Source organism: Pseudomonas sp. NPDC077186, from assembly GCF_044543505.1.
GTDB lineage: Bacteria > Pseudomonadota > Gammaproteobacteria > Pseudomonadales > Pseudomonadaceae > Aquipseudomonas.
Map to the genome: position 1 here is coordinate 1 of NZ_JBITWE010000008.1, position 111,770 is coordinate 111,770.

Genomic DNA, 111,770 nt, shown 5'->3' on the forward strand with positions numbered 1-111,770 from the left:
CGTGGAGGGCTTGGCTCCGAGGACGATAGGGATGGTGTCGAGATGAGCGGGGCATCCACCACCGTGTTGGCGGTGGCTGTTCGCACGGGGATGCGTGGCGAACGGGGCGGGTCAGCGCGGCAATGCAGCGCCGTAGCCTTGCAGACCCAGGCTACCGACTTGCCGCGTCAGTCGAACGCAGCGCGGCGTGGTGCACGACAAGGAATCAGCATTCGGCGTGTCCGCTTTGCTCTGGGCATCGCTAAAGGCGATCGGCATCAGAGGCGCCGCCGGCCAAGGTAGGAGTATGCAGACGAGCTGCTGAGTCGTAGCGTCGTTTGCGAAAAGAGCGTTTGGAGTGCAAAATAAGTGCGTAAATTCTGCGCCAGGTGATACGCCATGAATACCGCCCTGCAAGAACCTTTCGTTGAACGGTTCCGTGAACCCAATACCCCGTATCTGTCACCGTCCAAGGTTGGTGACTTCTTCGGCTTTCGGGTGCAGGAACTGGCCGAGCGCGCGCACGTGCATCGCAATACCCCGACCGCCCGGCCCCAGGCCCCGCAGTTGCAGAAGTACCTGCAAGACATGGTGAAGGTGCTGGCCGTGGCCACCGAGATGACCGGAGATCTTGAGCGCGCGGCCTTCCTGGTGCGCAATGAGCCGCTGCGGGCCTTTGGCTACAAGACCGCCGATGACCTGATTCAGGAAGGACGGGCCGATGCGGTGATTGCCTATCTGGAATCCCTCGCCGGTGGTGCAGCCGGATGATTTTGAGAACCCTCGGCGAGGGCGGGGACGCGGCCTTGTATCGGGTCATCGTGCCGGCCTACGCCAGCTCGCCACTGTCCGGGATGGGCGCGGCGCGCCAAGGTGGTCGGTTCAACCGCCCCGAGCAGGAGGCGCTGTACCTGTCGCTGGATGAGTCGACGGCACTGGCGGAGTACAAGCAGGACAACCCGTAGTTGCGCCCGGGTACGATCTGCACCTTCTTCGTCAACGGGCTGCGCGTGGCCGACCTGAGCGCAGGCTTCGATCCCGAGCAATGGTCATCGCTGTGGGCCGATTTCGCGGTTGACTGGCGTGCGGAATGGTTCGGCAAATCCATCGAACCACCGACCTGGTACATGGCCGACGACGTGGTAGCGGCCGGACTGGACGGGATCCTCTTTCCCTCCCAGGCACGCCCAGGCGGAACCAACCTGGTGATCTACCGCAGCTCGGCCAGATCACCGACGCAGTTGCGCGTCTATGATCCGGACGGGGCGTTGCAGAAGCTCGCACTACGCTGAGTGTTTCAACTCAGATGATTGTGGATGAGCTGGTGTTGCGCTGTGGGTAGCGCGGGCATCGAGCAGGCCATAAGCACCTGGCAGTCACCGTTGGGCCACACCAGCTGCGCGCGTATGCCGTCGAGCTGCAACTGCGCCTCCCGGAAATGGCGCACCTGCGGCGTATCCCCCGCCGTATTCCGGGCACGCAGGCTGGTGACGGAGCGATCCGTGACCCATAGCCATTCCCGCGCGGCGGGTGCCGAAGCGGCCTGGCCGGCCAGGTGTTGGATCTCGACGAGGTAGCCCTGCGGCGAGGTGAACAGACGCAGGATGTCGTAGGGCAGCGGCATATCGAGGGGGCGGGTTCCGGACAAGTGGCCGATTCTGCCAGAGATGGGGTGTTTGTTCATGCTGTGGGTTCCTCCATGGGGCTACCGTGGACGGCTCCAGTCCAGTGGCAGTGAGGTGATGCCACGCGCCTGGTCGATGTGCTCGGCGATCTTGAGTGCGGCGTCGAGTTCGCTGATGCCGTGCTGCTGCATAAGCTGGTAACGCTCGGCTTTTTCTTCCGGTTCGGTTTGCGCGAGAGCGAGGTAGAGGCTGGGCGGCACGGCGCGAAACAGCAGCTCCATGCTGCGCGACAAAATCACCCCCTCCGAGAACTTGCCGGCCTCCTTGCGGGCCGAGAGCATCAGGGCCTTCTGCGCCGGGGTGAGTTCGCGGAACCTGGCGATCTTCTCCACCTCGTCCGGCGGCATGCCCAAACACAACCACCACTCCATCATGTTCAGCATCGGCTCGGCGGCCTTGGGCAGGTCGTCCAGGTTCTGCGTCGCCAGCCAGAACCAGGCACCCAGCTTGCGCCACATCTTGGTGATCTTGACGATGTAGGGCGCGAGCAGCGGGTTCTTGGTGATGATGTGCCCCTCGTCGGTGACGTTGATGATGGGCCGGCCGAGAAACTGGTCGCGCTCGGCGAGGTTGTTGACCGTGTTGATCAGCGAGATGTAGGCGATGGAGAGCTGCGCGTTGTAGCCCTCGCGGGCATAGGTTGCGAGGTCGACGATGGTGATGTCGGCCTCCGGCCAGGGCGTGCCGGGGCGGTCGAACATCTCGCCGTCGCTGCCCTGGGTGAACATGTCCATCGCATCGGCCATCTCCAGCAGCCGGGCCCGGCGCAGCTCGGGCAGGCCGGTGTCGCGGCTGCGTTCGCGCAGCGCATCGCGCACGTCGCGGGTGAGCACCGTGCGCTGCGCCTCCACGCACAGCCGCGCGGCGTCGAGGATGCACTGGCGGATCAGGCTGCGATCCGCGCGGGTCATGCGCGCCTCTTCCTTGTCCTCGCCACCGGTGATCATCAACCGCGCGGTGATCTCCAGCTCGCCGAGCACGTCGCGTTGTTCGTCACCTTCGGCCGCCGCGTGCTCGTCGTCCAGGGCATCGGCATCGAGCGTCTGTACCTGGCTGGGCGTTTCCACCAGGCGCTGGGCGTCGGCGAAGGGTGCCAGGCTGACCCCGGCCCCGGGCGCGAGCTTGACCCGATGTACGCGCAGGCCCAGGCGCGCGGCGAAATCGCCGTACAGGCCGAAGGAGTTACCCGCCTCGACGATAAACAGCCGCGGCCGGTAGATGGCCGTGATCTGGTTGAGCAGGTTATTCAGCGTGGCCGACTTACCCGAGCCGGTCGGGCCGGCGAGGAACAGGTGGGCGTTCATCTGTCGGTCGAGGCGATTGAGCGGATCGAAGGTGATCGGCCCGCCGCCGCGGTTGAACAGGGTGATGCCAGGGTGGCCGGTGCCCTGGCTACGCCCCCACAGCGGCGCCAGGTTCGCCACATGCTGGGCGAACATAAGCTGGGTGTACCACTGCTGGCGGTCTTTTGCCGGGTCGTAGACGCAGGGCAATCCGCGCAGGTAGGTGTTGAGCGGGGCCACCTCGTCTTCTTCGCGCACCGGCTGCAGGCCGGCGCCGAGCAGCACGTTGCCCAGTTGCAGGCCACGGGCGTCCAGCTCCGCCTGGTCGCGGCCACGCAGACAGAAGATCAGGGCGCCGCGGTACAGCTTGTGGGCGCTGCCGATCAGGCTGCGGGCCTGCTGCACATCGGCGCGAGCCTGCTCCGAGGCGAGGGTATCGCCCACGGCCTTGCGGCCCAGGTGGTTGAGGTGTGCTTCGAGCACATCCTGCGGGGTGATGACCAGCGTCAGGCACTGAATGGTGTCTTCCGGCAGTTGGTCGAACAGTGCGTTGATCGCCTCGCCCTTGCGCGTTTCGCCGGTGACATGGCCGGTGCTGGGCGGGCTGCGCAGGCGGTCGACGGCGATGGCGCGGTGCGGCATCCCGTCGAAATACCACAGGCCTGGCTCGACCGCCGAGCGCGGCTGGCTGAAGAACAGGCGCTGGCTGAAATCCGTGCCGCTGGCCAACTCGACCTCACCGGGCTCTTGTTCGTCCGGATAGCGGGTCAGGGCATAGAAGCGTTCGCGGTCTGCGGCAGTGTCGCCGAGCTGGGTCGGATGGGGGTTGAACCAGCGCAACAGCCAGGCATGAATGTCCTCTGCGCCCAGCCGGCGGGCACGTACGCCGGCGTTTGCCAGGCCGCCGATGAGGCGCTCGCAGACCCGGTTCAGTGCCTGCTCGGGCGATTGTCCGCGGCGCTGCGGTGCCGGGCCGACCCGGCGGTAGACGACCAGCCGCGTGCGCCGAGTCTGCCCGCGCCAGGGCAGGCGGGTGACGGTGTGATCCTCGAACAGTCCACCCGGCTTGGCGATGGCCTGCAGGTGATGGCCGAAGAAGCGCAGGTAGAACGCGGTGAAGGCGCTGCCCTGGGCGCGCGGATGGATATAGGCGCTTAGCGCGTCGAGGTAGCTGTCCCAACTGGGGTCGTCCTGGGTGTAGAACTGCACGACCCAGGGGTTGTCCTCCAGTTCGTCGAAGGCATCCTGCAGTACGTTCTCCAGGGTGTCGCGCACCTGCAGCAGCCAGGCCGGTTCGCGCCCCTCGGTGCCGACCGGCAGCAGTTCGTAGAAGGCGGCGACCGAGGTGCCGTCATCCAGCAGCATGCACTGCGACTCGGGTAGGTACTCGGCCCACGGCAGCCGATCGGCGAAGGAGGGCGCCACGTTATAGAGCGCCTGTTCATCGGCCTGGGTAGCCGGACGCCGGGTGCTCTGTGCAGTACCGGGCTCGGCGAGGCCGTGGGCGTGCAACTCGGCGACGTGGCGCGCCCAGGCGTCTGTAGGGGGCGTGGCTTCCTCGGACGGCGGCCGACGCATGAACCACGGCCAGGCCATCAGTAGTCCTCCAGCCGTTCGCCGGGCAGGGCGTACTGCACCCGCTGGTACAGCGGAAACAGCGTGGTGTAGCCGGGCACCGGCACCGGGTCGCTGCCGGCCAGGTGGGGGAACACGTACATCAGCAGATCAGGGTTTGGCAGACGATGGAACTGCCGGTAGATCTCGTTGGCCGCCGTGCGCGTGTAGCGGGCCTGCACAGCCGGCGCGGCCTGGACATCGGCCGCGCTCAGCGGCCGGCGCAGGGCCTGGCGCGCATCGAGCAGCTGCCGGGCGCTGCCGCCGCCGGTCTCCATATTCCAGATATCGAGCATCGTGGTGTCGTCGTGCGGCAGCAGTGCTTCCTTGCTGGTGGCGCAGCCACCGAGAAGCAGCGCCATGGCCAGCAGGGCCAGGCTTTCAGTCCAGGTCTTGTGCATGGGGCAGCCCTCCAAGGCGGTGATCGACGCGGCGACCGGCGGGGTCATAGTCGACGGTCAGGGGTTGTTCGAGGTGCACGGCCACCTGGGCGCCGGGCTTGACGTAGACCGCCGCGAACGCCTGGCCGTAGAGCTTGTTGACCCAGGCGGACATGTCCTGAACGCCCCCAGCGAGGATGCGGCCCATGGCCTCGTTGGCGCCGATGCCCACGGTGCCGACCGAGCCGTCGCTACTCATGTAGGAGACCTGGCCGCTGCCTTCGTCGATCAGCGAGGCGACGCCGGCACCGGCTGCGGTGATCAGGGCCTGCGAGCCCAGGTATTGTTGGGCGTTGCTGCGCCGCTCGCCGGAGACGCAGGGGATGCCATGCGGGTCGCTGATCCAGCCCAGGCCGTCTTGGGTGTCAGTGTCGTTGTTGGTCTGGCGGTTGCCGCCGCGCGCGTCGTCGTCGTTGGGCAGAGTACGGATGGTGCCGTCCTCGAAGACGAAGGTGACCGAGCGGATCTGCCCGCGCACGCAGGACAGCGTCCAATCTCCTGAGGCCGTGCCGCTGACCACGGCACCGGCCACATCCGGAATGTCGATACCGTTGGCGGTGAGGTTGTCCCGCCCGATCAGAACTTTGAAGGGGTAGGGGTCGTTAACGGTGCCATCGATGGGCACGCGGCCGACCAGCGCCGTCATGGCGATCGAACCCATCAGCGTCGAGTTGATCGGCACGGTGTACACCGCAGTGGTCTCCGGCGCCCCCGCGGCGCGGCGGCCGGCGTCGACGGCGGCGCTGGCGGTGCTTTCCAGCGTCTTCTGCGCCGGCCCGAAGCTTGTCGGAAAACTGAAACTACCGGCCGTGCCGCTGCTGCGCGACTGACCATCGTCACGGCGATCCTCCGGCTCGATCCAGCGCAGGGTGTCGCCGGGCAGGCCGTCGCTCGGCTCGAGCCCCAGGCCGACCGGCAGCTCGGCTTGCTCCTCCATGCCGATGGCATCGAGCCGCTGTTGCAGTTGCTGCAGCAGGCCCTGGGCTTGCTGGCGTTCGTGGCTGAGCTGCTGGCGGTCCTGGTGCAGTTGGTTGCGTTCACTGTCGAGCGCGCTCTGGATGCGCTGGTCGATGGCCCCTTCGCGTTGGCGCAGGCGCTGGTTCTCGTCGCGCTGGACCTTGTTGTCGCTCAGTGCGGTCTGCAACTCGCTGCGCAGTTGGCGAACCTGGGCGACCAGCGTCGCTACGGTGTCGCGCGGGGTGTCGCCCTCGATGCCGAGCGCCTTGGCTTCATCGGGCGTCAGGCGGCTGGCCTCGTCTGCGGCACCGGGCGCGTCGCTACCAGTGGAGAACAGCTTGACGGCGCCGAACACCAGCAACAGCAGCAGGGGAATCATCAACCACTTGAGCAGGCCATTACTGTGCATCGTGGCCTCCTGTGGGTGCGGGCAGGTTGAGCGCCGCGTCGATAGGTGCAATGGCCGGCAACAGGGCTTGCGCCAGGCCGTGTCCACGGGTGACGAGGTAGACCACAGTGGTGTCCTCCGGCGTGCCGCGCGGGCCCAGCGTCGGGTGCTGAAAGGTCGCGGCGAGGAAATGCCCCTGCAGCGCGCGCGGGTCCAGGTCGAGCCCGTGCGCGCTGTGGTTGCGCAGGCGCACGGCGCTGACCCACAGGTTGTCCAGGCGCCAGGCCGCCAGCGCGTGTGCCTGTACCGGCAGGGTGGGCAGCAAGGAGTCGAACGGCAGATCGCGGCGCAGGGTGACGCGCACAACGCCCGGCACCGGTTCGACGGTGCGTAGCGGGGCGTAGAGGTTCTGCGCGGCGTAGCGGGTCAGGATCACCGGCTGCGGTGTGGCCCGCACGGGAGCCGAGGCGGCACTATCGTCATCGGCCGCGGAGGCAGCCGCGGTTGATGTAGCCTCAATGATGCGCACCGGCTCCAGGGGCGGCTGACCGTCCTGGGCCGGCTCGGCGGCGATGTCGAGCAGCATCACCGTGCCGGTGTCGGCGTCCTGCAGTTGCAGCCGGGTTGGTTCGATCGGCTCGCTGGCCAGCAGGTAGATCGCACCGGCGGCGCTCTGTACGCGCAGGCGATTGCCAAGCGAGGCCGGCACGCCGACGCGAACATTGCGTTCGACGAAGACGACGCGTTCTTGATCGACCACCAGCGGCAGGGCCAAGGGCAAGCGTTCCCAGCGCAGAATCTCGGTGGCCTGGGGGGCGCTGAACGGAGCCAGCGCGAACGCCGCGAGGGCCAGGGGCAATAAACGGTTCATGGCGTGTTTTCCAGGGCAGGGACGGGCGTGGCCGCCGGATCGACAGGGCTGACAATGCGCTGCGGCGCGCCTTCGTAGCAGTCGATGACCAGCCCGAACGGGTTGCGCTGCGGGTCGACGTCGCTGCGCAGGACCTTGAGCGGGTAGCGCACCAGGGCGCGTTTGACCTGCTCCGAGGCGTAGTACTCGTCGGCCGTAACATCCAGATTCACCACCCATTCGCGGGTGGAGACGGTGCGCACGCGCAGTGTGGGGTTGTCACCGTAACCGCGGCCGGGAATCTCGTAGATGCCGCGTACGCGCCGGCGCAGCTCACCGCTGTTGCGGCGGTACTCGTAGTCCTGCTGCAGGAACGCCTGGCAGGCGGGCGTGAGGTAGGGCGACAGCACATGCAGGTTGCGCGGGTAGTCGTCGTCGCCATTGGTCGGCCAGCGCTGCAGCTGCTGCCAGACATAGAAGGTGAAGGCGTATACGCTCTCGGGCGGTACGTCCCACCAGGGGCGCGTGCTGCCCGAGCGCAGGTCGGGCGGTACATGGATGGTCAGATCGCGTGGTGCGTTCCACCAGCCGATGCCCATGACCAGGGCCAAGATCACCAGCAGACTGGCGCCGATGCGCAGGGTCTTGATGTGGGCGTCGAGCCGCAGCACTTCGTTCTTGAACCGGCTCACGGTGCCGTGCTCCTGCGTGTGCTCCAGTAACCGGAGCGGGTCACCAGCCGCTGGCCGTCGGTGAGGGTGGCGAGCGCCGGTAGACGCAGCGCGATCCACCACTGCAACCGCCGGTACAGCCAGGTCTCGGGGCGGCCGCGCTTGAGTCGGCGCAGTGCACCGCCGCCGATGAAGATGCCTGCGCTGACTGCCAGCAGGATGGCCGTGGGGACGATGGCGATCGTCACCAGCATGATGGCCAGCGCTATGCCGCTCGCCAGGCCAAGCAGACCCGACAGGCCGGCACAGACCCACAGCTCATTCGCCGTCAGCCCGCGCACCACCACCGGGTGACGGTTGAGGCGGTGCGGCAGAAACAGCACTGTCCCGTCCGTGCGGATGTCTTCGGTCATCTCGGCAGGCCTCGCTTTAGAGCACGCCGATGGCTTCGGTTAGCAGCCAGATGCCCACTACCAGCAAAATCGCACCGACCGCCACGGTCAGGCCGAACTGGCCCCAGGTCGAGCGGCCAATGTGGATCTCCGCGTAGCGGGTGTAGGCGTGGTAGCAGACGCCGACGAACATCGAGGCGACCACCAGCAGGGCGATCAGCATCACGATGTCGTAACCGTAGTTCTGCAGCGTTTGCAGGATGCCCGTGCCGACCCCGCGCGACGGGTTTTCCAGGGTGGGCAAAGCGGCCTGGGCACAGGGCGACAGCACGCCGAACAGCGGCAGCGCCGCCAGGCCAGCGAATGGACGGGGGAGAAGGGAGCGGGCGAGCGGCTTCATCAGGACGACCTCTTACGAGAGCAGGAAAAAGGTCAGCACCAGGTAGAGCACGGCGAAGCGCACCACGACAACCAGGAACTGACGATGGGAAAGCTGTTCTTCGGCCCAGCCCACGTAGGCGCTGCGTATCGCCCAGACGCCCCACAGGAGCAGCACGGCGAACACCGCACCGAGCAGCACGGTTGCCATCTCGGTCGGGGTGAAGCCGCTGTTGGTCTGGAATGCGGTGATCTGGGCGGCGTTCATGGCGCCTCCTGCGCGTCGAGCGCGGCGGCAGGCTGGCGATATCCGCCGAGCAGCTCGGCGGGGTCGCGCGGCTGGGCACGCGAGGGCGTCAGGTAATCGCGAATACCGCCGCGCACGCGCTCCAGGTCGGCGGCGAGACGGCTGTAGTCGAAGTGGTAGCGGGCACGTGCATCTGGCGGCTGCGCGGCCTGTTGCGCAACGAGGCGCTCGATGCTGTCGAGTTGGCGCAGCGCGGCGGCGAGGCGGGCATGCTCTGGTGTGGCGTCGTCGGCGCTGGCGTTACCGGAAAGATAGAGACCGAGCAGCAGTGCCAGGGTCAGACCGGCGGGTTGATGCCTGTTGGCTGGAGAGAGCAGTCGCTTCGACATTGGCCAATCCACGATGTGCGAGGAATGGCGAAATGCTCTCGGTATGCCTGGGGCGCTGCCTTAAACAATGGGAACCTGGGTGTCCCCCTATTGCTCCGACTATCGGAGCGGCTCAGCAGCCGCTACGGCTGTAGCTGGGGGCCGGAACTAAAGGTACTTCTTAAAGCTTGCTGCGGTGATGTTCACCGCCAGGCCGAGCAGCGCCGCGCTCGGCAATAGCACCAGCAGCGGATGCACGCTGACGGGCAGGGTGAGGTAGAGGATCCACGGCAGGACGGCCAGCGGCATCAGGCTGGCTTTGGCGCGGTGGTAGATGAAGCCTGACTCGCGGCCGGCACCGAACTTGCGAATATCGCGGCGAACCAGACCGTCGACCAGGCCGACGAAGGCGGCCAGCAGAAACAGTGGCAGCGTCAGCACCAGGACCAGCAGCCGCACCATGAAGGTCAGTGTCGTGAACGCGGCCGCAATCAGGTAACGCTCGCTCCAGACGTAGACCTGGCTGATGTAGTAGCGGGCGTCGCGAACATCGCCATGGCTGGGGGCGCGGGCACGCGACGATGCCTGACTCATCCAGTCGAGCAGGCCGCTCTTCACGAAGAGCCATTGGTAGGCACCCTCGACCAACTGGTGTGCGGTGCGGCCCGGCTCCTGCACCACCGCGCTGCGGGTGAAGTGGGTGGAGAGGTGGTTCAGTTCGTAGGCGAGCATGCCCTGGGCGTGACGCCAGCCCTGCTCGGGCCAGAACAGGTGCATGCCGGCGCACTCGATGAGGATCGACAGCAGCAGAGAGCCGAGCAGTACCCCGAGCAGGCGCAGCGGCAAGGTGACGAGGCTGGCGAACACGCCTTGCTGGCGGGCCTGTTCGCGCTGGGTGGTGGCGGCCGGATCCTTCATGGCCGTGCATCGGTATCTTCGGACGCGTCCGGATCGGCCTGGTGGCGGAAGCCGTCGAGCAGGTCACCGGGCAGCGGCTGATCCTGCAGGCCTGGCAGGCCCTGGTTCTCCCACCAGTCGCCAGCCTCGGCATAGTGTTGGCGCATGTAGCCAGCGAGCTGCTGGAGATCATCGGGCAGCGCTTCGTCGGGGTCGGGGGCCGGCAGCGGCATGCGGACCTTCCACAGCTGGCCGCCTTGCAGCAGGGCAAAGGCCTGGCCTTTGGGCAGGCCGACCACGTGGGCGGGCTCGATCATCGGCACGCTGGCAGTGCTGATGCGGTCCTGGGCGTTGGAGGTGAAGTCGGTCGGCCCGTGCACATCCGAGCTGTCGGTGGCTCCGCTAACCAGCGTCGTGGTGTAGACGTCCACTTTGGGCAGCTGGCGGGTGAGCAGCTCGGCGGTCGCGGTCTCGCGCACCCTCAGCATGAACAGGTTGTTGAAGTTGCCGATGACCTGGCCTGCTTTCGCCCGGTTGCCGACCCGCGCCTCGATGTCGCTGAGCGTCTGGGTATAGGCGGTGACCTGCAGCCCAGCCCCGCCGCCTTTGTTGACCAGCGGCACGAACTCATCGCCCATCAGCTCGTTGAACTCGTCCGCATGCACGTTGATCGGCACCCGCGCACCCGCCAGGGCCTCAGGCAGCCCATCATCGATGCCGAACTTGTAGATATGCCCGGCGACCGACACCAGATCGGCAAACATCGAGTTGCCAACGGCGGCGGCGACCTCGGCATCCGACAGGGCATCGAGGCCGACATAGACCACCGCGCGTTTGCGCACGATCTGCATCCAGTCGAAGATCGGCCGCGGATCGGCCAGGTCCGCATAACTCGGCGCGAGCAGTTGCGCGGTCTTGCCGGTGGTGAGCTTTTCCAGCAGCGGCAACAGGCTGGCGACGATCTTGTCGAAATAGGTCCGGTCGTAACGCACGGCACTGCGCAGGCCGTCGAGCACTGGGTCGTAGACGCGGACTTGCGACAGGTACTGCTCCAGCGCGACCACGCGCTTTTCCCGGCCGATCATGTTGCGCGGGATGTTTTTGTCGTTCAGCCGTCCTTCGAGCTGCACGATGATGTCCCAGGCCTTCGGTTCGTGCCGGGCGAAGTAATGCTGCGCGTACTCGATGAACAGCGCGTCGATATTGACCACGTGGCGCTGGATCAGCAGGTAGTCCGGGCGCTGGCCCAGCTCGACCAGGGCGCGGGCGATGATGTTGACGAAGCGCCAGGCGAACTCTCGAAACGCTGCGCTATTGCCCTCACCGGAGAGTTGCCCGGCGATGCGCGTGGCCACCTCCGAGATTCTTCCGAAGCGACCCACTGCGTTGTAACGCGCGCTGAAATCCGGCCAGCCCAGGTGGAAGACATAGAACTCGCGTTCGCGCCCGGTGCGCTTGGCCTCCACGTACATGCGCTTGAGCAGGTCGGCATCGCCTTTGGGGTCGAACACGATCACCACCTCGTGCTCGCCGGTCGCATTTCGCCGCCGAATGTCCTGGGTCACGAACAGTTCGGCCAAGCGGGTCTTGCCGACCCGGGTGGCGCCCAGCACCAGCGAGTGCCCGACCCGTTCGCCGAGCGGAAGGCTGACATCGACTTCGTTCGGCTCGATGCCATGCAGCCGCGGCAGGCCGCCGACTGGTGGCAACGGGCGCAGCGGGTTGAGTGCAATGTCCCAGGCGGTGAGCTTGGCCAACTTCGACAGCGGAAACGGCGCGAACTCCAGCCGCTCTTCCAGGCGGCGCGCCAACTGGTAGGCGGGCGTGGGCTCGACGTAGCGGCGAAACTCGGGCCTGAACGTCTGCGTCAGGCGATGCGTATGGCGTTGTTCCCAGCGAAATCCGCGGCCGATGAACAGCCGCTGCTGGCTGACCGGCACATCGCGACTGGTCATCACGTAGCGCGGCAGGCGGCGGATATTGCGCCGGTAGCGCAGGATCACCAGCGCATCGCGCAGGCGAATCGCGCCGAAGGCGAGGAAGGCCAGCGCGCTGCCCAGGCCAATCGTTGGGCTCAGCGCCAGCGACCAGGGTGCCACCAGGGACAGCAGCGCGGCGGCGGCGCAGACTGCCACGGTGTACAGCTCCACCGCTGGCCGCAGCAGCACCTCGATCGCGTGGGACTGGGCCATGGCCGGCGCTTCACTGTTCGAGGCCGGTGGCCGTGATCAGCACCGGATAGTGATGCAAGCCGAGACGCTCGGCGAGGTCGTCGCCGGCCACCGGTGACAGCGGCAGCCCTGGCACCAGCGCACGCAGCGTGGCCAGGGACTCGGCCGAGCTGACGTTGACGATCAGGCCCACGGCGCCGAGTTCGCGCAGGCGCGGCGCCCGCTGCTGCAGCCAGGCGCGTGAGTGTTGGTCGTCGCCGACGAGAAAAAACGGCGGCAGCCCGGGTGCTTTGATCGTGCGGCGCGCCACAACGCCAGGCGACAGTCGCAAGGAATGCACCGGGAGCATGCTGGCTTCGTTGACCACCCCAGCGGGCGGACGCGGCATCTCAATCCGTGGCGCGCTCACCTTGGCACGCGGCTGCAGGTTCAGGGCCTCGTAGTACGGCAGGGCCGAGGTGCCGCCACGATCGACGACGACGATCAGGGTGTCGGCCTGGACGAGCACCGGCAGCCACGGCAGAGAGAGGAAGGCGACGAGGACGGGCAGGGCGTTCATGGCAGGTTCCTCCGGGAGCTGATTTCCGGTTGATAGGCGCCCAGCACGCGGGCCAGGTGCTGGCCGACGCTGAGGCGGTAGCGCGCAGCCGGCGCACCGCCAGCAGGGCGGTGGTAACGACCGATGGCGAGCAGCCAGTCCTCGCCTTCGACGTGCTGCTCGCGCAGGATCTCGGCGGCGATGGCCAGGTTGCGGTAGGGATCAAGCAGGTCGCAGGGCTGGGCGTAGCGCTGCGGGTGGTAGCCGAGATTGATCTGGCTGAGCCCCGCGTCGATGCGTGTGGCCGGCGTGCGCCGTAGTGCCTGGCGCAGCCCGGTGCAGGCCTCGGCACGGGTGGCGAATCGCTGCGGTGTGCCGGCGACGTTGAGCGTCCACGGCCAGGGCACCAGGCGGCCACCCACGCGGGTGCCGCTCTCCTGCAGCGCCACGGCGTACAAGACGGTGGAGGGAATGCCGGCGCGCTGCGCCGCGACCTGGTAGGCCGGCGGCGGAATTTCCCCTGCCTTGACGCTGCCGAACCACACACAGGCCTGCAGCGCGAGCAGGGTTCGGCACAACATTACGGCTGCCGCTGCCATTGCCCGCCGACCTGACGCACCACCGCCGGCAGATCGCCTGGCAGCCCCAGCGACACCCAGCGGCCCGCGTCGTGATTGAGCGTGACCTGGCCGCTGCGCACCTTGGCCGGATCGATACCAATGCGCTGCGCCCAGGCTCGGATACGCGCGTCGTCGGCGCGGCTGTCGACGACGTAGATGTCGAACGCCCGACCGGCGGCCTGCAGCTTCAGAGCTGTTTGATCGCAGGTCGGACAGGCGTCCTCGACGAACAGGGCGAGCCGTCCGCTCGCCGCAGGCAACACCGGTGAGAATGCCGGACCGGCGTCGGGCAGGATGATGCGCGGCATATCGGCGTGGAGCCGCTGCCAGGCGTCGTCGTAAGCTCGTTGGTAGGCGAGCAGCTTCCCCACGCGCTGCGCTTCGGCCGCGACCTGCAGCTCCGCGTAGCGCTGCCGCTCCTGGTCGGTACGCGCTTCGATGCCCAGTGCCGTGAGCGGGTCGATGTGCGGTGAATAGACCCCCAGCGGCCCCTGCATCAGGTCGCGGTAGCGCGTCCATTCCTCGATGTTCAGCCCCCAATCCCGGGCATGCTGCTCGACGGTGCGTTCGATGGCCACCGGTCGCTCGCGGCTGGGCTTGTTGTCGCTGCTAAGGATTGGCGCGCCCTGGGCCAGGCTGCTGGTCAGCAGGAGTAGCAGGGCAGGAACGATAAGGCGTTGCCTCATCTGCCCCTCCTACCGCGCCGGAATCGGCAGGCGCCGGCTGTCGTCGCCGTGCCGGAACACGGCGGTGTTGCTTTCGATGGCTTCGAGCTGCCAGCCGGCTTCGGCCTCGCCGGTGCGCAGCAGGCGAACCTGCGCGAGCGCGTGCGAAGCCGCGGGCAAAATCGAGAGGAACTGCTCGCCGGCGCGCAGCTCGGCACCGATCACCCGGAATGGCGGCCCGATGGCCTTGGGTTTGGCTGGTGCCGCGGCGCGAGGGCGGGGCGGAGTCGGAGGGATAGGAGGAGGCGCGCTGAGGCGCATTTCCAGTTGCTCAAGGCGCGCTTGCAGCGGCAGCAGGTTGTCCGTTGCCGGCTGGTTGCCGAGCGACGCCTCGATCGCACTGAGCCGCAGCTCCAACGCCTTGCGCTCAGCCTCGTAGCGCGCCTGGGGCAGGGCGACCGGCTCTTGCTGAGCATGCTCAACCTGCTGGATCAGTTCGGCCAGGCGCTTTTCCAGCGCGGCTACCTGCCGGCTCGGTGCGCTGGTTTCGACCTGGATCGCCAGACCCGACAGCGCAACGTGATCGATCACGACGGCGGCGCTGATCAGCAGCAGCCAGGTGACTACGGCGACGCGCATCAGGGTGCCCTGCTGGCGAGGTTCACTGCCGGGCATCGTCGTCATGGCTGCAGCTCCCCGGCAGCACCTTCTATGGGAACGCTCTCAGCCATGGCTGGCGCCGCTTCGGCAGGAGCTGCGTGAGGCTGGCTGAAGCAGACGCTGCGCATGCTGTGGTCGACGTGCAGCGTTCGCGCTGGCCCAGCCAGGGTCAGCAGGGCCTCACGCAGTTGCAGCGGGCCGAGGTGATAGTGCGCCGCCGGCAGCGGGAGGCTGCCCAGCGCATCGGTGTCGCCTCCGCTGCAGAGCTGATAGCCGGAGCGTTGCAATACATGCCGCAGCGCATCTCCGACGCTGGCGTGCAGCGTGCCGGGGATAGACACGTCGACCACCTGCAACAGCAGATCCTGCTGGGCGGCCGTCGGGGTCAGTTCAACCAGGGTGTAGCGGCCGTAGCGAACGACCGGGACGTACTCCGGTACCGGAGCCGGTGCCGCGACCTCAGCGGGAACGGGAGAGGGCGTGGGTGGCGTTGCGCAGCCGGCTGCCAGTGCGGCCAGCAGCAGGCAACTGCGGTAGAAACGGATGGCGTGCATGGCTCGGCTCTCGGCAAGGTCGAGCCGAGACCATCGCCCTGCAGCGAGCTTGAATCAGCAAACAATGGGAATCGCGGTGTTGCCGTTTTTACAGAGAGGTCCAAGCGGGCAGCGGACTCAGCGGCGATCAAAAAATCAGCAGATGAACCCGAGCCCCCACTCGTCGGAGGATTGGGATCTTATCGAAAGAGTTATGCACAGATTTTGTGGATAACTCGAAGCGGGCTTGTGCGGTTGGCTGCCGAGCACTGAGTTTCGATAGATTCTTGGCATCTGTGAACACGAACTGAAACCGCGGGCAAATGTGTTTCACGAGGTCTTATCACGAGGATCAAAGAGATTGGCTGATCAGCTCAAATTGCCGATACTGACAGTAAGCCAGTATCGATTTAGAGGGGCGGTCAGATCTGATGGCACGGAAGCGAAGAAACAAATCTGAAATTTCCGGGGTGGCGATTCTGGGAGTCCTGTTCCTGGGAGCGATTGCCTCCATCCCTAAAGAAGCCTGGATTGCTCTTGCTGGAGTCGGGGTTATCGGCTTCGGTGTATGGTTGATCATAAAGGCCAACAGCGACTCGTCCAGAACCGCTCCCCCTGCGATGCATCCACAGCATCGCCCTCCATCTTCGGGAAATCGGCCGAGAGCGGTAGAGACTGATCCGAATCGTGGCCTAGTGTTCTCTCTGGACGAGGTCGAGATCGAAGATCAGGCCCATACAGGCAGCACTCGGGAACTGGCACCTGCTGCGGAGGAGAAAGTCAGGCGGCGAGCGGATTCAGAATTTTTCACGGTCACTCTCGAGGTCTCGAAGCCATCCTCATATCGCCTGCCGAGTGCGCCTGCAACGCTGACGGATGAAAAGGTTCGCTGGATTCCGGCCGGTGAGTTCGTTGAAGTGGCTGGAGAAAAGATTCCCGGCGGCATGATCTATGTGGGGGCCGGGCGAACTGATCGGTGTGCTGCACCCGAGCCATCTTTGATCAACCCCAAGCTCAAGGTTGCGCGTGGTGTTGTCGACATCGCCGCGCGGCTGACTGGCTACTGGGCCAGCTACGACTCGATTTCCCCCGAGGCACGTCGCGCCTACTTGCAATGGCTGTCCAGTGGGCGCAAAGCACCTCATGCCAATATCGGCTACGTATTCTTGTTCTTCTACGGTCTTGAGCGGAGAGTATTCGTTGATGCGAAGAGCGATCCCAATGCCACTGCCGAAATCGCCGGCATCGTGTCGGAAGTCGAGCGACTTCTTGTCATCTATGGGGGGAGCGGGTCATTCAGCAACTACGCCGGTCGGTTTCTCGCGTTTCTGCGCATGGGTGAGACCCCGCCGAGACGTTATTTAGCACCGCCTCCGGACAACCAGGCCTACGGTTATGAAATGTCCATAGAGTTGCGTATTGGCCTGGGGCAACTAGCTACCGACAAGCAGCGTCTGCCCGCCGCATGGGCCTTGGCCTGGGCGCTGGCGGATCACAGTATTGGCAAACGGACGCCTGTGAGTCGTTGCCAGGACGTCTTCGCCACGTTGTTCAAGATCAAGTATGAGCAGCTTCATGGCGACGGGATGGTTCTGCCGCAGAACAAGACCAGGTTGAAGTTGCAGTACAACACCGCCTCGGCTGCTTTGCCGGTTCAAACGCTTGAGGGGTTGGGTGATATCCCCGACGTAACAGCAACTTCAGCCCCCCGCAAAAAGCTGCAGCAGATAGTCGACGAATGCACGGCGGAGCTGGAGCCCTACAGCCGATATCTCGGTCGTAATCCCGATACCCCCGAGGCCTTGGAAGGCTTGCTGCAGCTTCCCATCATGCTGTGGCCGGCGGTTGCGCGTGCCGAGTTGGATGCGCTGAAGCAGCGCATAGGCGACGGCATGGTGGTCATGAGTTTCGGCGAATTGGCGGGGCGACTGAAAAGTGCCGGAGCCCTTTCGCGGGACAAGGTGATCGCGCTGGCGCGCGCGTTGGAGTCATTGCATATCTGCATTGAGCCGGATGTATTAGCCGGCAGCAAAACACCTAAGGCGGAAGATACCGTAGCGCTATTTGCCACCCAAATCGAAGACGGGGATCTACGAGCATCTCCCGCTTACAATGCCGCCTCGGTCACCTTGGATCTAGCCTGTGCCGTTGCGGCGGCGGATGGCGACACATCTCCAGAAGAGATCATGCTGCTGTCCCGTCACGTCGATTCCTGGAACCACTTGAGTGGGGCACATCGCAAGCGACTGAAGGCCCATCTCCGTCTACAGCTCAATCAGCCGCCGACCTTGCAAAGCCTGAAGAAAAAGCTGGAGCCGTTGGCCAGTTCGGCGAAGAGAACCGTGGCGGCATTCCTTGCCCACTTAGCTCAAGTGGATGGTGAGGTGAGCCCTGCGGAAGTGAAATTGCTTGAGCGTGTCTACAAGGCTCTGCAACTGGATTCCCAGCTCCTATACGGTGACCTCCATGTGGCAGCTAGTAGTGCGTCGACGAGCACTGCTCCAACGGTTGCGTCGGTGCCAACTTCCTCGGCATCGCCAGCGTCGGTGACTGGCTTCGCGTTGGATCATGATCGGATTTTCCAACTGCAACGTGAAACCGAGCAGGTGTCGGCGCTGTTGGCCCAAGTTTTCGTGGATGAGCAAATCGTCGAGCCTGAGGAGCCCGATATCAGTGGCGCTTCGGATGACACCAGCAGCATCTGTGGGCTGGATGCTGATCACTCGGCCTTCCTTCGCTTGCTTGTCTCTCGGATGGAATGGTCACGAGAGGAGTTGGAAGCGGTAGCCAGCGATATGGATCTCATGCTCGATGGTGCGCTTGAGCACATCAACGATATGGCCTTCGAGCATTTCGATATTTCTATTACCGAAGGTGAAGATCCCCTCGAGATCAATTCTGACATCATGGGAAAACTACCGTTATGAGCAGCATCAGAGCTAAAGATCGCGATGCGGTTATTCAGTCCCTTCGTGCGGGAGTCGTTCCGCGGGCGGGTCAACACCTGATCCAGGTGGGTAGGGTTGGTGAGCTGGAGGGGCTCATTCGTGATGTTGAGCGCTTGACCGAGAGCGGTTCGGCGTTTCGAGTTGTAATTGGTGAGTACGGCGCGGGAAAGACCTTTTTCCTGAATCTTGTGCGTTCCATTGCGATGGAGCGCAAGCTCGTGACCATGCATGCGGATCTGAATCCCGATCGCCGGCTCCATGCCTCTGGTGGCCAAGCTCGCTCGCTTTATGCTGAGCTGGCGAAAAACATGTCAACGCGCACCAAGCCTGATGGCGGAGCCTTGCAGGGCATTGTCGAAAGGTTCATATCCCAAGCCAAGAGTGAGGCCAAGGCGTTCGGTAAGGACAGCGAGGCTGTGATACGCGAACAACTGGGCCAACTGACCGAAATGGTCAACGGCTATGATTTCGCTGATGTGATCGCGGCCTATTGCAAGGGCTTCGAGGAGGGCAACGAACAGCTCAAGGCCGATGCCATCCGCTGGCTGCGAGGTGAGTTCACCACAAGAACCGATGCGCGCGCTGCCTTGGGTGTACGCACAATCATCGACGATGCTTCCGTCTATGATCAGCTTAAGCTCCTGGCTCGGTTTGTCCGCTTGGCGGGCTTTGAGGGGTTGATGGTTTGCTTGGATGAGCTGGTCAATCTCTACAAGCTAGCCAATACCCAGGCGCGTAACGCCAACTACGAACAGATCCTGCGCATCCTCAACGACTCCTTGCAGGGTTCTGCCGAAGGCCTTGGATTCGTGCTCGGAGGCACCCCCGAATTCCTGATGGATACCCGCCGCGGCTTGTACAGCTATCCGGCTTTGCAGTCGCGTCTGGCGGAAAACAGTTTCGCCAAGTCTGGGTTGGTGGATCTGTCAGGACCAGTCATCCGCCTAGCGAGCCTGACACCCGAGGACTTCTATGTGCTTCTTCAGAAGCTGCGCCATGTCTACGCCTCGGGCGACAGTGCACGCTACCTCCTTCCTGACGAGGCGCTGCCTTTGTTCATGGCGCATTGCAACCAACGGTTGGGGGATGCCTATTTCCGTACACCCCGCACCACGATCACAGCATTCATCAACTTGCTGGCCGTGCTGGAGCAGAACCCGGGCGCGGACTGGAGACATTTGTTGGGGGCTGTGGAGCTGAGCCCGGATAGAGGTGGTGAAGCAGACACTCAAGTAGATGCCGACGATGAGCTCGCAACCTTCCAGCTCTGAGTCGGAGGGCTTCAGCCTTCTTGACTCCCAGATTCAGCGCTGGATATGGATGGAAGGCTGGACCTCTCTACGAGATGCACAAGAGCGGGCCATCCCCGCGCTGCTCAATGCTGATCAGGATGTCATCGTCGCCGCGGCGACGGCGGCGGGGAAAACCGAGGCCGCGTTCCTGCCCATTCTGACGAACCTGCTGAAGCAGCAGGAACCGCCTGGGTCAGTGCTTTACATCAGCCCGCTCAAGGCACTGATCAATGACCAGTGGGAGCGATTGAGCAAGCTATGCGACGAACTCGATATTCCCGTCGTTGCCTGGCACGGTGATATCTCGTCAAGCCGCAAGCACCGCTTTCTAAAATCCCCTGAAGGCGTGCTGTTGATCACCCCGGAGTCTCTTGAAGCGCTGTTCGTGAACCGGGGGACGAGTCTGCCCGGGATTTTCGCGAACCTGCGCTACCTCGTGATTGATGAGCTGCATGCCTTTATCGGCAGTGAGCGAGGCAAGCAACTGCAGTCCTTGATGCATCGGGTCGAGCAGGTGATCGGACGTCCTCTCCCGCGAGTAGGTTTGTCAGCGACACTGGGCGACATGATGCTGGCTGCTACCTTCTTGCGCCCAGCTTCCCCGAGCAAGGTGACGGTGATCGAATCGAAAGGATCGGGACAAATTCTGAAAGTTCAGATCAGAGGCTTTCAGGAACCAGAGAAAGACACACCCCAACAGCCCGAAGATAAGGAGAGCCTAGAAGACAACTCGGCCTCCGATCACGTGATTTCTGAGCACCTCTTCCAGGTGCTGCGTGGAAGCAACAACTTGGTGTTCCCTAACAGCAGGACTCAGGTCGAATGGTTTGCCGATCAGCTACGGCGTCGCTGCGAGCAAGACGGTGTACCTAATGAGTTCTGGCCACATCATGGCAGCTTGTCGAAAGATATTAGGGAAGATACCGAACGGGCCCTTAAAGCGGGGGACCGGCCGGCGACTGCGATCTGTACCACGACGCTGGAACTGGGCATCGACATCGGCAGCATCAAGATGGTTGTGCAGATTGGGCCGCCGCCTTCGGTTGCCAGTCTGCGCCAGCGTCTTGGCCGTTCTGGGCGTCGCCCAGGAGAGGCAGCCATTCTCCGCGGATACTGCAAGGAGCGTCGATTGACGGATGACTCTCCAATATCGGATCGCTTGCGCCAAGGATTGGTACAAAGTATCGCGATGATCCGACTACTGATGAGGGGATGGTTTGAACCGCCAAGAGCGCAGGGGCTGCATTTGTCGACCCTGGTGCAACAATGCCTCTCGGTGATTGCGCAGCAAGGTGGTGCCACTGCCGCCGAGTTGTGGGGGACGCTGGTACGCAACGGCCCTTTCTTGGCTGTTGAGCAGGGCAGTTTTCTGAACCTCCTGCGTGCTTTGGGTGAGCGGGATCTGATCATTCAGGAACCGGCTGGGCTTCTGCTGCCAGGTGAGTTGGGTGAGCGCTTGATCAACCACTACGACTTCTACAGTGCATTCACAAGCAATGAAGAGTTCCGAGTTGTTTGCGATGGAAGACCCCTTGGGGCCCTGCCTGTCTCGCGACCACTGTGTGCTGAACAGCGCATCATCTTCGCCGGGCGTCGTTGGCAGGTGATTAACGTTGATACGGACGGCAAGGTGATTGTCGTCAAGCCCTCCCCAGGAGGAGCTCCCCCGGCTTTTGACGGACTGGCTGCTCGAGTTCACGACAATGTTCGGCAAGAGATGAAAGCCGTACTGCAGGAAGAGGAGGTTTATCCCTACCTCGATCCAGTGGCCCAGAATCTACTGGGGGAGGCGCGGCAAAGCTTTGCTGATCTTAAGTTGAGCCATCAGAGCTTTATTGAGAGCGGAGGAAGAACCTGTCTTTTCACCTGGCAGGGCGATTGGGCCAACGATGCCTTGGCCGTCCTTCTCGAGTACGTCGGCTTGCCCACTGAGAATTCAGGACTGGTCATTGAGGTGCAGGGTGGACGAGCGTTGCTTGAAAGCAAGCTTAGAGAGGTTGCGGCTTTGAAGGAGCTTAAGGCGAGCACTGTCCTTCACAACGTTCAGAATATGATCAGGGAGAAATGGGACTGGGCGCTGCCTCCTGAGCTTCTTATGGAGTCCTTCGCCACGATGTATCTCGATCTGGAGAAAGCACAGCAAACCGCAGCTCATCTGATTGGACTTGAGACCCCTGCTTCTCTTTCGTGATGTCATGTATTGCTAGATTGAAGACAGCGTCCGGTCGCGGTAGGGACGGCAGTTACCTGCCGCCCCCCGCACAGATCCGTACGTGCGGAACTACCGCATACGGCTCCTGCCTCGGGTATGTGACGCGAAGCGAATCCTCAGGGTAAGGATGTGCATTTCTAGGTCTAGGTATGTAGAGGTCGGCAAGGCGTCCGTAGCGTGACCATTGAAGCCTATTACGCTGGCTGCGCCGTTTGAGGGCTTGCCGCCATAGACGGCAGGCCGCTGAACGAAAACCACCAAGACGTATCAGGTTTCCCGGCACCGCGTGGTAATTGAAGTAGCCCCTGACCACCCGAGTAAGCCATTGCCCTTGAGCCCGGATGGGCTCATGACGTCGGCGCTTCAGCTCATCCCGAATTGCCAGCAGCGTCGCACGCATTCGCTTCTTGACCGTCAGTCGCAGTATTTGAAAACCACCGCTTCTGTTGGTACTGCAACAGTGCGTGAAGCCTAGGAAGTCAAACGTCTCCGGTTTACCTAACCCTCGCTTCCTACGATTTCTCGCAGCAAAACGACCAAACTCAATCAGCCGTGTCTTCGAGGCGTTGAGGGATAAACCGAACCTGGCCAAACGCTCCTGCAACGTAAGCGTCCGCTCTCTACCGTCTTGACCCTCAGACTTTAATCCGCTTCAGACGCTGATTGATGTCGTCGCGGTCAAATGCCGTGGGATCGAAGGTATCGCCGTACCAGTCGAGCATGTCCAAGTATTCGGGATGTTCGGGGTCGGCAAGCGCGTCCAGAAAATCCGCGTAACCCGGTGCACCGCCGACATCCTCCGGCGGGCTGGCATTGGCGCCGTCGATGCAATACAGCACATGCGGGCACGCAATGGCCGGCAACAGCCGCTCGATCTTGATCCGGTGCTCCCAGTTGTCGCCAAAGTCATAGACGTAACGAAACGCCTTCGACCCATACAGCACCTTTGTCAGCGTCTTGCGCTGTTCCGAAACGACCGGAGGGCCCCAGTCGGGATCGGGAATACCGTAGCTTTCGCCAGCGATTTCAAACTCATGAAGATGGGTGTCACTCCAGCCCATCACCGCCTGAATAACCTGGTGCAGTTTGCTCAGGGTGATGCGCTCGGGCACGGCGACCCGGCGCCAGATGGCGGGTTTTATCCACGTCAGTTCGATGTGCAGTTGCAGGAGACGGTCGTTCGCCGGCTTGGGCAAACGGGTGACGTTGGGCATGGGTCAAGCGGCCTCATGTTCTAGGGTAGGCAGAGCAATATTCCAGGGCAGCAAGTCGTCGAGCTGATTGATTGGGTAGTCGGCGATGCGCTCCAGCACGTGCGTCAAATAAGCCTGTGGGTTCAATGCGTTGAGCTTGGCTGAACCGACCAGGCTGTAGATCGCCGCCGCTCTTTCTCCGCCAGCGTCGGAACCGGCGAACAGAAAATTCTTGCGACCCAGGGCGACTGCACGCAGGGCCCGTTCGGCGGCATTGTTGTCGATTTCAATGCGGCCATCCGCGCAGTAGCGCGTCAGCGCCTGCCAACGTGCGAGGGCATAGTGGATCGCACCGCTCAATGCCGATTTGGGCGGCAATTGCGTCAGCGTGTGATTAAGCCAGGTGTGCATGTGCGCCAGCAGCGGGCTGGCTCGCCGCTGCCGCACTGCGCGTCGTTGATCGGGCGGCTGTCCGCGAATTTCCGCCTCGATGGCGTATAGCGCGCCAATCCGTTGCAGGGCCTCAGCCGCAATCGGCGAGGCCAGTGCCTTGTGCAGGTCGAAAAACTTGCGTCGAGCATGTGCCCAGCATGCCGCCTCGTGAATCGTGCCCGAGGCATAGAGTTGCGCGAAACCGGCATAGCCATCGGCTTGCAACGTCCCGGCGAAGCCCCGGAGATGGGCTCGGGGGTGCTCGCCTTTGCGATCCGGCGAGTAGGCAAACCAGACCGCCGGCGGCGTGCTACTACCTGCGGGGCGCTCGTCGCGCACATACGTCCACAAGCGTCCGGTCTTGGTTTTACCCTGGCCGGGGGCGAGCACGGCGATCGGCGTGTCGTCGGCGTGGACTTTGTTGGCGGCCATGATGTGCTGTCGCAACCGGCTGACCAATGGCTGCAAGAGCCGGCTCGCTTCGCCGATCCAGTCGGCCATGGTCGAGCGCTCCAGGGACACGCCCTCACGCGCATAGATTTCGGACTGCCGATACAGCGGCAGATGATCCACGTATTTGGACACCAGCACATGGGCCAACAATCCCGGCCCGGCAAGACCCCGGGAAATCGGTCGGCTCGGGGCCGGCACCTGCACGATCCCGTCACAGCAGCGGCAGGCCAACTTGGGCCGCACGTGGCGAATCACCTTGAAGCGCGCCGGCACGTACTCCAGAACTTCGGCCACGTCATCGCCCAGATGACGAAGTTCGCCGCCACAGCCTGGGCACTGCGCATCGGGTCGATGGACGTGGATTTCACGGGGCAAATGCTCGGGCAATGGCTTGCGGCGTACGGGTGTACGTGGGCGCGATTGGGCTGGTGGTGGCGAGGCCAATGCGGCCTGGCTGACCTGCAACTCTTCGAGCGTCAGTTGCAGTTGGTCGAGCATGCCATCGAGTTGCTCGGAACGCCGACCGAACTGCATGCGCCGCAGCTTGGCGATCATCAGTTTCAGGTGCTCGTTTTCCCCGCGCTGGGCGGTAACCAAGGCTTTCAAGGCCTGGATGTCGTCAGGAAGGAAGTCGGTCGCGCAAGTCATGGCGCGATGTTACTGGTGTTCTCAAGCGTTGAACATCAGACTGCTCGTACCGGTGCGGTGCGCAGCGGTCGGCGCCAATCGATGCCCTCCAACAGCATCGCGAGTTGTGCCGTCGTCAAGGAGACGCTGCCGCTGGTGGCTTGCGGCCAGACGAAGCGCCCCTGCTCAAGCCGCTTGCAGAACAGGCACAAGCCATCGCCATCCCACCACAGCAATTTGATCCGGTCACCGCGCCGTCCCCGAAACACGAAGATCTGGCCGGAGAACGGATCCGCCTCAAGTTGGGTTTGCACCAGGGCCGCCAGGCCATCGAACCCCCGCCGCATGTCGGTGGCTCCAGCCGCGATCCAGATGCGAGTCCCGATGGGCGGGGCAATCATCGCAACACCTGCTGCAAGACCAGTTGCAAGGTTTGCGGGTCGGGCACGCCCTCAATGCGCAAGGTGACCCGACCGCACTCCACAACCAGTCCGCCCGGACTCGACGGCAGTGGCATTGCCTCTTCCGCTGAGGGCGTCGGCGCCTTGCTCAGGTTGACCGACAACAAAGTAACCTGGTGGGCAACTGGCCCCAGCTGCCCCTCCCGATAGTGACGGCGCCATTTGAAGACGAGGCTGGCGTTGACCTCATGCTCTCGGGCGATCAACGCGACGGATGCGCCGGGCAATAGCGTGGCCTCGACGACACGACGCTTGAACTCCACCGAAAAGTTGGGGCGGCGACTGCGGCGAGGAGTAGAGGGGGGCGTATCCACAATGGTGTCCACTAAAAAATGGTGGGCACCATTGTGGCTATTCGAGGCTAGGGCAGGCAGTGGGTGCAGGGCGGACGCTTACCCTGCAACTGCACCAGAAACTGCTGAGCCTGCCATTGCGTCCTGAAACCCACCACGCTGTCGTCCGCGTATCGCACAACAATCACATCGCCACGGGCATGCCGCTGGCGCCACTGCCTTGCCCACAGATCCAGCACGTAGTGAAGATAGATGTTCGCCAACAGTGGCGATATTACTGCGCCTTGGGGAGTCCCCTTGGTCGCAGCCACCCTACGGCCATCCTCCATAACACCCGCTTGGAGCCATTTGCAGATAAGCCCGAGCAGGCGCCGGTCTGCAATCCGGTGTCCCAGAAACATGAGCATCCATTCATGGTCGATCTCATCAAAGAACGACGCGATATCCGCATCCAATATCCAGTTCACCTTCTGGCCCTTCAGCGCGACCGTCAACGCATCCAGCGCATCATGCTGGCTGCGTCCAGGCCGAAACCCGTACGAGAATCCCAGAAAGTCCTCTTCATAGATCGCATTCAGAACGGTAACGACTGCCTGCTGTACGATCTTGTCCTCCAGAGAGGCAATGCCCAACGGGCGTTGCCTGCCATCGGCTTTGGGAATGTAGACCCGCCGCGATGGCGTTGCCCGATAGGCTCCACTGTGGAGCCTTGCGTGCAAATCGCTTACCCGCTGGAGAAGACCTTCCTCATATTCTCGCCACGACATGCCGTCCACGCCCACCGCTGCATCGCGGCGCAGGGCATAGAAGCTCTGCGCCAATAACTGCGGTGTGATGTGGTGCAGCAATGCCGTGAACTGCGTACCCTTGTTCCTTCGGGCTGCTTCACGTACACCTTCAAGTCCCATCGACGCGCAACTGATCCGGCTCAGTGTCCGGGGCGCGGGGGGCGTGTCGGTGTTTCCCTTGGCTACCTCCCTTTCCTCCACTATCTCCGCCGGGCCAGGCCCTTTGTTCGATGGCTTCTCAGGTACTACGGACGTATCCGACTTCTCAGCGACGTGAACAGCAGGGTTACGGCTTTTGGCCTTTCCTGCTCCGCCCAGTGCTTGCGCACTGGGCGCCGCTGAGATCTCCCAGTTTCTGTGCGGAGGACTTCCCGACGTGCACAGGGTCTCCGACCGCGCGGGATCAGAGCATGACTGGCGTATAACGCCATGCTCCGTGTTGCCTTCTGCTTCGCTTAACAGCATCGGCATCCCGAATTCCTGATTACGCGGCTCAATGGCTGGCCCATCGGTTTCCCCTGTCAACGCTTCACCCTGTACCTCACGGTACAGCGTGCATGACTCGGGGTCTGGTTGATTCGCCATTTCTTACCAGTATCGAACTTTCATCGACTATCCTCCGCCAGCTTTAACTGGCGCACTAAGCGAACGGGCATCACACCTTGCCGGCGGGTACCCAGTTATGCGGCAGCAGCTCGGCCAGGGCACTGGCCTTCTGCGTCGGCAGGCGCGTGAGCACGTCCTTCAGGTAGGCGTACGGATCATGCCCGTTCAGGCGGGCTGACTGGATCAGCGTCATCAAGGCTGCGCCACGCTGGCCACTGCGCAGCGAGCCGGCAAACAGCCAGTTGGCACGCCCCAAGGCCCAGGGGCGGATCTGGTTCTCGATCCAGTTGTTGTCGATGGGCAGGTTGCCGTCATCCAGGTAGCGCACCAACGCTGCCCAACGCTTGAGGCTGTAGTCGAGTGCTTTGGCGATCGCGCTGCCCTCCGGCACCTTCTGCCGCTGCCCAAGCATCCAGCTATGCAGGCCATCGATGATTGGCCTGGCTTTATCCTGGCGCAGTTGCCGTCGCTGTTCGGCGAGCAGCTCTCGCCCTTCGCGTTCCACCTCGTACAGCTGACCGATGTACTGGAGGGCCTGCTCGGCCAGTTGGCTCTGGTTGGCAGCATGCAGGTCGAAGAACTTGCGCCGTGCATGGGCCATGCAGCCGATCTCGGTCACGCCTTGCTCGAAGCTGGCCTTGTAGCCGGCGAAGTCGTCGCAGACCAGTTTGCCTTGCCAGTCGCCCAGGAAGCTGCGCGCGTGCTCGCCGGCCCGGCTCGGCCTGAAGTCGTAGACCACGGCCTTGAGGTCGGCAAAGGGGCTGGGCGCATAGGCCCAGACGTAAGCCCGCTGGGTCTTCTTTGTGCCCGGGGCGAGCATCTGCACCGGGGTTTCGTCGGCGAGGATGACGTCCTGCTGAAGCAGGCAGTTGCGCAGGGCATCGACCAGGGGTTGCAGCTGGACGCCGCAAGCGCCGACCCATTGCGCCAGCGTGGAACGCGCGATGGCCAGCCCGGCGCGGGCGAAGATCTTTTCCTGGCGGTACAGCGGCAGGTGATCGGCGAACTTGGCCACCATGACCTGAGTCAGTAGCCCCGCAGTCGGGATGCCCTTGTCGATCACCTGCGCAGGCACTGGGGCCTGGATCAGCGTTTCACATGTGGCGCAGACCCACTTGCCACGGATATGCCGCTCGACGGTGAAGGTGCCCGGGGTGTAGTCGAGCTTCTCGCTGACGTCTTCGCCGATGCGCTTGAGCTGGCAGCCGCAGGCACACTGGGTGCTGTCCGGCTCGTGAAGTATCAGCGTGCGCGGCAGCTCGGCCGGCAGCGGCGCTCGCTTGGGCTGCTGCCGTAGCGAGCGCTTGGCGGGCTCTGGTCGGGCCGCCTCAAGCTCTGCCTCGATGGCGGCGATGTCGGCATCGATCATCTCGTCGAGCAGGTTGAGCTGGTCGGCATTGAGCTGCTCGCTGCGGCGGGCGAAGCGGTGGCGCCGCAGCACGGCGAGTTCGTGGTTCAACCGCTGGTTGAGCGTTTCCAGGTGATCGACGCGCTGACTCAACTGCGCGGCCAGTTGGCGCAGTTGCTCGGGTGTCAGGTGATCGAAAGCGGCAGGATTCATGGCGCCGAGTGTGCGGATTGTCGGCCCCCTCGGCGATAGGCCATTGGCCTAATTGCACCCCGGCTACAGGAGCCTGATCTCGGCATCGGGCCCAAGACGCTGCCAAGGTAGGCCGACCACCAGGGCCTGCAACTGCTCGGGGCTGAGTTCCAACTGCTGTCCCTGCCAATTGCCCGACCAGACGAAGCGCCCTCGATTGAGCCTGCGAGCGGCCAGCCAGATGCCGAAGCCATCGTGCACCAGCACCTTCATCCGGTTGGCGCGCTTGGGCGGCAAGACGATCCGCAGCATCGGCTTGGCACGCGCGCAGTTTGGTCTGACGATCAAATCAGCGGTGTACAACCTGAAAAGGATGTCGAGCCTGCTGGAGATGGCGTGATGATGACAACAGGTCGGTTTATCCGGCCTGCATTACCCCCATTGCGATAAGCACTGACCGCATATTCTTTGTGCTGGGCACCTCTTCACGCCTTGTGTTCAGGTCAGAATCGGGTTTTTAGAGGTGCCCGATAGGGGCAGAAGGGGAAGGGCGACCAGTGGTCGTGTGCTGTGCCCCTGCAGGGCTGGATGTTGCCAGCCCTGCAGGGCGCTGGGGCTCAGAAGGGGTAGGGGCGTGGGGTGTACTGGATCGACACCCAATGGTCGGTGGTGAGTTCGGCGATGATCCAGTCGCTGTTGAAGCGCCCCAGGCCGCTGTTCTTCTCGCCACCGAAGAGGTTGCTGGGGTCATCGTTGACGGAGATATCGTTGACGTGGGTCATCCCCGCCTCGATCTGCTGGGCGAAGCGTACGCCGCGTGCTTCATCGCGGGTGAACACTGCGCTGGAGAGGCCGAACTCGGTGGCGTTGGCCAGCTCCAGCGCATGCGCTTCATCGCGTGCGCGGATCACCGGCGCGATCGGACTGAACTGCTCGCTCTGGGCCAGGGGCGATTCGTTGGCGACGTCGATGAAGATGTGTGGCGGCAGGAGCAGGCCGTCGACGCGCCCATCCAACACCAGTTGTGCCATCGATTGCTTGGCGGCCTCGATACGCGACACTGCGCCTTCGAGCTGGCGCGAGTTGATCAATGGGCCGATCACCGTGTCGCTGTCGTTGGGGTCGCCCACCTTGAGAGTGCGCACCCGCTCGACGAAGGCTTCTACGAAGCGATCATGAATGCTGGCATCGACGATGATGCGGTTACTGCTCATGCAGATCTGCCCCTGATGCAGGAAGCGGCCTACCGTGGCGCCCTGTACCGCGCGCTCCAGGTCGGCGTCGTCGAGCACTACGCAGGGGGCGTTGCCGCCCAGCTCCAGGCCCACGCGTTTGAGGGTTGGGCCGCTCACGGCCAGGCCGCCGATATGCCGCCCAACGCGGGTGGAGCCGGTGAAGGAAATGAACTTGGGAATCGGGTGCAGGGTGAAGGGATCACCGATATCGGCCACATCGCCGACCACCACGTTGAGCACGCCGGGCGGTAGCCCGGCTTCCTCGTAGAGTTTGCCGAGCAGCAGGCCTCCGGTTATCGGGGTGTCGTCGGCGGGTTTGACCACCACGGCGTTGCCCAATGCCAGGGCCGGTGCGATCGAGCGGTTGGACAGGTGCATCGGCCAGTTCCAGGGACTGATGACGCCCACCACGCCTAGCGGCTTGCGATACACGCGGCTTTCCTTGCCGGGGATGTCTACCGGCAGGATTCGGCCCTGCACGCGGGCTGGCATGCTGGCTGCGGCCAGCATAGTGGCGCGCACGGCGGCCCACTCGATCTCCGCCTTGGTGCGGGTGCTGCCCGACTCACGGATCAGCCAGTCGACGATCTCGCCCTGGCGTGCATCCAGGATAGTCACGGCGCGCAAGAATACCGCCGCCCGTTCACTTGGCAGCAGGGCGGCCCAGTCGCGTTGAGCACTGGCCGCGCTGCGATAGGCCAGGTCGAGATCGGCCTGGTTGGCGAGGCTGATTCGGGTCAACAGGGCGCCGTCGTAGGGGTTGTGATCGTCCAGTACCTTGCCAGAGCTGCCAGTGCACCAGCGGCCCGCGATGAATTGTCCGGTGAAGTCATGCCATGGTTTGGCTATGAGGCTCATCTTCAAGCTCCTTATTACGTGAAAGAAATTAGGGGGTGGTGGCGAGGCGGGAAAGGGTTCGCGCTGCGAGTTCAGCGTTGCTTGCGGCATGCGCAAAGGCCGGCATATCCGGACAGTCTTCTATGTGGAACGGCGCTGTCGCTGCGATGCAGGAGAGTGCGGCATTGACCAGTTCGCTCGCGCAGCTGTCGTTCATCACAAGTGAGCGCAGCAGCGGGCGCGTGCGCGCATGGGCCACCGCGAGCCTATGCGGCGTTGTCGCGCGGCGGGTTTGTCTGGCGATGCGTCGTGCCAGAGCTAGGCGCCGAGCTGCCGGATGCGCGGGGTGCCACAGCAGCAGAGCAGCCGCCGCAGCCTGCACGCCCAGCAGAATCGCCAGGGTTTGCATGGCGACCAGCTCAAGGTCACTTGGCAAATTCACGCCGGGTTGCGCTGTAAGCAGGAAGGTCATGTTCAGGTCGATGGCCAGTTTGGCTGTTCTGGAATGGGCCATCAGGCCGGCACCGATCAGCAGGAAGGGGGAGATGCAGAGCAGCAACTGCCAATCGTTCTCTACTTGGGGCAGCAGCCAGAGACGGGCGATCATGCCTGAGCTGGCCCCCAGCAACGAGCCGATGAATACATCCTTGACCGCGGTCTTGGCGTCGTTGTGGCTGGAGAACAGCGAGGCGAACAGCACGGCAGTCATGGTCATGATGGCGCCTTCGCCCCAGCCGCTCAGACGCCATACCAGCGCGGCACCGAGCAGTGCCGACAGCGGTCTGCCGGCGGAGGTGCATGCGGCACGCCAATCATGGTTGAGCAAGCGGGCGCGCCAGTTGACGCTGCCATGTGGATTTCTGAGACGTTGCTGCAATCGCTCGAGGGCCAGCAGCAATTGCGGGTGTTCAGGCGTTGGTGAGCGCAGTGCAGCGATCAAGGTGTCAAGGTTTTCCTGCTCACTGCAACTATCGTCGAAGCGTGCGTTGCAGAGCGGAGCACTTTGTGCCTGCGTCAGCGCATGCACGAGGGCGATGACGACGAGCAGTGCATCGATCACCTCATGGGCATGACGCACTCGCTGGCGCCCCGCGCGCGAGCCTGCGGCGGCGAGGTCGAGGACGCCATCGAGGGTCTTGATGGCGCCTAGCATGCGGCTGAGATTGGCGCCCTCCGCCGTTTGCGCAGGTGCAACCATGCACCAGTGCAGGCAGTCGCTGACCAGCGCATCAAGGCGTTGCTCGAATAGAACGCTCGGCTCGGACTTGGCGGTGAAGAGCCAGGACACGCAGGAGGAGCAGAGAATGCCAAGTAGTGTGCAGATGACTCGCCCGCTGGCGAGCTCGGGATCGAGCACTGGGTCGGCCAGGCCGAACAGGGCAACAATGGCGGCGGTATAGCCGGCCAGCACCCAGGCGTAGTTGCGAAAGTGGCGGAAGAAGTTGCCGATGGCGGCACACAGCGCCAGCCAGAGCGCCAGCAGGCAGAGCAGCAGGTTGGGCCAGGCGAAGAAAAAGTACAGCAGTAAGCCGCCGACCAGCGCACCGACAACGCTGCCTGCCATGCGCGCGATACAACGTTCGATGAACAGGCCGCGGGTTGGCTGGGTGACCAGCCACACCGTCATCGCCGCCCACCAGGGGTGATGAATGTCTGCCGCGTTGGCCAGAGCCAGGGCGAACAATGCCGCAACAGTGGTGTGCAGGCTGAATATGAGAGGGGCGCGCGCCTGGGCCAGTGCCTGGCGCGCGCATTGCGAAAACACGCCGATCATGACAATCGGCACTGCTGGCTGTATTGCGACATTTTTTGCTCGGTGGCAGACCAGGAACCATGCAGAGACATGAGAGTGCGCAACGGGATGTTGGGCCGCGCGATGTCGTTCGGTATCACCTCGCAGTCATGCACCATTGCGGCATAAGATGCCTTGATCCAGATCTCATGAAGCAGCTTGCCGTTCGGGCTGGTTTTGAAATAGACCATGTCCGGTGAAACGTCGCCTTTTGCCTCGTGGCTGTGACCGGGTCGACCCTGGGGTGCGCGGTGAATGTGGCTGACTTGATCTGCCTTCTCGGGCCGTAAACGCCCAGGGTTTCCAAAGTAAGCGGATCCATGGTGTAGGGCAGGGCATCTGCCTTCATGGTCAGCAGCACACTGTTGTGCTAGAGCACGGTGGATCACTCTGCCTCCGTCGTATGTAAGCAGAACAGAAATGGCGCGCGAGCAGTTGGCATGGATCTATAAATGCCTACATAAAAGGAAGGTGTCTGCAGCGACTGAGCGATCAAAATGGACGGTGACGTGCCAGGGTACGAACCGGGGCACGCTGGCATGAATTGGCGATCAGTCTCGCATGTGCCTTGTTGCCCCGGAAGCACACCAGCGTTGCGCTCAAGCTCTTCCAAGGAGCCCTGATCGCTACCTGTACGGAAGTCACTATCGGCAGCCGTCAACATTGCGTGATAAGGACAGCCAACTAATTTGGCGTCATTCTTGTATTTGCTGATGAAATGCTCAGGGAACCGAGCGTCCAATTCTTTATGTTCAGCACGTATGCGCGCTTTGTCGTCGCTAGACATCTGCAGTCGTTCTTCAATATAGGCATCGGTCGGATCGTCAGAATTTTCTTCCATCTGCCAAAAAATATACCCCATGAGTTTGGGAAGAATTTCTGCAGCCATCGGATCTGGCGGGTCGATCTGTACCGTTTTCAAGGTGGTAGGCAGCGACATGGCTCGGATTAGCTGATGACCGAACCAGTGAAGTTGAGGGGGGGGAAATCTGAAGACGAACTGCCCATGTAACGCAGATACAACGAGGTTGGCTCTTTCAAAGAAGGGTCTTGGGGTGCTCTCGTAATCCTCACAGAATTTGACTAAGCCCTCGAAGCTGTCTGGATAGCCCGTGATCGGTTGGTCATTCTCTGCGCGGAAAAGTTTTGCCATGTCGCGCCAAAAAAGATGGGATGCAATTTTTTCTTTTTCAGAGATATCTGGGACGCCAATTTTAACTTCCAGACGATGTATAGTAATAGCTGCAAAGGCGCAGACATATACGTAATCTTCGTTGTAGGAGAATGCTCCCGGATACTGCTTGGCCCAGTGCGCATGAAGATTGTTGATATTTTCGACCGACTTTATGGTTCGCTCGTCATTGGGTCCAAAATACCACCACAGTGCATTGGCACTACCAGTCTGCTCAACACGAGAAGTGGAGAGAGCCAGTACCTTCCCGCCATCTTCACGCCATACCGCCTTCGCCCCCCAATCTGTTACAACAAAATTGGGGAAACTCAGTGCATAGATGAAATTTTGCATGAAATCGTTCAAGCCGTAACTGCTTGAAAGCTTCCATATCTCAATATAGTCCTTGTGCGCGTCAAGGGTCCCGATTTTTTCTCTGATCCATTTTTTGGCGTGCTCATTGTTTTTCTCCGAGTTGTCTTTCCGGTTGTGATGTGTGGAAATTAAGCAAGTGTTGCGGTGCACGTAAACTTCGATTAGTGTTCGCGCTTGTAAATGCGCGGCGGCGTTCAAGTAAGCCATCGCCTGTAATGCGATGCCAAGAGCATTAACAATAGGGTGATAAGCAACCTTTGGAAGACTGCTTTAATCTTAAGCGGTCGCAGGAAACCTCCATCGGGAGAAAGCGGTCTGATGGGTGTACTTACGATTTATCACTTGGGGATATACATAAATCATTCGCGCAGAACGACGTTGCTTGGTCATCAGACACCTCTCTATGGCGAGCATTCTCGACCTAAATGAGTCTCCGGGATCAGTAGACCACTACAAAAACCGACCTGTTCGACTACATCCGCTTTTACAATCACGTCGCCGCCACTCGACGCTGGGCTATCTCAGTCCGGTTGAGTTTGAGCGGCGAAATGCGAGCAGCTCTTAACTATCTGTCCACCAGTTCCGGGACAGGCCAAACAACGATTATATTCTGTCAGGTTTGAGCTTAAGAACGGCATTAGCGTCAACTGAAGCAGCGTCTAAACCACCTCGTTTTACTTAAATGAAAAAGAGACATCCATGTCCTTAAGAAGGTATCACTCGCCGAGACCCCTTAGCCCAGAGAACTGACGCAGGATCGTCGTCTCGTACAGCGCTTCTTCCATGGCAGGATCGCTGTAGCCGAACCAGTTTTGCATCAGGTGCACACGCAGCATCGCCATCAGCGGGTAGGCCGGACGACCACCTTCACCCTTCGGGTAATGCGGCTCGATCAAGGCAAGCAACCCCTTCCATGGCACCACCTGATCCATCTCGATCAGGAACAATTCCTTGCGGGTCTGTTTGCGCTTGCCGGCGTACTCGGCATAGGCAAAAGTCATCTGCTTCATCGGGAAACTCGGGCAAAGAGATCGGCGTATTTCACCAGATTCGGGAAGTCTTTTTCAGACAATCCTTAGCAGGGCGTCATGACACCTAAAAACTACTTACTTCGGTCGTAGGCTTCTCTGCTTTGCTCATACAGGTCAGCAGTGCTTGGATAGCTATTTGACGGCATCACTGATTTACCGACTGTTAACATCTTCCGGACTCTCGGATCCTGCCGAGTCTGCGGAACGCAGATGCGGACAACCGCCTTGCATCTGGCGAGCCTTCAGGGCTGAAAATGGGCAACCCTTCGTTTGAGCATTTCGGGTCTTCAGTCGGCGCTCCTCGAAGGTGTCTAGAGGATCCGGCAGGACCTTTTCACCGAACCAAAAGAACCAAGCGGTCAGCTTCCTAAGCACAGCAGTTCCTAAAGCTGACGGCCGCTTTATCGAAAAGGCTTTCAGCACGTGCTCTGGGTAAAGGGACGCGATCCACTTGTAGACCAAAGGATGCAGAATCTTCGGGAAGTAGCGAACGGCAAACTGACTCATGATAGCTTCAACTGCAGGTGGCCCTATTTTGTGAGGAGGGACCTCTTCGGCCTCCCATTTGTCCATGAATTCCATGATGCCATCAAACGAATCGGGGAACCCGACTAACTCTTCGCCTGTGCCTGCGTTACGAAATACTTTAGACATATTTGTCCAGTAGTGGACCGCAGCCACTTTCTCTTTATCGGAAAAACCAGGTAAGCCTACTCGACGAAGAAGCCTATGCATGCCAGCAGCTTCATAACACAAAGTATAAATATAAGTGCCATTACGGCTAAAACTTTCTGAGAATTTTTTAGCGTAATGCTCATGAAGCTTATTAATGGACTCGACGTTCTTCAACGTTAATTCATGTGATGATCCATAGTTCCACCAAACCTGCATTTTCCAAGACGTATCGTCAGCCCTCGCGTCCGGACGGCTTAGAATCTTCCCTGAGCCTTCATCAAACAATGGTAGGGCATCGAGTTCACGCACAAAGAAGTGAGGGAACGTGACAGTGTAGATCAAGTTCATGATGAAATCGTTGGGCCGATAGGCGGATGACAGCTTCCAGATTTCATCAAAGTCGGTGGTAGGATCAAGGCTATTTATGCGCTTAGCGATCCACTTTCTAGGCATGTTCAAGACCTCATCTTGTTATTGTTTTGATGTTTTAAATGACTCCTACTAAATGCTATGCCTCTCAGACCTACGTGTCATTAGACACAGAGTACAATTTTTTTCGAAAAATTCGTACTAAGGTACAGGATGTGCCAGAAAGGGTTAGTCGCGCGATTTCAGGTCAAGCAATGCCAGTGCGCAGCACAATGAAAAATCAAACTCCTTTATCGGTTTGCCCAGGATATCTTCAACAGCTTGCAGTCGATACACAACCGTATTCCGATGAATGCCTAAACTTTCCGCAGCATGCAGTAAGCTATTTCCTGAAAGCAGATAACTCTTAAGAGTTTCTCTATAGCTCTCGATTTTTTGGTCAGTGCTTGTCAATTCTCCCAGCGTAGATTGTATAAACCAGTCTGTAAGCTCTTTATTTCTGATGAAAATCGCCGTAGCAGCGTGCGTAGGCCATTGTAATACCCTACCAACTGAGTACTGCTTACCTACCTCCAACAACGCACGAGCTTGCACGTGAGATCGCCTGAAGCCCTCAATGCCTCTGACGGTCTCTCCTAAGCAATAAGTCCCGACATCTGCGGACTTTAAGGAAGTAGTCAAATTGGAAATTTGCTTTTTCAATGGCGGAGTACCGGTTGCAATCCAAAGCCACGCTCCATCTGCCTGAGGCAAGTGAATCAAGCTAGACTTTGAAATTAGCTCACCGATGGCCCGCTGGGTATCTTTGGTAGCTTTTGAAGCAGCACGAGCCGAAGAGATTATAATAGCAGTGTAAAATTTATCAGCATCTACCCCTAGATTACTCTTAAAAGCCTCGATCACTTCCGATCCGATAGACGATCCACCTTCTATAAGCTCTTCCACTAGTCTTCGCTTCGAAACAATAGACTCTTCCAGTAATAACTCTTTTTCGGCCAGGCAACCTTCAAAGAAATCTTTAACTGCATCATCAAATACCAGCGCCAGCATCACAACGAGCTGCGACATATTTTGGCGCTCAATGGATACATCTAAGGAATCTAAAATCTCCTTAGTCCAGAGCCCTTGCATCTCTCTTATGCCTTGAACGATGCTTTCAAAATATACATCCATGCGCACTGCCTTATATGCCATCGCGCGCATAGATTCGGACAACCCGACATCAGCATCCTGGCCCGACATTCTGACGAGCAGTTGCAATATCAGAAGCTCAAGACTCTTAAGAACCTCCATATCAGGGAAGCTGCCAAGGTATGAAAACTTTGATTTAGCCACAGCCAGCGAGCGCTGAGACAACTCTAATCCCCATGCAACTTCTTTCTCACCAACCTTTGAAATAGCAAGTTCCAGAACTGCCGGCGTAACAATAGCTTGGCTTAAAACCTGATCTGCCCTGCAAGAGGGTTGAAAGTAAGCGAAGACAGATCTCAAGTTTTCCATATAACCCCCGGTCAATCTAGAGCCGAACACTGCAGGTTTCGATTTCATAGTCATCAGGAGTAGTATAGCAGCTTGAAGCCTAGAGATGCCGAGGCTCATGAAGCTGAGCTTTCGGCTTCGTAAACTTAAAAAGTAATCGAATGCTCTGGCATCCGATTACCTTGTTTATGCTTGCGCTTTCACTTGTTGCCGATCTGCTTATCCAAGCTAGAACATATGCAACCAGCGAAGGGTTATAGAGTTTTCTACCTTAAATCTATTTTCCACGCTTGACTCGCGATAGGCCGTTACAAAGAATTTATCTTTATCAAGGTCAATCACTAGGCCAGGACCAAAACCGAGCGTTTTTTCTTTGGAATCCGAAATACTATGCCCGTTGATCTGGTCGTCGGTAATTTGCTTCAGATAATAGCCGCTGACGCCCACGGTGAGATAATCGTTAACTTTATAACCAACATTATAGTTAATCGATGCACTCTGTCCGGCTTGCGTATCGTCAACACCCTCGTCGAGAGGGAGACTGCTCGCTGGGTCATTGTTCTTGAAGTTGTAGTAATACTGAGGCCGGAGGCTAATCGACCACTTGGGGCTGAGTAGGAGTGTCATCGCCCAATATGTGTGAATGGACCAGAAATTGTTGCCAATATTGAAGTCTTTATTGTTGTCGTACTTTCCAACTGGCATCGTCACGCCGGCATTCAGTCGCGAAACGAAGAACGGATTCCCATTTATTGTAATCGGGTCATACTGAACGAACAGCGATACCGTCGGATCGCCCAACCCAAATCCATTGTCCTTGAGTTTTACCCCTGGAAATGGCGGTGCATTTTGAAAGCGTGCATCCAGCGAAGCCATCGGCACGATCACATCAACGCCAGGGTGACCACCCAAGATTTTTTGATCTGTTTTAAACAGATAGCTGTACTGATTGATAACGGAATAGACATCCATTTTGGGGTCATTAAAAATAGGAATGTCTTTTCCATCACCATCTTTTATGCCTTTATTGTGGGCATATGAAATATACGTCTGCCAGGCACTTTCTCCCGGTTGCCCCCCAAAGCCGTCATAAAAGCTTGTTGCTCCTAAGTTCAAACCAGTAGGAAGTGTAACGGTGGGCTGGACGGCGAGCGCCTTGCTTACATCAAAGGCAAAAAGTCCAGTCGCAGCTATCGCTGCAAGTACATAACTACGCATAACTTTAGCCATCATCACAAACCGCCTTATTTTTATTTGAACGGAACTAAATGCGAGCAGATTAATTGAAACAACATCTCAAGCAATCTGTCGAATTATTTGAGATTAATTTCACTTACCTATCTGCTAGCTATCGTTGGGTCTAGCCTCTTGATACCGAAAAAGCGGAGCCGCCTTTCCCCGCTTTCTAAGAAAAAGCTTTTCAGAACGGATAATTGTGACCTGCTTGCTGCCAGGTTACCCAGTGAGCTCTGGTGAATTCGTCGATGGCATAGCTTCCATTGAATCGACCTAGGCCAGAGTTTTTTTCCCCTCCAAAGGGCGCGTTTGGCTGGTCATCGATGGTGATGTCGTTGATATGCGTAATGCCTGCAACGATACCGCTTGCGAAGCGCAAGCCGCGATCCATGTCTCGCGTAAATACTGCGCTCGAAAGCCCAAACTCGCTGGAGTTAGAGAGCTCCAAAGCATGCTCTTCGTTTCGAGAAATGACCAAAGGCATGATCGGCCCGAATGTTTCGTCGTATGCCAGCTCGTGATGTGGTGCGACCCGTCCATAAACATGTGGTGGAAGAACCAAGCCTGATGCAGCTCCGCTATGGAGGCACTCAAGACCATCGCGGTTTGCTCGGGTGATTTTGTTGAGCAAACCCGTCAGTTGGCTCTGGCTCACAACTGGTCCGATCACCGTCTCAGCCAGGTTAGGGTCACCCACAGAAAGCTTCTGAACTCGCTCCACTACGAGGGCAGCAAAGTCGTTATAGATCTTTTGATCAACAATGACCCGATTGACACTCATGCAGACTTGGCCCTGATGCAGGAAGCGACCCACCACTGCCGCATGGGCTGCGGCCTCGATGTCGGCGTCGTCCAATACGACCAGTGGGGCGTTACCACCAAGTTCGAGGGCTACGCGCTTGATGTATTTTCCGCCGACAGCAATGCGCCCCACACTGCGGCCGATGTCTGTCGATCCTGTAAACGAAATCAAGCTTGGAACGGAGTGCTCTACGAAGGCATCACCGATTTCGGAGCCGGCGCCAACGATCACGTTTACCACCCCTGGCGGGAAGCCAGCTTCCTCGAACAGGTGGGCTATCAAAAGACCACCGGTAATGGCCGTATCGCTAGCTGGCTTCAAGACTACGGTATTGCCTAGTGCTACCGCTGGCACTACTGAGCGCATGCTGAGATAGAGCGGGAAATTCCAGGGGCTGATGACACCAATGACCCCGAGCGGCTCACGAAATACGAAGCTTTGCTTGCCCGGTTTATAGCTGGTAAGGACTTTACCTTCCACCTGGTAAGGGAGAGTGGCGCTTTCACGAACCATGCTAATGGTATGGAAACACTCGAAGGTTGCTTTTCCACGGGTACTGCCTGACTCGCGAATAAGCCAGTCAATAATTTCATCGCTACGGGACTCCATGACCGAAGCCAAAGCATTCACCAGCGCGACACGCTCAGCAGGAGCTACCTTCGCCCACTGCTGCTGAGCCTGCTTCGACCCTTGATAGGCCTCATCAAGGTCCTGTACAGATCCAAGCTGCATGTCGAGCAACTGCTCATTGTTATAGGGGTTGCGGTCGTCGAGACGACGTTCCGAGCGTCCCATGCTCCAATTGCCGTTGATAAATTGCTGGCCGGTGATTTTGTACGGAAGCAGTGTCGGCTTATTCATTTCTAACAACCTTCCTATCGATGATTTGGCTACGGAGTGTTCGAGATCAGACACCTTGAGCTTGCTGCTCAGCGAGGCTGTCCTGTGCCGGCTCAGGTTTCTTTACGTACGCGCGCGTGACCCGGTTAGTCCGATCAGCACTTGGCGAAAGGCAGCAGACCGCTCTGGGTATAGCGCCCGAAATGGCACCCAAAATTTGGCGGGTCGCATAGGACCAGAGGGCAGAGGATTGCGGGGTGCCCGCTGTGAGGGCCGCTTGTCTGGAGGCCCTCGCCAAAGCTGCGCCCAATTGCCAGGCAGGGCTGTGCAGAAGCAAAGGGGCCACGGGTATCGCGACAAGCGTGAGAGGCAGCAGCAGAGCCTTCTCTAGCTCGCGAGAGGGGCTGCTAAGGTCGGCAGGCAGAGCTTGGCTCATGAGTGGGTACCTCGCACTTCAAGGTGCTTTTTGTAAGAATTGGTGCAATACGATAATTCCGCTTTTTTTGATCCGCGTCAACAGAGTTATCTCATTAGGATAGTTTTTGTTTTCTTGGCGAGAGGCGGTTTCCCTGTACACTCCGCTGGTACTAGCCAGCAACAGGTTTAGAGGAGATTCGCGGTGCGGCATGAGTCCCGTGACACCCAAGATAGAGGGCCCGAGGAAGGAAAATCGGGCTCGCTGAATCGCTTAATGCTTCTGCTTGAACTTTTCAGCAGAGAGGGAAAAAGTGATTGGTCAGTAGACGAAGCGGCCATCGAGCTAGGGCTTTCGGCTAGCCATACATACCGTTATTTCCGCACCCTCTCAGGCGCTGGCTACATCAGCGCCTTCACCCCTGGGCGCTATGTACTCGGCCCTGCAATCATCGCGCTGGATAGGAAAATGCGGACAGGCGATCCGATGATTCAGGCGGCCCGATCACTGATGAATGAAATGCTTGTGCCTGCTCCAGCAGGCTGCATCGCAATTCTGTGCCGATATTTCCAAGGCCAGGTCATGTGCGTTCATGAGGAGTTCACCACTCGCTTCCAGCACGACGTTAGCTACGAGCGCGGACTTCCACGGCCTCTATACCAAGGCGCGGCATCGAAGGTCATTCTTGCTCACCTCCCTCTGCGACAAGTGAAAGCCTTCTATGAGGAAGTACCGAAGGAGTTCGAGCGCTTCCACCTAGGTGCAAACTGGTCCGAATTGAAGCAGGCGTTACGAGCACTCAGGGAGCAACAGGCTGTGATCACTTCAGGCGAGTTGGGCAACAGTGCGGCTGGCATCTCGGCGGCGATCTTCGATGACAAACGGGTGATCGGAAGCATAAGCCTTGTAGTACCAGCAGCCCTAGCATCTGATGAGGTGAAAGCTCAGTTGGCTCCCGTAGTAGCTGCTGCGGCTCAGACAATGAGCAACACGATGGCTGCTCTGGCGGCGAACTCTCTCTGATTAGTCCTTCATGGCAAGGTCGGCAGTGCGGGGCAGCGGCAGTGCGCCGGAGTACTGCCGGTATCACAACCGAACAGACACTGGGTGCTGCGCTGTTCCATTAGAAGCTTCAAAGCACATCCCAGGTGTAGCTGAAGATGATCCGATACTCGTCTATGTCAGTGCGATAATTCGAGCGCGCAGCCGCGTTCCGAAGGCGAATACCCAGTCCTTGAAGTGAGCCGCTCTGCACTACGTAAGAGAGATCAAGGTCTCGCTCTGTGTCCTTCCCTTCATAGCCTCGCCCGGTCTTCACATTGCCCCCGGCCACGTAGCGCGCGGTAAGCGCTAGGCCTGGGATACCCACTGCGACGAAGTCGTAGCGGTACTTGAGCTGATACGAGATTTCGTCGGTAAACGAAAAGTCGTAAGTGGGCAGTTCATTGCTCAACGGTGCAATATTTGCGAACACGCGCGGGAAAGCCGTTTCACCGTACATCCGCTGGTAACCCAACGAGAATGTATGACCTGCCTTCGTTGCGGAAACCATGCCATGAAGCGCCCGGTTGTCCACATCGCCGATCAAATGGGCGCCGTCTTCAACCGCATCATAGAGCCCGAGAATGCCTGCCAATGACCAAGAGCCCAGAGAGCCTTTATGCTCAACCCCGAGGTACGTCTGGCGATAAATGTCCTCCAACTGACCTATCCATCCGCTCAGCGTCGTTCTGTTGCCGTTGAACGTGTAATCCCCACCAACATAATTAAAAGCATCGCTGCTGGCATTGCGTTGAGGGATGTGGCCAAGCATGGCAATGAGCTTTTCGTCGCCAGCCTCGTTGCGCAAGCTGGTGGAATTCAAGTGACCACCTTGAAGCTTCAACCCCTTGAACTCTGTACTGCTTAATGAAATGCCCTGGTAAGAGGGAGGCAGCAGGCGTATGTCGCTGAAGGTGAGAAGAGGGTTATCCGGGAAGAGCTCGCCGACACGCAATTCCGTGTTCGACAACCTGGCTTTGAATGTCAGCCCTAACCGGCTGTACTCATCGGCGGGGTGGCCGTCATCCTGGACGGGTAGCAATCCAACGCCTACGCGCCCAGGTCCGCTATCCAGCTTTATGCCCAATCTAGCTGTAGCATCGACGCCCAAGCCAAGGCTGCCAGGCGTATAGCCCGACTTGAAGTTGAAAATGAATCCCTGAGCCCATTCTTCCGCCTTCGAGCGCTCCGTACCCCTGATATCGGAGTAGTTGCGTTGGAAGTAGTAGCTTCGGGTTTGTAGTGTTGCCGTGGCTTCGGACAGAAATGCCGGCGCGTCGCCGGCAATGCAGCGCTCAGTAAGGCAAAGCGCTGCCAGCAAGGTAGCGTATCTCGCGTTCATGAGTTCACTCGTTATTGTTTTTGTAAGACGAGAACTTCAAAAGACAACCTGCGGAGGTCGGGTTCGACCTCCGCAGGCTTGATTCAGATCACCGCGTCATAAAGCCAGCTCAGCCCGTCGTAAGCCTGTTCGGCCGTACGCTTCGCAAGCATTCCATTACGCAGCTCCGCTACAACTCCTTCTGCGTGATAGAAGTCACCGTGGACACGGGCCATCACTTGGCACCGTCCGGTGCGCAGATAGCGACGCGCCTGGTATTTTTCAAAGGCCCCGGCATACCAACCATTGGCCCTGGACATTTCATCGGCGAGTACAACTGCGTCTTCCATGGCCATGCATGCGCCTTGTGCCAGGTACTGCAGCATTGGGTGAGCAGCGTCACCTAGGAGCACGGTTCGCCCCGAGCACCACTGCTTGACCGGCTGACGATCACACAACACCCACATGCGCCAGCTGTCGATTTTGGACAGCAAGGCCTGCACCGTTGGGCAGGTACCGGCGAAGCGTTTGATTAACTCATCGCGATCACCCTCGGTGTTCCACCCTTCGACATATTTATCACTGTGGAACACCGCCACCAGGTTGAACAGTTTGCCGCCACGTAGTGGGTACTGAACCAAGTGGCACTTCGGTCCCCCCCAAAGAATCATGGCATTTCGGCGGAACTCGACCGGCACATCCTCAATAGGCAGGACTGCTCTGTAGGCGATATGGCCGGATACGACTGGGGCACCATCACCTACGATTCGTTCCCTTACTTTGGACCACAGACCATCCGCGCCGATTAGGGCACTAGCCTGAAAAGTCTCACCTTTATCGGTGAACACGTTTACGGAGGTCCCCGTGTCCTCGTAGCTTATGACCTTCGTCGCTACCTGAAATTGAACCAACTCAGATTCACGGCAGGCCTCCAGCAGAACGCTATGCAGGTCGGCACGATGGACCAGGGAATACGGATACTTGAAACGGTCGCGGAAGGCGGCGCCTGTTGGGATCGAAGTGATCTGCTTTTCGGTAACACCATCCATAAAGATCAGGTCGTCGGGCAGCACCGCCAACTCGGCTACCTTATCGGCGATACCCAGCGTCTCCAGCACACGATAGCCATTTGGGCCTACCTGGATGCCCGCGCCTACTTCACGAAACTCATTCGCCTGCTCAATCAGACGTGATGCGATACCTTTCTGCGAGAGAGCGAGAGCGGCCGCCAGGCCTCCGATACCTCCACCGACGATAACGACTGGATTGGCCTGGCTCATGACTGCACTACCTCAACGCTCAACTGGCCAATGTTGTCGATGCGAGCATTGATTCGATCACCGGCAACAATGGGTGCCACGCCCTCCGGAGTGCCTGTGAACAGCAGGTCACCCGGCTCCAGGGTGTAGTACTGGGAAGCGAACTCGATCAGCTCGGCTACATCCATGATGAGGTCACGGGTATTAGCGTGCTGTCGCTTTTCGCCGTTGATGTCCAGGACCATTTCCAGTGCATGAGGATCGGACAGCTCATCTGCAGTAACCAACCAAGGGCCAAGCACGGTGTAGGTGTCCAGAGACTTGCGCAGGCTTCGCTCTTCCGGACCACGGATAGTGATATCCAGGCCGATGCTGTAACCAGCAACGTAGGAAAGTGCGTCACGAGCGCTGACATTCTTAGCGCGTTTCCCAATTACTGCTACCAACTCGATCTCATGATCGGTACGGCGTTCGGGCAAACCGATGACGACCTGTTGGCCGGCGCCGATCAGCGAGCTCGTCGCTTTCAGGAAAAGACCAGTTTCCTGAATCTTCCTGACGTTCGCGCGTGTGAAGGTCGCTGGATCAGCGATCGCCTCGTCCAGGTGCGCTTGATAATTCACCGGCGCTGCGACGATTTTTCCAGGATTCGCCACTGGGCTAAGCAGTGTTACCTCGTTCAAAGGGAAGGACGATGCACCTTCTCTCAACCGAATAATTTCCGGCGTCAGCTGCTCCAGGTTGGTAATCAGCGCATCGGTCTGGGGATAGGGATAGCCCGAGGTCGGCAGCTGACGCAGTGCTTCAGAAACATCGTAAACGGTGTTGGCTTCGACGAGTCCGAGGCGATTGTCGTTAAAAAAGCAGAGTTTCATATTTACTCCTGGTTTTCTTCATCAGGGTTGTTTGTCTCGCTGCGCCAGAAGCCCAAATGCTCTTGCAGCGGTCGATCGGAGAAGCTGAACAGCACGCATCGCTCGTCTGTTTCAAATGAGCGCCATGCCCAGCCCGGAATGACGAACACATCGTCCTTGCAGGCAGTGAATTCTTGATCGCCAACTTGCACGCGCAGGCTCCCTTCCACGACGCAGCAAACGGCGCCATCGGTTTCGCGGAAACGCTGACCGCTAAAGCCCGCTGGGAACATCTGCATGAATGCCCCCATAGAGCGAATCGGCGATAGGCCGTTGGTGGGATTGGTGAACATCAACTTGATGCCCGAGCACTCGTCCACGTCCTTAGCGAGCGAAAGTTGTTCGAGAGCTGCGAGTGTTCGGGTGTACGGGTAGTGGAACAGCGGGCTGACAGGTCCCGACGGCTCATCGTTAACGGGACGTAGACCCGATGCAAAACGAGCGCTCGCATCACCCGTTGGATGGCTCAAAGCCTGGCGGGCTTGTGGATCGTCAGCTGAAAAGCCGGCGTTAAGAAGTTGCACCACTGGCACATCAAGGCCATCCAGCCACATGACCGGATCGTCACCTTCGGCGCCGTGGTCGTGAAACACGTTGGTAGGGGTGATCACGAAATCCCCTGGGTGCATCATGACTTTCTCGCCACGAACAGTGGTGTAGCCGCCTTGCCCACTGAGAATTAACCTGAGCGCAGAGGCCGTATGTCGGTGGCTCGGTGCAACCTCGCCAGGCAGGATCATCTGGATCCCGGCGTACAACGAGGATGTGGCCTGCGACTTGCCGCGCCGTGAAGGGTTTTCAAGCACCAGCACACGTCGCTCCGCATCCTCAGCAGAGATAACTTCGCAGGCCATTTTCATGTTCTGGCGGATGGTGTCAGCTCTCCAAACGGCGACATCATCGACCTGCTTGGGCTCACGCGGAGTGAGTCCTCTGAGCACCTCCCAGAGGGGGGTCATGTTGTCGCTCGCGATCAGTTCCCTGAATGCAGAGGTGGTCATGGGGTATCTCCTTTAACTTGCTGTGGAGGAATCAGTCCGCGGACAGTCCGGGTTTGCGCTGAAGCTTGGGCTGGGCGATATGGCGGCGGAACAACTGCAGCGCGAAGAAGGCCAGTACCATCATGGCGGCGAGGAAGCCGAAGAACCGTGCGCCTGACCCGGCCAAAATCCAGGGGCCTATGAACGCGCTGAGCACAGCCCCAGTTCGGCCGACTGCAGCCGGCAGACCAACACCACTGGCACGCATCGAGGTGGGAAAAATTTGTGCAGCAAGGACGAAGACCACTGCCTGGGTTCCTGGCACGCAGAGCCCCAGCAGCAACAGCACAACAGCTACCACTGGCAAGGTATTGACCTCTGGCCCGAGCGGGAGCGCCATCAGAGTCAGGCAACAAGCCACAGCCCCTACACACATAAGCAGCACGGTTCTGCGCGAGCCCAGGCGGCTGAACAACCATCCACCACCCACGCCACCAATCAATCCGCCCAAGCTGAATATGGACATGCTCGCGCTCGCCATGCCCACGCTGTAGCCGGCCTCCACGAACAGTGATGGAGACCAGGTGAACATCAGGTAGCTTGAGAGAATTACTGTAAAGAACGCGCACGCCAGGATGAGGGTGTCGCCACCGTACTCACTGGTGAGAACGGCTCCCCATGATGCGCGTGGTTGCTGGACTTTTTCGTGGCTGTCTTCGAATACCGTTTCGGCCTCAATGGGTTGTCCAAGGCGCTGGACAATGGACCGGCAATGCTCAGGTTTTCTGTTGCGAGCAACGAGGAAACGGAGTGATTCGGGCAAGCAAGGCACTAGCACGAATGCCAGCAGCACTGGTCCGCAGCCTGCAATTAGGAAGAACGTCCGCCACCCAAGAAGCGGAAGAACTTGAGAACCCAGTAGCCCGACCACAATGCCGCCGAACGGAAGCGCACTCATGCCGATCGCAATTGCGAGACTGCGGCGATGCAAGGGCGTGTATTCGGCAAGCATCGCTGTGACGTTTGGCATTGCGGCCCCCATTCCCAACGAGGCCAGCACCCTGCATACGCCTAGAAAAGTCACATCGTTGGCAAACGCACTGAGCATCGTCATGGCACCAAAAGTCAGTGTCGAGGCCACCAAGGTCCATTTCCGGCCAATGCGGTCACCTAACAACCCACCAAGCGCCGTGCCCAGTGCCATGGCGATAAAACTGAAGCCCAGAACCGGGGCAAAAGCGGCGCGACCAACACTCCACTCACCGGCGATGGTCGAGAGCGACAGACTCAGAACCTGAGCATCCACGCCGTCGAACATCATGACGAGCGCCACTGCGAGAAGGATTCTTTTCTGGAAAGGCGTCCACTGCCCGTGATCAAGGAGAGGGGCAATGTCCACGACGGGTAATGCGCGCTGATTCATGGCAGGCAGTCCAAGGCTGGTTTTGTTATTTTTTACCGCCAAACGATAATTGTGCGTTTTTTGCTGAGTGTCAACGAAATTATTTCATTAGGATAATTTTGTCGCATTCCGGGATGGCGCCTTTGCTTGTACACTCGGGTTTTCACTTCAGAAGCAACGCGAAAAGGGGTTGGCGGTGAGTCGGCAGCAGGAGATCGATGTGCCAGAAAAACCACTCGAAGAAGGCAAAGGCAGCTCTCACGACCGCCTGATGCGTTTGCTTGAGCTCTTCAGTAGTGATGGGAAAAATGACTGGTCTGTAGACGAGGCGGCGGTCGAGCTTGGCTTGTCGGCTAGCCACACCTACCGCTACTTCCGTACGCTCTCGGGTGCGGGCTACATCAGCGCATTCACACCTGGACGCTATGTTCTTGGCCCAGCCATCATTGCTCTGGATAGGAAAATGAGGACTGGCGACCCGATGATTCAGGCCGCCAGAGCGGTGATGAATGAAATGCTCTCCTCGGGGCCGGACGGCTGCACAGCGATTCTGTGCCGCTACTACCGAGAGCAGGTGATGTGCGTGCACGAGGAATTCAAAACTCGCTTCGCTCAAGAGATCAGCTATGAGCGCGGACTGCCAAGGCCCCTCTACCAAGGTGCAGCGTCCAAAGCCATCCTCGCCCATCTGCCCCTGCGGCAGGTCAAGGCCTACTACGAAGATGTACCCGTTGAATTCCAACGTTTCCACTTGGGCTCAAACTGGACCGAGGTCAAACAGGCCCTACGTCGTCTGAGATCGCAGCAAGTAGTTATGACGGCAGGCGATCTAGGCCACAGCGCGGCGGGGATCTCGGCGCCCATCTTCGATGACAAACGAGTCATTGGCAGCATTAGCTTGGTAATCCCAGTGGCAGCAGCCTCGGATCAACTGAAGGACAGACTCGCTCCCGTGGTCTCAGCTGCTGGTCATACCATGAGCCGGGCGATGGCCGAGCTGGCTGCTCACTCAGCTTGAATAGCTGATCGCAGCCAAGCTCAATGACTTATTCAGGAAACAGCCAAGGCTCGCTAAGCCGCCGGCGTAGCTCGTAAGCCCTGACGTCATTTGCGTGTTCCAGAGCAACGCTGATTTCATCCAATCCTTCTAGCAGGCATTTTTTGCGGAAGGCATCGATCTCGAATATGTCGACTTCACCATCTGGACTCACTACCCGCTGTCCCAGCAGATCAATCGTCAGTGTGAGGGGCAATTCTGCTTCTGCCAGGTCAAACAACTGGTCAACACGCGACTTGGCTAATACGACTGGCAGAAGTCCATTTTTAAGGCAATTGCCCTGGAATATTTCCGCAAAACTGCTGCTGATCAAGACCTTGATTCCGAAGTCACGCAAGGCCCAAGGGGCATGCTCACGACTTGAACCGCAGCCGAAGTTCTCGCGGCAGAGCAGTATCTGCGCGGATCTGAACGAGGCCTTGTTGAGCACGAAGTCCTTGGCGAGAGGACGAAGGGAGCAGTCATCTCCCGGCTGGCCTTCGTCCTCATAACGCCAGTTATCGAACAGATAATCTCCATAGCCATACTTGCTGATGAGCTTCATGTACTGCTTAGGCAGGATGGCGTCGGTATCCACATTGGCCCGATCAAGCGGGGCCACTACACCGCTGAACGTCTCAAAATTTTTCAATTCTGAAGTCTCCGTGCTCATAAGGTTCGAGGGTCGACAAAGTGACCCGCCAGAGCTGCTGCCGCAGCGGTAACCGGGCTGACGAGATGTGTCCTTCCACCTTGGCCTTGTCGGCCTTCGAAGTTACGATTCGATGTGGAAGCACAACGCTCACCTGGCAACAATCTGTCCTCATTCATGCCAAGGCACATCGAACATCCTGGCTCTCTCCATTCGAATCCAGCATCGCTAAAGACTTTGTCCAAGCCCTCAGCCTCTGCCATCGCCTTGACTGCCTGGGAGCCAGGCACTACCAAAGCTTGGCGAATGCGCTTGGAGATTTTCCGACCCTCGACGATGCGTGCAGCTGCCCGAAGGTCTTCCAGTCGTGCATTTGTGCACGAGCCAATGAAAATCTTGTCCAGCTCCACGGCTTGGATCTGGGTACCTCCTTGCAACCCCATGTACTCCAGGGCATGAACCATAGCTTGGCGAATGCTCATATTAGGTTCATCTAGGGGGTCGGGAATTTGACCCGTCACATCGCATGTCATTTGCGGAGATGTACCCCATGAAACCTGCGCAGTAATCTCGCGGGCATCTAAGCGAAGCGTCTTGTCGAAAATAGCTCCCTCATCGCTGCGAAGGCCGCGCCAGTAAAGACACGCTGCATCCCACGCTTCACCCTTAGGGGCGTATGAGCGACCGTGGAGATAGGTCAGAGTGGTTTCATCTACACCGATGAGGCCGACACGGGCGCCGGCCTCAATGGCCATGTTGCACAGGGTCATGCGCGCCTCCATCGACATTCCCCGTACGGTCGAACCACTGAACTCGATCGCATAACCCGTGGCACCAGCGGCCCCGATCTTTCGAATTATGAACAGTGCCAGATCCTTAGCCGTTACACGCCATGGCAAGGTACCCTCGATCTGGATGTTCATGGTCGCCATACGGGAGACAATTAAGCACTGCGTAGCCAGTACCTGTTCGATTTCAGAAGTACCAATACCAAACGCCAGCGCAGCAAATGCACCGTGCGTGCTGGTGTGGGAGTCGCCACAGACAATAGTCATGCCTGGTAACGTGGCACCCAGTTCGGGTCCCGTTACGTGAAGAATGCCCTGACCATGCTCACCGAGACGGTACTGCTTCAGGCCGAACGTCTCGCAGTTTCGCTCCAACGTTTGTACCTGAGTTCTCGCTAATGGATCGCGAATTCCCATCTCCAGCTCACGAGTTGGGACATTGTGATCGGAGGTAGCAATCACTGTGTCTCCCCGCCAGGGGCGGCGGCCAGCGACGGATAATCCTTCGAAAGCCTGGGGGCTCGTGACTTCATTGACCAAATGACGATCAATGTAGAGCACGGCCGAGCCGGTCGGCCCTTCCCGTACGGCATGAGCATTCCATAGCTTGTGAAGTAGTGTTTTGGGCATTATTGAAACTTCCAGGTATGGGCGCTTGTGTTCACGAAGGTTGGCTACCTCCAGCTACTGAACTGCTGATCGGTGCATGCTCAACGATTATCGGTGCTTGAGTAAGTGTGGATAACCGAAGCCATGGACCATCGATCCTGTCCTGCTCGTTACCACTGATGGCCCCAGCTAGCCCCTTTTATCGAAAGGAGACTCAAGGTTCACGCGCTGTGGTGGCACCATGAGACTGCCGATGGTTTTATCGCTGACTATTGCGGAAAGACATGGGGAGGCAGATTCTTCTGAATCCGTTAATGTCACGTGCCATAGGTTTTCGGGTGGCAAGCCGCTCTGCAGCCAGTATCTCCTGACCGCGTCCAGCATGCGGATTGGTCCGCACACGTAGACCAAAGTGCTTTCATCAACGCTATCGATAATGGCATCAATTCTGACCCTCTCCTGAAGATCCCCAGCGTAGAACTGCAGGTTTTCACCGAGCAGGTTATGCAGCTCACACAAGGACGCAGCCTGTGAATGTGCCTTTGCGGCATAGTGCATATCGACCTGTCTCCCGCTTGCAACCAAGCTGCGGACCACTCCTAAGAGTGGCGTGCCCCCAATGCCTCTGGTAATCAACACGTATCTCATGGCGCCGTAGCTCAATGGCAGCGAGTTTCCGAGACTGGTGGTTGAGCCTCATCTCCTGGAATCAGGACCACATAAAAGCAGAGCCGCCACGGCTTTGGGGGTCAAGTTTTACCGCGATTGTCAGGGCCTGGGCTTGGAGATCGTACTCGACGACCGAATACGTCCGGCTCAAGGTGAACGGCTCATTCGGCACTGAAAAAATCACATGGCTCCCAGTTTTGAGATCAACCTTGCTATCCAGTTGGAAGCGTAAGGCCTTGATATCTATGGCAGAGTAAAACGTATCAATGACTCGCGCAGTCACGTCCTGCCCTTCAGTCCTCAACTTTTTGAGTCTGAGCTGCTCGGGTTCCAGGGGGTAGATTGGATGAGACACAGGCTGCTTCTCCTGCTCATGCTGAGCGGCCAAAATTATCGTCATGCGAAAATAATGCTAAAAAAAACAGAAATCAAGATAAATTATCCTAATGAGATAATTGTGCGTTTAAGCTTATACTCTGATTCGGGCCATGATGGCTGGTCTGTGGTGATGGGATGTAAGCCCCTTCGCCATCGATGTGTCCCTTTCACCTTCGGCGTCAGCGTGCAAGATGGACAGACGACATATGGCCACACAGCCAGGGGGAGAGCCGACAGGGATTGGATACTGAGGTGTGCAATTCGGATATTGCTATATGTCGCTCGCGCCATAGCATTAACTGCCCGAGGTCTGTGCACCTCCCAGGGGTGGACGCACCGCCCGGTTGCACACCATTCAGACTGTGGCAATCCAATAACAAGAATAATTTGAGTTCCGCACGCCCACGGAGCATGGGGCTGGAGAGCAACAATGTCCAAAATCACGAAGCGGCTTTACCTTGCAGCAGTTCAAAGCGGCGGCATCATTGCCTGCTTGGCTGCGGCCTTATTTCCCGAGGACTTAAACACCTGCCTATCGATTGCCGTGTCATCCTTGTTCCTTGCAGGATGGCTGTACCACTTTGAGAGAATTGAACGGCTAGAGATTCGCATCGAGGTTCCTTACGAGGTGCTAGTGCCCCGTGAGCTCGCTAATGAATGCCTCGACACCCCTGAGCGCATACCTCTCGACCCCCGACTCCGCGAGCACTTGGGAGAGCTGGGCCTTTCAATTACTCATACTGAGCAGGAAATGCGCTTTGCTAACCAGCTAGCCCGCGATGCGAGTAGCAAGGTCAGCGCCAGCTACACCAGCATCCAGAACAGTGCTGAAATCTTCAGAGAGCTGGATCTTTCAATGAGCAAACTGGACCAGGCGTTTAACGAGCTCGGCGGCCAGTCGGTGGAGATCACTGCGCTGGTTGGTAGCATCCAAGACATTGCACGGCAGACTAACTGTAAGCGAACGGGCATTACACCTTGCTGGCGGATACCCAGTTGTGCGGCAGCAGCTCGGCCAGAGCGCTGGCCTTCTGCGTCGGCAGTCGTGTGAGCACATCCTTGAGATAGGCATACGGATCATGCCCATTCATGCGCGCCGACTGGATCAGGCTCATGATTGCCGCCGCCCGTTTGCCGCTGCGTAGCGACCCGGCAAACAGCCAATTGGAGCGACCTAGAGCCCACGGGCGGATCTGGTTCTCGACTTGGTTATTGTCGATGGGCACGGCACCATCCTCGACATAGCGAGTCAGTGCCAACCAACGTTTGAGGCTGTAATCCAAGGCTTTCGCCGTGGCTGAGCCGTTGGGCACCCGATCACGCTGGGCCAGCATCCAGGCATGCAGCGCGTCGAGGATCGGTGAAGCCTGTTCCTGTCGTATTCGCCCGCGTTCTTCATCGCCCATGTCGCGCACTTGGCGTTCGACTTCGTACAGCCCAGCGATAGAGTGCAGCGCCTGTTCGGCCAATTGGCTTTTGTTCGCCGCGTGCAGATCGAAGAACTTGCGGCGGGCGTGGGCCATGCAGCCGATTTCGGTGATGCCTCGCTCGAAACCGGCCTTGTAGCCAGCGAAGTCGTCGCAGACCAGCTTGCCATTCCACTGGCCAAGAAAATTGCGCGCATGCTCGCCGGCACGGCTGGGGCTGAAGTCGTAGACCACGGCCTTCAGATCGGCGAAGGGCGTGGTGCTGTAGGCCCAGACGTAAGCCCGATGGGTTTTCTTCTCGCCCGGCGTGAGCATTTGCACCGGGGTTTCGTCAGCGTGGATCACGCGTTGGGCCAGCACGGCTTCGCGCAGGGCATCGACCAGCGGCTGGAGCTGCACGCCGGTTTGTCCGACCCACTGCGCCAGTGTCGAGCGGGCGATGGTCAGGCCGGCACGGCCAAAGATTTTCTCTTGCCGGTACAGCGGCAGGTGGTCGGCGAATTTGGCCACCATCACGTGAGCCAGGAGGCCGGCGGTGGGGATGCCCTTGTCGATCACCTGGGCCGGTACGGGTGCTTGGATCAGTGTTTCGCACTGGCGACAGGCCCATTTGCCACGCACGTGCTGTTCGACGGTGAATACGCCGGGCGTGTAATCGAGTTTTTCGCTGACGTCCTCGCCGATGCGTTGCAGCTGGCAGCCGCAGGCGCACTGGATGTTCTCCGGCTCATGACGAATCACAGTGCGCGGAAATTGTGCCGGCAGCGCTGTGCGCTTGGGCTGTTGGCGGGGTTCGGCTGGAGTAGCAGGGGGATTGACGGCTTTCAACTCCGCCTCGATGGCGGCAATGTCAGTGTCGAGCAGGTCATCCAGCAAGCTGCCCTGGTCAGGACTCAGTTGCTCGCTGCGCTTGGCAAACTTGTGCCGTTTGTACCAAGCGATTTCGTGTGTGAGCTGCTCAATGATGGTTTGATCGCGGTGGATCTTCTTGCCCATCACGTCGACCTGCGTCAGTAACTGCGCGGCCAGTGTGCGCAGTTGCTCAGCTGTCAGTTGGTCGAGATTGGGCGAGGAAGTCATGCCGCTGATTGTGCCAGAGCAGGCGATCAGCGGAGATAAACCGATGGGCTAATGGCAGGGGCTACAGCACTGTGATCGCGCCGGCTGCACCGACCCGCTGCCAGGGTAGACCCAGCACCAAAGCCTGAAGTTGCTCGGTGTCGAGTTCGACTTCCGAGCCGTGCCGGATGCCTGGCCAATGAAACTTACCCTGGTGCAAGCGCCGCGCGGCGAGCCAGATACCCACGCCGTCATGCACCAGGACTTTCATGCGGTTGCCGCGGCGATTGGCGAAGAGATAGGCGCAGTGCGGCTTCGCCGCACCGAACACGGCCACCACACGCGCCAACGCGGTGTCGGTGCCGGCGCGCATGTCCATCGGCTCGGTGGCGAGCCAGATGGCATCGATGCGGATCACGGGGTGAGCCCACGCACAAAGCGGGCGCAACCTTCAGGATCGGAGGCTGGCCATTTCACCGTGACCGATTGCTCGCCAAGGGACAACTCAATGAGTGCGAACGCCTCAGTTGTTCGTTTAGGCGTGGCCCTCAATGGCACGAACGCCGGCAACGCCGCTGGTAGCTGATCTCGGTAAAGCGGCAGCCACTTGCGAATAACGTTGGCGTTGATGCCGTGGCTGATGGCAACGCTGGACCGAACACGACAACCTGCTTGAACTGCGTGTCCACCGCTCGGTGGATGCCCAGGTCGGTGAAGTGTCGGGTGAGCCAGCCAACCAGCTCCGGGTCGAGCACATAGGACGGCACGATGAAGATGAGAATCCCGCCGTACTGCAGCAGCGGCAGCGTCTTCTGATAGAACAGCTTCTCCAGCCTGGCACGGCCTCTGCCGTCGTAGCCGATAGTGCCGTTGGCATCCTTCGACAAGTCGCCATAGGGCGGGTTGAGCCACAGCAGGCCGAAGCTCTGCCGGGCGATCAACGCATCCATCAAATCACCTTGGAGGCAGTGATCGACCAGCCTCCGTGCATGGTTTGCCCGTTCTAGGTCGTACTCCACCGCATAAGCGGTGGTCTGATCACGCCCGAGGGCGTGCGCGGCTTCTGCAATGGCGACGCCTTCGCCGGCGCAAGGATCGAGAATGCACATCGGCCCATCGCTGGGCATCAGTGCGCTGAGCGCTCGTTCGAGGGTGGCTTCGTCGGTCGGGTAGTAGCCGTTCTTGGCGAAATTCCGTGCGAGCCTGGGGAACATGAGGGCCATGGAAGTCTCCTGATTGGCGGGGATGAATGGGGCGAACACGCGGGGCGCACGCGTTCGCACAGGTACATCAAGCCACGGCTTGCAGCGGCAGGTCGGTGATTGCCGGTTGCTGTGGCGGGTAGGCGGTGAATACGCCGCAGCGGATCAGCTCGCCCAGCGCTTCGGTCAGCGCTGGAACGTCCAGCTGCAGGCGCAGTCCGCGCAGGGGGCCGAGCGCCACCGGCAGATCCTGGAGCATGTGGTGCTCGCGCAGCAGCGCCAGTACCGGTGCTTGCCAGTGATCCAGCAACGGCAGCGGACAGGTGTCCCTGACCAGCTGCCATAGGCGTGACGTCGGATCGCTTACCGAGCGCGGCAGCAGCGCCAGGGCGCTGGCCGTGCTCTTGTCGGGCCGTATGCAGCGCCGGTCGAACAGCCAGAGGTTGACCATCGAGCCGAACAGCGTGCGACGATAGGATCGGGTCAGGCGTTTTTCCAGACGCTCGACCGTGCTGATGAAGACGGGGACAGAGCCCCCTTGCTCGGTGATGAGGTGGAACGAGTCCAGCCCATTCTCGTCGTGGCCCAGGGTCAGCTGGGCGAGGAACTGCTGGATAGCGGTATCCCGCGCCCAGACCGAGATGAAGATCAGGTTTCCCTGTTCGTCACGGATGCAGGCGTCGGCCATCAGGTCGGCGCATTCGTCGATGCGATGCAGCGTGGCAGGCGATGATGGGGTCGGCATGGTGATGTCCTCGAAGAAGTGGGGGGCAGCACCGCCTGCAGGGGAAGGTGCTGCCCCGAGGGGATGAAGGGAGGCGGAATATTCCGGCTCGAACTGTTGGGCGTGTGGGCTGCAACGAAGCGTCTCGGCCCGGCCAGTTCTCGATTACGAGCCGCAACCGACCGGGCAATAACCCAGTTCGATTCCGTGCGCGCAATAGCCGTGTTCAGCATTCCAGTTTTGGGTTTCCTGTCTCTCGGCAGGTGTCGCGTAACCCCATTCCTCTGTGGCTATTTGCAGAGCCTGTGCGCGCTGGCATTCGGGCAATTGCTCGATGTGCGTATCAATCGCTGCACTGAGGCGATCGACGTAGTAGTCGTAAGACAGGCCGCAACCATTTCTGGCTTGTGTGGCTGCCGTCTTGCAGACCGCCAGCCAGGCTTGCTCATCGAGCGCAGAGCAGGTAACCCCGATGGGCTGTGGCTGGGAATTGCAGGCGGTGGTTGGCATGCTGGAGTCCTCCAGAAAAGCCGGAGCCCTCCCGCGTGGGGTAAGGAACCCCGGCGGGTGGATGAAACGCCGCGGATGCGGCGAGGCAGGTCACGCAGCCTGTTGGTCAGGCTGCCGATTCCATTGCTGCGACTTGAAGTCGAGCGCGTAGCCCAGCACACCCAGGCGCGCGATCTGTAGACGCAGCGTGCGGCGATCGATGGTCGAGTCCAGTTTCACCGACTCGCCCAGCGGCCAGAGCAGGCCGAACAGGGCGGCATCGTCGCTGTCGGGACTGCCGGAGGCAGCGACCGCAGCGCCGGGCGCATCCACGCCGAAGGGCCTGGTGTCGATCAGGGGATCCGTCGAGGCTTGCACGGGAGTGGACACTGGAGCTGGCGTTGTCGCCGGTGTCAGAGGCTGCGCGGCCAGTTCCTCGTCGAGCGGATCGACTTCCTGGGTGGCGAAGGCATGGGCCTCGGCCTTGCTCAGTTTGTCGATGCCCGACAGCGTCATGCCGTCCAGACTGGCGCGGATCTCGAAGCGCATGCCATCACAGGTGGGATAGGCCTTGGAGTCGATGTAGCGGATGACGAACTCCCCGTCGTACTTGCCTTCGGGGTACTGCTCCAACTCCGCATCCTTGACGGCAAACTTGCCGATGGGGGTGACCAGGCGGCCGACGTTGAACGGCCCGTTGCGGCCGTGGATGGTGCGCAGCGTGAGCTGGCCGGGTACGACGATGGATGATGCAGGTAGCGGCAGGGCGGCTGAGGCGGCCATGGCGGATCTCCTTGCGATAAGGGTGAGGATGCGGGGCATCCATTTAATGAGTGAAAGAGCGGACCACACCCGCCAGGGGCGTGGTCCGCGTGACCTCAGGCCTTCAGCTGTTGCATGCCTTCGGCGAGCATCCACAGTGCGCGGTTGAGCCGCACGTTCTGATCGATGCCCTGGACCGGCCGGGTACTCTGGCGACGGCCACGAGCGTTGCGTCCATTCAAACCGCCTTTGACCAGGTTCTCCTGAATGCGATTGAAGGTGGACCACAGGTCGCTGCCGCGGTCATCGACGCGGCGGGGCATCAGCACCTGCGCCTCGGTGATCGGCACCACCTGGTTGGGCGTGTCGTACTTGAGCGCCAGTGCAGAGCGGGCCAAGACCTCCTGCTCGCCTTCGTCCAGGGTGATCAGGCGCATCGCATCGCGCGAGGCCTGCACCTGCTCGAAGCCATGCAGGACCTCGTAGGCACCTTCGATCACCTGCTCGGCGACATTGCCTTTGTGATGCACACGGACATCAGCGACGGTGTTACCGCAGACCAAGCCGTTGTGGCAGACGAACCTGAACATGCCGGCGAGCATCTGGTAGCTGCTGGTGCCGTCGTGCGAGTTGAGGAGGATGATTTCATTCGCTTCGTTGCCGTTGATCTGGCTGGCGTGGCGAAGGCGGATCATGTGTTTGGTGAATTCGCGGCGGTCCTCGTGGCGCACGCGGGTCTGGCACACCATGAACGGCTGGAAACCTTCTCCGCGCAGCTCGGCGAGTACCGACGCGGTGGGGATGTAGCTGTAGCGCCCGGACCGGCTCTCATGCGGGGTATCGGCAAAGATCGACGGTGCCACGGTGCGGATCTGATCATCGGACAGCGGATGATCGGCGCGCAGGATCGGCGAGCGGGGAGCGAAACGAGAGGCGAGTTGCATGGTCGTTCTCCTTGAGAATGGCGGCAATCGCATGCGCGGCCCGAAGGCCGAAGCGGTGATTGCATGGAATGAAAAGCCCCGAAGGATGGGGCTATGACGGGAGGTGGTGCGTATGCCGCCGACACCGAAGTGCCGGGGCATGGGGGAGAGGAAGGGGAAGGGGCAGGGACAGGAGCAGGTCCTGCGGGTTAGAACGAAGCCACCTGCGCGGGCTCCTCGACAGGAGCCTGAGTGGTCGCGGTGGGTTGTGGACCACCGCTTTCGTCCTCGGCGCGAACCGTCTCATCGGACGCGGGAGCGTCTTCGTGAGCGGGCGCTTCGGACTCCAGCGGATAGACCTGTACCCCATCGACTTTGATCAGGCCGATGCGCATCAGCTTCGACCTCAGGCTGCCGCCGACTTCACCAGCGTGCTCGCCTTTGCTGCGGACATAGGCCTCGGCCTTCATGTCGTTGAGCGTGAAGGCCAGCAGCACCTTCTTCTTCGCTTCAACGGCCTGAATGCAGCGCTGCACCAAATGCTGGGCGCTGTCGTCGGCGACGGTGGTCTCGATATAGCGATACTCGGGGTCGTCGACCGGGCCGGCCAGGGCTGCGATGGCGCACGACAGAAATGGATCACCGCCGTTCGGGATCATCCTGGGATTGTTCAAGTAGCCGATACCGCGGGTCAGTAGCTCGTGATACTCGATTTCGTCCAGGGCACTGCGCTCCAGCAACTCGGCCTTGAGTAGCCGAGCCTTCATGCTGGCCGCCGGATCCCCCGAGGGACGACGGAATGGATCGATCCACAGGTCGCCGAGACGAAAGCGCACCAGCGGCCGTTGCTGGGGATCATCGATACCGATGTAGGGTTGGACGAGTTGCTTGGCTTCGGAACCGGAAACCCGCACGTCGAAGTAGCGCCGGGTCGGGTTCTTTGCAGGCCCGACCAGCGCCGCCACGGTGCAGGCGAGAAAGGGAGTGGCTTTGCGGCCACCCTTTACCGGTACTTCGCGCACGCGCTGGATGTAGCCGATGCCCGAGGTATGGATGTCGAAGTACGACTTCGGGTTGGAGGTAGTGCTGCTCATGGTGAATCTCCTGACTTGGGAACAAGAACACGGAGACACACCGACCCAGAGCGGGGAGGTGCGTAACCCCGCGGTGGGTTGAGGAACATCTGCATCCACCACCGGCAAGCCGGTAGTCGTTCGCGCGAGGGATGCGCTGCGAACGGGCTCGGTCACGCGGCGGAAACCGCGGGCAGCCTGAAGGCCGAAGCTGCCTGGCATGTCGCTGACAACGTCAGCGGAACATGAGGGGGAGGTTGGTGCTACGCGAATTCCTTGGCTACGGGGAATCGGTAACTGGTGGCGACCTTATTTGTCAGTCGCCGGAATAGAGATAGGTTTGGTGGAGTATGTTGATTGTGTGCTTTCAATCAGCGGCCGTCTGAACAGGCAACAATCTGCTGTTTCAAACGGCAGGTGCGTCTGAAACAGCAGTTGTCAACTGATGCTGCGAGGAAAGGATGCACGTAAATGATGCAGCAGATTATTCGATAACGCCGCAGGGAGTTTCGCGGTCCCCTTATTGGACAGCTGAATCGCGACGATCTTGTTACATTCGACGAATTTCACTTGGACTTTTTCCAGCACATGCTTGCGATCAGCTAGCAGAACATCAGTGGCTTCTCGCACATCTTTTATACCTTTGAGCAAGATTTTTCCCGTCACCCCTTCGTCTATTTCAACGCCTGAGACCTGGAGCGAGTCGACAGTGATTTGTTCATCCACGGAAACTTGCAGAGCCGAAACCCACTCACTCAGGTTAACAGTAGGAGATGTTACTACCAGGTTGAAATTGCACGCTTCAAGCAGGCGGCTGATCAGTTCCTTGATACTACGCTGGTAATTTCTGAGCTCAATGTGGGGAGGCGAATCGAAAAGGGTGAACTCTGTCGTTCGGTACCCAATTCGATCGAGCACCTCTTCACTACCAAAAGGAGTCGAAATCACCTCTTGGTAATTGTACTTCTCGATGTAACGCCCCTCGATGTAGTCATCCCGGATTCGCTCGATAGCGAAGCCATCCATCCTCTCATCCGTGAATGGCATTTCGATGAGTCTCTTCCCTACTGCTCGAATCGACGAGGGCCATTGGGCATTCAGCCATCTCACCCTGTTCATGCCGGCTCTCCTTGCGGTTCAGCACTCACTAGCGCTTGTGCTCTTAGATCCCTGATAACCTTCGCAGCGGTTTCTTCGATGATGCCCAGATAGGTTTCTTTGTCCTCGGCGTTGACCGGTCGGATCGTCTTGGTGTACTCGAGTTCGACGATCCGATAGGCACCTCGGACGAAGTACTTGAAGCCTTTCCCTTGTACCGGATCCTCAAAGGCGGCTTCAAACTCCACCATCGGTTGCGGGGCCCTGTTCAATACCGAGCGCCAGATGATCGATGTTATGAAGAAGCCCTTCCGAGTCAGACTCTGGTACTCCTCTGACGCCAGCAGCGTCTCGCCCTTCAATGCGACATTCTTGACCAGAGCCAAGGCTTCCTCTTTGGCCACCTCAGCTTCCTGGTCATCGTCCAGGTCGAGTTCGTCCTCCTCTGGTTCCTGAGGCAAGCGCTCCACCTTCACGCTGGTTACGTTCTTCAATGAGAAGCCCGTGAGATTGCTGATCAGGGATGTAAAGAACTCCGTGCGCAGGGCAGGGGACTGGAACTCGCCGAGCTCGATGCGGATGGCGGGGATTTCAACCTTGGCCTTGGTATCCAGCTTGTCCTTTAGCTTGGAGTAGATGGTTTTTACACGATCGTTGGCTGGCATCCGAATCACCGTCTTGTCCGCCGAGACGTGGAACTCGATCGAGGCCTCTTTGGGGGTGCGCTGGACGAGCCGCGTCTTGCCGTAGTCGACGTCGAAATACTTAATATTGGCGACCACTTGGTTGCCGTCCTTGATCTGCTGAGTGACCTTCTCGTCCTCGGGAGATTCTTCAATATATTCCCGGAGAACTTCCCGGATTCCCTCCAAGGTCAGCGCGATTGGCAGCGTCACCGAAGTGAGCTTTTCCTGTCGGCCGGAGTGCTCCCGCTGTTCCAATAGGGTGTTCAGATCATGGTAGTCGTGGGGGAGGAGCGAAATGGCACTGACTAGATCATCCCGGCTATCCTTCGCGGAGTAGAAGATCCCCCTGTCCTTCGCGAGTTCAAGCAGAACCTTTTCATTGATTTTCTGCTTGGCTGACATCAAAGCGTCGTGAATTTCCTTGTCCGTTGCACAGTACTGAAGCGCGTTTTTGATCATTGGCGGGACAGCTCCAGTTCACAGAAGGTGGTGCGTACGTGTTCAAGTTTTCCGAAGTCAATGGCGTCCAGTATCTGTCTAAGTTCGTCCCCTCCTTGGTAGTCAGCAATGTACTGGTCTTTTGCCTTAGAAAAATTAGCCGAAGCGTTTTGGTGCGGATCAACCAGGCGGATCGTGACTTCCGTTTCGGATTTGATTACCTGATAGTGCATTAGGTACTCGATGAGGTACAGAAACTCATCGGTCGTGATTCCCCGCTTGCGCATGAAGATTACGAAGCCCTGTCTGCTACCTTTCTTTGGGTTCACGTAGGACAAAATGATCCAGGGCGCGGTCAGCATATCTAGCGTCGCAGCCTTGGCGTGCTCCAATTGAACATTCTTCCTGCGAACTAGGTGAGGGTAATAGAATTTGCAGTTATCTCGCTCCGGCAGCAGGCCTGCACCTCCGCGTAAATGGATGATCTCGTGGTGAACGTTGTTCAACCAGTAGATATCTTCAGGCCCCATCACAACGATCTTGGAGCCCTTCGGGATGTCTAGGTCGTCGCATTTCACTTTTTCAAGGATCTTGGCGAAGTCCTTGTCATATTCGTTATCGTGGTTGTAGACGAAAAGCAGCCCTTGGATATTCGCCGAAACATCCGGATGGATGTAGGTGTCGCTGAACTCTTGGCTAATCTCGGCGCATCGAAGGCTCTTGGCTAGGCTCTCGATTGCCTCCCGGATGGTCTGTGTTTTAATAGTGCCCTTTGCGTAGCTCTTGAGGTCGCAGTTCACATAGGTTCGGGACTGTGAGTACGGCTCGTTGTACCAAAAGACGACATCGGAGGGATGGGTCTTAACCTCGTGTGCCTCCTGACTTTCGCACGACCAATTGATGTTGGTGTGCTCCATGCGTCCCCAGAGAAACTCGTTGAAAATTCCCTTCGACAGCTTCTCTGCCATCTTCGCGATGTTGATCGTCTCGGCCATGATTTCCTGGGCTCTTTATGTTGGTCAAACGGTGCATGCACCATGATGGCACTGATACTGGCGCAGTAAACACGATGGCTGAGCCGGCCACAAGGTGACCACCTGTTTGAACTTGGCATTACTCCTTTTCCGCAGGCAATGGCACGGCGTTGGAGCTGATGGGCGTGGAGTTGGGCTATGTCACGAGCCAGAGCATTAAAGTTCTGGTGCGACCGCAGCTGAAGCTGATGCTGGTCAGAGGCATCTTGAACGGCAATGCATGTGGACGTTTCTTAAGCCTTGGAGACGGGACTTGTGAGTTGATGCAACGCGAAAAGAAGAAAGCCCCCGCGAACGAGGGCTGTGGAGTTGACGATCAGTCATGGTTGAAATTCGGCTCCTCAATGCCGGACAGGCTTTGCTCCAGACAGGCACTGCACCTGGATGCGCCGCCAACTGCCATCCTCGATCAATTGCTCCAGCGTTTCCCCTAGCGCGTCGAAGAATACTTGATTGATGCGTGCGACGAGCTCTCCATCGCGTTTCAGCTCGATCGCATAGAGGTCATCGGCGCGTTCGTACAGCAGTGTGACCTGCCCTTGGAACTTTGCGGTGGCCACGGTGAAGCTGATCGCCGGCGGCGTCTTGATGATGTCGTCGGGTAGTGGATCGACAACGGAAAACTCCCGTGCGCCGGCATCCACCAGCAAGTGGGTGATGTTGCGAAAACCATCGGGAGCCGGCAGCTGTTCGAGCTGGTTGATGAGCTCCTGCAGCTCCGTGCAGCGTGGTTGCGGGAGTGGCAGCTTGGCGGGTGCGGAACCGAGAATGTGCGTTTGCATTGTGAAGGGTGTGCCGTCAGCGGCGTACTCGGTACGTTCTTCCGGTGTGTCCGCTCGTAGACCGTCGAAACGGCGCCGGGCATACGGCTGGACCTGCACCTTGGCACCTTCAACAGGCACTTCAGTCAGCAGTGAGCGATCGAGCACAGCGAATTCGGCCCGGCCGATCTTGACGACAATGGCGTCGCCGGTGTCGGCGATCACCTTGCCCTCGAACGGTTTCGGGTCGATGTGGAAGCCCCACGTCGAGACCTTGGGTTATCCGTCGAAGATATTGAACTTGAACGAGCGGACATTGCGGGGAACGTGACCTGCGACCAGAGCGGGCATTTGTGCGCGGATGGCTTGGGTATCCATTGGAGGCTCCTTGATTAGAAGGGGACTCCCGCCCGCAAGGGAGGGTGTCCCTTGAGGGGTGGATGGCGCGACTGGCGCCGGATAACAGTGCAACCCGTGCGGTAAACCGCACCGCAGCCTTGAGGGTCTTGGCTGTCCGGGATGTTGGCGGCGCCAGCGAACATGCGGGTCACGATGGGGCGCAGGTGAGCGATTTGCGCGAGGCAAACCGAACCCGCTGGGCACCGTATTGACCGTCCTCCCAGAAGGAAAACGCCCCTCGGCGAGGGGCATGGGAAAGCCTGCGGAGCACTTCGAGTTCCAGGCGCTATACCTGATACAGCCTGAGCCCGTCGAGCGTGGCGGCATCGCCATCCAAAATCAGAACGCGAACGTCGGCAGTGGCCGCCTGATGCAGGACTTCTACTAACGACGGCGGGACGCGCTGAGCCAGATGCTCCTGCCGTAACTGCTCAGCCTTGATGCCTTCGACCTGTAGCAGGTTGGCGCTGGTCCAGGGCGTGGCGATCAGCTTCACCCCGACAGCCGGTGAGCAGGGGATGGGAAAGGCGACGAACAGCAGGCCGGTGGGCGTTTTCGTAGCCGCCATGTCCTCCAGGTAGCGCATCGCACCCTCGGTGACATGCGCACTGCTGATCTCCCAGCAGCGACTGTAATGCCCGGTCTCGAAGCTCAGGCGCTGAACCACTTCGCGCGCGGATTCCAGGGTCTGGGCATCGCCGATGTGACTGGGGGCGCCGTTGTCGTCGCCGTAAATGCTGTAGAGCACAGCCAGGATCATGCCGGTTCCGCTACAGAGTGCATCGAGCTCTGGCGCAACCTCCTGACCTTCAGTGACGAGCACGAAATCGTCGCTGAAGATGCAGCGACGGTGGATCAGTTGTGCGTCCGGCACATGGTTTTGCGAAGCATGCAGCGGTAGATAGGTCACTGGGCAGCGGTCGTCGTAGCCGATGACGGCGACTCGCTGAATATCGAAGCCGTGGTAACCACGGGTAAAGGGATTGATCGGGCTGTTCATGGTGTCGCTCCTGTCGAAAAAGATAGAGGGACATGGCCCCCAAGGGACGCACGTCCCTCGTGGGCTGGAAAAAAGGGTAGGCTGAGAGCGGCAGGCTCACCAGCCGTCGTAGTGCAGTACCAGCTCGGCGATGATCTTGCGGCGCTCCAGATCGAGACCGCCAAGATCGGCAAGCCCCTCGAACTGGCAGCGTTTGAGCATCGCGCCGCCTTCACTGGCGTTGTAAAAGCTGACCATCGCGGAGAGGAACAGCCGTTGGCCGCTGCTCAACACGCCGAGGGCCTCGTTAAGCCGCTGCACATTAGGTCGCAGCTGCCACTTGCTCGTGGCCTGCTGCAGCCCGGCACGAGTGCCATCGCCGAACCACTCGGCACCGGCGATGTGAACGCCGCGTTTCCATGCCTGCAGAAATGCCGCAGGGGCATTGTCGAAATGCAGCATTTCCCGCGCGATCTGATCAAGGACGTCTGGGGGTAAAGACTGATTCATGATGGTCTCCCGATGGGTAGGGTTCAGGGATGGAGGCGCTGCTGCCAGTGCCCTGTGCTCAGGGGCCGCTCTGCAGCTTCGTATGAGCGGAAGTACTCGACGGACTCGCGCGAGACCGGGCCGTTGTGGTCGGCAGTGCCGATGAAGTAGCCGGCGGCGCTTTGCCGTACCTGCAAGGGCAGGCGTTGACTCACGTAGGTCAGGGCCAGGTAGCCGATGGGTTCGGCTCGGGTCTGAGTGGTGCAGGGTGACGCGGGAGGGGCATAGGACATGGAAAGCCTCCTGGCTGAAATAGAACAAAGCACCGACGCCTGGCCGGCGTTCGTCCACGAGCTGGTGTGGGGCGGACGGGTTGGGGCGGCGCGGAAGATTCCGCGGTGCAGCCGAGGCCCCGTGCTGCGGGCATGGTGTCGACCGAGGTCGACTACACATGGGAGCAGCTTCGAACGGCGAGGGGAGGCGAGTCAGCGGGAAATGGGAAACCGGTGGCCTCCAGAATTTGCTGGCGGCCGGAGCACTCGCGTTTGTGCTGCAGGGAAATCCCTCGTTGTCAGTTGGGCTGAGGGGGCGGCTAATTCAGTCGCTGGCTCGGCGACGATGCGCCGTTGTACTGGGCGGGCAGGAGAAAAGAGGCCGAAGGCTTGGGCCTTCGGCTGTTGAGGAAGACACCACCTGTGCGCTGAGGTAGGGCGTGGCCGTCGTCAAAGCCATCCGCTACGTAGCGATTGCACTCGACCCGTGTCGTGGCTGGGGTCGACATCCTTTGGCACGCATCCGCGCACAAAAGGAACCCGTTGTTTCGCCGGTGGGCGCCGGCACTGAATACCATTCGACCCGAAGGGTCTCCTGGTGCCTCGTCCTCTTATCGAGACAAGGCACCAGGGGACCCTTCATCGCGACACTCAGCAGATCAATCTGTTCGTGCATTACGGGCGGAGGATGAGTCAGCCTTCCCGTCGACCCAGCGACATGCTGGCGACGTGCACGCGTTGCAGAAGGATGTGGCGTGCTGGGTTCCCCGCGGGCACGGGGGGTGCGCATCGACCGCGGTCGATACGATGGGGAGCGGGACCGGCAAGCTATTTCGAGATCTGCCGCGGCTTGCGCAAGGTGCTGCGCTTGGCGCTGGTCTGCCGGCCATACTGGACGGGCAGGGTGCCTTTGCAATCGGGATAGTGGCAGCAGGACCAGAAGGGGCCGGTCTTGCCGGTGCGTTGGCGGGTGGCGCTGCCGCACAGGGGGCAGGCGGGGCCCTCGGGGAGTTTGATGGCCAGGCTGGCGCCGCGATATTGCTGCACCAGCTGAGTGATCCACATGGATTGCTTGGCGACGAAGGTCTCCAGCGTCATGTCGCCGGCCTCGATCATATCCAGGGCCTGCTCCCAGACGGCGGTCGTACCGGGATCGGTGATGGCCGCTGGCACCGCATCGATCAGCGTGCCCGCCGCTTCGGAGGTACGCACGGTGCGACCTTTCTTGAGCAGGTAGCCGCGGTCGAGCAGCCCTTTGATGATGCTGGCGCGCGTCGCCTCGGTGCCGATGCCCGTGGTCTCTTTCAGCTTCTGCTTCAACCGCGGGTCGGTGACCAGCTTGGCGACGCCTTTCATGGCCTTGACTAGATCGCCCTGGGTGTAGGGCTTGGGTGGCAGCGTCTTGAGCGCCTTCAGATCCACCCGGCCGACCTGGCAGGACAGTCCTTCGCGTAGGGCCGGCAACACCTGGCTGCGCGGTGCTGCGTCGCCGTCTGTGTTGTCCGTTTCCGACATGGCCAGCAGCTGGTGCCAGCCGGGGATGATCACCTGCTTGCCAACGGCTTGCAGGGTCTGACCGCCGCACAGCAACTGGGCGGTCGTTCGGTCGAACTCGTGATGGGGCAGAAACTGCGCGAGGTAGTGCGCACGGATCAGCCTGTAGACCGCCCGTTCCTTGTCGCTCATGGCCGCCAGGTTGGCTGGTTCCAGCGTCGGGATGATGCCGTGGTGGGCCGACACCTTGCCGTCGTTCCAGGCGCGTGAGCGCTGGGTCCGATCGAGTTGCTCAAGCAGTGGGCGCAGGCTGGGATCGGTGGCGAGCACAGCCGAGAGCACGGCCGGTACCTCGGCGAACATGCTTTCGGGCAGGTAGCCCGAATCCGAACGGGGATAGGTCATCGCCTTGTGCGTCTCGTACAGCGACTGGGCGATGTCCAGCGTCTCCTGCACGTCCAGCCCGAATCGCCGCGAGCACAGCTCCTGCAGCGTGCCCAGGTCGAAGGGCAGCGGCGGCGCCTCACGCACGCGCACCGTCTCGACCGACACCACCTGGGCGTTGCCGGCCGCGCGCAGGCGATCGGCGGCTTGCTGGGCGACCGCCTGCTGCAGGCAGCGGCCGGCGTCATCGCTGCAACCGTCCGGCGCGATCCAGTTGGCGAGGAAGGATTGCCCGCCTGCCGATAGCGCGACTTCGACGACCCAATACGGCACCGAAACGAAGCGCGCGATCTCGCGGTCGCGGGTGACCACCAGGGCCAGCGTCGGTGTCTGCACCCGGCCGACCGAGAGCACGCCGTCGTAGCCGGCCTGACGCCCGAGCAGGGTGAACAGGCGGCTCAGGTTCATGCCGACCAGCCAATCTGCCCGGGAGCGCGCGAGCGCCGTGTAGTAGAGCGGCAGCGTCTCGTTCGACGGCTTCAGCGCGCCCAACGCCTTGCGAATGCTCGCGTCGTTAAGTGCCGACAGCCACAGCCGTTGAATCGGCCCGCGATAGCCGCACAGCTCGATGATCTCGCGGGCGATCATCTCGCCTTCGCGATCCGCGTCGGTGGCGATCACCAGCTCGCTGGCCTGGCCGACCAGCTGTTTGACGATCTTCAATTGCGCGGCGGTTGTAGCTTTCGGCTCGACCCGCCAACGCTCGGGAATAATGGGGAGCTGCTCAAGGGCCCAGCGCTTGTACTGCTCGCCGTAGGCTTCCGGTGGAGCCGCCTCGATCAGGTGGCCAATGCACCAGGTCACCACGCTGCCCGCTCCGCTGTAGCAGCCATTGCCGCGCTGACCAGCCCCCAGCACACGGGCGATGTCTTTGCCCTGGGAAGGTTTCTCGCAAAGGAACAGACGCATACGGCCTCCGGGAAGGGGCATCGAGTGAGCCTCAGCATGGCCATCCGCGGCATCGGCGGCAGCAAATAACGTGGTAGCGGCCGTTCCCCAGTTGTGCGGTGGTAGGTGTCCTCCAGCGATGAGAACAGGGCCGGTGTCGCCCAATCACCAGCAGCTTCGTTCACGGCGGCGCCGGAACTCAGTGGACGTCCATGGAACTATCCCCCGGGGATAGTTCCATGGAGCGCTTTTGCGGTATCACTCGGCCGGCTGGGCGGGCTCGTTGGCCGGTTTCGGGCTCAGGGTTACGGCATCGATCCGGTACGGCAGGATGCCGACACGGCGCGCCTCGATCTTGAAGGTCACGCGTTCGTTCTCGTCGGCGTCCTCCCACTCATCGCGTACCGTGCGACCTTCCACCAGCACGCGCATGCCTTTCTGGTACAGGGTTTTCCAGTGCTCGGCCTCGCGGTGCCACAGCTCCACGGGCGCCCAGTAGCCACCGCGGTCGTCATAGCCTTCCTTGGTCGGAACCGGGTTGTCGAAATACACGTTCAGGCGCAACAGCCGCCTGGGCTCGTCGTTGCCGCTCGGAAACTCCCTGAACTCCGGTGCCGAACCGATGTTGCCTTCGCCAACAAAGTGCGTGCTCATAATGACTCCTTGGAACAAGTGGTGCGGATGGACGCAGCGCTTCCGGGGACGCGCTGCAGGTAAAGCGATTCGGCCTGGGCCAGCTTGCTGGCGCACTCCTGAGCCTGGCGACCCAGCGTGTGCAGCAGGCTGATCTGCATATTCAGCACGATGCGCTGGACCTCCATGGCGTAGAGGTCATCAATTAGGGTGTCAGGCGTGGCGTTGCTGCTGATCAGCGCCTGCCACAGCGCCACGCCCATGGCCGAGCGATTCGGCTTGCGCCAGCGCAGAAAGGTCGTGCCGGCGCCCGTGGTCTGCTGGGCCAGTTCCACGGGCAGCAGGCGGAAGGGGTAGGCATTCGCCTGCGCCAGGACGCGCTGCTGCGCCAGCTTGATCAGCTCATCGCGAAGCCTGTGGCACTGGCTGGCCCACTGGGTAAGTGCCCCCTTACCTTTAAAAGGCTGTAAAAGGCCTTTTAGAGAGGCGGCCTGTTCTAGCTTGAGGAAGTCGGCCTGTTCCAGGGGGTAAAAGCGGCGGGCTGCCGCAGAACTCGAAGTCGAGGTCATGCGGAGGCCTCCTCGTCATCGCTGGCGGCGGCCAGGGCCATGTCCGCGTGTTCACCCAGCACATCGTCGTCACTGGCATCCGCTGCATCCTGCGGTGCCGAGGCGGCCAGCGCCGAGCGCCGGATGATCGGCGGTGCGTAGCGCGAGCGCAGCGTGCCTTCGAGTACGTCCTGCGGTAGTTCCCCGAGCTTCTCCAGGGCCGCTCTGGCGGCGGCATTCTTGGCGGCGAAGTCATCGCGGGTGCAGCCCGAGTAGCGGTACTGCTGTGAGAGCGAGAACAGGCTGCGCAGCGCGTGGGCGCCTTCGTGGAGCCAGCGCTCGAGTGTGCTGCGATCGATCAGCGCGGTGTGGTGGGCGAGGATCAGCTTGCGCGCCAGGTCGTCGTAGTCGGCCAGCAGGTACACGGCGAGGAAGCCGAGCTGGGCGTTGACGAACAGCGGCAGCTTCACCGGCTGCACGTTCAGGTTCTCGCCCAGCGACAGCGCCGGTGGCACGTCGGACAGGGCCTGGTCGACCTGTTCACGCAAGCTCTGCAGGCTGTCCTTGGTCTGCGCCAGTTTTTCCTCGATCCGCAGCATCCACCAGTCCGAGTACGGATCGTCCTGCTCGGCGCCGCGCTTGATCTTGTTGGCGATGGCGATGAAACCGTTCAAGCCGACAATGCCGGGTTTGCCCTCGCTGGCCGCGCGACCGTGCCAGATGCGCGAGGCGTGATGGGTGTGCAGCGTCAGCGACATGGCACTGCGCAGCGATCCGAGGTTCAGTTGCAAGGAGGTGTCGGTGGCCATGGGGACGACTCGCGTAGGGGGAACGAGTCGCCAGCTTGAGCAGCGCGCAGAAGGCGGTCAGTCAACAAAGCGCAGCCAGCGTCAGCCGGCTTTGCCGAGCGGAAGGCTGGCTGTAGCAACTATCCCCGGGGGATAGCTCCATGGAGATCCAGTAGGCAGGTGGGCAGTGCTGGCGAAGAGCAGGGCAGCGGGTCGCCTCCGGAAGGCTGTCTGTTGCAACTATCCCCCGGGGATAGCTCCAGAGAGGTCCAGGGAGGGTTGCCCGACCGTCATTTGGGGTGTAACAGGGCATGCAGCTGGGCGAGGTGGCTGTGCACCACCTCGGGGTTCGCTGTTCGGGATGCGGGAGGCGGATCGGCGGCGACGGTCGTGTGCTTGTCCTGTCCGGCCCAGGGATTGAATTCTCCGCGAATGGCCGCCTGGATGATGCCGAACAGGTAGCCGGCGGGTTTACGCACCACGCTGCTGCGACAGCGCACGGCCCATTCGTCGAGCACGGCTTGCCGCTGTTCGGCCGGCACTTGCTGCAGGGCCACCAGCGCGCCCGCCTGCTGCTCTTCGCGCAGCGCCAGAAAGCGCTCGGGCAAGCGCAGGCCTTGGGGTTCGCGCGCACGCAGTACTGTACTTACTGATTTACTAAGTACTTCAGTACGGTCCTGCTTCGGATTCCGAAGCGGGCCGGTTTTGCTGGCTTTCGCGCCTACTTCGGAATCCGAAGAGGACGGTTCGCGATTCCGAAGAGGGGCATCGGCGCCTTCTTCGGAATCGTGTTGGGGCCGGTCCTGTGGATAACTTTCCGGGGAGCTGACGCCGCCCTGCGTCATGCGCTGTACCAGCACCTGCAGCCGCGTAGGCAGCGTGCGGCCGCTGAGCATGGGGTCTTCGCCGAGCTCTTGGATGACACAGTGGCCCACCCGCTGGATGGCCTTGCTGGCATGGGTGAGAGCATGGCTCACCAGGCCCAGATACTCCGGGTCGAGCTGCATGGCTTCGAAGGGCGTGAGCGGTTCGTCGTGCAGGACGTACAGATTGCCCTTGATGCGCCCGGTCTTGGCATCGCGCCGGCGGCGCACGAGGCTGAGCCAGCGTGTCAGGCGCAGCAGCGTCAGCGCACGTGCCACGGTTTCGTACGACGCCTGCTGCGTGCAGGGCATCGAGGCCAGGTAGGGCCGCAGCTCATCGTAGGTGGGAAACGCCGTCACGCCATCGGCGTTGAGCATGAGCCGGATGATTTGCCAGGCATTACGCTCTAGCGGCGTCAAACGCCGGTCGAGAAACAGCGCCCGGGGCACACTCTCATGACGATTGCCGCTGTAGAGAAAGCCATCGCTGGCGGGCGTGTGCTCCCGATGGGGAGGCAGGTCTCGCAGGGCGTCGTCGAGCAGCGTTGCAAGCGCGGCGGGGCCAGCCGGCGAGACCATGGGTCACACCAGGCCTTGTTCGATCCAGCTGGCTATGGCCGCCCAGATCACCGACATGGGCAAGGCGAGGGCTTCGGCCAGATCCATCGTCAGTTCCAGCATCGTGCTGTCGTCATCCAGTGCGATGCCGCGCTCGGTGATACCGGCCTTCCACTGCTTCCACAGGGCCATCTCCTGTTCCTCACTCAGCACCGGATGCCGCCCTCGGCGCTTGGGCAGGCAAATGATGTCGCGGCGCAGGGCGACCTCCTGATGGGTCAGCCCGTAGAACTTGCTGACCATCTCGGTACTGGCCCCCAGGCGCAGCATGCGATCGATCGTGGCGATCTCCTGCTCGATGTCGCGCATCTGGCTGACCAGGCGCCAGAGGACGGCCGTATTGACCGTCACCGAACACCAGGGTACCTGGGCATTGGCCAGCAGGCTCACCAATGCCGGTTGCTTCAGTACGTCCAGTTCCCGCTCGCTGAACCCCATCGACTGGCAACGGCGCAGTTGGCCGTTGCGCAGGTCGTGCAGCGCCTGTGCAACCACAGCTTGATTAAGTGGATGAGGTGCCGACATGGTTCCCTCCGGCCTGTTTCAGGGGGTGGCCTCATCTGGATTGGCCTCCAGATCCAACAGCCGGCGTGCCAGCCGGACCAGACGGAACAACTTGACCAAGCCGTTATCGCTGAGACGGGGCAGGGCGTCTGCGTCGCTGATGCAGCCTCCCAGCAACAGTGCTCCCAGGCTGGCTGCCAGGTGCACATCACCCTGATCCGGCTCCTTGGCGTAGGGGCGACTCAAGGCGCGTAGCAGTGCCAACACCACCTGGCCGAAAGCCGATGGCGACAGGCCCGGACCGGGAGCAATACAGGTGAACCCTATGCCGGTTTGGACTGCTTCGATGCAGCCTGGCACCTCGGCTTGCTCGGCGATCTCCTGGGCGAATTGGGCGATGTGGATGCGCAGGCGATCGGGTGAGTCCAGTCCCGGCTCGATGTACCAAACGTCGCTGATCGGGAAGAGTCCGCCGGCTTGCACTGGAATTGCCTGCAGCACAGTGTCCGTGAAGGTAGGGATAGCATCACCGGTATGCTCGGCGACCATGTGTTGGATGGTTTGCAGTCGCTCTGTGTTACCGGCCGGTGAGACGATGTGTCCCTGCAAGCGCACTGCGGCATCATCCTCACCGGAGGAAGCGCCTGCCCGAGGTGTCTTCACTGGCGACGGCAGTGGGGTGGCGTCGTTGTTCGGTGCGTTTCCGCAAGCACCGACTGCCGCGCCATCGCTGCGAGAGCCATCCGGCAAGTTAGCGCCTGCGCGGGCGGTGTTGACGACGGTAGCGGTTTCGACGGGCGGCTGGGGTGGACTGTTTACCGCACGTTGACGGTGTTCGGTACTGTCGACATCGAGCGCCAGCACGTTGTAGTCGAGATCGAGCAGCTGCGACATCTGGCCGATCAGCTCGTCCTGGACGCGGTTGACGGAAAAGCTATCGGGCTGGCCATCGAAGGGGGCAAGGGCGTCGTGGAACAGCGTCTCGAAATCGACGACCAACGCCTTGCCGCTCGCATACTTTTCCCAGGTGATCTCTGTGGCTTTGCGCAATACCGCCAAGCGTTCGACCTGATGCCGGCCCAGACCGTTGTACAGCACGTTGGGAATGCTGGGCAGCAGGTAGCGCACGGTGTCTTGCATGCGGCTGATATGCGATTGATGGATGGGATAGCCGTCGGTGCTGAGGCGGCGGGCCAGTTCCGACTGCGACAGCGACTTGCCGCTTTCCTGCTCGTAGAGTTCGCGGGCTTTTTCAACGCCGAGCGCCCGCTCGATGAACGTCAGGCCGCCGTGCAGCTCGTTCTCCGCCAAGTGCCCGGTCAGTGCGACGATCTCGCCGCGCTCCGGCCACGGCCGGAACAGGCAGGGAATGCGAAAGAAGCGTTCGTCCTTGGTCTCCGACCACAGCTCGCGCAGGATTGCCAGGCGGGTGTTGCCGCCGTTACGAATGATGAAGTGCTCGGCACCGGGCCGCCGGGTAATTGGTGGCGGGGCATCCAGACCCCGCTCACGGATGGAGGTTTTGATTTCGTCGTACAGTGGGTTGCGCGTCAGGCGGGGATCCAGCTCGTAGGGGCGCAGGTCATCGAGCGTGACCACCATCGGCGTGTCGGTCAGCGGGTCGCTCAACACCTGTGCGGCAGGGCCGGAGCGGGAAAATCCCTCGGCCAGTAATTGGCCGGCCATTTCCTCAGGCGTGACAGTCGCCATGACGGCCTCCCTACGTGCTCTGGCTTACCTGGTCGTCGCTCACCGGTGAGCGCGTGAAGATCGGTGGCAGGCCTGGCTTCACCAGCTTGAGCTGTCCTGCAGCTGTGCGGCGGACGTCCCAGCCTTCACGCAAGGCGAATTCGATCAGCGCCAGGAACCGCGAAGCTTCACGGCAGCGCTCAGAGGTGCTCGACATGGGACGGCCTCCTGCCGACGCGACCGGTCACGCTGGCAAACGGCTCTTGCCACTGGGGCAGCAGCTCACTGGCCAGGGCACGCATGATCTCCAGCGCCGCCGGCGCCTGGCGCCCGCTCGGGCGTCGGTATTCAGTCCGGTGCACGGGTTGGCCCGCAGTTGCCGCCCGCGGGAAGGCTTCGATCGCGGGCAGTTCGCTGCCCAATATCCGCACCTCGCTGTGCTCACGAAAGATCAGCCGCAGCGTCTGCTGCACCAACTTGGCGTTCGACGAGACAGCGGGCACGCGATTGAGCAGCAGATGCACGGGCGGCGGCTGGATGCCCAGATAGTGGTACGGGGCGATCGCATCGATAAGCTGCAGTGTGCCGCGCTGCAGTTCCCGCGCTGCCAGAATCTCCGGGGTGATCGGCGAGACGGCCAGGTCGGCGGCGAGCAGGGCCATCTCCAGCATGACGCTGCGCGCACCCTGCGTATCGATCAGCACCAGGTCGTAATGCGGCTGGAACAGCGGCAGCAGGTTGCGCAACCGCAAGCGCCCATCGGCCGCATGCAGCAACAGCGTACCCAACTGTTGGTGCTGGTCGTTGGACAGCACCACGTCCAGGTTGGGCACGGAGGTCTGGGAGACCAACTGCGGCAGCGACTGCTCATTGAATGCCAGCAACTCGTAGATGCCGCCGGCGGCGCGCTGGGTGAGCGCGTAGTAGGACGACAGCGTCGGCTGGACGTCGAGGTCGATCAACAGAACCCGCTGACCGGCGTCGGCGATAAAGCCGCCCAGGTTGGCGGCAACGGTCGTCTTACCGACCCCACCTTTGGTCGAAATGATGGCGATCACGTGCATGACCCGCTCCCTGTCCGTGGTGGCGCCGTGTCAAACGCGCTCTTTGAGGCGTTCGGTGATCCAGCTATCGATTTCGGCGGAGTCCCAGCCGACGGCGCGAATCCCCAGGCGCAAGGCCCTGGGGAACTTGCCTTCCTTCATCAGGTTGTAGATGTGGGCGCGCTTGAAGCCGGTTCTGGCTTCCACTTCGGCGCGGCGCAGGATGCGATGCTCGGCAATCGCGTTTTGCTCAGTGGACATCGTGGTCACTCCTTTATGCTTGGTAGCACTCGTAGGGGTGACAGGCAGTAGAAAGGCGTCACTCCATTGGCGCATCAAACAATCGGATCGTGCTGACCACCTGATTTACAAGAACGGCCCTTGGTCGCTCTAACTTCGCACTGCTGTCTGGCATCCGCCGTCCAGCCGACCCGCAAGGCGGGCACTATTGATAGGACGTCGAGGGTAATCAAGATAGAAAAGACGCAGCGTTCTACTGCGGAAGGGATGAGGTGGCGCCCCCGCATTTCTGGGTCGCGGCGGTGACTAAAAAGGTTGGTGGGCAATGCCAGTGCCTGCCATCTACTTCTGGGGCTGATTCGGCGGATATCCAGTGCGCTGCACTGCAAGAGATGGCACAGGCTCCGGGACGGGGCGACCTTAAAGGTCCGACTGGTGACGGAAAAAAGATCTTGACGCGCCAGCGCTGGGACGGATCGGATTCTTTGAGATCCCACATCAGCCGATGGTCACCTCACCAATTTGCCGGGCGCGGTCGATGAATCGGCTGAGGGCCTCGGGGCGTGGCTGATCGAGCAGGGTGATGAACGTCGCTGTGCTCGGTACATCGTCCGTGACGGGGTGGACGATCACGTCAGGATGACTGTACAGCGTGATCTGCGAAGCCAGTCCAATGCCAATGCCGTAGCCAGCAGCAACTAGCATTACCATGGGCTCGTGCCCGGAAACGTATTCGGCATCCGCAGGAAACGGCAAAGAGGCCGCGTAGAACCAGCGATGAATCACGTCGTATCCACCCGCACACAGCTCTGGATGGCACAAAATCAGCGTATGTCGAGCAATTTCCTGTAGAGGGATTTTTTCCAGGGAGAGAAGAGGGTGGTTTCGCGGGATGGCAATGATGGGGCGATCGGTCCAGACGATTTCCTTGACCAGCCCTGCGCTGAGCTCGGTATGGACAGTGAAGCCCGCATCGATCTGATCATGCACCAATGCTTTGACCATCTCGCTGACAGTCATTTCTACGATTTTGACCTCGGTGAGGGGCTCTTCCTCTCGGCAGCGCGCCAACAGTTTGGTCAGGTAGGGCTGAGCAAGGCTGTCTGTCAGGCCGATGCGCAGCCGGCCGCGATAGCCTTTCTCCGCCGCACGGACACGACTCTGTGCGTCCTCTACAAAGCTGAGTATGCGTCGTGCTTCATCCCGGAAGACTTCTCCGGCCCAGGTCAGGTGCATGCCTGCCTTCGTGCGTTGAAATAAGCTGACCCCCAACCCCGACTCCAGCTCTTTGATGGCGCGTGACAGGGGGGACGGCTCGATATGAACTCGTGCCGCAGCCCGCGAGAAGCTCAGTTCTTCGGCGACGACCAGGAAATAGCGCAGATGACGTATCCGCATGCAATAGCCTCCGTGCTTGCTTGGTTCCTCTTGGATGGATCGCAGTAATCCCCCTCACGTGGGGCGCATGCGACTCCTTCGTTGAAGAGCCTTCTTTGAAGCTCCTTAGCGGGTTCTAGTCCCGCCTGGTGATGCCGAACCGTCCGGGTTGCCCCGGGTGGCGCTCCACCGCCGTGAGAGCTTGGGCGGTTGATGGCACAATAACCTCACTTGATCATGGGATGCACCATCAGTAAAAGAACAAGTGCCCAGGCGTCAACGAGTCGGCGAGGGGCGCACAGAAAGGTTAGGTGCCGACCTCCACCCTCTCAAAAGAAAAATTGAAGCCAGGGGTTGCCTGGCTCCTCAAACAAGTCCATAATTGCGTCCGCTGCTAAGGCAGTGGTTGCGGAAAATCTTTTTAAATCAAAAGGTTAGAGGCTTGGTTCTAGTCTCGTTTCCCGCTCCAAATAAACGAAAACGCCGCTCGATCGAGCGGCGTTTTCGTTTCTGTCGTTCGTAGTCTGCAAAAGGCCCGCCGGTCATGTCGTGCGGGCCTTTTGCGTTTTGCTGGGGTGGTTAATGCTTGGCGCCGTCGGTGGACAGGGCCAGCAGCTGCTTTTCCTGGTTCCAGTCGAACGGCTCGTCGTTCTGCTCGGCCTCGAAGCGGCGCTCGTCGAGGGCCTGGTACAGGGCGATTTCCTCGTCGGGCATGAAGTGCAGGCAGTCGCCGCCGAAGAACCACAGCAGGTCGCGCGGCACCAGGTGGGCGATCTGCGGGTAGCGATGGAAGATCTGGCTGATCAGGTCCTGGCCCTGGTACTGGCTGGATACCGGATCGCGCGGCAGCTCGGCGAGCAGCTCGTCGTAGCGCTCGAGAAACAGCGCGTGGCTGTCGTCCAGGACCTGCTCGGCTTCGCCCAGGGCGACCAGGATGCCGCGCAGGTGGTTGAGCAGGGCGAGATGGTGTTCGAGGTGGCTGGCCATGGTGCGATTCCTGTTGGGTAAAACGGGCGCAGGAGTATAGAGAGCCTGGCGCCCGCTGTCCCGTTTGGGCTTGGGCAGCCGTGGGAGGCGCTTCAGCGGCGATGAAGCCCCTCCCACGGTTCGCCTGGCTTAGCGCACCTTGCCGCGGCCGAGTTTGAGCTCCTCCTTGGCGAAGTCGTCGACATCGATCACCCGCCGCCGCGCGGCCTCGGCGGCCTGCAGGCGCTGGCCCGTTTCGCCGTCGAGCAGGCCGGTGGCGATGGCCGCCTCGATGGCGTCCTGGCCGGGAGCGGGCTGCAGGCTGCCGTCCTTGAGCGCCTGTTGCAGACGCTTGCGTGCATCGCGGCTGGCGTCGATCAGCTGCAGCGCGTGTTGCAGGGCGCCGACCGCATCCTGCTCGGCCTGCGGCCGGTAGCAGCCATCCAGCAGCGCCTCCAGTGCCGGATCGCCGGCCGGGCGGCCGAGAATCGCCGCCACTTCGGCGTCCAGCGCGTCGCTCGGGCCGCGGTGACGGCGGCCGAGGGGGAACACCAGCACTTTGAGCAGGCAGCCGAAGGCGCGATTGGGGAAGTTATCCAGCAGCTCGGCCAGGGCCCGTTCGGCGTGGAACAGGTTCTCCTCCATGGCCCAGCGCACCAGCGGCTGCACGGTTTCCGGGTAGTCCAGGTCGTGGTAGCGCTTGAGTGCCGCCGAGCCCAGATAGAGGTGGCTGAGCGCATCGCCCAGGCGCGCCGACAGGCGTTCGCGGCGCTTCAGCTCGCCGCCCAGCAGCATCATGCTGCTGTCGGCGCACAGGGCGAAGGCCGCGGCCAGGCGGCCGAGAGCGCGGAAATAGGCTTGGCTCAGGTTGTCGCCGGGGGCCTGGCCGAAGCGCCCCAGGCTCAGGCCGAGCAGCAGGCTGCTGGCGGCGTTGCCGACGGCGAAGCCGATATGCTGCATCAGCAGGACATCGAACTCGGCCAGCGCTTGGTCCTTGTCGTCGCGCCCGGCCAGGGCCATTTCCTTGAGCACGTAGGGATGGCAGCGGATGGCGCCCTGGCCGAAGATCATCAGGTTGCGCGAGAGGATGTTGGCGCCTTCCACGGTGATGGAGATCGGCGCGCCTTGCCAGGCGCGGCCCAGGTAGTTGCTCGGGCCCATGATGATGGCCTTGCCGCCGTGCAGGTCCATGGCATGGCTGACGCACGCGCGGCCGCGTTCGGTGAGGTGGTACTTGAGGATGGCCGACAGCACCGAGGGCTTCTCGCCGAGGTCGACGGCACTGGCGGTGAGGATGCGCGCGCTGTCCATCAGCCAGGTGTTGCCGCCGATACGCGCCAGGGCCTCCTGAATGCCTTCGAAGGCGGCCAGCGGCACGCCGAACTGTTCGCGGATCTGGCTGTACTGGCCGCTGACCAGGCTGGCGAGCTTGGCCGCACCGGTGCCGCCGGCGGGCAGGGAAATGGAACGGCCGACCGACAGGCAGTTCATCAGCATCATCCAGCCCTTGCCCAGGTACTCCTGGCCGCCGATCAGGTAATCGAGCGGGATGAATACGTCCTTGCCGCTGTTCGGCCCGTTCATAAAGGCAGCGCCCAGCGGCAGGTGGCGACGGCCGATCTCCACCCCGGGGGTGTCGGTGGGCACCAGCGCCAGGCTGATGCCGAGGTCTTCCTCGTCGCCCAGCAGGTGCTCGGGGTCATAGGCCTTGAAGGCCAGGCCGAGCAGGGTGGCCACCGGCGCCAGGGTGATGTAGCGCTTCTCCCAGTTCAGGCGCAGGCCGATGACTTCCTCGCCCTGCCACTGGCCCTTGCAGACGATGCCGGTGTCCGGCATGGCGCCGGCGTCGGAGCCGGCCAGCGGGCCGGTGAGGGCGAAGCAGGGAATGTCCTCGCCGCTGGCCAGGCGCGGCAGATGGTGCTGGCGCTGCGCATCGGTGCCGTAGTGCAGCAGCAGTTCGGCCGGGCCCAGGGAGTTGGGCACCATCACGGTGGAGGCCAGGTCGCCGCAGCGGGTGGCCAGTTTCATCGCCACCTGCGAGTGGGCGTAGGCGGAGAAACCCTTGCCGCCGTATTGCTTGGGAATGATCAGGGCGAAGAAGCCGTGCTGCTTGATGTGCTGCCAGGCCTTTTCCGGCAGGTCCAGCTGCTGGCCGACCTGCCAGTCGTTGACCAGGGCGCAGAGCTCTTCGGTGGGGCCGTCGAGAAAGGCCTGTTCTTCGTCCGTCAGCTGCGCCTTGGGGTAGGCCAGCAGCTTGTCCCAGTCGGGGCGGCCGCTGAACAGCTCGCCGTCCCACCACACGCTGCCGGCCTCGATGGCGTCGCGCTCGGTATCCGACATCGGCGGCAGCACGCGCTGGAACCAGGCGAACAGCGGGCCGCTGAACAGCTGACGGCGCAGATCGACCAGCAGCACGAAGGCCGCCACGGCACCGGTGAGCGCCCACAGCAGCAGTTGCAACCAGCCGGGCACCGGACTCAGCAGCGCCATGGCCAGCAGGTAGGCGGCGGTGATGCCCAGCGCGGGCAGGGCGGCGCTGCGGCTGTGGGCCAGGTAGGCCACGCCGAGCAGCAGGACCAGTAACCAGATAACGAGCATGTGTGTTCCTCCATGAGTGACAGCGGACGACGCCACGAGCTTAGTCGCGAATTGGCGGCAAGGCGGGGCAGCTTGGCCGGATCGCCGTTTTTATGGCGCGATCGGCGCGCTTAGACTGGGACAAACCCTTGGGAGCACGACCCATGCAGAGCTACCTGCAACCCGGCCGCTTCATTGACAGTGACCACCCTGCGCTAATCGAGTTCGCCGAGCGTTGGCGCGGCGCCGGGCGCGATCCGCAGGGCCAGGCCGTGGCGCTGTACCGCGCGGTGCGCGACCAGATCCGCTACAACCCCTATGTGTTCAGCCGCGAGCCGGCGACGCTGAAGGCCAGCCACGCGCTGCTCGCCGGCGAGTCCTACTGCGTGCCCAAGGCCAACCTGCTGGCGGCCTGCGCGCGGCATTGCGGCATTCCGGCACGCATCGGCCTGGCCGACGTGCGCAATCACCTGTCGACGCCGCGCCTGCTGCAGTTGCTGCGCAGCGAGGTGTTCGCCATGCACGGCTATACCGAGCTGTTTCTGGGCGGGCGCTGGGTCAAGGCCACGCCGGCCTTCAACGAGGCGCTGTGCCGGGTGTTCAAGGTGGCGCCGCTGGAGTTCGACGGCGTCCACGACAGCGTCTTCCACCCCTATAACGACCAGGGCGAGCGCTATATGGAGTACCTGGTCGATCACGGCCAGTTCGCCGACTTGCCCGAGCAGCTGTTCTTCGACCACCTGCAGCGCTGTTATCCGCATCTGTTCGCCGCCGATGCGGCATTCATGAGCGGCGACCTGCAGACCGAGGCGGCTGTTATCGACTGAATCGATAGTCAAGATCGCCAGGGCGGGCTTTTCTCCGCGCGTCGGCCTGGGTAGGGTGCAGGTCGGCATGCGCCGATGGCCGCAACACGCGGTTGCAAATCGTCGCCCCTGCCCCCATCTATGCTGTCTTCACCCTCGCGCGGGAAACCCCATTTTCATGAGCTCCGCCCTGACCATCCGCCAGTTGACCAAGACCTACGGCAACGGCTTCCAGGCCCTGCACGGCATCGACCTGGACGTCGCCGAAGGCGACTTTTTCGCCTTGCTCGGCCCCAACGGCGCCGGCAAGTCCACCACCATCGGCATCCTCTCCACCCTGGTGAACAAGAGCGGCGGCACGGTCAGCGTGTTCGGCCACGACCTCGACCGCGAGCCGTCGGCGCTCAAGCGCTGCCTGGGCGTGGTGCCGCAGGAGTTCAACTTCAACCAGTTCGAGAAGGTGTTCGACATCGTCGTCACTCAGGCCGGCTACTACGGCATCCCGCGCAGCATCGCCAAGGCGCGCGCCGAGCAGTATCTGACCCAGCTGGGCCTGTGGGAAAAGCGCAACGTCGCCTCGCGCGAGCTGTCCGGCGGCATGAAGCGCCGCCTGATGATCGCCCGCGCGCTGGTGCACCAGCCGCGCCTGCTGATCCTCGACGAGCCCACCGCCGGGGTGGACATCGAACTGCGCCGCTCGATGTGGAGCTTTCTCACCGAGCTGAACCAGCAAGGCATCACCATCATCCTCACCACCCACTACCTGGAAGAGGCCGAGCAGCTGTGCCGCAATATCGGCATCATCGACCACGGCCGCATCGTCGAACACAGCAGCATGAAGGACCTGCTCAAGAAGCTGCACGTCGAGACCTTCCTGCTCGACCTCAAGGACACCCACGCGGCGGCGCCGCAGCTGCAGGGCTACCCGGCGCGGCTGCTCGACGACCACACCCTGGAGGTGCAGGTGGAGAAGAGCCAGGGCCTCAATGCGCTGTTCCAGCAGCTGGCGCAGCAGCGGGTGGAGGTGCTCAGCCTGCGCAACAAGACCAATCGCCTGGAGGAGCTGTTCGTCTCCCTGGTGGAAAAGAACCTGGCCAAGGTGGCGTCATGAATACCCAGTACCTCAACAGCGAACTGGCCGCCAACCTGGTGGCCCTGCGCACCATCGTCCACCGCGAGGTGCGCCGTTTCCTGCGCATCTGGCCGCAGACCCTGCTGCCGCCGGCGATCACCATGGTTCTGTACTTCGTCATCTTCGGCAACCTGATCGGCCGGCAGATCGGCGACATGGGCGGCTTCAGCTACATGGAGTACATAGTGCCGGGGCTGATCATGATGTCGGTGATCACCAACAGCTACGGCAACGTGGTGTCGAGCTTCTTCGGCAGCAAGTTCCAGCGCAACGTCGAGGAGCTGCTGGTGTCGCCGGTGTCGCCGCATACCATCCTCGTCGGCTTCGTTGTCGGCGGCGTGCTGCGCGGCCTGGCGGTGGGCTTCATCGTCACTCTGCTGTCGCTGTTCTTCACCAAGCTTTCGGTGCATCACCTGGGTGTGACGGTGCTGGTGGTGCTGCTGACGGCGACCATCTTCTCCCTGGGCGGCTTCGTCAACGCGGTGTTCGCGCGCAACTTCGACGACATCTCGATCATCCCCACCTTCGTGCTGACGCCTTTGACCTACCTGGGCGGGGTGTTCTATTCGATCACCCTGTTGCCGCCATTCTGGCAGGCGGTGTCGCTGGGCAACCCGATCCTGCATATGGTCAACGCCTTCCGCTACGGCATCCTCGGCGTGTCCGACATCCGCATCAGCGTGGCCATCGGCTTTATGCTGTTGGCCACCGCGGTGCTGTACACCCTGTGCATCCGCCTGCTGGTCAGCGGCCGCGGCATGCGTCAGTAACGGGTAGAAAACATAGGGAAATAGCTTGCCCCGCTGTCATTGAAGTAGCAGAAGGTTAGACTCGGCTTATACATACAAGAGGGGTTGTATATGGCCGTGCTGCTGCGTTCCCTGCCACTGCTGTTGTCGGCGCTGCTCGCCGGTCAGGTGCTGGCCGCCGATGGGCCCCTGGTGGAAGTGGTGCCGGTCAAGCAGATGGCGGTGCGCGACGAGCTGATCACCTTCGGTTCGCTGCGCTCGGATGAGTCGGTGATGATTCGTCCGGAAATCGAGGGGCGCCTGGCCAGCCTGCATTTTCGCGAGGGCCAGGCGGTGACCGCCGGCGACCTGCTGGTCAGCCTCGACGACGCCATCGCCCGCGCCGAGCTGGCCCAGGCCCGCGCCAACCTCGACCTGGCGGAGAAGAACCACCAGCGCGCGCAGATGCTGTTCCAGCGCGGCGCCAGCAATGCCCAGGCCCTCGACGAGGCGCAGAGCCAGTTGCAGGCCGCCCGCGCCAGCCAGGCGCTGGCCCAGGCACGGCTCGACAAGACCCAGATCAAGGCGCCCTACGACGGCGTGCTCGGCCTGCGCCAGGCCAGCGTCGGCGACTACCTCAGCGCCGGGCAGAACATCGTCAACCTGGAAGTACTCGACCCGCTGAAGGTCGACTTCCGCATCCCGCAGAAGGCCGTGGCCCAGGTACGCCTGGGGCAGACGGTGGAAATCAGCCTGGACACCTACCCGGGCGAGCGCTTCCAGGGCGAGATCTTCGCCATCAACCCGCGCCTGGACGAAGTCGGCCGCAGCCAGGCGATCCGCGCCCATATCGGCAACGACGACCGCCGTCTGCGCCCCGGCCAGTTCGTCCGCGTCTCGGTGATCCTCGCCGAGCGCGCCGAGGCGCTGGTGATTCCCGAGGAGGCGGTGATGCCGGTGGGCGAGCAACTGCTGGTCAACCTGGTGGTGGACGGCAGCGTCGAGCAGCGCGAGGTGCGCCTGGGCAAGCGTTTCGACGGCCTGGTTGAGGTGCGCGAAGGCCTCGAAGGCGACGAGACGGTGATCAGCGCCGGCTGGCAGAAGGTGCGCCCGGGCCTGGCGGTGCGCAGCAAGAGCGGGGAGCGCCAGCGGTGATCCTCTCCGATATCTGCATCCGCCGGCCGGTATTCGCCACCGTGCTGTCCCTGATCGTGGTGCTGCTCGGGCTGATGGCCTACGATCGCCTCAGCGTGCGCGAATACCCCAATATCGACGTGCCGATCGTCACGGTGAACGTGATCTACCCCGGCGCCAGCCCGGAGATCATGGAATCGCAGGTGGCGCAGCCGATCGAGGACGTGCTGTCCGGTATCGAGGGACTGGACTTCGTCAGCTCCATCAGCCGCTCGGAAAATACCCAGATCACCGCCCAGTTCCGCCTCGGCAGCAATGCCGACGAGGCGGCCAACGACGTGCGCGACCGCCTCGGCCGGGTACGGGGTCTGCTGCCCGACGAGATCGACGAACCCATAGTGCAGAAGGTCGAGGCCGACGCCCAGCCGGTGATCTGGATTGCCACCTACAGCGACCGCTACAACGCCATGGAGATCACCGACGTGCTGGAGCGGGTGATCAAGGATCGCCTGCAGACCATTCCCGGCGTCGCCGAGGTGCAGATTCGCGGCGCGCGCACCTTCGCCATGCGCATCTGGCTCGACCCGGAGAAGCTCGCCGCGCACAACCTCACGGTGCAGGACGTGGAGGACGCCCTGCGCCGGCAGAACGTGGAGATTCCCGCCGGGCGCATCGAGTCGCGCGAGCGCGAGTTCACCGTGCTGTCGGAAACCGACCTGAGCACGCCCGAGCAGTTCAACGCGCTGATTCTCGACGATTCGCAGGGCTACCTGCTGCGCCTGGCCGACGTCGGCCATGCCGAGATCGGCCCGCGCGACGAGCGCAGCGTGGTGCGCTTCAACGGCCGCCCGGCAGTGTCCATGGGCATGATCAAGCAGGCCACGGCCAACCCGCTGGACATCTCCGACGGCCTCGAGGCGGCCCTGCCGGAAATCCGCGCGCTGCTGCCCGAGGGCATGCACATGACGGTGGCCAACGACAACTCGCTGTTCATCCGCGAGTCCATCGACAACGTCTTCATCACCATCTGGGAAGCGGTGGGGCTGGTCATCCTGATCATCTTCATCTTCCTCCGCTCGTTGCGTGCCACCCTGATTCCGCTGGTGACCATCCCGGTGTCGCTGATCGGCGCCTTCGCCCTGATGTCGCTGATGGGCTTTTCCATCAACACCCTGACCCTGCTGGCGATGGTGCTGGCCATCGGCCTGGTGGTGGATGACGCCATCGTCATGCTGGAGAACGTCCACCGCCATATCGAGGCGGGGATGAAACCCATGCAGGCGGCCTTCACTGGCAGCCGCGAGATCGCCTTCGCGGTGATCGCCATGACCCTGACCCTGGCCGCGGTGTTCGCGCCCATCGGCTTCATGCAGGGCACCACGGGCAAACTCTTCACCGAGTTCGCCTGGACCCTGGCAGGCGCCGTGCTGGTGTCCGGTTTCGTCGCCCTGAGCCTGACGCCGATGATGTGCGCGGTGCTGCTAAAGCCGCACCAGGCCGGCGAGCGCCACAGCCGGCTGTACAACCTGATCGAACGCTTCCTCAACGCTGTCACCTACAGCTACAAGCACAGCCTGGATCGCGCCCTGCGCGCCTGGCCGCTGGTGCTCGGCGTGTTGCTACTGGCCTTCCTGCTCTGCGCCTGGCTGTTCAATGGGCTGCGTTCGGAGCTGGCGCCGACCGAGGACACCGGCACCATAGTCGGGGTGTTCAACGGCCCGGACGGCGCCACCATCGACTACACCGCGCGCTACGCGCGAGAGGTGGAGGCGGCCTACGCGAGCATCGCGGAAACCAACCGCTATATGGTCATCGCCGGCTTTCCCACGGTGGCCCAGGGCATTTCCTTCATGAAGCTGGAGGACTGGGCCGAGCGCAGCCGCAGCCAGTTCGAGATACGCAACGAGCTGCTGCCCAAGCTGCAGGATATCGCCGGCATGCGCGTGTTCCCGGTCAACCGCCCGCCGCTGGGGCAGAGCGCGCGCAACCAGCCGATCAACTTCGTCATTCGCTCGTCCATGGAGTACGCCGAGCTGCAGGGCTATGTCGAGCAACTGCTTGCGCGGGTGCGCGACTATCCGGGGCTGGAAAGCCTGGACAGCGACCTCAAGCTCAACGCGCCGCAGCTCAAGGTGGCGGTCAATCGCGAGCAGGCGGTGGCGGTGGGCACCGATGTCGCCACCATCGGCCGCAGCCTGGAAAGCCTGTTCGGCAGCCGCCAGGTGACCCGCTTCAAGCAGAGCGGCGAGCAGTACGACGTGCTGGTGCAGCTGCAGGACATCGACCGCAGCAACCCGCAGGACCTCGACCGAGTCTACGTGCGCGACCGCGAGGGCGGCATGGTGCAGCTGTCCAACCTGATCTCGGTGCGCGAGACCGTGGCGCCGCGCGAACTCAACCACTTCAACCAGCTGCGTGCGGTGACCATCAGCGCCAACGTCGGTAGCGGCTACACCCTGGGCGAGGCGCTGGAGCATCTGGAGGCCGCCGCGCGCGAGGTGTTCCCGCCGGATACCCAGTACGACTACACCGGCACCTCGCGCGACTTCAAGGAATCCAGCGCCGGCATCGCGCTGATCTTCGCCCTGGCCCTGGCGTTCATCTTCCTGGTGCTGGCAGCGCAGTTCGAGAGCTTCAGCGATCCCCTGATCATCCTCTTCAGCGTGCCGCTGTCGATGGCCGGCGCCTTGCTGGCGCTGACCCTGTTCGGCGGCACTCTGAACATCTACTCGCAGATCGGCCTGGTGACCCTGATCGGCCTGATCACCAAGCACGGCATCCTCATCGTCGAGTTCGCCAACCACCTGCTGCGCGAGGGCAAGGAGCTGCGCGCCTCGGTGATCGAGGCGGCGGTGCAGCGCCTGCGGCCGATCCTGATGACCACCGGGGCCATGGTCCTCGGCTCGCTGCCGCTGGCCATCGCCACCGGCGCCGGCGCCGAGAGCCGCCAGCAGATCGGCCTGGTGATAGTCGGCGGGTTGCTGGTGGGCACCTTCTTCACCCTCTACGTGATCCCCACCCTGTACCTGCTGCTGCGCCGCTGGCAGCCGCTGCGGATGATCGACGAGCAGCCGGCTGTTTCGTAGCCCGGATGCAATCCGCGAGCGGCGAGCCGGGCAGGAAAATGTCCCCGGATTGCATCCGGGCTAGGGAAGTTCTGAAAAAGCCATTTATCGTCACTCCCGCGAAGGCGGGAGCCCAGGTACTACGCAGGTTCTGGATTATTCCCCCTGCGGGCCAGCGCAAGCGCTGTTCAGCGATAAAGCTGCTGTCCCGCCTGCGCCCGGCTATTTCAGCGTTTCCCTAGGCAGCGGTAGGAACGCTCTGGCACCGCGGATCAGCGGCGCAGATAGGCGGCGAAGTCGATGTCGCCGGCGGAGAGGATGGCCTGCACCCGGTTGTGCACGCCGAGCTTGCGCAGGATCGCCGAGACATGCGCCTTGACCGTGGTTTCGGCGATATCCAGGCTGTAGGCGATCTGCTTGTTCGATTCGCCCTTGGTCATGCGTTCGAGCACCAAGAGCTGCTTGCGCGTCAGCGCCTGCAGCAGCTCCGGCGGGATGCTGGGGTGGTCGGCGTGGTGGCGGTGGCCGCCGCTCTTCTGCGCACGGATGATGTCCGGCGGCAGGTAGACGTTGCCGTCGAGGATCTGCGCGATGGCCTCGGTCATCTGCGCCCGCGGCGAGGACTTGGTGATGAAGCCCACTGCGCCGTAGGTGATGGCCTGCAGCACGATCTGCTTGTCCTGCTCGGCGGAGACGATCACCACCGGGATGGTCGGCGCCTCGTTGCGCAGGTTCATCAGCCCGCCCAGGCCGTGCATGCCGGGCATGTTCAGGTCGAGCAGGATCAGGTCGAGATCGTCGTGCGCCTGGGTCAGCTCCAGGGCGCTGTCCAGGTCGGCGGTCTCCATGATCTCGCTGCCGGGGAAGCCGTCGGCGATGACGTTGTGGATGGCCTCGCGAAACAGCGGGTGGTCGTCGGCAATCAGAATCTTGTACATGGCCTTTCACCTCGTTGTTGTGATTATGGTGCGGCGTTGGGGATGAAGAAAGCGCCGGGCAGCTCGGCCGGCTGGGCGGGCACCAGGGGCAGGCCGGCCTGCTGCCAGGCGTCGATGCCGTCACGGTACCAGTACAGCTGGCGGTAGCCCAGGCGGTGGGCGCGGCGCGTGGCGTTCCAGCTCAGCCAGCAGTCGGAGCGGCAGTAGAACACCAGCGGCCAGTCCGGGTCGCCCTGGCTGATATTGCGCAGGTGGGTCTCGAAGTAGCGCTGCCAGCGCGGCTCGAGCCGGCCGTCGCCGGTATTGGCCAGCCACAGGCTGCCGGGCAGGTTGGCGTGGGCCTGGTCCTCGATGAAGCGGCCATTCAACCAGGGGCGGCGGTAGACGTCGATCAGGCGGGTGTGCGGCTGTTCGCGCAGCAGGCGTTGCAGGGCCGGGGTGTCGAGGGTGCGCGCGCCGTCGAGGGCGGCCGGAGTGGGGCTGCGGTATTGGGTCTGGCGATAGCCGTCGGCGGCGAACAGGGCGACCTCGGCCAGCGTCAGGGGCGCTAGCAGGCTGGTGCCGAGGAGCAGCCCCGCGTGCAGGGCAAGGCAGTGTTTCATGAGCGTGGGCCTCTGTTCTTTTTATGGGGGTATTAGAGGCCCGGACTGCTGCGTTGGAAATTCTACGATGGAGAGCAAAAGCAGTACCAAAGTAGTAGAAGTCGTAATGGCCAGCGGCCAGAAGTGGGCTCAACCCGTCTTGCGCAGCGCCGCGTGCTGCGGGTTGAAGCTGGCCACGGCGAGCAGCGTCAGCAGCAGGGTCAGGCCGCTGCAGATCAGCAGGGCATCGAGGTGCAGGCGCAGGTAGAGGGCGTTGCGCACCAGCTCCACGGCATGGGTGAAGGGGTTGAGCGCGCACAGCCAGTACAGCCACTCGCTGGATTCGCGCATCTTCCACAGCGGGTAGAGCGCAGAGGACAGGAAGAACAGCGGGAAGATGACGAAATTCATCACCCCGGCGAAGTTCTCCAGTTGGCGGATGCCGTTGGACAGCAGTAGGCCCAGGGCGCTGAGCAGCAGCGCCACCAAGAGCAGCGCCGGCAAGGCGGCGAGCAGGCCCCAGGCCGGCGGCTGCACGCCGTAGACCCAGGCGATGGCGAGAAAGGCATAGACCTGCAGCAGCGAGATCAGCGCGGTGGCCAGCAGCTTGGCGGCGAGCAGGAAGGCGCGCGGCAGCGGGCTGGTGAGCAGTACGCGCATGCTGCCCATCTCGCGGTCGTAGACCATCGCCAGCGAGCCCTGCATGCCGTTGAACAGCAAAATCATGCAGGCCAGGCCGGGCACTATGTAGGTGTCGTAGGTGATGTAGGTGTCGTAGGGCTCGATGATGGCGATGCCCAGCGCGGCGCGAAAGCCGGCGGCGAATACCAGCAGCCACAGCAACGGCCGCACCAGGGCGCTGAGAAAGCGCGAGCGCTGCAGCACGAAGCGCAGCCATTCGCGCAGGACTATGCCGCGCAGGCAGTGCCAGTAGGCGCTCATGCTTGTGCTTCCTTTGCGGAACCCACGGGATTTGTGGGAGGGGCTTTAGCCGCGAGCTCTTCGATATCGTGGATCTCGCGGCTGAAGCCCCTCCCACCATTGGGCCGAATCGCCTCGCGCACATAGCCGCGGCCGAGGGCCTCGTCGCCGGTCAGGCGGGCGAAGCTGGTGGCCAGGTCGCCGAATTCGGCGGCCTTGCCGCGGGCCACGCGCTCGCCGCGGTGCAGGATCAGCAGTTCGTCGCTCGGTTCGATCTCGTCCAGCAGATGGGTGGTCCACAGCACGCACAGACCCTGCTCGCGGCACAGGTGGCGCACGTGGCGGCCGAGCGCCAGGCGGCTGGCCGGGTCGAGCCCGGCGCTGGCTTCGTCGAGCAGCAGCAGGCGCGGCTGATGCAGCAAGGCGCGGGCGATCTCCACGCGGCGGCGGTGGCCGCCGTTGAGCGTGCGTACCTTGTCGTGCCGGCGCTCGCCGAGGTCCTGGCGCTGGAGCTCCTCGTCGATACGGGCGTTGGCCTGGCGCCTGGGCAGGCCGTGCAGGGCGGCGTGGTAGGCGAGGTTCTGCTGCACCGAGAGATCCAGGTCCAGGGTGCTCTGCTGGAACACCACGCCGAGCTGGCGCAGCGCCTGGCGCGGTTCGCGGGCCAGGCTGTGGCCGAAGATGCGGATGTCGCCGCTCTGCAGGTCGTACAGGCGGGTGAGCAGGGCGATCAGGGTGGACTTGCCGGCGCCGTTGGGCCCGAGCAGGGCAGCGAAGCGGCCGGGTGCCAGCTCGAAATCCAGACCATGCAGCGCCTGGCGTGCGCCATAGGCGAAGCCGACGCCGCTCACCTGCAGGGCGTTCATGGCGTTACCACCACGCCCCAGGGGTAGCGGCCGACCTTGATCGACTTGCTCACCTTGAGCGTATCCACGTCGATCACCGAGACGTCGCCGCTGACCCCGTTGGTGGTCAGCAGGCGCTGCTGATCCGGGGTAAAGGCCATATGCCAGACGCGCCGGCCCACCAACAGGTAGTCGAGTACCTCGTAGCTCTTGGCATCGACCACCGCCACATGGTTGGCCGGGCCGAGGGCGACGAAGGCGTACTTGCCGTCGCCCGAGAGCTTGACCCCCACCGGCTGCACCTTGTCCGGGTGCACACCCTTGATCTCGAAGCGCAGCACCTTGAGGATCTCGCGCGCCTCGACGTCCAGCACCGTGACCGTGCCGCCGATTTCGGCCGAGGCCCACAGGCGCTTGCCGTCCTGGTCGAACTCGACGTGGCGCGGGCGCTGGTCGACCAATGTGTTGTCCACCAGTTGCTGGGTGCTGGTATCGATCCAGTGCAGCATGTTGGTGGTCTCGCTGGTGTTGACCGCCCACTTGCCGTCCGGGCTGACCGCCATGCCTTCGGGCTCGACGCCCACCTCGATCTGCGCCAGCACCTCGTCGCTCTGGGTGTCGACCACGGTGACCAGCGCATCGTCCTCGTTGGAGATGTACAGCCAGCGGTCGTTGCGGTGCAGGGCGAACTGTTCGGGGTCGGCGCCGGAGGGCAGCTCCTTGACGATCTGGCGCGTGGCCAGGTCCATCACCTGCACCCGGTCCGAATCGCTGGCGCAGATATAGAGCAGCTTGTTGTCGGAGGACAGCAGCAGCCCGCGCGGGCGCATGCCGACGGCCAGAGTGGCGGTGACCTCCAGCCTGTCCAGGTCGATCACGCTGATGCTGTCGTCCTTCTCGTTGGACACATAGGCGGTGGCGGCCAGGGCCGAGTGGCAGGCCAGGCCGAAGGCGACGGCGCAGGCGAGAGGGGTAAGGCGCATGGGGTTGATCCTCTTGTTATGGTCGTTTGCGGCCGGGTTTAGGCGGGGGTTGATCTGTGGGAGGGGCTTTAGCCGCGACAGTCGCCGCTGAAGCGCCCCCCACAGGGGCTATCCATGCGGCGTACCGGCCAGATCGCAGCTCACTTCCGGGCGGTCGTAGCCGAGGCTGTCCATTTCGTTGTGCGGGTGCAGGAACCCCTCCTGCGGCGAGCTGCTGACCAGGGCGCGCGGGTGCACCAGCGCGATGGGCTGGCGCAGCTCGCCGTTCCACGGGCGGAAGCTCAGCTTGCGGCCCTTGAAGCCGTCCAGCGGCAGTTGTTCGTTCAGCAGCAGGCGGCGGATGGACTGCGGGTCGACGTCGCGCTGTTTGGTGATGGCCGTGGCCAGGCTGCGCACGGCCATCCAGGCGGCGAAGTCGCGGTCGTTCATCCAGCGTCCGGCCAGCTCTTCGAAACGCTTCTGCAACTGCGCGGCGCCGAAGGTCTCCACCGTCTTGTGCCAGGCGGTCGGGGTCAGGCCCTGGGTGCCGGCTACCGGGCGCGGGTACCAGGTGTTGTAGGGCAGGTACTCGCCGAAGTCGCCGCGCTCGTCGGCCACCAGCACCACGTCGTACTCGCTGGCCTGGGTGAACAGCGGCATCTCCGCCTGGGCGCTGCGGCGCTGGTCGTTGTCGAAGCTCCAGGGCTTCTCGGCGACTATCTTGTGGCCGAAACGCTTGGCCGCACGCCTGAGCGCGTCGGCGTAGGCGAGGTCGTCCGCGGTGTTGCCGGTCACCAGCAGCCAGCGCGTCCATTTGCGCACGGCGAGAAACTGCGCCAGGGCGTCGGCCAGCATGGCGCGGCTGGGCAGGGTGTGCAGCACGTTGCCCAGGCACTGCTCGCGGCGCAGGCCGTCGTCGGCGCTGCCGGCGTTGAGCAGCAGGCTGTCCGGTAGGCGCTGGCTGAGCTGGCGCAGGGTAGCGGCGGGGGCGTTGATCACAAATAGGCGAATGCCGGCCTGGTGCTGCCGCTGGGCGGCGGCGAGCAGTTCGTCCGCATCCTCATGCTCGACGCTTTCCAGGCTGTAGCCCTGCTTGAGGAAGCGTCCTGTGCTGTTGCTGTCGGCAATCGCCAGCTCGGCGCCGCGGCGGCCGGCATCGAGCGGCTCGGGGATGACATTGGACAGCAGCGGGCCGCGCGGCGGCAGGTGGGCCAGGTAGCCGATGCGCACCTGCAGCTCATTGGCGCAGGCGACGCCGGCGCAGAGCAGGGCGAGAACTAGCAGGGCGGACTGGCGAATCTGGCGCATGGGGCGGCTCCCGGTCGGATGGCCCCAGCATAGGAACAGCCCCCGCCTCGGGAAATATGCCCAAAGTACCAGTGCGCCGGTACCAAGGTAGTAAACCGCAAAGGTCGTCCGCTCCCTAGCATGGTCACCAGGCCCATAAAAACAACAGGTGAACCCCCATGCGCATCATCAAAGTCCTTACGCTGCCGCTGCTGCTGATCCTTAGCCTGCTCGGCGTCGACAGCCTACACGCCGCCGGCGACATGACCCGCCGGCCGGTTGCCTTGCCCGACCTGGTGCTGGGCAACGAGGAAAGCGACTACGCCATGTCGCAGAGCGAGTACCAGCTGCAGACCGGCCAGGCTTACCAGCTCAAGATCATCGCCAGCGGGCAGAAGGAATACGCCTTCCAGGCGCCCGAGTTCGCCACGTCCATCTACCTGCGCAAGGTCGAGGCCGGCGGCGTTGAGATCAAGGCGGTGACCCTCACCGAGCTGGAGTTCGAGGACGCCGGCGAGGCGCAGATCTTCTTCCTGCCGGTCAAGCCGGGCAAGTTCCGCTTCTATGCCAAGGGCCTGGAAGGCAAGGGCATGCTCGGTCACTTCGTGGTCAAGTAGCGTGGTCAAGTAGATGACCGCCCTCGGCCGCATCAACCTCGGCGTCAGCCTGCTGTTCGTGCTGGTGACCCTGGCCGGCTTGGCGCTGCTGCTGCGCCAGGCCAGCCACGACGTGCGCCGCGAGTTGCTGGCGGCCGAGGCGGTGGTCGAATACCTGGGCGAAGTGGCGCGCAACAACCCTGCCAGCCTGCGCCCCGAACTGACCGACAACCTGCGGCATATCCGTGTCAGCTGGCTGCAGCCGGGCGAGCAACCCAAGGTGCAGAGCGAGAGTGCCATCGAACACTGGATCGCCGAGCGCCTGCTGGGTTCATCGTCGCTGGTGGCCGACGTCTGGCCACTGGACGATGGTCGCGAACTGCGCATCGTCCTCGATCCCTTTGACGAGATCGAGGAGATCCAGGACTCGCTGCTGCAACTGCTGCTGCTCAGCGCCTTCGCCTTGGCCTTGAGCCTTTTGACCATCCGCTTTGCCGTGCGCAGCGGCCTGGGCGTGCTCGACGAGCTGCTGGCCGCCCTGGGCCAGGTCGGCGCCGGCCGCTTCGACATCCGCCTGCAACACCACGGCCTGGCCGAGGCGCAGCGCCTGGCCGGGCACTTCAACGCCATGGCCACCACCCTGCAGCAGGTGCAGGCGGACAACGCCGAGCTGACCCAGGCGCTGCTGGAGCTGCAGGAGCGCGAGCGCACGCGCCTCGGCCAGACCCTGCACGACGACCTCGGCCAGTACCTCAGCGGCATCCGCGCCCAGGCCTGCCTGCTCAAGGTGATCGCCGACCGGCCGCAGCAGGTGCAGGACACCGCGCGCCTGCTCGACGACAACTGCGAGCGCCTGCAGCAGGGCTTTCGCAGCCTGATCCGCGACCTCTACCCGGTGGTGCTGGAGCGTCTGGAACTCGGCCCGGCGCTGCAGCAACTGGCCGCCGACTGGCAGCAGGCGCAAGGCATTCGCTGCCGCCTGCAACTGAGCGAACAACTGCCAAGCCTGCCGCTGGCGAGCAAGGCCCATCTCTATCGGCTGGTGCAGGAGGCGCTGACCAATGTCGCTCGCCATGCCGATGCCAGCGAAGTGCGCATTCGCCTGCAACGCCGTGGCCAGGGCCTGCGCCTGTTGGTGCGCGATAACGGCCAGGGCACGGCACTGCCGCTGCGCCCCGGCATCGGCCTGCGCTCGATGCGCGAACGCAGCCGCAGCCTGGGCGGCGAGCTGCGCCTGCACAGTCGCCCGCAAGCCGGCTGGGCGCTGTGCCTGAATATTCCTCTGGAGGCAACGCGATGAAGGTTCTACTGGTAGATGACCACGCCGTGGTGCGTCAGGGCTACGCCAGCCTGCTGCGCGCCCTGTTGCCGGACGTGCAACTGCGCGAGGCGTGCGACGGTGAGCAGGCGTTGCAGCGGGTGCAGGAAGAGATTCCCAACCTGGTGATCATGGATATCGGCCTGCCCGGCATCAGCGGCCTGGAAACCACCCGGCGCCTGCGCCAGCGCCTGCCACAACTGCGCGTGCTGTTCTTCAGCATGCATGACGAACTACCCCTGGTACGCCAGGCACTGGACGCCGGCGCCATCGGCTACCTGACCAAGAACTCCTCGCCGGAAGTGCTGGTGGAGGCGGTCAAACGCACCTCCGCCGGCCACGCCTATATCGAGCAGCAACTGGCCACCCAACTGGCCTGCAACCCCGCCAGCAGCGACGGCCTCGACCCACGCCTGCGCGAGCTGACCCAGCGCGAGTTCGAAATCTTCGTCATGCTCGCCCGCGGCCTGCCACCCCGGCAGATCGCCGAGAAGCTATGCATCAGCGCCAAGACCCTGTCCAACTACCAGACCCTGGTGAAGAACAAACTGCAGATCAGCTCGCAGGCGGAGCTGGTGCATCTGGCGATTGATAGTGGGGTGGTAAGGGTGGGGTTGGAGAGTGCCTGATTCAGGGTGGGTTCGCGGCTGAAGCCGCTCCTACGCAAATCAGCGTTCGGCCGCAGACCGTAGGAGCGGCTTCAGCCGCGATGTTCATGAGCGCTTCGCGGCTGAAGCGAAATGCCTCCCAGCCGCTCCTACGGGGTAGAGGACGGGTTGGTGTTGGCTGTGCGCTCTGTTGGTGGGCTGAAGCGGATCGCCGCCCGGCCCGCCCTACGGTGTTTGGGTGGGCTTACGGGCGGGGATCAGTCCCAGCCCTTGGGGCATTGCACGCAGCCGGGCATGTTGGCGTCCTGGAAGTTGCCGAAGCGGGTGCGGGCACCGGTGAGGTTGGCGTTCTCTAGGTTGGAGCCGCCGAGCTTCACTTCCTGCAGGTTGGCGTCTTCCAGATGCGCACCTTTCAGATCGGCCTTGCTCAGCCAGGTCATTTCCAGATTGGCCGCCTGCAGTTGGACGTTGTGCAGCTTGGCGCCGGAGAGGCGGGCGAACTCCAGGTTGGCGGCGCGCATGTCGGCGCCTTCGAACTGCGCGGCCTGGGCGAACAGGCCCCAGCCGCTGATGGCCACCAGGCTGGCGCCGGACAGGTCGGCCAGGCGCAGGTTGCTCTGTTGCAGGCTGGCGCGGTTGAGTTTGGCGCCGCGCAGCTTGGCCTTTTCCAGATTGGCCAGGTCGAGGTTGACGTGGCGCAGGTCCGCGCCGGAAAGGTCGGCGCCGGAAAGATTCATGCGGCGCATGTCCAGGTTGCGCAGGTCGGCGCCGCGCAGGTTGGCGTTGGGGCATTGGCTGTCGGGTTCGATGCGGCAGCCGTTGATCTGCGGCACGCCGTCGCTCTCGGCGCCGATGGCGTGGCTGCCGATGACCAGTAGCAGAACCGGGATAAGCAGAGGCAGGTAGTTCATGGCAGTACCTCGGGGTGGTTATTGGTGAGGCGGTCGCGGCTAAAGCCCCTCCCACAGGCAGCGTGCATGGCGCACCCTACGGTGCGCCATGCGTTCAGCCTTTAGCGTTTGGCGGTGGTCTTGTCCCAGCTCGGCAGCTTGAACACCCAGAAGGAACCGCCCTGGGCGACCGGTTTGGTCAGGTCGGCCATGTCGCCACCCCAGAGAGGTACGGCACCGCCGTAGCCGGCGGTTACGCCGATGTACTGCTCGCCGTCCTGTTCCCAGGTAACGGGCGGGGAGATGATTCCGGTGCCGACCTGGAACTTCCACAGCTCCTTGCCGTTCTTGGCATCGAAGGCCTTGAAGTAGCCGTCGCCGGTGCCGGTGAACACCAGGTTGCCCTTGGTGGCCAGCACCCCGGCCCACAGCGGCAGGCGCTCCTTGTGTTCCCAGGCGACCTTGCCGGTGGTCGGGTTCATCGCGCGCAGGATGCCGACGTGGTCGTCATACAGGCGCTTGATACGGAAGCCCATGCCCAGGTAGGCGGAGCCCTTTTTGTAGGTGGCTTCCTCGGCCCAGTAGTCTTCCTTCCAGTGGTTGGCCGGGACGTAGAACAGGCCGGTGTCCTGGCTGTAGGCCATCGGGTTCCAGTTCTTGCCGCCGAGGAAGGGTGGGGAGACTTCGACCACTTCACCCTTGCTTTCACCGGGCTTGGGCTTGGGCGGACGCTGGCCTTCGACTTCCACCGGGCGACCGGTTTCCAGGTCGATGTGGCTGGCCCAGGTGATCTTGTCGACGAAGGGGAAGGCATTTTTCAGTTTGCCGTTGCTGCGGTCGACCACGTAGAAGAAGCCGTTGCGGTCGGCGTGGGCGGTGGCTTTGGTGACCTTGCCGTCCTTGTCCTTGTAGTCGAACAGCACCAGCTCGTTGTTGCCGGAGAAGTCCCAGGCGTCGTTGGGGGTGTGCTGGTAGAACCACTTCACTTCACCGGTGGTGGGGTCGACGCCGACCTGGCCGGAGGTGTAGAGGCTGTCGTAGTCCTTGGGATCGCCGCCGTCGCTGGTGCGCGCCCAACCGTTCCAAGGTGCCGGGTTGCCGGCGCCGATGATGATGGTGTTGGTCTCGGCATCGAAACTGGCGCTCTGCCACGGCGCACCACCGCCCTGGCTCCAGGCTTCCTTCTTGCCGGTCGGGTGGTTGGGGTCATCCGGCCAGCTCGGCGCCTTGATGTCGCCAGTCGGGGTGCTGTCCTTGCCATTGAGGCGGCCCATGTGGCCTTCGACGAACGGACGCATCCAGACTTCTTCGCCAGTCTCCGGATCGCGGGCGAACAGCTTGCCGACCACGCCGAATTCATCGCCGGAGCTGCCGTGGATGACCAGTACCTTGCCGGTCTTGCCATCTTTGACGATGGTCGGCGCGCCGGTCATGGTGTAGCCGGCCGAGTGATCGCCGAACTTCTTGTTCCACACCACCTTGCCGGTGTCCTTGTTCAGCGCCACGACGCGGGCGTCGAGGGTGCCGAAGTAGATCTTGTCGCCATAGATGGCGGCGCCACGGTTGACCACGTCGCAGCATGGGCGGATGTCGTCGGGCAGGCGGTGGCTGTAGGCCCACAGGCGCTTGCCGGTCTTGGCGTCGAGGGCGAACACGCGTGAGTAGGAGCCGGTCACGTAGACCACGCCGTCGTGGATGATGGCCTGGGATTCCTGGCCGCGCTGCTTCTCGTCACCGAAGGAGTAGCTCCAGGCCGGGGTCAGCTTGAACACATTGTCGGCGTTGACCTGAGCCAGTGGGCTCCAGCGCTGGGCGTTGGTGCCCATGCCGTACTGCAGCACGTTGCTGGTGGTGAGATGGTCATTGGCAATGTCGTCCCAGGTGACCGGTTTGGCCAACGCCCCCTGGCTCAGCGCCAGGCCGCCAGCCAGCATCAGGGCAAGCGCCAGGGGGCGCGGGGTGCTGGGTAGGTTTCTTGTTGTCATGGTTGTGCTTCCCGTTGAAGAAAGTGGTCGCCGCAGTGGCAAGCCGATGGTGGAACCCGGCCACCTTTGCGCCTACGGAAAAACTCCCGCCTTTGCCGGGAGGATTTCCCGGTCGGCCCATGACTTGGCCTTGCTGCCAAGGCATCGCCAACACCCCCTCACAAGCCCTACTACCAAGGGACTAGAACGCGACCACCAAAGCAGCATTCGGCGCGTTGCACGGCCTTTCTAAGATGGTCGCCACGAGCTCTGTAAGGGCTGTCTTGCGTGCATTAGATGAGGGCCTAGCCATGAACAAGAAGATCCAATCCACCCTGGCGCTGCTGTTGCTCGCCGCAGCGACCAACCTCTGGGCGCACGGTGATGTGGTACCGCAGGCGGTGAACACCGATGGCCTGGAACCGCTCGGTGAGCAATGGCTGGACGAGAACCCCTATCGCGACAACCCGCGCGCCATCGAGATCGGCTCTTCTGCCTACAACCAGAACTGCGCCGCCTGCCACGGCCTGGAAGCCAAGTCCGGCGGTATCGCCCCGGACCTGCGCCTGCTCGAGCTGGGTGCCATGGGTGACGAGTGGTACAAGGAACGGGTGATCAACGGTGCGGTGCGCGATGGCCGCGTGTACATGCCGAAGATGGCCGACTTCCTCAGCCAGGAAGCGCTGTGGGCGGTGCGTACCTATCTGGAGAGCGTGCACGTCGAGGAGTAAGCGCTTGATGATAAATCTGCTGCGCTCGGCATCTCGCGCTCCGGCGGTGCTCGCAATGCTCATGTATTTCAATACATTCCGCTTGCTGCGCGCAGGCTCAGCGCGACCTGCCATTGCTGGCGACGATTTCTTCATAAGCGCTCGCGTCATGCGCCGGCTGATTCTCCTGTGTGGCCTGCTGCTAGGCCTGGGCACTGCCCAGGCGCAGGTGCGCGACTTCGATCGCATCAGCGAGTCGGGCACCCTGCGCGTGGCGCTGTACCAGAACTTCCCGCCCTACAGCTACGAGCAGGACGGTCAGCCGCGTGGCGTCGACTACGAGCTGGCCAAGGCGTTGGCCGAAGGGCTTGGGCTGCAGCTGGAAGTGATGTGGGCGCCGCCGGGTGAAAAGCTCGATGATGATCTGCGCGACTATATCTGGCGCGGCCGCGTCACCGCGCAGGGCGAGCTGGCCGACCTGATGCTGCGCGTGCCCTACGACCGCGAGTTCTCCTACAAGCGCAACGAGCTGGGCGAGCTGATCAACGAGCTGGTGGTGATGTTCGGCCCTTACCAGCGCGAGCGCTGGCAGTTGGCCCATGACCGCCGCCGGCTGGCCGAGGTGCCGAGCATCGCCGTGCTGCGCCAGCATCCGGTGGGGGTGGAGGTGGAGAGCGTGCCCTCGTTCTACCTCAGCTCGTTCAAGGGCGGCATGCTCAGCAAGCAGGCCCATCACTACCCGACGCCGCAGCTAGCCTTCGCCGCCATGCGGGCCGGCGAGGTGGATGCGGTGATGGCGCTGCGTGGCGAGGTGGACTGGCTGGTGCACGAGGCCGATGACCCGCAACTGGCACTGGCCGAGAACGCCTACCCGGACATGGGCCGGCAGATCTGGGAAATTGGCATGGCGGTGCACGAAAGCAATCGCCAGCTGGCCTACGCGGTCGAGGAGCAGCTGGAAAACCTGATCCTCGATGGCTCGCTCGAGCGCCTGTATGCGCGCTACGGGCTGCGCTACGAGAAGCCTGAACAATACCAATAGGGCGCGAGCCGGAGGTGGACGATGGATTGGCGGACCCTGGTGTTGCTGGCCCTGTTTGCCTGGGCCTGGGAAGCGCGGGCCGCCGCGCCCGATCCGATCAGCTCGGTGATGTGGGACTACCATCACCAGCGCCTGCTGGGCGGGGAGCCTTTCGTCTTCGACGACCAGATTCGCCTCGAGGTGCCGCCCTTCGCCGAGGACGCGCGCCAGGTGCCGATCCAGATCGACGCCAGCGCCTACCGCGGCAGGGTCAAGCGCATCCTGGCCTGGGCCGAGCTCAATCCCATCGCGCAGATCTTCGACTTCGCACCGGGCGAGCTGCTGGAGCCGAGCCTGGCCATTCGCATTCGCGTCGAACAGGCCACGCCGATCCGCGCTGCGGTGCTGACCGACGATGGCCTCTGGCATATCGGCTCGGCGCAGGTGGATGCCGCCGGCGGCGGCTGCACGGCGCCCAGCGTGGTGCGCGCCGAAGCCGGTTGGGAGGAGCGCCTGGGCCAGGTGCTGGGAAAGCGCTTCGTGCGTGGCGAGCACAGCCGCCTGCGTTTGCAGGTTTCCCACCCGATGGACAACGGCCTGGTCGGCGGCATCCCCGAGTTCTACATCGAGCAGGCCGAACTGCGCGGCGAGGACGGGCAGGTGCTGGGACGTATCGAGCTGTTCCCGGCAGTCAGTGAGAACCCCACGCTGAGCTTCGACCTGCGCGGCAAGCAGCCTGCCGCGCTGTGGTTGCGCGACAACAACGGCAACGAATTCCAGGCCGCGTTCTGACCAGGGCTCTATTCGCCGCGGGGCGCGGCTCCTACAAGAAGCCGGAGCACGTAGGTTGGGTTGAGCACGTAGGTTGGGTTGAGGTGCGTAGCGCCGAAGCCCAACGTGCCATGTCGCGAGATACCGTGGCGCCATGCGGCGTTGGGCTTCGCTGTGCTCAGCGCCAACCTACCGACGCAGGCCACCAGTTGGGTCCACCGTAATACGCGGTGGGGGCACGTAGGTTGGGTTGAGATGCGTAGCGCCGAAGCCCAACGCGCCATGTCGCGAGATGCCGTGCTGCAACACGGCGTTGAGCTTCGCTGTGCTCAGCGCCAACCTACCGACGCAGACCACCAAGTGGGGTCCACCGTAATACGCGGTGGGGGCACGTAGGTTGGGTTGAGGTGCGCAGCACCGAAGCCCAACGCGTCATGTCGCGAGATGCCGTGCTGCAACACGGCGTTGGGCTTCGCTGCGCTCAGCGCCAACCTACCGATACACGCCGCCAGTGGAGTCCACCTTGATGCGCGGTGGCTGGGATTACAGGGGGAAGATCATGCGCTGGATGCTGTTGCTGCTATGCCTGGCCATCGGCCTGGCTCACGCCGAGTTGAACTACCAGCTGCAACCCCGGCAGATCGCCGACGGCGTCTGGCTGGTGGAGGGCAGCACCGACAACTTTGCGCCGGACAATGGCGGCAATATCCTCAACGTCGGCTTTATCGAAACCGTGGACGGTGTGGTGGTGATCGATACCGGCCCGTCGCGCCGCTACGGCGAGGCGCTGCGCCAGAGCATCGAGAAGGCCATCGGCAAACCGGTGGTGCGCGTGCTGCTGACCCACCATCACCCCGATCATGCGCTGGGCAACCAGGCCTTCGCCGATGTGCCCATCGCCGCGCTAGCGGGCACCAGCAAGCTGCTGGCCGAGCAGGGCGACGCCATGGCGGAGAACATGTACCGCCTGGTGGGCGACTGGATGCGCGGCACCGAGGTGGTGCTGCCTAGCGAAGAGCTGCACGAAGGCACGCTGGAAATCGGCGGCCGGCGCCTGCAACTGCTGGCGCTGCGCGGCCATACCGGCGCCGACCTGGCGATTCTCGACGAGCGCACGGGCGTGCTGTTCGCCGGTGATCTGCTGTTCTACCAGCGCGCGCTGACCACGCCGAACAGCCCCGGGCTGGATGTGTGGCTGGCCGACCTGGACCGGCTAGAAGCGCTGCCGTGGCAGCACATCGTACCCGGCCATGGCCCGCTGACCATGGACGCGGCGCCCTTCATGCAGATGCGCGATTACCTGGGTTGGCTCGACGGGCTGCTGTGCGACGGGGCGGAGCAGGGCGCGGAGATGAACGAACTGATCCGCGCCCCCATCCCCGAGCGCTTTGCCCAGGTCAACCTGTCGCGCTATGAGCTGATCCGTAGCGTCAGCCATCTATACCCGCGCTATGAGCGCAACGCCATGGGGCGGGTGGATCGTCAGGATTAGAGACTTGCGGTGTCATCGGTGCGCACGGCGCACCCTACGCGAACGTGGCCACAGCCTCGTAGGGTGTGCCGCGCGCACCAGCTTGTGCTGGAAGTACCCTGTGGGAGGGGCTTTAGCCGCGACTGGCGGATGAAGACATCGCCGCTGCAGCGCCTCCCACTAGAGCTCCTCGTCGTCGCGAATCAGCACGTAATGGCGACCCTGCTCGGTTTCTTCGTGGTCGTAGACGTAATACATCACCACTTCGCCCAGGCTGGCCTGCACGGCCAGGTAGTCGCCGCTCTCGGCCATGAAGAATGCCTTGGTGGCCGGCTTGGCCAGGCACTCGATATGGGCGGTGACGAAGTGCGCAGGATCTTCCTCGCCGAAGTAGTCCTCGCGCTGGCGCGCATCCCAGTCGACGGGCGGCTCGAAGGCGCCGGTGAGGATCACCTTGGCGTCGCCCAGATCCAGCTCCTCGCCGTCCGGGTCCTGCTCGTCGGGGCGATAGACAGTGCAGTCCAGTGCATCGGGATGGTTGAGGATTTCCTGGCGAGGGTGGGGCACGGGCGTCTCCGATCAATAGGTGCGGGGCGGCCCAGTGTCGGGCAAAGCCGGGGCTGCCGCAATCGCCATGATCGCAGGCTGTGGGGCAGGTATTGCTACCAAGGAAGGAGGAAAATCGGCTGGGGGTGCAATTGTTGGGTGACGGGTGTGGGCGAAGAATTTGCGCCAGACCGGGAAAATTTCCCGGCAATAACAATGAACCCGCAGAGGTAGCCGCAATGAAACACGCCGGTCTTCGCCAGCCCTTCCTCCTCACCGCACTCTGTGCCGCCATGCTGATGCCGTCCGCCGCCGCGCTGGCGGTCACCGACGCCGAAATCCTCAAGGACGCCAGCAGCACCGACGAGATCGTCACCAACGGCCTCGGTCTGCAGGGTCAGCGCTACAGCCCGCTGAGCATCCTCAACGAGCAGAACGTCAAGGAGCTGCGCCCGGTATGGACCATGTCCTTCGGCGGCGAGAAGCAGCGCGGCCAGCAGGCGCAGCCGCTGATCAAGGACGGCGTGATGTACGTCACCGCCTCCTACTCGCGTGTATTCGCCGTCGATGCGCGCACCGGGCGCGAGCTGTGGCAGTACGAAGCACGTCTGCCTGACGACATCCGCCCTTGCTGCGACGTGATCAACCGTGGTGTCGCCCTGTACGACGACCTGGTGATCTTCGGCACCCTCGACGCCAAGCTGGTGGCGCTGAACAAGGACACTGGCAAGGTGGTGTGGCGCAAGAACGTCGCCGACCACAAGGCGGGCTATTCGATCACCGCGGCGCCGCTGGTGGTCAACGGCAAGCTGATCACCGGCGTGTCCGGCGGCGAATTCGGTGTGGTCGGCAAGATCGAGGCCTACGATCCGAAGAACGGCGAGCTGCTGTGGAGCCGCCCGACCGTCGAAGGTCACATGGGCTACGTCTACAAGGACGGCAAGGCCATCGAGAATGGCATCAGCGGCGGCGAGGCCGGCAAGACCTGGCCGGGCGACCTGTGGAAGACCGGCGGCGCCGCGCCCTGGCTGGGCGGCTACTACGATGCCGACACCAACCTGCTGTTCTTCGGTACCGGCAACCCGGCGCCGTGGAATTCGCACCTGCGTCCCGGCGACAACCTCTACTCGTCCTCGCGCCTGGCGCTGAACCCGGACGACGGCAGCATCAAGTGGCACTTCCAGACCACACCGCACGACGGCTGGGACTTCGACGGCGTCAACGAGCTGATCTCCTTCGACTATCAGGAAGGCGGCAAGACCGTGAAGGCGGCGGCCACCGCCGACCGTAACGGCTTCTTCTACGTGCTCGACCGCACCAACGGCAAGTTCATCCGTGGCTTCCCCTTCGTCGACAAGATCACCTGGGCCAAGGGCCTGGACAAGAATGGCCGGCCGATCTACGACGACAGCAACCGCCCGGGCTCGCCGAGCGCGGCGGAGAAGGGCAAGAGCGTGTTCTCCGCACCGGCCTTCCTCGGCGCGAAGAACTGGATGCCCATGGCCTACAGCCAGGACACCGGCCTGTTCTACGTACCGTCCAACGAGTGGGGCATGGACATCTGGAACGAGGACATCGCCTACAAGAAGGGCGCGGCCTACCTGGGTGCCGGCTTCACCATCAAGCCGCTCAACGAGGACTACATCGGCGTGCTGCGCGCCATCGATCCGAAGACCGGCAAGGAAGTCTGGCGCCACAAGAACTATGCGCCGTTGTGGGGCGGGGTGCTGACCACCAAGGGCAACCTGGTGTTCACCGGCAACCCGGAAGGCTACCTGCAGGCCTTCAATGCCAAGACCGGCGAGAAGGTCTGGGAATTCCAGACCGGCTCCGGCGTGATCGGCTCGCCGGTGACCTGGGAAATGGACGGCGAGCAGTACGTCTCGGTGCTGTCCGGCTGGGGCGGTGCCGTGCCGCTGTGGGGCGGCGAGGTGGCCAAGCGTGTCAAGCACCTGAACCAGGGCGGCATGTTGTGGACCTTCAAGCTGCCGAAGGAGCTGGTCGCCAAGCGCTGATCGGTTAGTACGCCAGACGATGGCCGGACTTGTCCGGCCATCGTCGTTTCCGGCGCCTGAAGCTGCGTCGGGAGAATTTCCGCCGGGCGCAGCGCAAGACCAGGCAGGCGGGTCTAGCCTTTAGCGTCCATAGCCTCTTATCTCGCTGCCGAAGGCCCGTGCCAGACCGCTCGCCGCTCTACTACCAAATGACGAGACGATCGGTGCCATGGGCGCATACCGAGGTTTCCGGGGGCTTCCTAAGATCGAACCATGACTCGCTTCCCCGATTGGCAGCGGGCTCCGACAACAAGAGAGGTCAGCATCATGATTTACGCGAAACCGGGTACCCCAGGCGCCGTCGTCAGCCTCAAGCCGCGCTACGGCAACTACATCGGCGGCGAATTCGTCGCCCCGCTCAGTGGCCAGTATTTCAGCAACACCAGCCCGGTCGACGCCTCGGTGATCGCCGAATTTCCCCGTTCCAATGCCGCCGACATCGACAGGGCGCTGGACGCTGCGCATGCCGCCGCCGACGCCTGGGGCCGCACCAGCGTGCAGGAGCGCTCGCACATCCTGCTGAAGATTGCCGACCGCATCGAAGCCAACCTCGAGCTGCTGGCCGTGGCCGAGACCTGGGACAACGGCAAGGCCGTGCGCGAGACCCTCAACGCCGACGTGCCGCTGGCCGCCGATCATTTCCGTTACTTCGCCGGCTGCATCCGCGCCCAGGAAGGCAGCACCGCCGAGATCAACGACGGCACCGTGGCCTATCACTTCCACGAGCCGCTGGGCGTGGTCGGGCAGATCATCCCGTGGAACTTCCCGCTGCTGATGGCCGCCTGGAAACTGGCTCCGGCCCTGGCCGCCGGTAACTGTGTGGTGCTCAAGCCGGCCGAGCAGACCCCGCTGTCGATCACCCTGCTGATGGAAATCATCGGCGACCTGCTGCCGCCGGGCGTGCTCAATATCGTCCAGGGCTTCGGCCGCGAGGCCGGCGAGGCGCTGGCCACCAGCAAGCGCATCGCCAAGATCGCCTTCACCGGTTCTACCCCGGTGGGCTCGCACATCCTCAAATGCGCCGCCGAGAACATCATCCCGAGCACCGTCGAGCTGGGCGGCAAGTCGCCGAACATCTTCTTCGAAGACATCATGAAGGCCGAGCCGGCCTTTATCGAGAAGGCCGCCGAAGGCCTGGTGCTGGGCTTCTTCAACCAGGGCGAAGTGTGCACCTGCCCGTCGCGGGCGCTGGTGCAGGAGTCGATCTATGACGCCTTCATGGCCGAGGTGATGAAGAAGGTCAAACAGATCAAGCGCGGCAACCCGCTGGACACCGAGACCATGGTCGGCGCCCAGGCCTCGCAGCAGCAGTTCGACAAGATCCTCAGCTACCTGGAGATCGCCCAGCAGGAAGGCGCCCAGCTGCTCACCGGCGGTGCGGCGGAGCAACTCGAAGGCGACCTGGCCAGCGGTTACTACATCCAGCCGACCCTGCTCAAGGGCACCAATGAAATGCGCGTGTTCCAGGAGGAGATCTTCGGCCCGGTGATCGGCGTGACCACCTTCAAGGACGAGGCCGAGGCGCTGGCGATCGCCAACGACACCGAATTCGGCCTCGGCGCCGGCGTGTGGAGCCGCGACATGAACGTCGCCTACCGCATGGGCCGGGCGATCAAGGCCGGTCGCGTGTGGACCAACTGCTACCACCTGTACCCGGCGCATGCTGCCTTCGGCGGCTACAAGAAGTCCGGCGTCGGCCGCGAAACCCACAAGATGATGCTCGACCACTACCAGCAGACCAAGAACCTGCTGGTCAGCTATGACATCAATCCGCTGGGCTTCTTCTGATCCAACTGCGGCGCGCTCGCTCCGGCGCGCCGCCCTTTGCACGGCGAGCAACCCTACCCGGGTGGATCTGCGGGCAGCCATCAGCCTGAACGGCAGCAGACCCTTATCGCGACGCGGCTTCGGCCGCGTTTTTTATTGCCGATGCGTAGCTATCCCTAGGGCGTTCGCGGGGGGCGCCTGGGCTGTGCGCACCAATTTGCGCGGTCTTGCGCTGCGCACGGCGCACCCTACGGCTTGCACTCACCTACCAATGCCAGCCGAATCTCCTCCCAAAGTACCATTTGGCCGCCCGGTCCCCGGGGGCTTAATGGAGTTGCCGGAATGCCCCGGCGCAATAACAAGAGGACCGCACCATGTGGACTAAACCCGCCTACACCGACCTGCGCATTGGCTTCGAAGTGACCATGTACTTCGCCAACCGCTGATCGACCTTGGCCCCGGTCCGTCCGGGGCATCCCCGCTGGTGACTTCCATGCATATCCAGATTCTCGGTTCCGCCGCTGGCGGCGGTTTTCCCCAGTGGAACTGCAACTGCCGCAACTGCCGTGGCGTGCGCGCCGGTACCCTGCGCGCGCAGCCGCGCACGCAATCGTCCATCGCCATTTCCGATGACGGTGAGCAGTGGATCCTGTGCAATGCCTCGCCGGATATCCGTGCGCAGATCGAAGCCTTTCCGGCGCTGCAACCAGCGCGCAAGCTGCGCGACACGGCGATTGCCGGCATCGTCCTGCTCGATAGCCAGATCGATCACTGCACCGGCCTGCTGACCCTGCGCGAAGGCTGTCCGCACCAGGTCTGGTGTACCGAGATGGTGCATCAGGACCTGACCACCGGCTTTCCGCTGTTCAACATGCTCGGCCACTGGAATGGCGGCCTGCAGCACCAATTGATCGAGCTGGATGCAAAACCCTTCGGCATTCCGGCCTGTCCGGCGCTGAGCATCACCGCCATCGCCCTGCGCAGCAGCGCGCCGCCGTATTCGCCGCATCGCGGCAATCCGCATCCGGGCGACAACATCGGCCTGTTCATCGAGGACAGCCGTAGCGGCCGCAGCCTGTTCTACGCCCCCGGCCTCGGCCAGGTGGACGAGCACCTGCTGAGCTGGATGCGCCGTGCCGATTGCCTGCTGGTAGATGGCACCCTGTGGCGCGACGACGAGATGCGCGTGTGCGAGGTCGGCGAGAAGCTCGGCAGTGAGATGGGCCACCTTTGCCAGAGCGGCCCGGGCGGCATGATCGAGGTGCTCGACGGCCTGCCTTCGGCACGCAAGGTCCTTATCCATATCAACAACACCAACCCGATTCTCGACCTGGATTCGCCCGAGCGCACCGAACTTGACGCGCACGGCATCGAGGTCGCGTTCGATGGCATGAGCATCGTTTTGTAAGCTGTGCGCACCGGGGAGTTCTGATGAGCCAAGCTGCCATGACACCTGCCGAATTCGAGCAGGCGCTGCGCGCCAAGGGCGCGCTGTACCACATCCATCATCCGTTTCACCGCGCCATGTACGAAGGGCGCGCCACCCGCGAGCAGATCCAGGGCTGGGTAGCCAATCGTTTCTACTATCAGGTCAATATTCCGCTCAAGGATGCGGCGATCCTCGCCAACTGTCCGGATCGCGAAACCCGGCGCGAGTGGATTCAGCGCATCCTCGATCACGACGGTGGGCCCGGTGAGGAGGGCGGTATCGAGGCCTGGCTGCGCCTGGCCGAGTCGGTCGGCCTCGACCGCGAGCAGGTGCTGTCGCAGGAGCTGGTGCTGCCCGGCGTGCGCTTCGCCGTCGATGCCTACGTCAACTTCGCTCGCCGCGCCAGTTGGCAGGAGGCGGCCAGCAGCTCGCTGACCGAACTGTTCGCCCCGACCATTCACCAGTCGCGCCTGGACGCCTGGCCGCAGCACTACCCCTGGATCGATGCCGCCGGCTACGACTACTTCCGCAACCGCCTGAGCCAGGCGCGGCGCGACGTCGAGCATGGCCTGCGCATCACCCTCGAGCACTACCGCACGGCCGAGGCCCAGCAGCGCATGCTGAACATCCTGCAGTTCAAGCTGGACGTGCTGTGGAGCATGCTCGACGCCATGAGCATGGCCTACGAGCTGCAGCGCCCGCCGTACCACTCGGTGACCGCCGAGCGCGCCTGGCACCGGGGGATCGCCTTATGAACTTCGGGCAAGCGGTGCGCATGGCGCACCCTACGGCCGAGTCTTTTGTAGGGTGCGCCGCGCGCACCATCACGGAGCCGCAACCATGACCTCGACCATCCTGCCCAACGTGCCCGCCATCCGCCGCGGCTTTCGCCTGCAGTTCGAGCCGGCCCAGGGCTGCCACGTGCTGCTCTATCCGGAGGGGATGATCAAGCTGAACGACAGCGCCGGCGAGATTCTCCAGCAGGTCGACGGCAAGCGCTCGGTGGCCGAGATCATCGGCAACCTGCACCAGCGCTTCCCCGACGTGCCGGGCATCGACGAAGACATCCTCGCCTTTATGGAGGTGGCCCATGCTCAGTTCTGGATCGAGCTTCGCTAAAGCCGGCCATGAAGCCGGGCCGCCGCTTTGGCTGCTGGCCGAACTGACCTACCGCTGCCCGTTGCAGTGCCCGTACTGCTCCAACCCGCTGGATTTCGCCCAGCAGGGCGCCGAGCTCAGCACCGCCGAATGGATCGAGGTATTCCGCCAGGCCCGTGAGTTGGGCGCCGCGCAGCTGGGCTTTTCCGGCGGCGAGCCGCTGGTGCGCCAGGACCTGGCCGAGCTGATCGCGGCGGCCCGCGGCCTGGGCTACTACACCAACCTGATCACCTCCGGCATCGGCCTAACCGAAGCGCGCATCGCCGAGTTCGCCGATGCCGGCCTGGACCATATCCAGATCAGCTTTCAGGCCGCCGACGAGGAGGTGAACAACCTGTTGGCCGGCTCGAAGAAGGCCTTCGCCCAGAAGCTGGCCATGGCCCGTGCGGTCAAGGCGCACGGCTATCCCATGGTGCTGAACTTCGTCACCCACCGGCACAACATCGACAGTATCGAGCGCATCATCGAGCTGTGCCTGGAGCTGGAGGCGGATTTCGTCGAGCTCGCCACCTGCCAGTTCTACGGCTGGGCCGAGCTCAACCGCGCCGGCCTGCTGCCGACCCGCGCCCAGCTGGAGCGCGCCGAGCGCATCACCAACCAGTGGCGCGACAAGCTGGCGGCCGAGAATCACCCGTGCAAGCTGATCTTCGTCACCCCGGACTACTACGAGGAGCGCCCCAAGGCCTGCATGAACGGCTGGGGCAATCTGTTCCTCGACATCACCCCGGACGGCACCGCGCTACCCTGCCACAGCGCGCGGCAGCTGCCGGTGCAATTTCCCAATGTGCGCGAACACAGTCTGGATTACATTTGGCGCGAATCCTTCGGCTTCAATCGCTTTCGCGGCGACGACTGGATGGCCGAACCCTGCCGCAGCTGCGACGAGAAGCACAAGGACTTCGGCGGCTGCCGCTGCCAGGCCTTTATGCTCACCGGCGATGCCAGCAACGCCGACCCGGTGTGCAGCAAGTCGGCCCATCACGGCGTGATCCTCGCCGCCCGCCAACAGGCGGAGGAGGCGCCGCTGGGGCTGGAGACCCTGCAGTACCGCAACGAGAAGGCCTCGCGAATCATATGCAAGATCTAGGGTGCGCCAGGCGCATCGATCCCGACGATATCTGGAGCGCCGAGCAGGCCGCAGCCGCCAGCGCCGACTTCGCCGAGCTGCACGCCGCCCACGGCGGTGTGCTGTGGGTGGCGTTCGATCCGCTGCAGGCCCGTTGCGGGTTGTTCTTCTGCCGCGACGGCGTTGTGCGTGAGCTGACCCCGCCCGGATTTTCCGTACGCAGCCGCGTCTACGAATACGGCGGAGGCGCCTGCTGTGCCACGGAGCAGGGCGTGGCCTTCGTCAACGAGAGCGACCAGCAGATCTATCATCTGCCGGTGGGTCGTTCCGTAGGAGCGGCTTCAGCCGCGAACCGCTTCGCGGCTGAAGCCGCTCCTACGGGGTATAAGCCACAGGCGCTCACGGCTCGTGCCAATTGCCGCTATGGCGACCTGTTATTTGTCCCTGCCTGGCAGGCGTTGCTGGCGGTGGAGGAAAGCCATGAGGGCAACGCGGTGCTGCATCGCCTGGTGCGCATCGGCATCGATGGCCAGCGCGAGGTGCTGGTCGAGGGCGCCGATTTTTACGCGGCGCCTGTGGCCGACTCCGAGGGCCAACGTCTGGCCTGGATCGAGTGGGATCGCCCGCACCAACCCTGGGTCGCCACGCGCCTGTGCCAGCGCGAGTCGGGCCAGCCCAGCCGGGTGCTGGCCGGGCAGGCGGGTGATCGATCACTGCAGCAGCCGCGTTTCGATGAACAGGGCAGGCTCTGGGTGCTGAGCGACCAGGCAGGTTGGTGGCAGCCCGAGTGTGTCGATGACGACGCGAAGCTGGAGTTCGCACCCTACGATCACGCACCGGCGCCCTGGCAGCTGGGCGGTCGAACCTATCTACCGTTGGACGATGAGTTCCTGCTGACTCGTTTCGAGCAGGGTGTCGGTGTGCTGGTAGGGTGCGCCGTGCGCACCAATTCTTTGAATGCCGATACCGCTGGTGCGCACAGCGCACCCTACGAAGGGCGACTGGCTGGAGATTTCACCCGCTTCCGCTCGCTGGCCGCCGATGCCGAGCATTTCTACTGCATTGCCGCCGCACCAGATCGTCTGCCGGCGGTGCTGGCGATCGGCAGGGCCGACGGCGCGATACGGATGCTGGCTGGCGGCGAACAGCCCTTGCCCGAGCAGCAGCTTTCCCGCCCCGAGCCAATGAGCTGCGAGGTAGGGCAGGGCGAGCGCTGCCATGGTTTGTTCTATGCGCCCGTTGCCGTCGAAGTACGCCCGCCGCTGCTGATCTTCCTCCATGGCGGCCCCACCTCGGCCTGCTATCCGGTATTCGACCCGCGCATCGCCTTCTGGACGCTGCGCGGCTACGCCGTGCTCGATCTCAACTATCGCGGCAGCAGCGGCTACGGTCGCACCTATCGCCTGCGCCTGGCCGGCCAGTGGGGCGAGCTGGAGGTGCAGGACATTCGCGCCGCTATCGACACGCTGGCCAGCGAGGGCCGTATCGATCCGCAGCGTGTATTCGTCCGCGGGGGCAGCGCCGGCGGCTTCAGTGCGCTGCGCGCCCTGGCCGAGCTGCCCGGGCTGCGCGGCGGCGCCAGCCTCTACGGCGTCAGCGACCCGCTGGCGCTGCGCCGGGTTACCCACAAGTTCGAGGCGGATTATCTGGACTGGCTGATCGGTGATCCCGAACGGGATGCCGAACGCTATCGGGCGCGCACACCGCTGCTGCAGGCCGAGCGCATCGCTGCGCCGCTGATCTTCTTTCAGGGCGGGCTGGATGCGGTGGTGGTGCCGAGCCAGACCGAGGCCATGGTCGATGCGCTGCGCCGGCGGGGATTGCCGGTCGAATATCAGCTGTTCGCCGAAGAACGCCACGGTTTTCGCCAGGCCGCCAATCTGGCCGCGGCGCTGCGCGCCGAGCATGCCTTCTACCAGGCCCTGCGCTAGGCGCAGGTCGCATTGCATTGGCCGAGCAATGCAGTAGGCTGGAAGCCATTCCATAACAACAAGATCAGGCCGTTGTATGAGCCACGATTTGAGCCAA

The 111,770-nt window shown here is 62.1% G+C and carries 103 protein-coding genes and 6 pseudogenes (1 of these 109 running past the window's edge); 30 read left to right on the forward strand and 79 right to left on the reverse strand.

The window, feature by feature from the left end; translation table 11 throughout:
• The first annotated feature begins 378 nt into the window (after nt 1-378).
• A complete protein-coding gene (locus ACIGKL_RS22890; RefSeq protein ID WP_397488686.1) occupies nt 379-750 on the forward strand; it encodes an MbcA/ParS/Xre antitoxin family protein in 372 nt (123 codons plus the stop codon).
• Nucleotides 747-1,271: pseudogene (locus tag ACIGKL_RS22895) on the forward strand (RES family NAD+ phosphorylase). The gene ACIGKL_RS22890 and the pseudogene ACIGKL_RS22895 overlap by 4 nt, the downstream one beginning before the upstream one ends.
• A gap of 5 nt (nt 1,272-1,276) precedes the next feature.
• Here the strand turns inward: ACIGKL_RS22895 and ACIGKL_RS22900 are convergent.
• The 17 genes from ACIGKL_RS22900 to ACIGKL_RS22980 all read right to left on the reverse strand — a co-directional run bounded on the left by ACIGKL_RS22900 (nt 1,277) and on the right by ACIGKL_RS22980 (nt 15,357).
• Nucleotides 1,277-1,663 carry a hypothetical protein gene (locus ACIGKL_RS22900; protein ID WP_256595593.1) on the reverse strand — a complete coding sequence of 129 codons (387 nt, stop codon included), beginning with the start codon at nt 1,661-1,663 and terminating at the stop codon, nt 1,277-1,279.
• A gap of 21 nt (nt 1,664-1,684) precedes the next feature.
• Nucleotides 1,685-4,543, reverse strand: a complete 2,859-nt coding sequence (locus ACIGKL_RS22905) for a conjugative transfer ATPase (RefSeq protein WP_397488687.1) — start codon at nt 4,541-4,543, stop codon at nt 1,685-1,687.
• The gene (locus tag ACIGKL_RS22910) at nt 4,543-4,962 is read right to left on the reverse strand and encodes a TIGR03751 family conjugal transfer lipoprotein (RefSeq protein ID WP_112210440.1); all 420 of its coding nucleotides are present in this window, start codon (nt 4,960-4,962) and stop codon (nt 4,543-4,545) included. The genes ACIGKL_RS22905 and ACIGKL_RS22910 overlap by 1 nt, the downstream gene beginning before the upstream one ends.
• Complete coding sequence (locus tag ACIGKL_RS22915) at nt 4,943-6,367, reverse strand: TIGR03752 family integrating conjugative element protein (RefSeq protein WP_397488688.1); 1,425 nt, start codon at nt 6,365-6,367, stop codon at nt 4,943-4,945. Before ACIGKL_RS22915 ends, ACIGKL_RS22910 begins: the two co-directional genes overlap by 20 nt.
• Entirely contained in the window at nt 6,357-7,217 is an 861-nt protein-coding gene (locus tag ACIGKL_RS22920) for a TIGR03749 family integrating conjugative element protein (RefSeq protein WP_273253234.1), read from the reverse strand. The genes ACIGKL_RS22915 and ACIGKL_RS22920 overlap by 11 nt, the downstream gene beginning before the upstream one ends.
• Nucleotides 7,214-7,888 (reverse strand): PFL_4703 family integrating conjugative element protein, encoded by a 675-nt coding sequence (locus ACIGKL_RS22925; protein ID WP_397488689.1) that lies wholly within the window; start codon nt 7,886-7,888, stop codon nt 7,214-7,216. Before ACIGKL_RS22925 ends, ACIGKL_RS22920 begins: the two co-directional genes overlap by 4 nt.
• Nucleotides 7,885-8,280: a TIGR03750 family conjugal transfer protein gene (locus tag ACIGKL_RS22930; protein ID WP_397488690.1), complete on the reverse strand. Its 396-nt coding sequence runs from the start codon at nt 8,278-8,280 to the stop codon at nt 7,885-7,887. Before ACIGKL_RS22930 ends, ACIGKL_RS22925 begins: the two co-directional genes overlap by 4 nt.
• 16 nt (nt 8,281-8,296) lie before the next feature.
• The gene (locus tag ACIGKL_RS22935) at nt 8,297-8,659 is read right to left on the reverse strand and encodes a TIGR03745 family integrating conjugative element membrane protein (protein WP_112210435.1); all 363 of its coding nucleotides are present in this window, start codon (nt 8,657-8,659) and stop codon (nt 8,297-8,299) included.
• Nucleotides 8,660-8,671: 12 nt separating this feature from the next.
• Nucleotides 8,672-8,905 carry a TIGR03758 family integrating conjugative element protein gene (locus tag ACIGKL_RS22940; RefSeq protein ID WP_397488691.1) on the reverse strand — a complete coding sequence of 78 codons (234 nt, stop codon included), beginning with the start codon at nt 8,903-8,905 and terminating at the stop codon, nt 8,672-8,674.
• Nucleotides 8,902-9,273 carry an RAQPRD family integrative conjugative element protein gene (locus ACIGKL_RS22945; RefSeq protein WP_397488692.1) on the reverse strand — a complete coding sequence of 124 codons (372 nt, stop codon included), beginning with the start codon at nt 9,271-9,273 and terminating at the stop codon, nt 8,902-8,904. Before ACIGKL_RS22945 ends, ACIGKL_RS22940 begins: the two co-directional genes overlap by 4 nt.
• A 147-nt stretch (nt 9,274-9,420) precedes the next feature.
• The gene (locus tag ACIGKL_RS22950) at nt 9,421-10,170 is read right to left on the reverse strand and encodes a TIGR03747 family integrating conjugative element membrane protein (protein WP_397488693.1); all 750 of its coding nucleotides are present in this window, start codon (nt 10,168-10,170) and stop codon (nt 9,421-9,423) included.
• Nucleotides 10,167-12,341, reverse strand: coding sequence for a type IV conjugative transfer system coupling protein TraD (gene traD / locus ACIGKL_RS22955; protein ID WP_397488694.1), 2,175 nt, complete (start codon nt 12,339-12,341; stop codon nt 10,167-10,169). Before traD ends, ACIGKL_RS22950 begins: the two co-directional genes overlap by 4 nt.
• A 10-nt stretch (nt 12,342-12,351) precedes the next feature.
• On the reverse strand, nt 12,352-12,879 hold the full coding sequence (locus ACIGKL_RS22960) for an integrating conjugative element protein (RefSeq protein ID WP_397488695.1): 528 nt from the start codon (nt 12,877-12,879) through the stop codon (nt 12,352-12,354).
• Nucleotides 12,876-13,439, reverse strand: a complete 564-nt coding sequence (locus tag ACIGKL_RS22965; protein ID WP_303704147.1) for a transglycosylase SLT domain-containing protein — start codon at nt 13,437-13,439, stop codon at nt 12,876-12,878. Before ACIGKL_RS22965 ends, ACIGKL_RS22960 begins: the two co-directional genes overlap by 4 nt.
• Nucleotides 13,439-14,164, reverse strand: a complete 726-nt coding sequence (locus tag ACIGKL_RS22970; protein WP_397488696.1) for a TIGR03759 family integrating conjugative element protein — start codon at nt 14,162-14,164, stop codon at nt 13,439-13,441. Before ACIGKL_RS22970 ends, ACIGKL_RS22965 begins: the two co-directional genes overlap by 1 nt.
• Before the next feature lie 9 nt (nt 14,165-14,173).
• A complete protein-coding gene (locus tag ACIGKL_RS22975) occupies nt 14,174-14,827 on the reverse strand; it encodes a hypothetical protein (RefSeq protein WP_397488697.1) in 654 nt (217 codons plus the stop codon).
• Nucleotides 14,824-15,357, reverse strand: coding sequence for a PilL N-terminal domain-containing protein (locus tag ACIGKL_RS22980; protein WP_303704144.1), 534 nt, complete (start codon nt 15,355-15,357; stop codon nt 14,824-14,826). The genes ACIGKL_RS22975 and ACIGKL_RS22980 overlap by 4 nt, the downstream gene beginning before the upstream one ends.
• A 410-nt stretch (nt 15,358-15,767) precedes the next feature.
• Here ACIGKL_RS22980 and ACIGKL_RS22985 point away from each other — a divergent pair, with 410 nt between their 5' ends.
• The 3 genes from ACIGKL_RS22985 to ACIGKL_RS22995 are packed head-to-tail and all read left to right on the forward strand — an operon-like array spanning nt 15,768 to nt 21,767.
• Complete coding sequence (locus tag ACIGKL_RS22985) at nt 15,768-18,263, forward strand: TerB N-terminal domain-containing protein (RefSeq protein ID WP_397488698.1); 2,496 nt, start codon at nt 15,768-15,770, stop codon at nt 18,261-18,263.
• Nucleotides 18,260-19,555 (forward strand): ATP-binding protein, encoded by a 1,296-nt coding sequence (locus ACIGKL_RS22990; RefSeq protein ID WP_397488699.1) that lies wholly within the window; start codon nt 18,260-18,262, stop codon nt 19,553-19,555. Before ACIGKL_RS22985 ends, ACIGKL_RS22990 begins: the two co-directional genes overlap by 4 nt.
• A complete protein-coding gene (locus tag ACIGKL_RS22995) occupies nt 19,530-21,767 on the forward strand; it encodes a DEAD/DEAH box helicase (protein WP_397488700.1) in 2,238 nt (745 codons plus the stop codon). The genes ACIGKL_RS22990 and ACIGKL_RS22995 overlap by 26 nt, the downstream gene beginning before the upstream one ends.
• A gap of 656 nt (nt 21,768-22,423) precedes the next feature.
• Here the strand turns inward: ACIGKL_RS22995 and ACIGKL_RS23000 are convergent.
• From ACIGKL_RS23000 to ACIGKL_RS23050, 11 genes and pseudogenes are all read right to left on the reverse strand, one after another.
• Nucleotides 22,424-23,002 (reverse strand): plasmid pRiA4b ORF-3 family protein, encoded by a 579-nt coding sequence (locus tag ACIGKL_RS23000; protein WP_003291613.1) that lies wholly within the window; start codon nt 23,000-23,002, stop codon nt 22,424-22,426.
• Nucleotides 23,003-23,005: 3 nt separating this feature from the next.
• A complete protein-coding gene (gene tnpC / locus ACIGKL_RS23005; RefSeq protein ID WP_397488701.1) occupies nt 23,006-24,514 on the reverse strand; it encodes an IS66 family transposase in 1,509 nt (502 codons plus the stop codon).
• A gap of 35 nt (nt 24,515-24,549) precedes the next feature.
• Nucleotides 24,550-24,894, reverse strand: coding sequence for an IS66 family insertion sequence element accessory protein TnpB (gene tnpB, locus ACIGKL_RS23010; RefSeq protein ID WP_043106093.1), 345 nt, complete (start codon nt 24,892-24,894; stop codon nt 24,550-24,552).
• Complete coding sequence (gene tnpA, locus ACIGKL_RS23015; protein ID WP_397488702.1) at nt 24,891-25,268, reverse strand: IS66-like element accessory protein TnpA; 378 nt, start codon at nt 25,266-25,268, stop codon at nt 24,891-24,893. The genes tnpB (ACIGKL_RS23010) and tnpA overlap by 4 nt, the downstream gene beginning before the upstream one ends.
• Nucleotides 25,269-25,315: 47 nt before the next feature.
• Nucleotides 25,316-26,506 carry a reverse transcriptase domain-containing protein gene (locus ACIGKL_RS23020; protein ID WP_397488703.1) on the reverse strand — a complete coding sequence of 397 codons (1,191 nt, stop codon included), beginning with the start codon at nt 26,504-26,506 and terminating at the stop codon, nt 25,316-25,318.
• A gap of 184 nt (nt 26,507-26,690) precedes the next feature.
• Entirely contained in the window at nt 26,691-28,202 is a 1,512-nt protein-coding gene (gene tnpC, locus ACIGKL_RS23025) for an IS66 family transposase (RefSeq protein ID WP_397488704.1), read from the reverse strand.
• Nucleotides 28,203-28,265: 63 nt separating this feature from the next.
• Nucleotides 28,266-28,493, reverse strand: a complete 228-nt coding sequence (gene tnpB / locus ACIGKL_RS23030; protein ID WP_397488705.1) for an IS66 family insertion sequence element accessory protein TnpB — start codon at nt 28,491-28,493, stop codon at nt 28,266-28,268.
• A gap of 305 nt (nt 28,494-28,798) precedes the next feature.
• A complete protein-coding gene (locus tag ACIGKL_RS23035) occupies nt 28,799-30,274 on the reverse strand; it encodes an aldehyde dehydrogenase family protein (RefSeq protein ID WP_397488706.1) in 1,476 nt (491 codons plus the stop codon).
• A 28-nt stretch (nt 30,275-30,302) separates the two neighbouring features.
• A complete protein-coding gene (locus ACIGKL_RS23040; protein WP_397488707.1) occupies nt 30,303-32,027 on the reverse strand; it encodes an FUSC family protein in 1,725 nt (574 codons plus the stop codon).
• An 80-nt stretch (nt 32,028-32,107) separates the two neighbouring features.
• Nucleotides 32,108-32,415, reverse strand: a pseudogene (locus ACIGKL_RS23045) (carotenoid oxygenase family protein); the annotation flags it as partial.
• Nucleotides 32,416-32,430: 15 nt separating this feature from the next.
• Nucleotides 32,431-33,789: a hypothetical protein gene (locus tag ACIGKL_RS23050; RefSeq protein WP_397488708.1), complete on the reverse strand. Its 1,359-nt coding sequence runs from the start codon at nt 33,787-33,789 to the stop codon at nt 32,431-32,433.
• Nucleotides 33,790-34,046: 257 nt separating this feature from the next.
• Here ACIGKL_RS23050 and ACIGKL_RS23055 point away from each other — a divergent pair.
• Nucleotides 34,047-34,156 (forward strand): annotated as a pseudogene (locus tag ACIGKL_RS23055) (IS3 family transposase); the annotation flags it as partial.
• Nucleotides 34,157-34,325: 169 nt separating this feature from the next.
• Here ACIGKL_RS23055 and ACIGKL_RS23060 read toward each other — a convergent pair.
• The 5 genes and pseudogenes from ACIGKL_RS23060 to ACIGKL_RS23080 all read right to left on the reverse strand — a co-directional run.
• Nucleotides 34,326-34,601, reverse strand: a pseudogene (locus ACIGKL_RS23060) (transposase); the annotation flags it as partial.
• A gap of 174 nt (nt 34,602-34,775) precedes the next feature.
• Nucleotides 34,776-35,645: a hypothetical protein gene (locus ACIGKL_RS23065; protein ID WP_397488709.1), complete on the reverse strand. Its 870-nt coding sequence runs from the start codon at nt 35,643-35,645 to the stop codon at nt 34,776-34,778.
• Nucleotides 35,646-35,894: 249 nt separating this feature from the next.
• Nucleotides 35,895-37,265, reverse strand: a complete 1,371-nt coding sequence (locus ACIGKL_RS23070) for a PucR family transcriptional regulator (protein WP_397488710.1) — start codon at nt 37,263-37,265, stop codon at nt 35,895-35,897.
• A gap of 108 nt (nt 37,266-37,373) precedes the next feature.
• The gene (locus ACIGKL_RS23075) at nt 37,374-38,378 is read right to left on the reverse strand and encodes a transporter (RefSeq protein ID WP_397488711.1); all 1,005 of its coding nucleotides are present in this window, start codon (nt 38,376-38,378) and stop codon (nt 37,374-37,376) included.
• 187 nt (nt 38,379-38,565) lie between these two features.
• A complete protein-coding gene (locus ACIGKL_RS23080) occupies nt 38,566-40,044 on the reverse strand; it encodes an aldehyde dehydrogenase family protein (protein ID WP_397488712.1) in 1,479 nt (492 codons plus the stop codon).
• Nucleotides 40,045-40,642: 598 nt separating this feature from the next.
• On the opposite strand from ACIGKL_RS23080, the gene ACIGKL_RS23085 reads away from it, so the two are divergent.
• Nucleotides 40,643-41,461 (forward strand): IclR family transcriptional regulator, encoded by an 819-nt coding sequence (locus ACIGKL_RS23085; RefSeq protein ID WP_256250325.1) that lies wholly within the window; start codon nt 40,643-40,645, stop codon nt 41,459-41,461.
• A gap of 109 nt (nt 41,462-41,570) precedes the next feature.
• Here ACIGKL_RS23085 and ACIGKL_RS23090 read toward each other — a convergent pair whose 3' ends face one another.
• The 5 genes from ACIGKL_RS23090 to ACIGKL_RS23110 form a co-directional block, all read right to left on the reverse strand.
• Nucleotides 41,571-42,821: an OprD family porin gene (locus ACIGKL_RS23090; RefSeq protein WP_397488713.1), complete on the reverse strand. Its 1,251-nt coding sequence runs from the start codon at nt 42,819-42,821 to the stop codon at nt 41,571-41,573.
• 83 nt (nt 42,822-42,904) lie between these two features.
• Entirely contained in the window at nt 42,905-44,080 is a 1,176-nt protein-coding gene (locus tag ACIGKL_RS23095) for a 3-hydroxybenzoate 6-monooxygenase (RefSeq protein ID WP_397488714.1), read from the reverse strand.
• Nucleotides 44,077-44,934, reverse strand: coding sequence for a fumarylacetoacetate hydrolase family protein (locus ACIGKL_RS23100; RefSeq protein WP_051095774.1), 858 nt, complete (start codon nt 44,932-44,934; stop codon nt 44,077-44,079). Before ACIGKL_RS23100 ends, ACIGKL_RS23095 begins: the two co-directional genes overlap by 4 nt.
• A 2-nt stretch (nt 44,935-44,936) precedes the next feature.
• On the reverse strand, nt 44,937-45,974 hold the full coding sequence (locus ACIGKL_RS23105) for a cupin domain-containing protein (RefSeq protein ID WP_051095775.1): 1,038 nt from the start codon (nt 45,972-45,974) through the stop codon (nt 44,937-44,939).
• A gap of 31 nt (nt 45,975-46,005) precedes the next feature.
• Complete coding sequence (locus ACIGKL_RS23110) at nt 46,006-47,376, reverse strand: MFS transporter (protein ID WP_051095776.1); 1,371 nt, start codon at nt 47,374-47,376, stop codon at nt 46,006-46,008.
• Between the two features lie 175 nt (nt 47,377-47,551).
• Between ACIGKL_RS23110 and ACIGKL_RS23115 the strand changes: the two genes are divergently transcribed.
• On the forward strand, nt 47,552-48,373 hold the full coding sequence (locus ACIGKL_RS23115; protein WP_397488715.1) for an IclR family transcriptional regulator: 822 nt from the start codon (nt 47,552-47,554) through the stop codon (nt 48,371-48,373).
• Between the two features lie 28 nt (nt 48,374-48,401).
• Here the strand turns inward: ACIGKL_RS23115 and leuD are convergent, their stop codons facing one another.
• The 4 genes from leuD to ACIGKL_RS23135 form a co-directional block, all read right to left on the reverse strand.
• Nucleotides 48,402-49,043 carry a 3-isopropylmalate dehydratase small subunit gene (gene leuD, locus ACIGKL_RS23120; protein WP_397488773.1) on the reverse strand — a complete coding sequence of 214 codons (642 nt, stop codon included), beginning with the start codon at nt 49,041-49,043 and terminating at the stop codon, nt 48,402-48,404.
• A gap of 17 nt (nt 49,044-49,060) precedes the next feature.
• On the reverse strand, nt 49,061-50,464 hold the full coding sequence (gene leuC / locus ACIGKL_RS23125) for a 3-isopropylmalate dehydratase large subunit (protein ID WP_397488774.1): 1,404 nt from the start codon (nt 50,462-50,464) through the stop codon (nt 49,061-49,063).
• A 165-nt stretch (nt 50,465-50,629) separates the two neighbouring features.
• Nucleotides 50,630-51,088, reverse strand: a complete 459-nt coding sequence (locus ACIGKL_RS23130; protein ID WP_397488716.1) for a hypothetical protein — start codon at nt 51,086-51,088, stop codon at nt 50,630-50,632.
• Between the two features lie 61 nt (nt 51,089-51,149).
• Entirely contained in the window at nt 51,150-51,464 is a 315-nt protein-coding gene (locus ACIGKL_RS23135) for a hypothetical protein (RefSeq protein WP_397488717.1), read from the reverse strand.
• A gap of 453 nt (nt 51,465-51,917) precedes the next feature.
• Between ACIGKL_RS23135 and ACIGKL_RS23140 the strand changes: the two genes are divergently transcribed.
• Complete coding sequence (locus ACIGKL_RS23140; protein ID WP_397488718.1) at nt 51,918-52,538, forward strand: hypothetical protein; 621 nt, start codon at nt 51,918-51,920, stop codon at nt 52,536-52,538.
• On the opposite strand, the gene tnpC (ACIGKL_RS23145) is transcribed toward ACIGKL_RS23140, so the two are convergent.
• The 28 genes and pseudogenes from tnpC (ACIGKL_RS23145) to ACIGKL_RS23280 all read right to left on the reverse strand — a co-directional run bounded on the left by tnpC (ACIGKL_RS23145) (nt 52,459) and on the right by ACIGKL_RS23280 (nt 79,995).
• Complete coding sequence (tnpC, locus tag ACIGKL_RS23145) at nt 52,459-53,994, reverse strand: IS66 family transposase (RefSeq protein WP_397488719.1); 1,536 nt, start codon at nt 53,992-53,994, stop codon at nt 52,459-52,461. The genes ACIGKL_RS23140 and tnpC (ACIGKL_RS23145) overlap by 80 nt on opposite strands.
• Nucleotides 53,995-54,055: 61 nt before the next feature.
• The gene (gene tnpB / locus ACIGKL_RS23150) at nt 54,056-54,391 is read right to left on the reverse strand and encodes an IS66 family insertion sequence element accessory protein TnpB (RefSeq protein ID WP_041013622.1); all 336 of its coding nucleotides are present in this window, start codon (nt 54,389-54,391) and stop codon (nt 54,056-54,058) included.
• Nucleotides 54,392-54,626: 235 nt separating this feature from the next.
• Nucleotides 54,627-55,235: pseudogene (locus ACIGKL_RS23155) on the reverse strand (DUF6094 domain-containing protein); the annotation flags it as partial.
• 28 nt (nt 55,236-55,263) lie between these two features.
• A complete protein-coding gene (locus ACIGKL_RS23160) occupies nt 55,264-55,920 on the reverse strand; it encodes a hypothetical protein (RefSeq protein WP_397488720.1) in 657 nt (218 codons plus the stop codon).
• A gap of 144 nt (nt 55,921-56,064) precedes the next feature.
• A complete protein-coding gene (locus ACIGKL_RS23165; RefSeq protein ID WP_397488721.1) occupies nt 56,065-56,409 on the reverse strand; it encodes a hypothetical protein in 345 nt (114 codons plus the stop codon).
• A 90-nt stretch (nt 56,410-56,499) separates the two neighbouring features.
• Entirely contained in the window at nt 56,500-57,171 is a 672-nt protein-coding gene (locus tag ACIGKL_RS23170) for a DUF3275 family protein (protein ID WP_397488722.1), read from the reverse strand.
• Between the two features lie 95 nt (nt 57,172-57,266).
• The gene (locus ACIGKL_RS23175) at nt 57,267-58,094 is read right to left on the reverse strand and encodes a DUF932 domain-containing protein (protein ID WP_397488723.1); all 828 of its coding nucleotides are present in this window, start codon (nt 58,092-58,094) and stop codon (nt 57,267-57,269) included.
• A 188-nt stretch (nt 58,095-58,282) separates the two neighbouring features.
• A complete protein-coding gene (locus ACIGKL_RS23180) occupies nt 58,283-59,167 on the reverse strand; it encodes a DUF3577 domain-containing protein (protein WP_397488724.1) in 885 nt (294 codons plus the stop codon).
• Nucleotides 59,168-59,584: 417 nt separating this feature from the next.
• Nucleotides 59,585-60,265 carry a hypothetical protein gene (locus ACIGKL_RS23185; RefSeq protein ID WP_397488725.1) on the reverse strand — a complete coding sequence of 227 codons (681 nt, stop codon included), beginning with the start codon at nt 60,263-60,265 and terminating at the stop codon, nt 59,585-59,587.
• Entirely contained in the window at nt 60,262-61,389 is a 1,128-nt protein-coding gene (locus ACIGKL_RS23190) for a hypothetical protein (protein ID WP_397488726.1), read from the reverse strand. The genes ACIGKL_RS23185 and ACIGKL_RS23190 overlap by 4 nt, the downstream gene beginning before the upstream one ends.
• Complete coding sequence (locus ACIGKL_RS23195) at nt 61,386-62,363, reverse strand: hypothetical protein (RefSeq protein WP_112209935.1); 978 nt, start codon at nt 62,361-62,363, stop codon at nt 61,386-61,388. The genes ACIGKL_RS23190 and ACIGKL_RS23195 overlap by 4 nt, the downstream gene beginning before the upstream one ends.
• A 380-nt stretch (nt 62,364-62,743) precedes the next feature.
• Nucleotides 62,744-63,541: pseudogene (locus ACIGKL_RS23200) on the reverse strand (GTPase).
• Between the two features lie 307 nt (nt 63,542-63,848).
• Nucleotides 63,849-64,562: an ABC transporter substrate-binding protein gene (locus ACIGKL_RS23205; protein ID WP_397488727.1), complete on the reverse strand. Its 714-nt coding sequence runs from the start codon at nt 64,560-64,562 to the stop codon at nt 63,849-63,851.
• A gap of 96 nt (nt 64,563-64,658) precedes the next feature.
• The gene (locus ACIGKL_RS23210) at nt 64,659-65,051 is read right to left on the reverse strand and encodes a hypothetical protein (RefSeq protein ID WP_397488728.1); all 393 of its coding nucleotides are present in this window, start codon (nt 65,049-65,051) and stop codon (nt 64,659-64,661) included.
• 23 nt (nt 65,052-65,074) lie between these two features.
• Entirely contained in the window at nt 65,075-65,323 is a 249-nt protein-coding gene (locus ACIGKL_RS23215; protein ID WP_397488729.1) for a hypothetical protein, read from the reverse strand.
• Nucleotides 65,324-66,130: 807 nt separating this feature from the next.
• Nucleotides 66,131-68,149: a DNA topoisomerase III gene (locus ACIGKL_RS23220; RefSeq protein WP_397488730.1), complete on the reverse strand. Its 2,019-nt coding sequence runs from the start codon at nt 68,147-68,149 to the stop codon at nt 66,131-66,133.
• Between the two features lie 237 nt (nt 68,150-68,386).
• On the reverse strand, nt 68,387-68,782 hold the full coding sequence (locus ACIGKL_RS23225; RefSeq protein WP_397488731.1) for a single-stranded DNA-binding protein: 396 nt from the start codon (nt 68,780-68,782) through the stop codon (nt 68,387-68,389).
• A complete protein-coding gene (locus ACIGKL_RS23230) occupies nt 68,779-69,330 on the reverse strand; it encodes a DUF3158 family protein (protein ID WP_289715658.1) in 552 nt (183 codons plus the stop codon). Before ACIGKL_RS23230 ends, ACIGKL_RS23225 begins: the two co-directional genes overlap by 4 nt.
• Nucleotides 69,327-70,118, reverse strand: coding sequence for a PFL_4669 family integrating conjugative element protein (locus ACIGKL_RS23235; RefSeq protein WP_289715659.1), 792 nt, complete (start codon nt 70,116-70,118; stop codon nt 69,327-69,329). Before ACIGKL_RS23235 ends, ACIGKL_RS23230 begins: the two co-directional genes overlap by 4 nt.
• 269 nt (nt 70,119-70,387) lie before the next feature.
• Complete coding sequence (locus ACIGKL_RS23240) at nt 70,388-71,539, reverse strand: STY4528 family pathogenicity island replication protein (RefSeq protein ID WP_289715660.1); 1,152 nt, start codon at nt 71,537-71,539, stop codon at nt 70,388-70,390.
• Between the two features lie 3 nt (nt 71,540-71,542).
• A complete protein-coding gene (locus ACIGKL_RS23245; protein WP_289715661.1) occupies nt 71,543-72,103 on the reverse strand; it encodes a DUF2857 domain-containing protein in 561 nt (186 codons plus the stop codon).
• Between the two features lie 18 nt (nt 72,104-72,121).
• Nucleotides 72,122-73,792, reverse strand: a complete 1,671-nt coding sequence (locus tag ACIGKL_RS23250; RefSeq protein WP_289715662.1) for a ParB family protein — start codon at nt 73,790-73,792, stop codon at nt 72,122-72,124.
• Between the two features lie 10 nt (nt 73,793-73,802).
• Nucleotides 73,803-73,988 carry a type II toxin-antitoxin system HicA family toxin gene (locus ACIGKL_RS23255; RefSeq protein WP_289715663.1) on the reverse strand — a complete coding sequence of 62 codons (186 nt, stop codon included), beginning with the start codon at nt 73,986-73,988 and terminating at the stop codon, nt 73,803-73,805.
• Nucleotides 73,972-74,835, reverse strand: coding sequence for a ParA family protein (locus ACIGKL_RS23260; RefSeq protein ID WP_289715664.1), 864 nt, complete (start codon nt 74,833-74,835; stop codon nt 73,972-73,974). The genes ACIGKL_RS23255 and ACIGKL_RS23260 overlap by 17 nt, the downstream gene beginning before the upstream one ends.
• A 30-nt stretch (nt 74,836-74,865) precedes the next feature.
• Nucleotides 74,866-75,075 carry an AlpA family transcriptional regulator gene (locus ACIGKL_RS23265; RefSeq protein ID WP_058171512.1) on the reverse strand — a complete coding sequence of 70 codons (210 nt, stop codon included), beginning with the start codon at nt 75,073-75,075 and terminating at the stop codon, nt 74,866-74,868.
• Nucleotides 75,076-75,552: 477 nt separating this feature from the next.
• Nucleotides 75,553-76,452, reverse strand: a complete 900-nt coding sequence (locus ACIGKL_RS23270) for a LysR family transcriptional regulator (protein WP_397488732.1) — start codon at nt 76,450-76,452, stop codon at nt 75,553-75,555.
• Between the two features lie 558 nt (nt 76,453-77,010).
• On the reverse strand, nt 77,011-77,418 hold the full coding sequence (locus ACIGKL_RS23275; RefSeq protein ID WP_397488733.1) for a PA2817 family protein: 408 nt from the start codon (nt 77,416-77,418) through the stop codon (nt 77,011-77,013).
• Nucleotides 77,419-77,547: 129 nt separating this feature from the next.
• Complete coding sequence (locus ACIGKL_RS23280; RefSeq protein WP_397488734.1) at nt 77,548-79,995, reverse strand: acyl-CoA dehydrogenase; 2,448 nt, start codon at nt 79,993-79,995, stop codon at nt 77,548-77,550.
• 143 nt (nt 79,996-80,138) lie between these two features.
• Here ACIGKL_RS23280 and ACIGKL_RS23285 point away from each other — a divergent pair, with 143 nt between their 5' ends.
• The 5 genes from ACIGKL_RS23285 to ACIGKL_RS23305 all read left to right on the forward strand — a co-directional run bounded on the left by ACIGKL_RS23285 (nt 80,139) and on the right by ACIGKL_RS23305 (nt 86,860).
• Nucleotides 80,139-80,801 (forward strand): transglutaminase family protein, encoded by a 663-nt coding sequence (locus ACIGKL_RS23285; protein ID WP_397488735.1) that lies wholly within the window; start codon nt 80,139-80,141, stop codon nt 80,799-80,801.
• Nucleotides 80,802-80,958: 157 nt separating this feature from the next.
• Nucleotides 80,959-81,891 (forward strand): ABC transporter ATP-binding protein, encoded by a 933-nt coding sequence (locus tag ACIGKL_RS23290; RefSeq protein ID WP_397488736.1) that lies wholly within the window; start codon nt 80,959-80,961, stop codon nt 81,889-81,891.
• Nucleotides 81,888-82,682 carry an ABC transporter permease gene (locus ACIGKL_RS23295; protein ID WP_397488737.1) on the forward strand — a complete coding sequence of 265 codons (795 nt, stop codon included), beginning with the start codon at nt 81,888-81,890 and terminating at the stop codon, nt 82,680-82,682. The genes ACIGKL_RS23290 and ACIGKL_RS23295 overlap by 4 nt, the downstream gene beginning before the upstream one ends.
• 90 nt (nt 82,683-82,772) lie before the next feature.
• Nucleotides 82,773-83,795, forward strand: a complete 1,023-nt coding sequence (locus tag ACIGKL_RS23300; RefSeq protein WP_397488738.1) for an efflux RND transporter periplasmic adaptor subunit — start codon at nt 82,773-82,775, stop codon at nt 83,793-83,795.
• Nucleotides 83,792-86,860 (forward strand): efflux RND transporter permease subunit, encoded by a 3,069-nt coding sequence (locus tag ACIGKL_RS23305; RefSeq protein WP_397488739.1) that lies wholly within the window; start codon nt 83,792-83,794, stop codon nt 86,858-86,860. Before ACIGKL_RS23300 ends, ACIGKL_RS23305 begins: the two co-directional genes overlap by 4 nt.
• A 251-nt stretch (nt 86,861-87,111) precedes the next feature.
• On the opposite strand, the gene ACIGKL_RS23310 is transcribed toward ACIGKL_RS23305, so the two are convergent.
• The 6 genes from ACIGKL_RS23310 to ACIGKL_RS23335 form a co-directional block, all read right to left on the reverse strand.
• Nucleotides 87,112-87,777: a response regulator gene (locus ACIGKL_RS23310; RefSeq protein WP_397488740.1), complete on the reverse strand. Its 666-nt coding sequence runs from the start codon at nt 87,775-87,777 to the stop codon at nt 87,112-87,114.
• A 23-nt stretch (nt 87,778-87,800) separates the two neighbouring features.
• Entirely contained in the window at nt 87,801-88,379 is a 579-nt protein-coding gene (locus ACIGKL_RS23315; RefSeq protein WP_397488741.1) for a PQQ-dependent catabolism-associated CXXCW motif protein, read from the reverse strand.
• Nucleotides 88,380-88,508: 129 nt separating this feature from the next.
• The gene (locus tag ACIGKL_RS23320; RefSeq protein ID WP_397488742.1) at nt 88,509-89,300 is read right to left on the reverse strand and encodes an ABC transporter permease; all 792 of its coding nucleotides are present in this window, start codon (nt 89,298-89,300) and stop codon (nt 88,509-88,511) included.
• Entirely contained in the window at nt 89,297-90,145 is an 849-nt protein-coding gene (locus ACIGKL_RS23325) for an ABC transporter ATP-binding protein (protein ID WP_397488743.1), read from the reverse strand. The genes ACIGKL_RS23320 and ACIGKL_RS23325 overlap by 4 nt, the downstream gene beginning before the upstream one ends.
• On the reverse strand, nt 90,142-91,107 hold the full coding sequence (locus tag ACIGKL_RS23330; RefSeq protein ID WP_397488744.1) for a YVTN family beta-propeller repeat protein: 966 nt from the start codon (nt 91,105-91,107) through the stop codon (nt 90,142-90,144). Before ACIGKL_RS23330 ends, ACIGKL_RS23325 begins: the two co-directional genes overlap by 4 nt.
• 108 nt (nt 91,108-91,215) lie before the next feature.
• Nucleotides 91,216-92,394 (reverse strand): ABC transporter substrate-binding protein, encoded by a 1,179-nt coding sequence (locus ACIGKL_RS23335; RefSeq protein WP_397488745.1) that lies wholly within the window; start codon nt 92,392-92,394, stop codon nt 91,216-91,218.
• 158 nt (nt 92,395-92,552) lie between these two features.
• On the opposite strand from ACIGKL_RS23335, the gene ACIGKL_RS23340 reads away from it, so the two are divergent.
• From ACIGKL_RS23340 to ACIGKL_RS23350, 3 genes are read left to right on the forward strand one after another with little or no spacing between them, the layout of a single operon-like run.
• On the forward strand, nt 92,553-92,990 hold the full coding sequence (locus tag ACIGKL_RS23340) for a copper-binding protein (RefSeq protein WP_397488746.1): 438 nt from the start codon (nt 92,553-92,555) through the stop codon (nt 92,988-92,990).
• Nucleotides 92,991-93,003: 13 nt separating this feature from the next.
• Nucleotides 93,004-94,269 carry a HAMP domain-containing sensor histidine kinase gene (locus ACIGKL_RS23345; RefSeq protein WP_397488747.1) on the forward strand — a complete coding sequence of 422 codons (1,266 nt, stop codon included), beginning with the start codon at nt 93,004-93,006 and terminating at the stop codon, nt 94,267-94,269.
• Nucleotides 94,266-94,916, forward strand: coding sequence for a response regulator (locus tag ACIGKL_RS23350; protein ID WP_397488748.1), 651 nt, complete (start codon nt 94,266-94,268; stop codon nt 94,914-94,916). The genes ACIGKL_RS23345 and ACIGKL_RS23350 overlap by 4 nt, the downstream gene beginning before the upstream one ends.
• Nucleotides 94,917-95,152: 236 nt before the next feature.
• Here ACIGKL_RS23350 and ACIGKL_RS23355 read toward each other — a convergent pair whose 3' ends face one another.
• Together ACIGKL_RS23355 and exaA are read right to left on the reverse strand one after the other, a co-directional pair.
• Nucleotides 95,153-95,806 carry a pentapeptide repeat-containing protein gene (locus ACIGKL_RS23355; RefSeq protein WP_397488749.1) on the reverse strand — a complete coding sequence of 218 codons (654 nt, stop codon included), beginning with the start codon at nt 95,804-95,806 and terminating at the stop codon, nt 95,153-95,155.
• 101 nt (nt 95,807-95,907) lie between these two features.
• Nucleotides 95,908-97,770: a quinoprotein ethanol dehydrogenase gene (exaA, locus tag ACIGKL_RS23360; protein WP_397488750.1), complete on the reverse strand. Its 1,863-nt coding sequence runs from the start codon at nt 97,768-97,770 to the stop codon at nt 95,908-95,910.
• Nucleotides 97,771-98,060: 290 nt separating this feature from the next.
• Here exaA and pedF point away from each other — a divergent pair, with 290 nt between their 5' ends.
• The 4 genes from pedF to ACIGKL_RS23380 all read left to right on the forward strand — a co-directional run bounded on the left by pedF (nt 98,061) and on the right by ACIGKL_RS23380 (nt 101,743).
• Complete coding sequence (pedF, locus tag ACIGKL_RS23365) at nt 98,061-98,480, forward strand: cytochrome c-550 PedF (RefSeq protein ID WP_397488751.1); 420 nt, start codon at nt 98,061-98,063, stop codon at nt 98,478-98,480.
• A 148-nt stretch (nt 98,481-98,628) separates the two neighbouring features.
• On the forward strand, nt 98,629-99,501 hold the full coding sequence (locus tag ACIGKL_RS23370; protein WP_397488752.1) for a substrate-binding periplasmic protein: 873 nt from the start codon (nt 98,629-98,631) through the stop codon (nt 99,499-99,501).
• Between the two features lie 21 nt (nt 99,502-99,522).
• The gene (locus ACIGKL_RS23375) at nt 99,523-100,272 is read left to right on the forward strand and encodes a quinoprotein dehydrogenase-associated SoxYZ-like carrier (protein ID WP_397488753.1); all 750 of its coding nucleotides are present in this window, start codon (nt 99,523-99,525) and stop codon (nt 100,270-100,272) included.
• Nucleotides 100,273-100,810: 538 nt separating this feature from the next.
• A complete protein-coding gene (locus tag ACIGKL_RS23380) occupies nt 100,811-101,743 on the forward strand; it encodes a quinoprotein relay system zinc metallohydrolase 1 (protein WP_397488754.1) in 933 nt (310 codons plus the stop codon).
• Between the two features lie 159 nt (nt 101,744-101,902).
• On the opposite strand, the gene ACIGKL_RS23385 is transcribed toward ACIGKL_RS23380, so the two are convergent.
• A complete protein-coding gene (locus ACIGKL_RS23385; protein ID WP_397488755.1) occupies nt 101,903-102,289 on the reverse strand; it encodes a hypothetical protein in 387 nt (128 codons plus the stop codon).
• Nucleotides 102,290-102,507: 218 nt separating this feature from the next.
• On the opposite strand from ACIGKL_RS23385, the gene ACIGKL_RS23390 reads away from it, so the two are divergent.
• From ACIGKL_RS23390 to ercA, 9 genes are all read left to right on the forward strand, one after another.
• Complete coding sequence (locus ACIGKL_RS23390) at nt 102,508-104,283, forward strand: methanol/ethanol family PQQ-dependent dehydrogenase (protein ID WP_397488756.1); 1,776 nt, start codon at nt 102,508-102,510, stop codon at nt 104,281-104,283.
• Nucleotides 104,284-104,589: 306 nt separating this feature from the next.
• Nucleotides 104,590-106,110, forward strand: a complete 1,521-nt coding sequence (locus ACIGKL_RS23395; protein ID WP_397488757.1) for an aldehyde dehydrogenase family protein — start codon at nt 104,590-104,592, stop codon at nt 106,108-106,110.
• A gap of 353 nt (nt 106,111-106,463) precedes the next feature.
• On the forward strand, nt 106,464-106,535 hold the full coding sequence (gene pqqA / locus ACIGKL_RS23400; protein ID WP_003243383.1) for a pyrroloquinoline quinone precursor peptide PqqA: 72 nt from the start codon (nt 106,464-106,466) through the stop codon (nt 106,533-106,535).
• Nucleotides 106,536-106,582: 47 nt separating this feature from the next.
• The gene (pqqB, locus tag ACIGKL_RS23405) at nt 106,583-107,497 is read left to right on the forward strand and encodes a pyrroloquinoline quinone biosynthesis protein PqqB (RefSeq protein WP_397488758.1); all 915 of its coding nucleotides are present in this window, start codon (nt 106,583-106,585) and stop codon (nt 107,495-107,497) included.
• Between the two features lie 23 nt (nt 107,498-107,520).
• Nucleotides 107,521-108,273, forward strand: coding sequence for a pyrroloquinoline-quinone synthase PqqC (pqqC, locus tag ACIGKL_RS23410; RefSeq protein WP_397488759.1), 753 nt, complete (start codon nt 107,521-107,523; stop codon nt 108,271-108,273).
• An 85-nt stretch (nt 108,274-108,358) separates the two neighbouring features.
• Complete coding sequence (gene pqqD / locus ACIGKL_RS23415) at nt 108,359-108,637, forward strand: pyrroloquinoline quinone biosynthesis peptide chaperone PqqD (RefSeq protein ID WP_397488760.1); 279 nt, start codon at nt 108,359-108,361, stop codon at nt 108,635-108,637.
• Complete coding sequence (gene pqqE / locus ACIGKL_RS23420) at nt 108,609-109,763, forward strand: pyrroloquinoline quinone biosynthesis protein PqqE (protein WP_397488761.1); 1,155 nt, start codon at nt 108,609-108,611, stop codon at nt 109,761-109,763. The genes pqqD and pqqE overlap by 29 nt, the downstream gene beginning before the upstream one ends.
• Nucleotides 109,751-111,673: an alpha/beta hydrolase family protein gene (locus ACIGKL_RS23425; protein ID WP_397488762.1), complete on the forward strand. Its 1,923-nt coding sequence runs from the start codon at nt 109,751-109,753 to the stop codon at nt 111,671-111,673. Before pqqE ends, ACIGKL_RS23425 begins: the two co-directional genes overlap by 13 nt.
• 76 nt (nt 111,674-111,749) lie before the next feature.
• Nucleotides 111,750-111,770: the 5' portion of an alcohol dehydrogenase-like regulatory protein ErcA gene (gene ercA, locus ACIGKL_RS23430; RefSeq protein ID WP_397488763.1), read on the forward strand. It continues 1,143 nt past the right edge of the window; 21 of the gene's 1,164 nt are visible here — the first part of the coding sequence; the start codon lies at nt 111,750-111,752; its stop codon lies off the right edge, out of view.

Excerpts from the sequence above, each read along its gene's own strand:
- ACIGKL_RS22890 (WP_397488686.1), top strand. The coding sequence starts at position 379 with ATGAATACCGCCCTGCAAGAACCTTTCGTTGAACGGTTCCGTGAACCC.
- ACIGKL_RS22900 (WP_256595593.1), bottom strand. The coding sequence starts at position 1,663 with ATGAACAAACACCCCATCTCTGGCAGAATCGGCCACTTGTCCGGAACC.
- ACIGKL_RS22905 (WP_397488687.1), bottom strand. The coding sequence starts at position 4,543 with ATGGCCTGGCCGTGGTTCATGCGTCGGCCGCCGTCCGAGGAAGCCACG.
- ACIGKL_RS22910 (WP_112210440.1), bottom strand. The coding sequence starts at position 4,962 with ATGCACAAGACCTGGACTGAAAGCCTGGCCCTGCTGGCCATGGCGCTG.
- ACIGKL_RS22915 (WP_397488688.1), bottom strand. The coding sequence starts at position 6,367 with ATGCACAGTAATGGCCTGCTCAAGTGGTTGATGATTCCCCTGCTGCTG.
- ACIGKL_RS22920 (WP_273253234.1), bottom strand. The coding sequence starts at position 7,217 with ATGAACCGTTTATTGCCCCTGGCCCTCGCGGCGTTCGCGCTGGCTCCG.
- ACIGKL_RS22930 (WP_397488690.1), bottom strand. The coding sequence starts at position 8,280 with ATGACCGAAGACATCCGCACGGACGGGACAGTGCTGTTTCTGCCGCAC.
- ACIGKL_RS22935 (WP_112210435.1), bottom strand. The coding sequence starts at position 8,659 with ATGAAGCCGCTCGCCCGCTCCCTTCTCCCCCGTCCATTCGCTGGCCTG.
- ACIGKL_RS22940 (WP_397488691.1), bottom strand. The coding sequence starts at position 8,905 with ATGAACGCCGCCCAGATCACCGCATTCCAGACCAACAGCGGCTTCACC.
- ACIGKL_RS22945 (WP_397488692.1), bottom strand. The coding sequence starts at position 9,273 with ATGTCGAAGCGACTGCTCTCTCCAGCCAACAGGCATCAACCCGCCGGT.
- ACIGKL_RS22950 (WP_397488693.1), bottom strand. The coding sequence starts at position 10,170 with ATGAAGGATCCGGCCGCCACCACCCAGCGCGAACAGGCCCGCCAGCAA.
- traD (WP_397488694.1), bottom strand. The coding sequence starts at position 12,341 with ATGGCCCAGTCCCACGCGATCGAGGTGCTGCTGCGGCCAGCGGTGGAG.
- ACIGKL_RS22960 (WP_397488695.1), bottom strand. The coding sequence starts at position 12,879 with ATGAACGCCCTGCCCGTCCTCGTCGCCTTCCTCTCTCTGCCGTGGCTG.
- ACIGKL_RS22965 (WP_303704147.1), bottom strand. The coding sequence starts at position 13,439 with ATGTTGTGCCGAACCCTGCTCGCGCTGCAGGCCTGTGTGTGGTTCGGC.
- ACIGKL_RS22970 (WP_397488696.1), bottom strand. The coding sequence starts at position 14,164 with ATGAGGCAACGCCTTATCGTTCCTGCCCTGCTACTCCTGCTGACCAGC.
- ACIGKL_RS22975 (WP_397488697.1), bottom strand. The coding sequence starts at position 14,827 with ATGACGACGATGCCCGGCAGTGAACCTCGCCAGCAGGGCACCCTGATG.
- ACIGKL_RS22980 (WP_303704144.1), bottom strand. The coding sequence starts at position 15,357 with ATGCACGCCATCCGTTTCTACCGCAGTTGCCTGCTGCTGGCCGCACTG.
- ACIGKL_RS22985 (WP_397488698.1), top strand. The coding sequence starts at position 15,768 with ATGGCACGGAAGCGAAGAAACAAATCTGAAATTTCCGGGGTGGCGATT.
- ACIGKL_RS22990 (WP_397488699.1), top strand. The coding sequence starts at position 18,260 with ATGAGCAGCATCAGAGCTAAAGATCGCGATGCGGTTATTCAGTCCCTT.
- ACIGKL_RS22995 (WP_397488700.1), top strand. The coding sequence starts at position 19,530 with ATGAGCTCGCAACCTTCCAGCTCTGAGTCGGAGGGCTTCAGCCTTCTT.
- ACIGKL_RS23000 (WP_003291613.1), bottom strand. The coding sequence starts at position 23,002 with ATGCCCAACGTCACCCGTTTGCCCAAGCCGGCGAACGACCGTCTCCTG.
- tnpC (WP_397488701.1), bottom strand. The coding sequence starts at position 24,514 with ATGACTTGCGCGACCGACTTCCTTCCTGACGACATCCAGGCCTTGAAA.
- tnpB (WP_043106093.1), bottom strand. The coding sequence starts at position 24,894 with ATGATTGCCCCGCCCATCGGGACTCGCATCTGGATCGCGGCTGGAGCC.
- ACIGKL_RS23020 (WP_397488703.1), bottom strand. The coding sequence starts at position 26,506 with ATGCCGATGCTGTTAAGCGAAGCAGAAGGCAACACGGAGCATGGCGTT.
- tnpC (WP_397488704.1), bottom strand. The coding sequence starts at position 28,202 with ATGAATCCTGCCGCTTTCGATCACCTGACACCCGAGCAACTGCGCCAA.
- tnpB (WP_397488705.1), bottom strand. The coding sequence starts at position 28,493 with ATGCTGCGGATCGTCTTGCCGCCCAAGCGCGCCAACCGGATGAAGGTG.
- ACIGKL_RS23035 (WP_397488706.1), bottom strand. The coding sequence starts at position 30,274 with ATGAGCCTCATAGCCAAACCATGGCATGACTTCACCGGACAATTCATC.
- ACIGKL_RS23040 (WP_397488707.1), bottom strand. The coding sequence starts at position 32,027 with ATGATCGGCGTGTTTTCGCAATGCGCGCGCCAGGCACTGGCCCAGGCG.
- ACIGKL_RS23065 (WP_397488709.1), bottom strand. The coding sequence starts at position 35,645 with ATGAACTTGATCTACACTGTCACGTTCCCTCACTTCTTTGTGCGTGAA.
- ACIGKL_RS23070 (WP_397488710.1), bottom strand. The coding sequence starts at position 37,265 with ATGAGCCTCGGCATCTCTAGGCTTCAAGCTGCTATACTACTCCTGATG.
- ACIGKL_RS23075 (WP_397488711.1), bottom strand. The coding sequence starts at position 38,378 with ATGATGGCTAAAGTTATGCGTAGTTATGTACTTGCAGCGATAGCTGCG.
- ACIGKL_RS23080 (WP_397488712.1), bottom strand. The coding sequence starts at position 40,044 with ATGAATAAGCCGACACTGCTTCCGTACAAAATCACCGGCCAGCAATTT.
- ACIGKL_RS23090 (WP_397488713.1), bottom strand. The coding sequence starts at position 42,821 with ATGAACGCGAGATACGCTACCTTGCTGGCAGCGCTTTGCCTTACTGAG.
- ACIGKL_RS23095 (WP_397488714.1), bottom strand. The coding sequence starts at position 44,080 with ATGAGCCAGGCCAATCCAGTCGTTATCGTCGGTGGAGGTATCGGAGGC.
- ACIGKL_RS23100 (WP_051095774.1), bottom strand. The coding sequence starts at position 44,934 with ATGAAACTCTGCTTTTTTAACGACAATCGCCTCGGACTCGTCGAAGCC.
- ACIGKL_RS23105 (WP_051095775.1), bottom strand. The coding sequence starts at position 45,974 with ATGACCACCTCTGCATTCAGGGAACTGATCGCGAGCGACAACATGACC.
- ACIGKL_RS23110 (WP_051095776.1), bottom strand. The coding sequence starts at position 47,376 with ATGAATCAGCGCGCATTACCCGTCGTGGACATTGCCCCTCTCCTTGAT.
- ACIGKL_RS23130 (WP_397488716.1), bottom strand. The coding sequence starts at position 51,088 with ATGAGATACGTGTTGATTACCAGAGGCATTGGGGGCACGCCACTCTTA.
- ACIGKL_RS23140 (WP_397488718.1), top strand. The coding sequence starts at position 51,918 with ATGTCCAAAATCACGAAGCGGCTTTACCTTGCAGCAGTTCAAAGCGGC.
- tnpC (WP_397488719.1), bottom strand. The coding sequence starts at position 53,994 with ATGACTTCCTCGCCCAATCTCGACCAACTGACAGCTGAGCAACTGCGC.
- ACIGKL_RS23160 (WP_397488720.1), bottom strand. The coding sequence starts at position 55,920 with ATGCCGACCCCATCATCGCCTGCCACGCTGCATCGCATCGACGAATGC.
- ACIGKL_RS23165 (WP_397488721.1), bottom strand. The coding sequence starts at position 56,409 with ATGCCAACCACCGCCTGCAATTCCCAGCCACAGCCCATCGGGGTTACC.
- ACIGKL_RS23170 (WP_397488722.1), bottom strand. The coding sequence starts at position 57,171 with ATGGCCGCCTCAGCCGCCCTGCCGCTACCTGCATCATCCATCGTCGTA.
- ACIGKL_RS23175 (WP_397488723.1), bottom strand. The coding sequence starts at position 58,094 with ATGCAACTCGCCTCTCGTTTCGCTCCCCGCTCGCCGATCCTGCGCGCC.
- ACIGKL_RS23180 (WP_397488724.1), bottom strand. The coding sequence starts at position 59,167 with ATGAGCAGCACTACCTCCAACCCGAAGTCGTACTTCGACATCCATACC.
- ACIGKL_RS23185 (WP_397488725.1), bottom strand. The coding sequence starts at position 60,265 with ATGAACAGGGTGAGATGGCTGAATGCCCAATGGCCCTCGTCGATTCGA.
- ACIGKL_RS23190 (WP_397488726.1), bottom strand. The coding sequence starts at position 61,389 with ATGATCAAAAACGCGCTTCAGTACTGTGCAACGGACAAGGAAATTCAC.
- ACIGKL_RS23195 (WP_112209935.1), bottom strand. The coding sequence starts at position 62,363 with ATGGCCGAGACGATCAACATCGCGAAGATGGCAGAGAAGCTGTCGAAG.
- ACIGKL_RS23205 (WP_397488727.1), bottom strand. The coding sequence starts at position 64,562 with ATGAACAGCCCGATCAATCCCTTTACCCGTGGTTACCACGGCTTCGAT.
- ACIGKL_RS23210 (WP_397488728.1), bottom strand. The coding sequence starts at position 65,051 with ATGAATCAGTCTTTACCCCCAGACGTCCTTGATCAGATCGCGCGGGAA.
- ACIGKL_RS23215 (WP_397488729.1), bottom strand. The coding sequence starts at position 65,323 with ATGTCCTATGCCCCTCCCGCGTCACCCTGCACCACTCAGACCCGAGCC.
- ACIGKL_RS23220 (WP_397488730.1), bottom strand. The coding sequence starts at position 68,149 with ATGCGTCTGTTCCTTTGCGAGAAACCTTCCCAGGGCAAAGACATCGCC.
- ACIGKL_RS23225 (WP_397488731.1), bottom strand. The coding sequence starts at position 68,782 with ATGAGCACGCACTTTGTTGGCGAAGGCAACATCGGTTCGGCACCGGAG.
- ACIGKL_RS23230 (WP_289715658.1), bottom strand. The coding sequence starts at position 69,330 with ATGACCTCGACTTCGAGTTCTGCGGCAGCCCGCCGCTTTTACCCCCTG.
- ACIGKL_RS23235 (WP_289715659.1), bottom strand. The coding sequence starts at position 70,118 with ATGGCCACCGACACCTCCTTGCAACTGAACCTCGGATCGCTGCGCAGT.
- ACIGKL_RS23240 (WP_289715660.1), bottom strand. The coding sequence starts at position 71,539 with ATGGTCTCGCCGGCTGGCCCCGCCGCGCTTGCAACGCTGCTCGACGAC.
- ACIGKL_RS23245 (WP_289715661.1), bottom strand. The coding sequence starts at position 72,103 with ATGTCGGCACCTCATCCACTTAATCAAGCTGTGGTTGCACAGGCGCTG.
- ACIGKL_RS23250 (WP_289715662.1), bottom strand. The coding sequence starts at position 73,792 with ATGGCGACTGTCACGCCTGAGGAAATGGCCGGCCAATTACTGGCCGAG.
- ACIGKL_RS23255 (WP_289715663.1), bottom strand. The coding sequence starts at position 73,988 with ATGTCGAGCACCTCTGAGCGCTGCCGTGAAGCTTCGCGGTTCCTGGCG.
- ACIGKL_RS23260 (WP_289715664.1), bottom strand. The coding sequence starts at position 74,835 with ATGCACGTGATCGCCATCATTTCGACCAAAGGTGGGGTCGGTAAGACG.
- ACIGKL_RS23265 (WP_058171512.1), bottom strand. The coding sequence starts at position 75,075 with ATGTCCACTGAGCAAAACGCGATTGCCGAGCATCGCATCCTGCGCCGC.
- ACIGKL_RS23270 (WP_397488732.1), bottom strand. The coding sequence starts at position 76,452 with ATGCGGATACGTCATCTGCGCTATTTCCTGGTCGTCGCCGAAGAACTG.
- ACIGKL_RS23275 (WP_397488733.1), bottom strand. The coding sequence starts at position 77,418 with ATGGCCAGCCACCTCGAACACCATCTCGCCCTGCTCAACCACCTGCGC.
- ACIGKL_RS23280 (WP_397488734.1), bottom strand. The coding sequence starts at position 79,995 with ATGCTCGTTATCTGGTTACTGGTCCTGCTGCTCGGCGTGGCCTACCTG.
- ACIGKL_RS23285 (WP_397488735.1), top strand. The coding sequence starts at position 80,139 with ATGCAGAGCTACCTGCAACCCGGCCGCTTCATTGACAGTGACCACCCT.
- ACIGKL_RS23290 (WP_397488736.1), top strand. The coding sequence starts at position 80,959 with ATGAGCTCCGCCCTGACCATCCGCCAGTTGACCAAGACCTACGGCAAC.
- ACIGKL_RS23295 (WP_397488737.1), top strand. The coding sequence starts at position 81,888 with ATGAATACCCAGTACCTCAACAGCGAACTGGCCGCCAACCTGGTGGCC.
- ACIGKL_RS23300 (WP_397488738.1), top strand. The coding sequence starts at position 82,773 with ATGGCCGTGCTGCTGCGTTCCCTGCCACTGCTGTTGTCGGCGCTGCTC.
- ACIGKL_RS23310 (WP_397488740.1), bottom strand. The coding sequence starts at position 87,777 with ATGTACAAGATTCTGATTGCCGACGACCACCCGCTGTTTCGCGAGGCC.
- ACIGKL_RS23315 (WP_397488741.1), bottom strand. The coding sequence starts at position 88,379 with ATGAAACACTGCCTTGCCCTGCACGCGGGGCTGCTCCTCGGCACCAGC.
- ACIGKL_RS23320 (WP_397488742.1), bottom strand. The coding sequence starts at position 89,300 with ATGAGCGCCTACTGGCACTGCCTGCGCGGCATAGTCCTGCGCGAATGG.
- ACIGKL_RS23325 (WP_397488743.1), bottom strand. The coding sequence starts at position 90,145 with ATGAACGCCCTGCAGGTGAGCGGCGTCGGCTTCGCCTATGGCGCACGC.
- ACIGKL_RS23330 (WP_397488744.1), bottom strand. The coding sequence starts at position 91,107 with ATGCGCCTTACCCCTCTCGCCTGCGCCGTCGCCTTCGGCCTGGCCTGC.
- ACIGKL_RS23335 (WP_397488745.1), bottom strand. The coding sequence starts at position 92,394 with ATGCGCCAGATTCGCCAGTCCGCCCTGCTAGTTCTCGCCCTGCTCTGC.
- ACIGKL_RS23340 (WP_397488746.1), top strand. The coding sequence starts at position 92,553 with ATGCGCATCATCAAAGTCCTTACGCTGCCGCTGCTGCTGATCCTTAGC.
- ACIGKL_RS23345 (WP_397488747.1), top strand. The coding sequence starts at position 93,004 with ATGACCGCCCTCGGCCGCATCAACCTCGGCGTCAGCCTGCTGTTCGTG.
- ACIGKL_RS23350 (WP_397488748.1), top strand. The coding sequence starts at position 94,266 with ATGAAGGTTCTACTGGTAGATGACCACGCCGTGGTGCGTCAGGGCTAC.
- ACIGKL_RS23355 (WP_397488749.1), bottom strand. The coding sequence starts at position 95,806 with ATGAACTACCTGCCTCTGCTTATCCCGGTTCTGCTACTGGTCATCGGC.
- exaA (WP_397488750.1), bottom strand. The coding sequence starts at position 97,770 with ATGACAACAAGAAACCTACCCAGCACCCCGCGCCCCCTGGCGCTTGCC.
- pedF (WP_397488751.1), top strand. The coding sequence starts at position 98,061 with ATGAACAAGAAGATCCAATCCACCCTGGCGCTGCTGTTGCTCGCCGCA.
- ACIGKL_RS23370 (WP_397488752.1), top strand. The coding sequence starts at position 98,629 with ATGCGCCGGCTGATTCTCCTGTGTGGCCTGCTGCTAGGCCTGGGCACT.
- ACIGKL_RS23375 (WP_397488753.1), top strand. The coding sequence starts at position 99,523 with ATGGATTGGCGGACCCTGGTGTTGCTGGCCCTGTTTGCCTGGGCCTGG.
- ACIGKL_RS23380 (WP_397488754.1), top strand. The coding sequence starts at position 100,811 with ATGCGCTGGATGCTGTTGCTGCTATGCCTGGCCATCGGCCTGGCTCAC.
- ACIGKL_RS23390 (WP_397488756.1), top strand. The coding sequence starts at position 102,508 with ATGAAACACGCCGGTCTTCGCCAGCCCTTCCTCCTCACCGCACTCTGT.
- ACIGKL_RS23395 (WP_397488757.1), top strand. The coding sequence starts at position 104,590 with ATGATTTACGCGAAACCGGGTACCCCAGGCGCCGTCGTCAGCCTCAAG.
- pqqB (WP_397488758.1), top strand. The coding sequence starts at position 106,583 with ATGCATATCCAGATTCTCGGTTCCGCCGCTGGCGGCGGTTTTCCCCAG.
- pqqC (WP_397488759.1), top strand. The coding sequence starts at position 107,521 with ATGAGCCAAGCTGCCATGACACCTGCCGAATTCGAGCAGGCGCTGCGC.
- pqqD (WP_397488760.1), top strand. The coding sequence starts at position 108,359 with ATGACCTCGACCATCCTGCCCAACGTGCCCGCCATCCGCCGCGGCTTT.
- pqqE (WP_397488761.1), top strand. The coding sequence starts at position 108,609 with ATGCTCAGTTCTGGATCGAGCTTCGCTAAAGCCGGCCATGAAGCCGGG.
- ACIGKL_RS23425 (WP_397488762.1), top strand. The coding sequence starts at position 109,751 with ATGCAAGATCTAGGGTGCGCCAGGCGCATCGATCCCGACGATATCTGG.